Genomic DNA, 102,915 nt, shown 5'->3' with positions numbered 1-102,915 from the left:
CACGAAGGTCTCCTGTCGTCGAAGTGGGTGTCTAAGCAGCTCCACTCCACGACGGGAGGCCTTCTCCAATCAACGACCGCTACAGCGAGTCGTCACACTTCCTCAACCAACCTGCCTGGGCAGTACACCTAGGCGTCCCCCGGCGGCGGCGACGCCTCCGCCAGGCGCTGATGCAGGCGCGCGCGGACGTCGTCGGGCGTATAGGCGTTGCGCTTGCGTTGATCGCGGGCGACCAGCGCGCCGCCTGCCACGACGCCCGCGACGCCCGCCAACCCGACCCACTTCCAGATCCCTCGCATCCATGCGATTCTGCCTAAGCTGCGCTGGTGAATGCGAACACCGTGACGCTGGAGCGGGCACTGGCCGAGACGCGGACGGGCGACATATGGCTGTTTCGCGGCGATTCCGGCCCCGACCGGGCCATCCAGACGATGACCAACGCACCGGTCAATCACGTCGGCATGACGGTGGCCATCGACGATCTGCCACCGCTGATGTGGCATGCCGAACTGGGCGCAAAGCTGCTCGACGTGTGGACCGGCACCCACCACCGCGGCGTCCAGCTCAACGACGCGCGACAGGCCGTCGAGCAGTGGCAGAACGAGTACGGCCAGCAGTGCTGGTTGCGACAGCTCACGCCGTACGCCGACCGCGCGCAGGAGGATGCGATGATGCGCGTCATCGCGCGGATGGACGGCACCGCGTTCCCCACCACCGCACGTCTGACCGGACGGTGGATCCGCGGCAGGCTGCCGATCGTCAGCGACTTCACCCGCGGGCTGCCGTTCGTGCACCGTCGAGTCCGGGAGTCGGCCGAGCGGAAGAAGCGCGAACGGCACGAGGTCGGGCTGCAGACGGCCTACTGCGCCGAGACGGTCGCCATCACCTACGAGGAGATGGGTCTGCTCACCACCGAGAAGCACTTCAACTGGTTCGATCCGGGCAAGTTCTGGAGCGGTGACGAGCTGCCACTGACCGAGGGCTACCGGCTCAGCGACGAGATTCCCGTCGTCCTCTGACCGCGGTGCCGACACCGCGGCTGGTGTGACCTAGGGGACCCACCGAATAAACCCGACGACATATGCGTTATCACGCATGATTCGGTCCGTCGATGTTCATCCCCGAGGTCGACGGACCGAATCACTCTCCCCGGGCACGGGTCGCCGGTTCCCCACCCTCGGCCGACGGACACTTCGTCTCGATCTGGAACGTGTGCCACGTCGCCTCGCCGACGTCGGGCGGCATCCGGCCGCGAAACCGATATGTCTCGTCGACCCTGCTCACTTCGACCTCCGACGGGTCGGCGATGAACCCTGCGACGTCGTCGTAGCGCAGTGCCACCCGCTCGGCGATCAACCGGCCGCGCTCGATCACGACCGCACGGAACATCTGCTTGCCGGGCCCGTTGACGAAGATGACCACGACACCGTCGCCGCGCGTACAGGACACGTCGTCGGTCCTGATGGCTCCACGCTCGCCGTCGAATACCAACGTGGTCTCCACCTCGGGGCCGCGACTGCACCCGCCGACGGCCATCAGGACTGCGGCACACGCCACCGCCCGACCGGGCCTCACTGCGGCGACGCGCATGGATCGAGTATGACTGCCATGTCCGCCACGTGCCCGCCACCTGCGGGTTCGCACGTCCTCGGGCGGATCAGGTTTCATTCGGCGACGACGGCGGGTACAGGCGTTGCGTCGGGGGGTCGCATGCGACCCCCGCCGCTTCGCGGCATGGGTCGTGAACCACGAGTCGATATGCCGCCGTCGGCGACGGCAGCGGTAGGACAAGGAGTTCACGATGCGTTTGAAGAAGATCGCAGCAGGAGCAGCGGCCACGGCCGCCCTCGGCCTGGGCGTGCTCGGCGCCGGCAGTGGCGTGGCACTTGCCAAGCCGAATGACCCGGGACCCGGGCCGGGACCCGGCCCCTACTGGGTGCCGGGCGATCCGCCAGGCCAGAACCCCATCGGCCCGCCGGGGCAGATCAAGAACGGCAACCCCTACGTTCCCGGTCTGACGGGCGTCCCGCCCGGCCACTGGGGCGATCCCGGCTACGCCGGACTGCCGCCGACCTGGCGCCCGGTCAACTGGTTCGACCTCGGCATCCTCGAGCCGCAGCCAGTGGTCTACAACCCCGACGCTCTGGCGTGGGGCATCTGGTGGGTCGACCGGTTCATCCCGTTCGTGCCCTGACGAATCCTCCGATGGCCGCTCCGCGACAGCGCGGGGCGGCCATCGTCGCGAAAAGGGTCAGCGTCGTTCGGTGTCGGTCGACTGTCGCGAGATCTCCGCTTGTTCACGCCGGGCCTCGGCCACTTGGCGCTCGACGGATTCCTCCGCCCGCTGCACCCGCTTGCGCTCGCGCTCCTCGGCCGAGCCCTCGCGGACGTCGGCGAGCCGCTCACGGTCGTCGGCGAGCGCTTCCCGATCGTCGGCCGTGTGGTCGCGTTCGTCGGCGATGCGCTCGCGTTCGTCGGCGCGGTAGGCCCGCTCTGCGCTGGTCGCGAGCGCCCTGTCCAGGTCGCGCCGGCAGGCGGCCAGTTCGGCCGCGAGACGGTCGTAGTCGGACGCGTCAGAGTTCGCTTCTGGGTCGGGCATCTGATCACCTCCGACGGGAACGCTACGCCCGGAGTACCGAAAGACGTGATCTTCGCGCCCACTCGCAGCGGGCGCGACGGCTCAGCGGCCGACCAGCGAACCGTACTGCGGGCAGTAGGTGACGACCGCGCCGCGAATCAGGTTGGCCGCCTTCCCCTTGTCGAGGCCCTGATTCTGCAGCCCGGTTACCAGCCCGCGGACGGTGCGGACGGGCTCGACCCGCCCGGCGTCCATGGACTGGCAGACCTCTCGCCCGATCTTGATCGCGTCTTCATCGGAGTTCACCGGAACGGCGAGTTGCTCGACGATGTCGATGAACTGCTGGTCCTGGGCGGTCACATCAGCCCATGCGGGTGCTGCAGCCGTCAGGCCTGCCCCGAGGGCAGCCCCGGCGACCAACGCGGACGAGAGGACTTGAACGAACCGCCGAGCGATCACGATGAGTCTCCTGTTGTGACGGTATGAACCTGCTGAGCAACACGGTACTGCTGTTGAGGATGTGACACACCCCGTCGTGTGTCGATCTACACGTTGAAGCGGAACTCCACGACGTCCCCGTCGGCCATCACGTAGTCCTTGCCCTCCATGCGCACCTTGCCCGCGGCCTTGGCGGCGGCCATCGAACCGGCGGCGACGAGGTCGTCGAAGGACACGATCTCGGCCTTGATGAAGCCCTTCTCGAAGTCCGTGTGGATGACGCCCGCCGCCTTCGGGGCGGTGTCGCCCTGGTGGATCGTCCAGGCCCGCGACTCCTTGGGCCCCGCCGTCAGGTAGGTCTGCAACTTCAGCGTGTGGAACCCGGCCCGGGCCAGGGCGTCGAGCCCGCGCTCGGTCTGTCCGATCGACTCCAACAGCTCGGCAGCGGACTCGTCGTCGAGTTCCTGGAGCTCCGCCTCGATCTTCGCGTCGAGGAAGACGGCGTCGGCGGGCGCGACCATCGCACGCAGCTCGGCCTTGCGCGCATCGTCGGTGAGGATCGTCTCGTCGGCGTTGAACACGTACAGGAACGGCTTGGTGGTCATCAGGTTCAGCTCGCGCAACACCGTGACGTCGGTACCGGCAGCGAACAGGGTCGTCCCTCCGTTGAGGACGTCCTGCGCGGCGACCGCGGCCTCGTGCACGGGCTTGCGGTCCTTGTTGTTGCGGGCTTCCTTCTCCAGGCGCGGGATCGCCTTCTCCAACGTCTGCATGTCGGCGAGGATCAGCTCGGTCTCGATCACCTCGATGTCCGACTTCGGATCCACCTTGCCGTCGACGTGGACGACGTCGTCGTCGGCGAAGACGCGCACGACCTGACAGATGGCATCGCACTCGCGGATGTTCGCCAGGAACTTGTTGCCAAGGCCGGCGCCCTCTGACGCGCCCTTCACGATTCCGGCGATGTCGACGAACGTGACCGGCGCGGGCACGGTCTTGTCCGACGAGAACATCTCGGCCAGCTTGTCCAGACGCGGGTCCGGCAGGGCGACTACACCCTCGTTGGGCTCGATCGTCGCGAAGGGGTAGTTGGCGGCGAGGACGTCGTTACGCGTCAGCGCGTTGAACAACGTCGACTTGCCCACGTTCGGCAGCCCGACGATTCCGAGGTTGAGGCTCACGGGTGCGAAGTCTATGAGACGCGCCTTGGCACGCCGGTGTCCGCTGGCAGCCCTTCCTGCGCCGCAGCCGGTACGGTCGACGTGTGTCAGGACAGCGTGCGCGCTCGGCGGTCCCCGCCGACCAGCGATCCGTGCTGCCCCTCGTCCCCGGTCTGCCCTGGTGGGGAGCGGTGCTGCTGGCGGTGATCGCCTCCGCCATCGGCTTCGCCATCGACGCCGGTTCGGGCACGAAGTCGCTCAGCGGCACCTTCGTCGTGTGCTATGTCACTGGCTGTGTTCTCGCGGTGCTCGCGGTGCGTCAGTCGAGCCTCTTCACCACGGTGATCCAGCCGCCGCTCCTGCTCTTCGTCGCCGTGCCGAGTGCGTACTTCCTCATGCACAGCAGCGAGATCAAGGGCATGAAGGACATCCTGATCAACTGCGGCTACCCGTTGATCGAGCGCTTCCCGCTGATGTTCTTCACGGCGGTGACGGTGCTGGCCATCGGCGTTGCGCGCTGGTACCTGCACCGGACGGAGCAGCGACATGCTCCGCAGGACGTCGCCGACGACTTTGCGGACGAGGCCCCCAGCAAGCGTCGCAGCAGGCGTACGGCCGCGATGGACGACGCCGACGAGGAGCCGGCGGCCAAGTCCCCCAGGCCCGCCAAAGCGTCCAGGGCCGACAGGCCCGAGAGAGCCGAGAGGGCTTCTGACGGCCGGCGCAGCCGCAGGCACTCCATCGACCGCGACGGCACCGCCGACGACGACTCGCCACGGCCCCGGAAGCCCCGCCCGGCGGGCAGTGCGTCGCGGTCCCGCCATGCCCGTCCGCCGGAGACCGAGATCATCGACGCGGTGCCGCCGCGTCCGCGCCGTACCCGTCCCCCGGCCGACCCCGACTCGGAGCCGCGTCGACGGCCCCGCAGCGACGAGTCGAGGGAGCGACGCGATGCGCCGCCGGTCGGGCGTCGCAGCACTGGTGATCGCAGCGAACGGTCGGCGCGCAGCGAACGGCCCGTGCGGCGGGATCGGTCGGAGCGCTACGAGCGGCCGGAGGGCCGGTCGGAACGTCGGCCCTACTACGACTCGTACGAGCCCTTCGAGGGTCCGGTCAACGGCACACCGTCGAGCAATGGCCGCAGCCACGCCGACAGCACGCACCACCCGGTCTCACGGGTTCGCTACCGCGGCTCGGACGACGAGGATCCGCGCGTGGAGCACCGCACCCGGCCGCGACGCAGTCGCGATGCTTGGGACTACGAGGACTGACCCGACGGTCCGTCAGGCGCGCGGCGCCCGGATCTCCCTTGGCAGGGCGAAGACCAACGTCTCGTTGGCCGTCGTGACGGGCTGCACCGTGTCGTAGCCGTATTCGGCCAGCCGGTCCAGCACGCCACGCACCAGGACCTCGGGGACCGAAGCGCCCGACGTCACGCCGACGGTGGTCACGCCCTCGAGCCACGCGGGATCGACGTCCTCGGCGTAGTCGACCAGGTGGGAGGCCTTGGAACCGGCACCCAGCGCGACCTCGACCAGCCGCACCGAGTTCGACGAGTTGCGTGAGCCGACGACGATGACGAGGTCGCACTCGGGTGCCATCGCCTTGACCGCCACCTGGCGGTTCTGCGTGGCGTAGCAGATGTCGTCGCTGGGCGGGTCCTGCAGCGTGGGGAACTTCTCCCGCAACCGGCGGACGGTCTCCATCGTCTCGTCGACGCTCAACGTGGTCTGCGACAGCCAGATCACCTTGTTCGGGTCGCGCACGACGACCTTGTCGACCGCGTCGGGGTTGTCGACGACCTGCACGTGGTCGGGCGCCTCGCCTGCGGTGCCGACGACCTCTTCGTGCCCCTCGTGGCCGACGAGCAGGATGTCGAAGTCGTCGCGGGCGAAGCGCTTGGCCTCGTTGTGCACCTTGGTGACCAGCGGGCAGGTCGCGTCGATGGTCTTCAGATTGCGCTCGGCGGCCTCGACGTGGACGGTCGGGGCGACCCCGTGGGCGGAGAACACGACGATGGCGCCCTCGGGCACCTCGTCGGTCCGCTCGACGAACACCGCACCGGCCTTGGCGAGGGTTTCGACGACGTACCGGTTGTGCACGATCTCGTGCCGGACGTACACCGGGGCGCCGTGCTTCTCGAGGGCGCGTTCCACGGTTTCGACCGCTCGGTCGACGCCCGCGCAGTACCCGCGTGGTTCGGCGAGCAGGACGCGCTTTCCGGTCGTCCGTTCGACGACCGTGCTGGCGGCACCTGGAATGCCCATGTTGATCGTCGTTGGCATGCCACCAGGGTACTTACCCGCGCCCCCTACCTGCCAGCCGTAGGCTGCACGCATGGCTACTGCACCCTATGGAGTCCGTCTGCTGGTCGGCGCGGCGGTGACGGCGCTGGAGGAAACCCGTCGGCTACCGCAGACCATCCTCACCTACCCGATGACGATGGTGAGCCAGGTGGCTCAGATGGTCATGAAGGTCCAGCAGGACGTCGCAGACCTGGTGAACAGGGGCGACGAGACCCTGGAGAACCTGTTCCCGCCGAAGGACGAGCAGGCCGAGTGGGCGACGTTCGACGAGGACCTCGGCGACGACGAGGACGATGCGGACGACGACGGTGGCCGCGCCGGCGACGGCGAGCGGCTGACCGAGGGACGCTTCGCGCTCTACAGCACCGGCGAGCCGGAGACGGTGAACTCCGTCACCACAGAGGCCGCACCGGCGGAGGCGCCCCCGATCGTCGCCGAGCTGGACTACCAGACCCTCACCCTCGCGCAGCTGCGGGCGCGGCTCCCCTCGCTGAAGGTCGACGACCTCGAGGCGCTGCTCGCCTACGAGGAGTCGACGAAGGCGCGCGCCCCGTACCAGACGCTGCTGGCCAACAGGATCACCCGCGCGACCGCTAAATGACCGAACAGGACCAGCCCGCGGACAAGCCGGGCAAGTCCCCGGAGAACCCGTACCCGGTCCGTTCGGTGTCCATGATGGTCAAGGACTGGATCGACCGGCTGGGCACGGTGTGGGTCGAAGGTCAGATCGCCCAGATGACCGTGCGGCCCAACTCCGGCACGGCGTGGATCACGCTGCGGGACCCGTCGGCCGACATGTCGCTGCAGATCACGTGTCCGCGCGATCTGGTGCACAACGCCCCGGTCAAGCTCGCCGAGGGCACCCGCGTCGTGATGCACGGGCGACCCAGCTTCTTCGTCGGCCGCGGTTCGTTTTCATTGCGCGTCAACCAGATTCGCGCCGTCGGGATCGGCGAGCTCCTGGCCCGCATCGACCGCCTGCGCCGCCTGCTCCACGCCGAGGGCCTGTTCGACCCGCGGTTGAAGCGCCCCATTCCGTTCCTGCCGGGCACCATCGGGCTGATCACGGGCCGCGCCAGTCACGCCGAGAGCGACGTCGTCTCGGTGGCGACGGCGCGCTGGCCCGCGGTGCGCTTCGCGATCCGCAACCCCGTCGTGCAGGGACCCAACACCGTGCCACAGGTGGTCCAGGCGCTGCGCGAACTGGACGCCGACCCCGAGGTCGACGTCATCGTCGTCGCGCGTGGCGGCGGCAGCTTCGAGGACCTGCTGCCGTTCTCCGACGAGACGCTGTGTCGTGAGATCGGCAGGTGCACGACGCCGGTGGTCACCGCCATCGGCCACGAACCGGACAACCCGCTGTGCGACATGGTCGCCGACGTCCGCGCCGCGACGCCCACCGACGCCGCCAAGCGCATCGTTCCCGACGCGGCGGCCGAGCAGGCGATGGTCGACGACTGCCGCCGCCGCAGCGCGCAGGCGCTGCGCAACTGGGTCCGGCGCGAGCACCACCACCTGACCCAGCTGCGGAGCCGCCCGGTGCTGGCACGTCCGCTGGCCGCGATCGACGCCCGTGCAGACGAGGTGCATCGCGCCCGGGCGGCCGCTCGCCGCGACGTGACCAGGATGATCGCCGCCGAATCCGACCGGATCGGCCACATGTCGGCGCGGCTGACCACACTGGGTCCCGCCGCGACCCTGGCGCGCGGTTATGCCGTCGTAAAGGCGGTGGCGAGCGACGGCACGACGACGGTGTTGCGGTCGGTGGCCGACGCGCCAGCCGGGAGCCGGTTGAGGATTCGGGTGTCCGACGGCGCCGTCGGGGCCGTGAGCGAGGGGGAAGATGAAGCCCATTAGTCAACTCGGCTATGAAGAGGCCCGTGATGAGCTGACCGAGGTGGTGCGCCGCCTCGAGCAGGGCGGGCTCAGCCTCGACGAGTCGCTGCAGCTCTGGGAAAGGGGCGAAGAGCTGGCCAAACGGTGCGAACAGCACCTGGAGGGCGCCCGCCAGAAGGTCGAGAAGGCGCTTGCCGCGAACGACGACGACGAAGGTTGAGATAGCAACCAGTGGCGGGCGGTAGGCTCGAAACTGGAACACGTTTCAGTTATGCTTCTCGGCCATGGGTGACCCAACGCTGACCACCGATCTCGGCCACGTGCTCGTCACCGGGGGTTCCGGCTTCGTCGGAGCCAACCTCGTGACCGAACTACTCGACCGCGGCCTGCGCGTGCGCTCCTTCGACCGCGCACCGTCCCGGCTACCCGACCATCCCGCGCTAGAGACGGTCGTCGGCGACATCACCGATCCCGGCGACGTCGCCAGGGCGGTCGCCGACGTCGACACCGTCATCCACACCGCGGCGATCATCGACCTGATGGGTGGTGCCTCGGCGACCGAGGAGTACCGCAGCCGCAGCTTCGCGGTCAACGTCGGTGGCACCGAGAAGCTGGTGCACGCCGCGACGGCAGCCGGAGTCAAGCGGTTCGTCTACACGGCGTCCAACAGCGTGGTCATGGGCGGCCAGGCCATCTCGGGAGGCGACGAGACGCTGCCCTACACCGAACGCTTCAACGACCTCTACACCGAGACCAAGGTCGTCGCCGAGAAGTTCGTGCTCGCCGCCAACGGCGTCGAGGGCATGCTGACGTGTTCCATTCGGCCCAGCGGCATCTGGGGCCGCGGCGACCAGACCATGTTCCGCAAGGTGTTCGAGAGCGTGCTCGCCGGCCACGTCAAGGTGCTGGTCGGCAACAAGGACGTCAAACTCGACAACTCCTACGTGCACAACCTGATTCACGGTTTCATCCTGGCCGCCGAGCACCTCGTGCCGGGCGGCACCGCACCCGGGCAGGCCTACTTCGTCAACGACGGCGAGCCGATCAACATGTTCGAGTTCTCCAGGCCCGTCGTGGCGGCCTGCGGTGAACCGTTCCCGACGTTCCGGGTGCCGGGGCGCCTGGTGTGGCTCGCGATGACGGCGTGGCAGTTCCTGCACTTCCGCTTCGGCCTGCCGAAGCCGCTGCTGGAACCGCTTGCGATCGAGCGGATCACGCTCGACAACTACTTCTCCATCGACAAGGCCAAGCGCGACCTCGGCTATGAGCCGCTGTTCACCACGGAACAGGCGATGGCCGACTGCCTGCCGTACTACACCGACCTGTATGCATCGATGAAGGCGGCAGGACAGGCGGCACACGCCACCGCCTGACCGCTGCTACTGCACCAGCGACAGGGCGTGCGCGCGACGTAGCTTGCCCGACGGCGTCTTCGGGATGCTGCCGGGTGCCAGCACCACGACCTTGCACGGCCGTACGTCGACCTCACTGAACACCTCGTGGGCGACGGCGCGCTGGATGCGACGGACCTCGGCGCGATCCTCGAACGCGGCCGACTCGACGGCCACCGCGAAGGTCTCCCGCGACCGCTCGCCGTGCAGGCGGACGGCCACCGAGCAGCCCGAGCGCACTCCCTCGACCCGGCCGGATGCCCGCTCGACGTCGGTCGGGTACACGTTGCGCCCGCCCATGATGATGACGTCCTTGACGCGTCCGCAGACGACGATGTGCGATTCCTCGGTCATGTAGCCCAGATCGCCGGTGTCGTACCAACCTTCGTCGTCTTGGGTGGAGACGAACCCGCCGACGGTGGTGTAGCCAGGCGAAAGCGGTTCTCCACGAACCTGAATCACGCCGACGCCGCGGACCGGCAGGACGTTCGCGTCGTGGTCGATGACGCGTACCTCGAGCCCCGCCAGCGCGGGTCCGAGAGTCGCGAGGCGACGGACGTTGCCCGTGGTCGCGGGCACCGCACGGTGCAGCACCGCGAGCATGTCGGCGTCCACCTGGTCGGTCACCAAACCGGCGCCACTCATCGAGAATGACACCGCCACAGTGGTTTCGGCCATGCCGTACGCCGGCACGATGGCCTCCGGCCGCAGACCGAACGGCTTCCCGGCGTCGCATAGGTCCTCGACGACCTCGGGTTCCACCTGCTCGGCACCCGAGAGTGCCCACCGCAGCGAACTCAGGTCGAACTGGTTGGGCTGCGCCTGGTTCCGCAACCGCTTGGCCAGCAGCGCGTACGCGAAGTTGGGGGCCGCGGTCATCGTGCCCTTGTACTGGTCGATGAGCCTGGCCCACAGCAGCACGTCACGCAGGAAGTCCATCGGGGTGATCTTGACCAGCTCGGCGCCGAAGTACATTGGGACGACCAGGAATCCGGTCATGCCCATGTCGTGGAACAGCGGCAGCCAGCTCACGATGACGTCGGTGTCGATGTCGAACTCCGCGCCGACGAACATCGCCTCGGCATTGGAGACGAGGTTGCGGTGGGTGATCCGCACGGCCTTGGGCGGCCCCGTCGAGCCGGACGTCAGCTGCAGCAGCCCGACGGACTCCTCGTCGACGTCGAGCGGATCGATGGGCTCGGCCGTCAGCAGATCGGCGATCACCAGAACCGTGACGCCACTCTCGACCAGCACGGGCGCGGCGGCCATGAACGGCTCCGACACCACGACCGTGGTGGAGCCGAGCGTGTCGACCACCCGGCGGGTCTCCTCTGCCCAGGCCAGCAGGTTGGTGCGCGGCGTGGGCTGGTGAAGCATCGTCACGCTCGCACCACGCATCCAGGTGGCCTGAGCGGTCGGGGCGATCTCGACCGGTTCGCCCGCCAGCACCGCGACGGCGTCTCCGGGACCGACACCGGCCGCGGCGAGACCGCCGGCGATGCGCCTGGCGCGTTCGTGCACCTCGGCCCAGCTCTGCCGCAGCGGTGCATGGGGCTCACCGGTGACGAAACCGCACGTACTCGTCTTGGCGTTCGCGTACATCGCGTCGCAGAAGCGGCTCACGCGGTCTTGCCTTCGGCTTCGGCGAACGAGCCAAGGAGGTGCACGACCACCGACGCCGTCATCGGCACGGTAGATGCGGTCACGGCGGCCAGCACGCGGTCGCCGACGCTGGTCGCGCAGGACGCTGGAACGATGCTCAACACCGCATCGCGGGAGTGGCTTCCGACGAGGTAGATCATGCCCGGGGAGACCAGGGAGTACGGGTCGACGCACACCGCCACGCCACGCCTGATCACCCGCGAGGGTGCCGTGCGCCAGGCTCTCGGGTCGTAAACCACGCGCCTGACCTCGCCGATCATGGATCCGAGGATGGACATCAGATCCGGAAGTTCAGTCGCCAGGTCGGCACTGTTGGGCCACCACACGCCGTCGACGCCGCCGCGGGTCGTGGACCGCTCGCAGAACGCCAGTCGGGACGAAGTCTTGCCTGGGGGACGTTTCGACACCATGGACGGTGCTCCCATCCAGTTAGCCGAGCAGTCGCAAACGGTGGCCGATTGCTTGACCACACGAGTAGCTCGCGACGGTCCGAGCGTAACCCACGCATTGGCCGAACCCCGGCGGACGCGGTCGCGGCGCGATATCGACTCGGTGCCGGATGAATCAAGCGACCCGACCGCCGGGAGTTGCCGAAAGGTGCGCGCAGACCCCTCTAGAGTGCGAGGTTGTAAGCCAGTCTAGGGAGGGTCATGTCTGACGCAGTACTGGTGACGGGGGCCTTCGGCCTCGTCGGCTCGGCGACGGTGAAGCGGCTCGCAGCCGACGGACGCAAGGTGGTGGCGACCGACCTCGACGTACCCGAGAACCGCAAGGCCGCAGGCGACCTTCCTCCTGGCGTCGAGGTGCGGTGGGCCGATCTGACCGACCCCGCGGAAGTCGCCGGATTGCTCGGCGCCGTTCAGCCCGTCGCGATCATCCACCTGGCCGCGATCATCGCCCCCTTCTGCTATGCGCGAGCGGCGTTGGCGCGCAAGGTCAGCGTCGACGCCACGGGCTACCTCGTACACGCCGCGCTGGCCCAGGACACCCCGCCGCGGTTCGTCCAGGCGTCCAGCGTCGCCGTCTACGGCGCGCGCAACCCGCACCGCATCAGCGACCTGCTGTCCGCCGACACCCCGATGCACCCGACGGACCTCTACGGCACGCACAAGGCCGAAGCCGAGGAAATCGTCCGGTCGTCGGCGCTGGACTGGGTGGTGCTGCGCCTCGGTGGCGTGCTCACCACCGACATCAGCTTCGACATCAAGCCGGAATTCCTCTTCTTCGAGAGCGCCCTTCCCACCGACGGCCGCATCCAGACCGTAGACGTCCGCGACGTGGCGCGGGCCTTCGCCGCGGCAACCACCGCGGACTGCGTCGGCGAGATCCTGCTCATCGGCGGCGACGACGCCACGCACCGACTCACCCAGGGCGACATCGGCCCCGCGACCGCCGCGGCGATGGGACTCGTCGGCGCCCTCCCGATCGGTCGGCGCGGCAACCCCGACAGCGACGTCGACTGGTTCGCCACCGACTGGATGGACACCACCCGGGCACAGGAAGTGCTGAAATTTCAACACGTTTCGTTCCCGGACATCTTGACCGAGACCGCGGACAAGGCCGGCTGGAAGCGCTACCCGCTGCGCGCGGTCGCGCCGGCCGTCGGCTTCGTGCTGCGCCGGCAGTCGGCGTACCGCGACCACCCGGGACAGTGGGCCGACCCGTGGGGCGCCATCCGCGCCAAGTGGGGCGACCCGGGGCCCGACCGCGTCACCCTGTGATCAGCGCATGGCCGTGACGACGGAGTTCACCGCAACGCAGAAGCGGGCGCTGGCCGTCGCGACCGTCCTCGCCGTCGGCTTCGGGGCGTACTTCCTCAGTTCCTATTTCATGGTCGTGGTCGTGGCTGCCGTCGCGGCCTACCTCTTCAACCCGCTGTTCGACTGGTTCGGCCGGCGGATGGGCCGAGGGCTGTCGGTGACGCTGACCGTCCTGTCGGCGCTGTTCGCGCTCATCATCCCGCTCGGCCTGCTGGTGCTGCTCGCCGTCGTCCAGATCAGCACCATGGTCCGCAGCGTCTCGGATTGGGTGGGGCGGACCGACCCCACCACGCTCGGCGAGAAGGCGCTGGCACTGGTCAACGACACCGTGCACCGGGTGCCGTTCCTCGCCGACGTCGAGATCACCGAGGACATGGTCCGCGAGCGGCTCGCGACCGTCGCGCAGCATGCCGGCGAGTACGCCCTGACCTTTCTGCAGGGCGCGGCAGGCGGGCTGGCGGGCGGACTGACCGCGGCCGTCCTGTTCATCTACGTGTTCGTCTCGCTGCTCACCAACCGCGAGCGCGTTCAGCTGCTGATTCGCAAGCTGAACCCGCTCGGAGAGGACGTCACCGACCTCTACCTGGAGAAGATGGGCGCCATGGTGCGGGGCGCGGTGTTCGGCCAGTTCGTGATCGCGCTGGCGCAGGGCCTGGCCGGCGCCGTCTCGATCTACCTCGCCGGGTTCCATCAGGGGTTCTTCATCTTCGCGATCCTGCTGACCGCGATGTCGGTGATCCCGTTGGGCGGCGGCGTGATCAGCATCCCGTTCGGCATCGGCATGATGCTGTTCGGCAACGTGTGGGGCGGCGTCTTCGTCATCGTCTGGCACGTCGTCGTGGTCACCAACATCGACAACGTGCTGCGCCCCATCCTGGTCCCCCGCCAGGCACGGCTGGACTCGGCGCTGATGCTGCTAGCCGTATTTGCGGGCATCGGCATGTTCGGCTTCCTGGGCATCGTCATCGGCCCGGTGCTGATGATCGTCATCGTCACGACCATCAGCGTGTATCTGGCCGTCTTCAAGGGCGTCCCGATCCTCGAGGACGACGATGACGACGAACCGGAGAAGCCGAGCAGGCTGCGCGCGCTGATCCTGCGGGCGCGTGCGCGGCTGGGCGCCGACCGCAGCGCGGAGCGATTGAAGGCCAAGCAGGCGTCGGTCGCGGCTCCCCCGCCCTAGGTCTGCGGCCCTGGGTCGGGGCCCGTGCACCTCGCGACGTCTACACCAGCGTCGTCGATCGGGCACCCACCACGACGCTGGTGTAGTTCTCGCGAGATGACTTAGGTCGCGGCGAGCCGCTCGGTCAAGAACGCGACGACCCGCTTGCGCGCCTCGTACGCCGGGTGACCGTCGACCTCGCGAACCTGATCGGTGAGCACGGAGTGGGCCATGCGGCCGAGGCCGTCGGAATTGCCCTTGCCGGAATCGATCTCGATGACCTCGAACGCGTCGCCGAGGCGCGCCTTGAGCGTCGTGAACCGCTCACCCGGCGACAACGGGTCCTCACTGAACCGCAGTCCCAACGCGCAGAGACCCTCGTCGGCGGCACGGCGCTCGATGACCTTCAGCTCGGCCTCTGAGAGCCCGGGATCGCGACGCTGCCGGGGCGTGAGCGGCAACGGCAGCGACGGCTGGCTCATGACGGGAGCGAGCACGCTGTCGTCGACCGCCGCGGCGAGGGCGAAGCCACCGGTGAAGCACTGGCCGATGACGCCGACGCCCTTGCCAGGCGTCGAGGCGTTCAGGTCGCGCGCCAGCGCCCGCAGGTAGTGCGCGATCGGCCGGTCGGCATTGGTCGCGAAGGCCGCGAATTCCTTGGTGATGCAGCCCTTGAGCAGCACGGGCACCGTGCCGGGGCGAACCGCGGACGCGCCGGGTGTGCCGAATAGCGACGGCGCGGCCACCGTGAACCCGTTGTCGACGAGGTGATTGCCCAGCGCGAGCACGCCGGGATGCAGCCCTGGCATCTCGGGGATCAGGACTACGCCCGGTCCCTCACCCTTGCGGTAGACGTCGTGGGTCTGACCCGCCGCGGTGAACGGCGTTGCCACCCATCCGGTGAGATCCGATTCGGGTGACGTCATCGCGTGCTCCTAGCGGACGGGCAGTGGCGGCTGGGTCTGCGTCGCCTCGGCCAGCGTACGGTACTCGGCGGTACCCGCGGCGCCCGTTAGTGCGATTCGCGCCGGACCGGTCGGGCCGGGAAGCGTCGTCGTCCACACCGGACGGACGTCCTCGGAGCCCTCGTAGACGATCCAATTGACCCCGGCGACGTCCTGGGTTCCGGTCGGCACCAGGCTGGTCTCGATCGACTGGACCAGCTTCTCCTCGTCGGCGTTGCTCTGCGTGAGGCTGATGAACATCCCGGTCGGCGCGAGGTAACCCACCCGCGAGGTCAGCGCGCGCACGACCTTGCCGTCGGGTTCGGTGCGACCACCCTCGATGCTCGCGCGCCCGCCCGAGTTGGCCTGCCACCCGTCGGGCAGATCGGGCAACCGGATCGGGATGCGCAGCGCGTCGGCGTCGGCCTGCAGCGCGGCGGGCGCGTCGTACGGCGGCGGAGCGCCCTCACCGGGACCGTTGGGCGCGAACGAACACATGCCGAGCAGACCCGCCAGCACGATGCAGCCGACGATCAGCGGCATCATCGACCAGAACATGTCCCGGCCGTCCTGGCGCAGGCGCGACTTGGCCGGTTTCGGGCCGGGTGGCTGCGCGGGCTGGCTGATCGGCGGGACGGTCACATTCACCAGTATCCCAGCTCCCAAAGTGGGAACGGCTAATGGGACAATCTGGCGCATGACGCCTTCGGCATCGGCCTCGCGCCGGGAAGCACCCGACCGCAACCTCGCCCTCGAACTGGTCCGAGTCACGGAGGCGGGCGCCATGGCCGCTGGCCGCTGGGTCGGGCGCGGCGACAAGGAGGGTGGCGACGGCGCGGCCGTCGACGCGATGCGCGAGTTGGTGAACTCTGTGTCCATGCGCGGCGTGGTGGTCATCGGCGAGGGCGAGAAGGACAACGCCCCGATGCTCTACAACGGCGAAGAGGTCGGCAACGGCGACGGGCCGGACTGCGACTTCGCGGTCGACCCGGTCGACGGCACCACGCTGATGAGCAAGGGCATGCCGAACGCGATCTCGGTTCTCGCGGTCGCCGAGCGCGGCGCGATGTTCGACCCGTCAGCGGTGTTCTACATGAACAAGATCGCCGTCGGCCCGGACGCCGTCGACGTCATCGACATCACCGCGCCGATCGGCGAGAACATCCGCAAGGTGGCCAAGGCGAAGAACTCCAGCGTCGCCGACCTCACGGTGTGCGTGCTGGACCGGCCCCGCCACGCGCAGCTGATCGCCGACGTCCGCGACGCCGGTGCCCGCATCCGCCTCATCTCCGACGGTGACGTCGCAGGCGCGATCTCGGCCTGTCGACCCAACTCCGGCACCGACCTGCTGGCAGGCATCGGCGGCACCCCCGAGGGCATCATCACCGCGGCCGCGATCCGCTGCATGGGCGGCGCGATCCAGGCGGTCCTGGCGCCCACCGACGACGCCGAACGCCAGAAGGCCATCGACGCCGGCCACGATCTGGACCGCGTGCTGCACACCGAGGACCTGGTGTCGGGTGAGAACGTCTTCTTCTCCGCCACCGGCGTCACCGACGGCGACCTGCTCCAGGGCGTCCGCTACTCCGGCGGCGGCTGCACCACGCAGTCGATCGTCATGCGTTCCAAGTCCGGCACCGTGCGGATGATCGAGGCGTACCACCGCCTCGCCAAGCTCAACGAGTACTCCGCGGTCGACTTCACGGGCGACAAGTCCGCCGCATACCCCTTGCCTTGATCCGACATTCACTTCCGATACAGAACAGGGAACACATGACTGCCGACAGCGCTGTCACAGCAGACGACACCGAGTACCGCATCGAGCACGACACGATGGGCGAGGTCCGCGTGCCCAAGGATGCGCTCTGGCGAGCGCAGACCCAGCGCGCGGTCGAGAACTTCCCGATCTCCTTCCGCGGCCTCGAGCGCACCCAGATCCGTGCGCTCGGCCTGCTCAAGGGCGCGTGCGCGCAGGTGAACAAGGACCTAGGCCTGCTCGACCCAGAGAAGGCCGACGCCATCGTCGCCGCAGCGGCTGAGATCGCCGACGGGCTGCACGACGACCAGTTCCCGATCGACGTGTTCCAGACCGGCTCGGGCACCAGCTCGAACATGAACGCCAACGAGGTCATCGCCTCGATCGCGGCACGCAACGGCGTGACCGTGCACCCGAACGACCACGTCAACATGTCGCAGTCGTCGAACGACACCTTCCCCACCGCCACACACATCGCGGCCACCGAAGCCGCTGTGCGCCACTTGATTCCGGCGCTCGAGGTGCTGCACGAGTCGCTGGCGGGCAAGGCGCGTCAGTGGCGGACCGTCGTGAAGTCGGGCCGCACGCACCTGATGGACGCCGTACCCGTGACGCTCGGCCAGGAGTTCGGCGGCTACGCCCGTCAGATCGAGGCGGGCATCGAGCGGGTCAAGGCGACTCTGCCGCGCCTCGGTGAACTCGCCATCGGCGGCACCGCGGTCGGCACCGGCCTCAACGCTCCCGACGAGTTCGGCGCGAAGGTCGTCGAGGTCCTGGTGGCCCAGACCGGCATCGGCGAATTGCGCACGGCCAATGACTCGTTCGAGGCGCAGGCCGCCCGTGACGGACTGGTCGAGGCGTCCGGCGCGCTCAAGACGATCGCCGCGTCGCTGACCAAGATCGCCAACGACGTGCGCTGGATGGGCTCCGGCCCGCTGACCGGGCTGGGCGAGCTGCAGCTGCCCGACCTGCAGCCGGGTAGCTCCATCATGCCAGGCAAGGTCAATCCCGTTCTGCCCGAGGCCGTTACGCAGGTCGCGGCGCAGGTCATCGGCAACGACGCAGCCGTCACCGTCGGCGGACTGTCGGGTGCGTTCGAGCTGAACGTCTACATCCCGATGATGGCCCGCAACGTGCTCGAGTCGTTCACGCTGCTGGCCAACGTGTCCCGCCTGTTCGCGACCAAGTGCATCGACGGGCTGGTCGCCAACGAGGACCGGCTGCGCGAGCTGGCCGAGTCGTCACCGTCGATCGTCACGCCACTGAACTCGGCGATCGGCTACGAGGAAGCCGCGAAGGTCGCCAAGGAAGCACTCAAGGAGCGCAAGACGATTCGGCAGACGGTCATCGACCGCGGCCTGATCGGCGACAAGCTCTCCGAGGAGGAACTCGACAAGCGTCTCGACGTGCTGGCCATGGCTAAAGTGAAGGACGGCGACTAGACGTTCTCGCGCGTGGCCGGGCTTCGATTGGTGAGCAACCACCTGATTCCCGGCCATGCGCTGAGGCTGTGCAGCACCAGGCTCAGCGTGACGGTCACGACGACCACCTGAACGATCAGCGATTGCTGCACCAGGTCGCCCCGTTCGACGACGAGTAGACCCAGCACCAGCGTGCTGATGCCGCGCGGTCCGAACCACCCGATGAACAGGCGGTCGCGCACGGGCACGTCACTGCGCAGCAGTGCCAGCGACACCGCGGCCAGCCGGACGAGCAACAGCGCGACGACCGCGAACAGGACCACGCGCCAACTGGCTTCGCGCCAGCCGACGATCACGGCATAGCCGCCGAAGAGTGCGAACACCAGGAGTTCGAGCAGTTGCGCGGCGGCGTCGGAGACGTGCATGTCGGGATGGTGCCCGACCCGGCGACTCGCGAACGCGAACGCCAATCCGCCCGCGAATGCCGCGACGAACCCGCTGCCGTGCAGATGCTCGCCCACCTGGAAGCAGACCAGCGCGATGGCAACGGTGGCCAGCTGGGCCCAGGTGTCGCCCATCCAGTCGCGCCGCCGCGAATGGCCGATCACCCAGCCGCCCGCCACGCCGACGGCGACACCCACACCCGCGGAGACCAATTCGGTGCGGATCAGGAACCACCCCCAGTGTTCGGCCTCGGGGGCGGTGCGCTCGGATGCCAGCGCCAGCGCGGCCAGCAGCGCGGCCAGTGCGAAGCCGTCGTAGAAGCCACTCTCCGTCGACAGCGCCTGTCGGATCCGCTCGGGGATGCGGCGGTCGGCGAGCAGCGCGTGGATCAGCGCGACCTCGGTGGGCGCGACGATCGCGGCCAGGCACACGGCCTCCCACAGCGGCATCACCGGCAGCACCAGCACCGCGGTGATCACGCCGAGCGCGATGGCCAGCGGGATGCCGACCGCCAGCAAGCGGAACGTCACCTCGCGGCGGCGCAGCACCGCCGACAGGTCCAGTTCGGCAGCCTGATTGAACAGGATCAGCGTCAGCGCCAACTGCGCGAGGACCGTGAACGTCGACGTGTCCGGGCCGCCCTCGATCAGGTCGAAGCCGAACGGACCCAATGCCATTCCGACGAGCACGAAGATCAGGGCTGGCGCCACGTACCAGCGCTTCACCACGCCCGACACGACGGCGTAGCAGAGCACCAGCAGGGTCAGGACGAACGCGGTCTCGGTGGCCATGTCGATCGCAGCCGGCCGTCAGGCGCCGTTGTTGGGGCCGCCGGAGTTCTGGTTCGGGATGTCGGTGATGGGGAGGTTGGGCATCGGCGGCGGTGACGGCGTGTCCGGCAGCGCGGGCACGTCCGCGGGCGGCAGGTCGCGCAGGTCGTTGACCGGCGGCCCGTTCTCCCGGCTGCCGTACGAGGTGCCCGGCGCCAGCGGGCCGAGCATCTGGCTGACCGTGACGACGTGATAGCCGTTGGCGCGCAGCACCGGAAGGAACTGGTAGACCAGGTCGACCGTCGAGGAGTAGGTGTCGTGGAGCAGCACCACGGAGTTCGGCCTGATCTGGCTCATCAGCAGCGCGCGGGTGGCGTCGGTGTTGGCGTCGTTGGCCCAGTCGAACGGGATGACGTCCCAGTTGACGTCGGCGAGACCCTGCCTGCCAGCCTCGGCCAGCACCCGGTCGTCGACCAGTCCGCCGGCAGTGCGCACCAGAGTCGGTCGCCGGCCGGTCGCGGCCTCGATCGCGTCGTTGGCGCGCGAGAACTGGGCCGGGATCTCCTCGGGCGGAATGGTCGTCATGTTCGGGTGTTCCCAGGTGTGGCTGCCGATCTCCATGCCGGCGTCGGCGATGCGCTTGGCCCCCGCCGGATTGGCCGCGACCTTGTTCCCGATCAGGAAGAACGTCGCGTGGGCGTCGTCGTCCGTGAGCACCTGGAGCAGGCGGTCGGTGTACGGGCTTGGTCCGTCGTCGAACGTCAGCGCCACGCACTTGACCTGGCGGCAGTCCACGACGTCGGCCTTGGCCACCCGGACGTGGCCGGTGAAGCCGCCCACGATGACGATCGCCACGCCCGCGCAGACCCCGGCCACCATGCGCAGATAAGACCAGGCGTCGGAGCGAGGCTCGTCCGAGCGACCATCGGATGGAGTGTCGGGCCGCGTGCGCACGGGTGGGAGCCTACCGGCCGTGCCTGAGGTAGCGCTCACGGCGCGAAAGTCCGAGTGGCGTGCGCCGTGAGCGCTATCTCAACGCTGCGATCACGGCAGGGCGCCGGGGCTGATCTCCTCCAGCATCTCGGTGACCAATGCCGCGATCGGTGAGCGCTCGCTGCGCAGGAGCGTGATGTGGGCGAACAGCGGGTGGCCCTTGAGCTTCTCGATCACCGCTGCGACGCCGTCGTGCCTGCCGACGCGCAGGTTGTCGCGCTGGGCCACGTCGTGGGTGAGCACCACCCGCGAGCCGGTGCCCAGGCGCGAGAGCACGGTCAGCAGGACGTTGCGCTCCAACGACTGCGCCTCGTCCACGATCACGAACGAGTCGTGCAGCGACCGCCCCCGAATGTGGGTCAGCGGAAGCACTTCGAGCATGCCGCGAGACTGCACCTCCTCGAGCACCGCCGGGCTGGCGAGCCCTTCGAGAGTGTCGAAGACGGCCTGGGCCCAGGGGCCCATCTTCTCGCTCTCGCTGCCGGGCAGGTAGCCCAGTTCCTGACCGCCGACGGCGTAGAGCGGCCGGAACACGACGACCTTGCGCTGGGTACGACGCTCGAGCACGGCCTCGAGACCGGCGCACAATGCAAGCGCCGACTTGCCGGTGCCCGCCTTGCCGCCGAGTGAGACGATGCCGACCGACTCGTCGAGCAGCAGGTCGAGGGCGACGCGCTGTTCGGCCGACCTTCCCCGGAGGCCGAACACCTCCCGATCGCCTCGCACCAGCTGCACGCGCTTCTCGGCGTTGACCCTGCCGAGCGCGTGGGAGTTGCCGCCGAGCAGCCGAACACCGGTGTGACAGGGCAGATTTCGCGCCTCCTCGAGGTCGATCTCCCCCTCGGCGAACAGGGTCGCGACGTCCTCGCCCGCGACGTCCACCTCGGCCATCCCGGTCCAGCCCGAGGTGATGACGTCCTGGGCGTGGTACTCGTCGGCGGGCAGGCCGACCGCGCCGGCCTTGACCCGCAGCGGGATGTCCTTGCTGACCAGCGTGACCTGCTTGCCCTCCGCGGCGAGGTTGGCCGCACAGGTCAGGATCCGCGCGTCGTTGGTGTCAGTGCGGAAGCCGGCAGGCAAGACCCTGGGATCGCTGTGGTTCAGTTCGACCTGCAGTGTCCCGCCTTGCGTGCCAACGGGTATCGGTAGATCCAGCCGGCCATGCTCGAGTCGGAGATCGTCGAACATCCGCAATGCCTCGCGGGCGAACCACCCCAGTTCGTGGTGGTGACGTTTGGCCTCCAGTTCGCTGATGACCACCAGGGGAACGATGACTTCGTGCTCGGCGAACCTCGTGCATGCCCATGGATCGGACAGCAGCACGGAGGTGTCGAGCACATAGGTCCTCTTCGAGGTCCCGACGACGCAATCAGTCACGTGGCGCTCCTAGGACCGTGCAGCCCCGCACGTCCATGTCGGTGGACACCGCGGTACTAGGACCGGGGCCGGTCCCGTTCTCGTCGAAACGACGGGTACCGCCCGGACAGCAGAGCATGTCGCTAGCCATCCCTTGCGACGCTACTCCCGCCGTGGCGACCCCGCTCTACGGCACGCCGTGGCCGGAACGTGACTACTGCGTTACGAATTCCCGAAGTGCGGGCTCGTCCGCGAGGCCCCACGCGGTGATGCGGTCGGCCTTGGCCGCGCGCAGTGCGTCGGCGTCGAAGATCCCGACCTCGGCGACGTGGGCGACCTTGTCCTGGTAGGCGTCGATGTCGCCGCCGACGGCCTGCAGCTCGGCCGCGCGCGCCGCGATCGCGGCCACCGTCTCCTCGCGCTTGGTGGTCAGGCAGTGCGCCACCAGGTTCGAGAAGAACTCCTCGTGGCGTTCCTCGTCCTTGGCGATGCGCCCCATCAGGTCCTTGAGCACCGGCTCGTCGATCTGCGCCTCGAGGTTGCGGCAGAACACGGCGTGCTCGCGCTCGAAGAACGCCATGAACACCAGCGTCTCGATCTGGCTGTAGGTGTCGGCGCGGTAGCCCTTCATCACGTGCTGGACGCGGACGTCCTCGTTGGCCGACGGGTCGATCTCGCGGGTGACCACCAGATAGTTGCGCAGCGCGACGGCGTGCAGGTGCTCTTCGGCGGTCCAGCGGCCGAGGAAGCGTCCCCACTGCTCGTCGAGGATGAAGTGCTCGACGAGTTCGCGGTGGTAGCCGGCGAGGTTGTCCTTGGTGATGAGCAGGATCTCGAGGGCGTCGGTGACGTGCTTGGGCAGCGTGACGTCCGACGGCTCCCAGTCCCGGCCGCCGAGGAACGCGAAGTTCTCGCCCTGGTCCCACGGGACGAAGTCGTGGGCGAACCAGAGTTCCTCGGTGGCGAGGTGGCGCTTCATGTTCTCGGCGACGACGGGTTCGAGCTCCAGCGTCAGCGCGTTAGCAACCGGTTTCTGTGCCATGAAAGTAACTGTAACCCGAATTCACATGTTCTCTGAAATCGGGTGCGGCGTGTCATGCCGCCACCCCTGACCAGCGCGGGGCTAGAGCGTCAGACCCGGGTACAGCGGGTTGGCGTTGAGCAGTTCCGCCGACGCCGCGCGCACCCGCGCGGCGGTTCCGTCGGCCAGCGCGTACTTCGCCTTGGACGGACCGTTCGGCCCCGCGGCGACCTCGGTGTTCTTCAGCACCTCGACGACGAGGTCGGCGACGCGGTCGAAGTCGTCGGCCCCGAACCCGCGCGACGTCAGAGCCGGGGTACCGAAGCGGATGCCACTGGAGTACCAGGCGCCGTTCGGGTCGTTCGGGATCGAGTTGCGGTTGGTGACGATGCCCGAGTCGAGCAGCGCCGACTCGGCCTGGCGCCCGGTCAGCCCGAACGACGTCACGTCTAGCAGCACGATGTGGTTGTCGGTGCCGCCGGTCACGAGCCGCGCACCGCGCTTGAGGAACCCCTCGGCGAGCGCCTTGGCGTTGTCGGCGACGTTCTGGGCGTAGTCGCGGAACGCCGGCTGCCGGGCCTCGGCGAGTGCCACGGCCTTGGCCGCCATCACGTGCGCCATCGGACCGCCGAGCACCATCGGGCAGCCCTTGTCGACGGCCGCGGAGTACTCCTCGGTCGCCAGCACCAGTCCGCCACGCGGACCGCGCAGCGACTTGTGCGTCGTGGTGGTCGTGACGTGGGCGTGCGGCACCGGATCCTCGTCGCCGGTGAAGACCTTGCCTGCGACCAGACCGGCGAAGTGCGCCATGTCGACCATGAACGTGGCGCCGACCTCGTCGGCGATCTCGCGCATCTTCGCGAAGTTGACCCGGCGCGGGTAGGCCGAGTAGCCCGCCACCAGGACAAGCGGCTTGAACTCGCGAACGGCCGCGGCCACCGCGGCGTAGTCGAGCAGACCGGTTTCCGGGTCGGTGCCGTAGCTGCGCTGGTAGAACATCTTGCCCGAGATGTTGGGCCGGAAACCGTGGGTGAGGTGGCCGCCCGCGTCGAGGGACATGCCCATCAGCCGCTGGTTGCCGAGCTTGGCGCGCAACGCCTCCCAATCGGCCTCGGTGAGGTCGTTGACGTTCTTGGCCCCGAGGTCGGCCAGGCCGGGCGCCTCGATGCGGGTCTGCAGAATGGCCCAGAACGCCACCAGGTTGGCGTCGATCCCGGAGTGCGGCTGCGCGTAGGCGTATGGCGCGCCGAACAATTCGCGCGCGTGCTCGGCGGCCAGCGCCTCGACGGTGTCGACGTTCTGGCACGCCGCGTAGAAGCGGTGGCCGACGGTGCCCTCGGCGTACTTGTCGGAGAACCAGGTGCCCATCGTCAGCAGCACCGCAGGTGACGCGTAGTTCTCGCTGGCGATCAGCTTGAGCGAGTCACGCTGGTCGGCGAGTTCCTGACGGGTCGCGGCGGCGATCCGCGGCTCCACCTGCTCGATGACCTCCAGGGCCGATCGGTAGGCGGCGCTCGCGGTCACGGCGTACTCGGCGCCAAGGCCGGACTGGGTCGCGCTTGCAGAGGTCACGGAGGTCCCAGAGTCCAGGGTCATGCCCGTCAGCCTAATCCCCGGCCAGGCGTCGCAGAGATCAGCCTGGACCCGCTGGGCGGTCGACTAACACCTGCCTTTGCGTTCGCGAGATCTACCCCACGGTCGCCGCGGGCCGCCTCGCGACGACGCTGGTGTAGATCTCGCGAGGACCACGGGTCGTCAGGCCGCGCGCAGACTCGACGGGATCAGCGGCTCGTCGAGCAATCGGCCGAACCGCACCGCGAGCGGCTCGTCCTCCGGGCGCGCGTCGAGCCAGCCACGCAGCAGGCGGTACCCCTCGACGTAGGTGCTGGTGTAGGCACGCCACAGCGGCGAGGCCAGGAACCGGATCGACTGCCTGGCCCGCTCCTCGCTGGTGAGCAGCCAGCGCTGCAGGAAGGCCACGACCTCGTCGACGTCGCGGTGCTCGTCGTGCAGCATCAGCGCGGCGTCCTGCCGGACGTCGGCCAGAGCCGCGGACGCCTCCGAGATCGCCGCGGCGCGCGCACCGTCGAAGCGCAGACCCAGGTCGGCGTAGATCTCGGTCGCCCAGGATCCCCAGTCCGGTCCGACGGCCGCGTGCAGCGCCAGGTCGGCCAGCCCTTCGGCCATCAGGCACTGCGGCGTGTTCACCAGGAAGATCGTCTGCTCGACCTGTCCGTCGCGGGCGACCAGGCCGGCTTCCTTGCGGCAGTGCTCGGTGTGGTGGCCGGGGTAGGACTCGTGGGCGACGAGGCGCGGCAGATTCGACATCTGCTGCTTGAGGTCGGCGTTCACTGCCACGGTCGACCTGTAATCGCCCTCGTAGTAGTTGAACCCCGACCACGGCTTGTCGGTGACCACCTCGTAGGTGATGGTCTCGCGCTCGGGCAGCGGGAACTGCGTCCGGACGCGGTCGCGCAACGCGCTGGAGAACGCGTGAATGCACTCCTCGAGCCGGGCGGGCGGAATCTCCTCCGACGTCCGGTGGGCCTGCATGCGGTCGGCCAGCGGACCGGTGCCGCCGATCGCCTCGTCGAGCTTGCGGTGCGCGTCGCGGTAGCGGTCGGTGTCGCCCTTGGCGATGTCGACGTCGAAGTAGGCGCGCACCTCGTCGACGAAGCCGACCTCCTCCCCCGCGAACTTGCGGCCGGCACACTCCAGAGCGGTCAGGTGGGCCGACAGGTAGTCCGTGCGTGCTGCTTCGAGGCCTTCGACGTGCGGCATCTCGGTCAGCAGGCGACGTGCCTCGCGCGCGAGTGCGGCGGGGTCGGGAGCGGGTTCGTCGGCCACCTGGGCGCGCAGTGTCGGGTCGCCGGTGAACGAGTCGACGTAGCCCTCTTCGATCCGGTCGAACCTCAGACCCAGCTTCAGGTAGTCGTTGATGGCGGTGGTGGCGTCCATGCCGTCAACGGTAAGTGCAAGACTGGGCGAGCGGACCGACGGGGAATGTGGAGGGCGCATGGCGCGGACCAGCGAGCCGAGTCCATATGTCGAGTTCGACAGGACCCAGTGGCGCGCACTACGCATGTCGACCCCGTTGAAGCTCACCGAGGATGAACTGGTGGGCCTGCGCGGTCTCGGTGAGCAGGTCGATCTGCTCGAGGTCGAAGAGGTCTATCTGCCGCTGGCGCGGTTGATCCACCTCCAGGTCGCCGCGAGGCAGCGGCTGTACTCCTCGACGTCGGAGTTCCTCGGCGAGCCGCAGCAGAATCCCGACCGCCCCGTGCCGTTCGTGATCGGCGTCGCGGGCAGTGTCGCGGTCGGCAAGTCCACCACCGCGCGCGTGCTGCAGGCCCTGTTGGCGCGCTGGGAGCACCACCCCCGCGTCGACCTCGTCACCACCGACGGGTTCCTGTACCCGAACGACGAGCTACTGCGCCGGAACCTCATGCATCGCAAGGGTTTTCCGGAGAGCTACGACCGCAGGGCGCTGATGCGCTTCGTGACGGCGGTCAAGTCCGGCGCCGACCAGGTGTCCGCACCGGTCTACTCGCATCTGCTCTACGACATCGTGCCCGACGAACATCTGGTGACCCGGCACCCGGACATCCTCATCCTCGAGGGTCTCAACGTGTTGCAGACCGGACCTGCGCTCATGGTGTCGGATCTGTTCGACTTCTCGGTCTACGTCGACGCCCGCATCGAGGACATCGAGAACTGGTACGTGTCACGCTTTCTCGCGATGCGGGCCGGCGCGTTCGCCGACCCGCAGTCGCACTTCCATCACTACTCGACGCTGACCGACGAGCAGGCGATCTTCGCAGCCCGCGACATCTGGCAGTCGATCAACCGGCCCAACCTGATCGACAACATCCTGCCGACCAGGCCACGGGCCACGTTGGTGCTGCGCAAGGACCACGACCACTCGATCAACCGGCTACGCCTGCGCAAGCTGTGATTTCGGCGCGCTCCCCCGCGGTCAACGCGGGTTCGCGCGCCGAAATCCCTGGGTCAGCGCAGCCGACGCAGGCCCAGGTACTGCAGGTCGGCCATCGCGAGGGTGAAGACGCCGCTGGCGAGGGTCAGCACGACGCCGGTCGTGGTGAGCGGCATGACGTCGGCCAGCACCAGCGCCACGGCCGCGACGGTGAACACGACGTTGCCGACGGCGATCAGCACGCCCCAGGTGCGGACCGTGCGCATGCGTGACAGGACGAACACGGCCACGCCGTAGACGACGAAGAAGGCGCTCAGCGAGTACTCGAATGCGGCGGTGGTGCCCGACCACTCGGCGATCTGGGGTGCCAGCGCGAGTCCGGCGACGCCGATCACGCCGGAGGCGATGGCGTCCAGACGTAGTGCGAACCGCAGCAGCGAGTCCTTGGCGGTGGTGGCGGGGTGAGAAGTGGTGGCGGTCATGTGCGTATCCCTTCGATCGGTACTGCGGTGGGTGATGGGTGGACGGGTGAAACCGGCGCGGGGTCCGCGAGCCCTAACCTCTCGGGGCGGCACGGGCCCCGCGCCGGTGGGAAGGGAGTCACGCCAGACGGCGCACTCCGAGGTATTGGCAGTAGGCGAAGCCGAGGACCACGGCGACGGTGGCCACGACCATCGCGACGCCGGCACCGGTGAGCGGCAGGAGGTCCGAGACGAGCACCGCCACGGCAGCCACCGCGAACACCAGGTTGGCGGCCACGACTCCGATGCCGACGCCGCGCACGCTGGGCATGGCCGCGAGGACGTAGAGCGCGGCACCGTAGAGCACCAGCGCCGCGCCGGCGATCCACTCCGACGTCGCGGTCAGACCGGACAGCCGCGACAGCGGGTCCGCGGCCATCGCGACGAACAGGCCGGTGCCTGCGCATAGCGTGGCGTCGGCGCGCATCGCGAACCGGAGCAGGCAGTCCGAGCTGTCGGACAGAGGGCGGGTGGTGATGGCGGTCATGGCGTCTCCTCGTCGTTGAGGTCGCCGTTCGGTGGTCCGAGCGACACCACGAACACTGCTCAAGAACCACTGCCAGATCGATGCGCGATGCTGCCAAACACTGCCAAGTGCAGCTCAGGGCCGGTTTCAGCCGACGGTGACGCGCTTGCCGCGGAGGTCGGCGGCGATGACGCGGGCTGCCGCGTTCTGCCAGTTGTGCAGCGACCGCTGCGGGACCTCGGCGACGAACCAGTGCCACGCCTGCCGCGCGACCGGGTCGAGTCCTGCGGCCGTCGCGTTCTGCGCGTACGCGCGCACGCCGACGACGTAGGGGAAGTACAGCGAGTTGTAGTGCCGCCACTGTTCGGTCGTGCCGAAGTCGCCGCCGTCGCGGGGCTTGAGCGCGGCGATCCGGTCGGCGAGCAGCGCCCGCAGTTCGTTGGCACGCTCCAGCGGTTGGTCAGGGGCGCCGCGCAGGACCAGCCGCCGGTCGATCTCGGGCAGCGCGGTCAACGGGCTGGCGACGAGCTTCGACAGGTCGCCGTAGTGTCCGAGGGCGCGGCGGGTCAGGCGGACGAACGTCTCGTCGTCGACGTCGTCGAGCGGATCGTCGGAGCGGCGCGGCAGCGCGGCCTCGGTGCGACGCAGCGCATCCCGGTCCGCGCGCAGGTCCGGTGAGCCGGAGAACGCCAGCCGGTCGAGCACGACGGCCAGCGGATCGGCGAGGACGTTGATCGTGATCGCGACGGCGAGGCTGGTGAACAGCAGCACCGTCAGCGCCGTGTGCTGACCGGTCACCGCGAGCCCGACGAGCGCCTGCCCGCCGAACAGCGTGGCGACGACGGCCGTGCCCACGAACGACCGCCGCATGTCGGCGCGCAGCGCCTGCCCCTCGTCGAAGGCGTCCCACGCCGCGACGGCGACGCCGAGCAGCAGCACGTCGAACCCGGTGCCCGCCAGCGCGAGCCAGCTCGGGACCAGCCCGAGCGGGATCACCAGGATCGCGTTGCCGAGCGCGAAGAACAGCGTCGCGACCACGACGACGCCGGTGACCGAGCGTGGCCGCCGCCCGCCGGTCAGCGCGCGCACCAGAGCGCCGAGCGTGGCGAGCGAGATGACGCCGAACATCACCCAGTGCCCGAGACGCAGCGGTCCCCCGACTCCGCCCGCCAGTACGGCACCGGTCAGCGCCAGCACGGCGACGACTGCGACGGTGAGGATCTCGCCCATCCGGCTGCGCCATGTGTCGCCGGGCCGGGACAACTCGAGCAGGACGGCGAACCAGGCGATACCGGGCACGACGACGAGGTAGCCCTCGATGCGGCCGAGCAGTTCGGCGTGGGCGGGGGTGGCGAGGCGGACGGCGTCGAGGGCGACGACGACGGCGAAGCTGGTGAGGCCGACGGCGGCGAGCGCCAGGACGGGTTTGCGCGGCCCACGGGCCAGCAGATAGAGCCCGAGCCACCAGCTCAGGGCGAAGACCACTGCGGACATCGCAGCCACGTGCCTAGTCTCGCACGCGCGCCAACGGCGTCAACGCCCGTAGCGGCGATGGCGCATCGTGTAGTCGCGCAGCGCGCGCAGGAAGTCCACGCGGCGGAACGCGGGCCAGTGTGCGTCGGTGAACCACATCTCCGAATAGGCGCTCTGCCACAGCAGGAATCCGGACAGCCGCTGCTCCCCGGACGTGCGGATGACGAGGTCCGGGTCGGGCTGGCCCGAGGTGTAGAGGTTCTCCGAGATGGCGTCGACGGTGACGGCGTCGACCAGGCCCTCGCCGGTCACGCCGTTGGCGAGTTCCTTGCCGAGCAGCGCGCGCACGGCGTTCACGATCTCCTGACGCCCGCCGTACCCGACGGCGACGTTGACGTGGAAGACGCCTTCGGCCGCGCTGCTGGTGGAGTCGACGGCGTCCCGCAGCCGTTTGGCGGGCTCACCGCCGAGCAGCTCGAGGTCGCCGACCGTGCGCACGCTCCACTTGTTGACCGGCGCGCAGATCTGCTCGACGACGTCGGTGATGATGTCGATCAGCTCGGTGAGTTCGGCCGGATCGCGCTGCAGGTTCTCGGTCGACAGCAGGTACACCGTGGCCATCTCGACGCCGGTCTCCTGGCACCACCGCAGCATCTCGGCGATCTTGGCGGCACCCACGCGGTAGCCGTAACTGACGTCGTCGTGGCCGGCGTCGCGGGCCCATCGGCGGTTCCCGTCGCACAGCACGGCGATGTGTCGCGGCAGGTCGTCCCTGGCGCGGGCCAACTCCTGACGCAGCCGCAGCTCGTAGAGCCGGTAGGCCGGCTCCTTGAGACGCGGGGGAATGATCTCCACGGGGATCAAGACTACTGTGGCGTAGTGAATCCCCACGCCTGTTGGGGCGGGTCGATCGGAGGTGACGCAGATGGAATCAGCACGGACCAACGCCACCGCCGAGGCCGCCGACGAGGCCCAACAGCCGCCACCGCGGGTGTACGCCGAGGACCTGCCCGAAGCCGTCGCCGACGGCGTCGCCCAGTTCATCGGACGGCCCCGCGCCCGCGGCTGGATCCACGTCTACTCCGCGATCGTCGCGACCATCGCCGGCGCCGCACTGGTGTCCGTCTCGTGGTCGGCGGAGTCGACCACCGCGGGCATCGCCACCCTGATCTACACGTTGACGATCGTCGCCATGTTCGCCGTCAGCGGTACCTACCACCGGGTGACGTGGACGTCGCCGACCGCCCGCAAGTGGATGAAACGCGCCGATCACTCGATGATCTTCATCTTCATCGCGGGCAGCTACACGCCGTTCGCCCTGCTGGCCCTGCCCGCCGAGAAGGGCATGGTGCTGTTCTGGATCGTCTGGGGCGGCGCACTGGCCGGGGTGGCATTGAAGATGCTGTGGCCGTCGGCGCCCGCCTGGGTCGGCGTACCGCTGTACCTGCTGCTCGGCTGGGTGGCGGCGTGGTTCATCGGCCCGATCATGGACGGCGCCGGTGTCGCGGCCGTCGTGCTGCTGATCGTGGGCGGCGCGCTCTACAGCGTCGGCGGCGTACTCTATGGGCTGAAGTGGCCGAACCCCTGGCCGACGACGTTCGGGCACCACGAGTTCTTTCACGCGTGCACTGCCGTCGCGGCGATCTGCCACTACATCGCGATGTGGTTCGCCGTCTTCTAGCCGACCGCTAGAGCTGCGTGACGTCGTCTTGGGACCAGTAGGCCTTCATCGACGTGATCTTCGCCTCGTCGTCGAACGTCATGACGCTGATGATCTCGATGCGCATGCCGCCGGACTCGCCGAACCTCACCGTCAGCCGCCAGAAGAACGCCGCCTCGTGGCCGAGCGCCCGCAACGTCACCAGCTCGCTGGCGCATTGCGCGCCCGTGATGTTCGCGTAGAAGCCGTGGATGGCCTGCCTGCCGATGTGCACCTCGCCGCCGACCGGATCCTCGACGGTGGCGTCGCTGGCGTACAGGTTGGCGATGTCGTCGGTCGCACCCTTCTCGAGCGCCTCGAGGTACCGGTGGACGGTCTGCGTATTGTGCTCCGCGCTCGACATGAGCGGCACGCTACACGGCAGCGGTGAACGCCGCGACGAGATCCCCGGCCGTGGTGACCGGCAGGTCGCAAGTCCGCCCCCGGCACACGTAGGCGGCGTCGCGCCCGCCCACCCTGTCGCGTCCGATCAGCAGTTCCGACGAGTCCACCGCACCGCCGACCACCACCGCGCCGCCAGGAGCGAGAGCCCGTGCCGCGGTGAGCAGCTCGGAGTCGGCGGGATCGCACGCCACGGCGATCTGGATCGGCCCGCGCAGCTGCGCCTCGGCGACTGCGAGCCAGTGCCCACCCGAGCGCGGCGCCTTCGCCAGGATCGGCGTGGCGGCGCTCAACGATGCGGCCGCCGCGGCGGCGTAGCGATCGGCCCGCGAGGCAGGCGCGAGGTGGGCAGCCAGTTGCAGCGCCTCGGTGATCAACGCCGCACCCGACGGCGTCGCACCGTCGATCGGGTCGGCCGGTCGCACCAGCAGCGCCTCGGCGTCGTCGGCGGTGTCGAACCAGCGGCCCTCGGCTTCCGCGTCGGCGTAGTGCTCGAGCGCGGCGTCGAGGAGGTCGGTCGCGACGCCGAGCCACCGCGGGTCGCCGGTGATCTGATGCAGGGTCAGCAGCCCGGTCGTCAGCGCTGCGTGGTCCTCCAGGATCGCGGCGCTGTCGCCCACCCGACCGCCGAGGCTCGCGCGGCGCAGCCGCCCGTCGACGACGTGCAGGTCGACGATCGCACGCGCGCACGTCGTTGCAGCGTCCAGCCATTCGGGTTCGCCGAGGGCGACGGATGCCTCGGCGAGCGCCGTGATCGCGAACCCGTTCCACGACGTGACCACCTTGTCGTCGCGCCCCGGTTGCGGTCGGCCGGCCCGCACCTCGGACAGCCGCGCGCGGACGCGGTCGAAGCGCTCGACGTCCTGCGGGTCGGCCGTCAGACGCAGCACCGACGTTCCGTGCTCGAACGTGCCGGTGTCGGTCACGCCGAACACGTCGCCGGCCCACCGGCCGTCGTCGGGCCCGAGTGCTTCGCGGAGTTGGGTGGGCGTCCACGCGTACGTCAGACCCTCGACACCGTCGGTGTCGGCGTCCAGTGACGACGTGAACATCCCACCGGCACCGAGGTCGTCGACGATGAACCGTGCTGTCTCCCGAGTCACCTTGCGTGCGAACGGGTCTCCGGTCCGACGCGCCCAGTGGGCGTAGGCCCGCAGCAGCAGCGCGTTGTCGTAGAGCATCTTCTCGAAGTGCGGCACCACCCACGACGGGTCGACGCTGTAGCGCGCGAACCCGCCTGCCAGCTGGTCGTACACGCCGCCGCGCGCCATCGCATGGAACGTCCGCTCCGCGGTGGCGAGCGACTCCGGAGCGCCGGTGCGTTCGTGATGGCGCAGCAGGGCTTCGAGCAGTGCCGACGGGGGGAACTTCGGTGCGCGTCCGAAACCGCCGCGGGCGACGTCCTCGTCTCGCAGCACCGCGGCCACCGCGCCGTCGCAGAGTTCGGGCGTCAGCGTGGGCCCACCGCCGGGCAGACCGGCGGCCATCGACCGCAGCTCACCGGCGATCTCGTCGGACGCCTGCTCGACCTCGGCTCGGCGGGTGCGCCAGGTCTCGTCGACCGCGGCCAGCAGCTGCAGGAAACCGTCCTTCGGGTAGTACGTGCCGCAGAAGAACGGCCGTCCGTCGGGGGTGAGGAAGCAGGTCATGGGCCAGCCGCCCTGGCCGGTCATCGCGACGGTGGCATTCATGTAGACGGCGTCGAGGTCCGGGCGTTCCTCGCGGTCGACCTTGATGCAGACGAACCCGGCGTTCATCGCCGCGGCGACGTCGGCGTCGGCGAACGATTCGTGCGCCATGACGTGACACCAGTGACAGGCCGCGTAGCCGATCGACAGCAGGATCGGAACGTCGCGCTCGGCGGCCTCGGCCAGCGCCTCGGCCGACCACTCGACCCAGTGCACCGGGTTGTCGGCGTGCTGGCGCAGGTACGGACTGGTCGCCGTACCCAGTTGGTTAGCTCCTGGCGTCGGGCGCATCGGTCGTACCGTCGTCGACCGCCTGATCGGGCTCGGGGTGCTCGGGGTCGAACGACTCCGGCAGCCGCTTGAGGTGCTTGTTCATCGACCACACCAGCAGAAACGTGCCGATCAGCAGGATGACGACGATGACCAGCCCGAACGGGCTGGCCTTGCCGAAGTCCGGACCCGTCTCGCGAGGGGCCTCCTCGGCGAGCAGCCCGGCGATCATCAGCAGCGAATCGGTCACGGCTCCACACCGGCGAACAGGTCGTCCTCGGGCAGCGTCACCGGCACGCGCGAACGGGCCAGCTCGTATTCCTCGGTGGGCCACAGCCGCTGCTGCCACTCCATCGGGGTGGTGAAGAAGAAGCTCTTGGGGTCGATCTGAGTCGCGTGGGCGAGCAGTGCCTGATCACGCACCTCGAAGTACTTCGAGCACTCGATCCGGGTGGTGACCCGCCGCGACATCAGGTCGTCGTCGGACTCCCAGCTCTCCAGCCACTTGCCGAACGGTCCCTCCTGGCCGTGCCTGGTGAACTCGTCCTGGAGCACCTGCATGCGCTGCCGGAGGAATCCGTGGTTGTAGTACAGCTTGGTGACGTTCCACGGCTCCCCGGCGTCCGGGAACAGCCGGTAGTCACCCGCAGCCTCGTACGCCGCGACGGAGACCTCGTGGCAGCGGATGTGGTCAGGGTGCGGGTAGCCGCCGGTCTCGTCGTACGTGGTCATCACGTGCGGCTTGAACTCGCGGATGAGCTTGACCAGCGCACCCGTCGATTCCTCGAGGGGCACCAGCGCAAAGCAACCCTCCGGCAGCGGGGGCAGCGGATCGCCCTCGGGCAGCCCGGAGTCCTCGAATCCCAGCCACGCGTGCTCGACGCCGAGGATCTCCGCCGCGCGGGCCATCTCGTCGCGCCGGATCTCGTGGATGCGGCCATGCACCTCGGGAAGGTCCATCGCCGGGTTCAGGATGTCGCCGCGTTCCCCACCTGTCAGCGACACGACCAGCACGCGGGCGCCTTCGTCGGCATACCGCGCCATCGTCGCGGCGCCCTTGCTGGACTCGTCGTCCGGGTGGGCGTGCACCGCCATCAATCGCAGTTCGCTCACTCGTTCCTACCTGCTCGCTTCGTTCGTCGGGTGTCGTCGGTGGTTCCAACAAAACCGGTAGCCCTATAGTTCCAGTCCTAGTCGACTGCTCTGAACTCAGACCCGTCTCGAGACCTCTCCCAAGGGATGACCAACCTCTCATGATCGAGCGTCCCGCCGACCGCTACGGCCGTCAGCGGCTGTCCCGGCGAGGCCGGCGCCGCGTCGCGATCGGGATGACCCTGTTCATTGTCGCGCTCGGCGTGGTGATCGCGCTCATCGGCTTCCAGCGCCTCGGTTCGGCCGAGGTGAAGGGCGAACTGAGCGCCTACCGGATCATCGACGACCGAACCGTCGAGGTCACCGTCGGCGTGACTCGCGAGGATCCGTCCCAACCGGTCGTTTGCATCGTGCGGGCACGTTCGGTCGACGGCAGCGAGACCGGCAGGCGCGAGCTGCTGGTGCCGCCGTCGTCGCAGGTCACGGTGCAGGTGGACACGTTGGTCAAGACGACCAAGCCACCCGCCGTCGGCGATGTCTACGGCTGCGGAGGCGACGTGCCCGGCTATCTGGTGGCTCCGTAGGGACGCCTCTTCCTGGCCGACGATGGAGGCTCTCGGGCAACGGTTGGGCGAACGCTTCGCGGCGAAATCGTGAAAGCCCGTCGACCTCGCGGTGGTAGACTGGACCGATACACGGTTCCTCCACTGGGGCCGTGTATTGCTGCATTTGCGCACGGGGGACGACCGACTGCGATCGCGGCGGCACACACGAACTCGACATACCGAGACAAGCGCGAGCGACTACGACAGGAGCGCGACGACATGACTGACACCCAGGTCACCTGGCTGACCCAGGAAGCCCACGATCGCCTGAAGGTGGAACTCGACCAGCTGATCGCCAATCGGCCCGTCATCGCCGCGGAGATCAACGACCGTCGCGAAGAGGGCGATCTGCGCGAGAACGGCGGCTACCACGCAGCGCGCGACGAGCAGGGCCAGCAGGAAGCCCGCATCCGTCAGCTGCAGGAGCTGCTGAACAACGCCAAGGTCGGCGAGGCGCCCAAGCAGTCGGGCGTCGCACTGCCCGGCTCGGTCGTCACCGTCTACTACGACGGCGACGAGTCGGACAAGGAGACGTTCCTGATCGCGACCCGCCAGGAAGGCGTCAGCGACGGCAAGCTCGAGGTCTACTCCCCCAACTCCCCGCTCGGTGGCGCGCTGATCGACGCCAAGGAGGGCGAGACCCGCGAGTACACCGTGCCCAACGGCAACATCGTCAAGGTGACGCTGGTCGAGGCGAAGCCCTACCACTCCTAGTACGGACCGGGTCTGACCCTCGCCCCTCCCGCGGTTAGACCGCGGGCGGGGCGCTGATCTACGGTCCCATGCGTGGCGCAGATCGCGGAGGACCTCTTCCTGCTCCTGCTCGACAATGCGGCCGCGCAGCCCGCGCTGGAGCGTGACCGTCGCGAACGGCTGCTCGCAGGCGCGGTGCTGCTCGACCTCGCGCACGGCTGCCGCATCCGTCCCGCCGCTCCCGGCGACGCGGTGGAGTCCGGTCGGCTGGTCGCGCTCGCGGGCGGCGCCCCACTGGATCACGTCACCGGACCGGCCTTCGAGCTGCTGACGCGAAAGCCGTTGCGGCCGAAGGTCGCTCTGTCAAAACTGGGTGGGCCGAGCCAGGATCGGGTCTTGACCCAACTCGAGCAGCAGGGCCAGATCCGCCGGGTTCAGCTGACGCCGAAGCGCTCCGCCGAGCAGTATGCCTGGCCGCTGCTCGACCGCCGCCGGGTCGGCGCTGCTCGCGCGGCACTGCTGTCGGCACTGTTCGACCGCACGCCGCCCACACCGGCCACCGCCGCAATCGTCACGCTGTTGCACGCCGCCGACGGACTCGGCGCGCTGCTCAGCCTGAACGACCGTGGCTGGCGGTGGGTGCACACCCGGGCGAGCGAGATCTCCAGCGGCAGTTGGGTCGACGAGTCGGCGACCGCGCTGCCCGAGGTCAACCTCGCCGTCACCGCGTCCGCGGTGCGGTCAGCGCTGCTGTAGCGCCTGCTCGAGATCGCCGATCAGGTCCGCGATGTCCTCGATGCCGACCGACAGTCGGACCAGGTCGTCGGGGACCTCGAGCTGCGAGCCCGCCGTCGAGGCGTGGGTCATGGCACCGGGATGCTCGATGAGCGACTCCACCCCGCCCAGCGACTCGGCGAGGATGAAGATCTCGGTCCGCGCGCACAGCTGGTGGGCGGCATCGCGCCCGCCCTTCAGCCGCACCGACACCATGCCGCCGAAACCGGACATCTGCCGCGCGGCGACGTCGTGGTTGGGGTGGCTGGGCAGACCCGGGTACAGGACGGTGTCGACGGCCGGGTGCTGCTGCAGGAACTCGGCCACCTGGGCACCGTTCTCGCTGTGCCGCTGCATGCGCAGCGGCAGCGTCTTGAGGCCTCGCATGGTGAGGTAGGCGTCGAACGGGCTGGGCACACCGCCCGCGCCGTTCTGCAGGAAGCCGAACGCGGCGTCGAGTTCCTCGTCGCTCGTAATCAACGCACCCCCGACGACGTCGGAGTGCCCGCCGATGTACTTGGTGGTGGAGTGCAGCACGACGTCGGCGCCCAGGGACAGCGGCTGCTGCAACGCGGGCGAGGCAAAGGTGTTGTCCACCAACACCTTGATGCCCGACGCCGACGCGACCTGCGAGATCCCGGCGATGTCGGCGATGGTGAGGATCGGATTGGTCGGCGTCTCGACCCAGATCAGCTTGGTCTTCGGCGTGATGGCCTCGCGGACCGCGTCGAGGTCGGCCTGCACCGCGGGCGTGTACTCGATGCCCCACTGGGTGAACACCTTGTCGATGAGCCGGAAGGTGCCGCCGTACGCGTCGTTGGGGATGACGACGTGGTCGCCCGGGCGCAGCATCGCCCGCAGCGCGCAGTCGGTGGCGGCCATGCCCGAGCTGAACGCACGGCCGTAGTCACCGCCTTCGACCGCGGCGAGCGAGGACTCCAGGGCCGAGCGGGTGGGATTGCCGGTACGCGCGTACTCGAAGCCACCGCGCAGGCCGCCCACCCCGTCCTGGGCGAAGGTGGAGCTGGCGTAGATCGGCGCATTGACCGCCCCGGTGACCGGGTCGGGCCGATAACCGGCGTGAATGGCCTTGGTGGCCGCACCGTAGGCCCGGTAGTGATCTGCTGCGCTGCGCCTCTCGCTCATCCTCGAAGGGTAACCGTGTAGAACAAGACCATGCCGACCCACGGGACTTCGACCGTTGAAACCCTGCTGGACCTCGACTCGCTGTTGAGTACCGAGGACCTCGAACTGCGCAGCATGGTCCGGCAGTTCGGCGAACAACGCCTGCGCCCGCACGTCGCGGAGTGGTTCGAGAGCGGCGTGGTGCCGGTGCGCGACCTCGCCGTGGAGATCGGCAAGCTCGGTCTGCTCGGGATGCACCTCACCGGATACGGCTGCAGCGGATCGTCGGCGACGGCGTACGGCCTGGTGTGCCAGGAGATGGAGGCCGTCGACAGCGGGTTGCGCAGCCTCGTCTCGGTGCAGGGCTCGCTCGCGATGTTCGCAATTCACCACTGGGGCAGCGAGGAGCAGCGCGAGCAGTGGTTGCCCGGCATGGCGGCCGGTGAGTTGATCGGCTGCTTCGGGCTGACCGAACCGGACTTCGGCTCCAACCCGGGCGGGATGCGCACCACCGCCAAGCGCGACGGTTCCGACTGGATCCTCAACGGCTCGAAGATGTGGATCACCAACGCGTCGATCGCCGACGTCGCGATCGTGTGGGCGCGCGCCGAGGAAGGGGTGCTGGGGTTCGCGGTGCCGACCTCGACGTCCGGCTTCTCCGCGCGGGAGATGACGCACAAGATGTCCCTGCGGGCGTCGGTCACCTCGGAGTTCAGTCTCGACGACGTCCGCGTGCCCGATGCGGCGAAACTGCCAGGCGCTCGGGGGCTCTCGGGTCCGCTGGCGTGTCTGTCGGAGGCCCGCTTCGGCATCGTGTTCGGGGCGGTGGGCGCTGCCCGCGACTGTCTGGAGGCCACGTTGGCCTACGTCGGTACGCGCGAGGTATTCGACAAGCCGCTGGCGGGCTACCAGCTGTCCCAGGCCAAGATCGCCGACATGGCAGTCGAACTCGGCAAGGCGCAGCTACTGGCGCTGCACCTGGGCAAGCTGAAGGACGAGGGGCGCATCCGGCCCGAGCAGGTGAGCGTCGGCAAGCTCAACAACGTCCGCGAGGCGCTGAGGATCGCCCGGCAGTGCCGAACCCTGCTCGGCGCCAACGGGATCACGCTGGAGTACCCGGTGATCCGGCACGCCAACAACCTGGAGTCGGTGCTGACCTACGAGGGCACGTCGGAGGTGCACCAGCTCGTCATCGGCGAGGCGCTGACGGGTGTGAGCGCGTTCCGCTGACGCACACCGTCGCGACCAGCTTGTCGGCGAACGTCTGATGCCGCCGATCCCACAGCGGCCACAGATAGCCCAGGCCGAGCGGCACGGCGTTGAGCACGTGCCCCGCAGCGCGTCCGAGTGACCACCACGGGCCCACCGGCTGACCCGTTTCGGTGCCTATTACGCGCAGCCCCAACGCCGACTTGCCGATGCTGGCTCCGGTGCGGCCCTGACGCCACCCGAGGTTCCACAGCGTGAAGACGACCGAGCCCAGCCACGCCGCCCCGTACGCGAGGGTGCCCGCGGTGCTGATGCCCGATCCGCACTGAGCGCCGAGGTCCAGTGCCGACGTGTCGGCGTCACACTCGCGAATCCTGGTCAGCCACATGATCGCCAGCGCCAGCGCCAGTGCCGCGACGATGGGAAGCAGGTCGACGGCGAACGCCGCGCAACGCCTCGACCAGGGCGCATGATCGGTGTCGAGTCGAACGACCACTGTCTTCCTCTCCTCGGGCGCGTAGACCTCCCCAGCAAAACACGACGGCCCCGCGGTGGTGAACCACGGGGCCGTCGCGTTCGCGTGAGACGAGACTACGGGGTCAGCGGTGCGACCTGACCACCGCTGAGCTTGCGGTAGGTGAACACCAGCAGCAGCGACGCCACCGGTACCGCGACGAGCAGGCCGACACCGCACAGCAGCGCTCCGACGATCGTGATCGCCACCGTGATCAGGTAGACGATGAGCACGGGGACGATATTCGCCTTGACGAGCTGGAAGCTCGCCTTGATCGCGTCGATGGCACCGCAGTTGCGGTCAACCACGATGACCGTCGTGAAGATGGCGAACAGTGCCACCACGAGGCCGGGGAGGAAGCACAGCGCCGAACCGATCGACGTCGCCACCCCGACGATCAGCGTGGCGATGATGACGTTGGTGATGTTGCGCGGCTTGAAGAACGAGCCGATGGTCACCGGCCGTCCGTCGGCGATGTCGAGGACACCGCCGAGGAACGCCGACTGCGCCGCGGCGACGACGATCAGCGTCAGGAGGCCGCCGAGGATGAGCACGGCGATGCTCGCGCCGCCGAGCCCGGCGCTGTAGGAGTAGGAGAAGCTCGAGTCCGTCTCGAAGGACTCGTACGTGCTGGTGGGCGCCAGCGCCATCGCGATGCCCTGCACGATTGCGTAGAGGACGCCCACGATCAGGGCGTACACCAGCGTTGGGACGATCAGCGGAACGGCGTTCTTGCTGAACTTGTTCCAGGCCCACGAGAAGCCCTCGCCTGCGCTGAAGTTCTGCTGCCCGAAGCCCTGGCCGCCGGCGGACGCGTAGCCGGCCGGCGCGTAACCGCCGGGGGGCGGCGACGCGTAACCACCCTGCGGAGGCGGTGGATAGCCGCCCTGGGGCGGGGGCGGGTAGCCGCCCTGCGGAGGCGGCGGGTAACCACCCTGCGCAGGCGGGTAGCCGCCCTGGGTGGGCGGGTAGTTGCCCTGCGGCGGCGGATAGTTGCCTTGGGTCGGCGGGTAGTTGCCCTGCGGCGGCGGATAGTTGCCTTGGGTCGGCGGGTAATTGCCCTGCGGGGGTGGGTAATTGCCTTGGGGCGGTGGGTAGTTGCCCTGCTGGGGCGGGTAGTTGCCCTGGGGCGGCTGGTTCGTGGGCGGCGGCGAACCGAACCCGCCCTCGTTGGACTGCGGGACGTCGTCGCCGTCGGACGACGGCGGGGGCGGAGGACTGGTCATGACTTACCTCTGTTCTGTTTCAAGTGACGTGTTCGTGGCGCACTGCGCCGAAAGTGTTGTGCCGCACGGATTGCAGGCGTACCGAGACGACCAACTCGTGCGGTGCTGCTCGCTAGCTGAAGTAGATCGCGTAACCGACGATGCCGAGTACCACGAAGATCGCGCCGACCACGATCCCGGCCTGCGCCAGGCCGCGACCGCCTTCACCGGTCTGCTTGATCTGGTTGAGCGCCACGACGCCGAGCACGATGCCGAGGATCGAACCGACGCCGCACAGCAGACCGAGGACGGCGCAGATCAGCGACGCAATCGCCAGCGTGTTCGTCTTCGTCGGTGCACCACCACCGAAGCCACCCGGCGGCGGCGGGTAACCGCCACCCTGCGGCGGCGGTGGGTATCCCCCGCCCTGCGGCGGCGGTGGGTAACCGCCACCCTGTGGTGGGGGTGGGTAACCGCCACCCTGCGGCGGGGGCGGTGGGTAGTTCCCCGGGGGAGGTGGCGGTTGATCGGTCATGGGCGCCTTCCGGTGATCATGTGCGAGGCACGAGCGGTGTAACCCTACCTGAGAACATGATCAATTCCGGGGGCAAAAAGCGAAAGTTCGGCACCGACTGCCACTTTCGCACCACCCCGGAAAACGGGACCCAGCAACCTGCTTCTCGCCGGTGATCCGGCGCGCGCGAAAGACCGTGGCGCTACCGCCTAGCTGCGGATGCGCCCTCCGACAGGAAGCCCAGCAGGTCGTGGCGAGTCAGGACGCCGACCGGCTTGCCCTCCTCGACGACCATCACGGCATCGCATTCACGCAACGTCTTCGCGGCCGTGCTGACGAGTTCACCCGCGCCGATGAGTGGCAGCGGTGGGCTCATGTGCTTGGCCACGGCGTCGGCCAGCTTCGCCCGGCCCTCGAACACCGCCGACAGCAGCTCGCGCTCGGACACGCTGCCCGCCACCTCGCCGGCCATCACCGGCGGCTCGGCACCGACCACCGGCATCTGCGAGACGCCGTACTCCCGCAGGATTCCGACCGCGTCGCGCACGGTCTCGGACGGGTGCGTGTGCACCAGGTCGGGTAGCGCGCCGGACTTTCCGCGCAGCACGTCGCCGACGGTCGACTCCGCCACCGTTCCGTCGAGCCTGCTGCGCAAGAACCCGTACGACTGCATCCACGAATCGTTGAAGATCTTCGACAGGTAACCGCGACCGCCGTCGGGCAGGAGGACGACCACGAGCGCGTCGGGCCCGGCTCGTTCGGCGACCCGGATGGCGCCGACGGCGGCCATGCCGCAGGATCCGCCGACCAGCAGCGCTTCCTCGCGGGCGAGGCGGCGAGTCATCTCGAAGGAGTCGGCGTCGGAGACGGCGATGATCTCGTCGGGCACTGTCGGGTCGTACGCCGATGGCCAGAAGTCCTCACCGACGCCTTCGACCAGGTACGGCCGCCCCGTGCCACCGGAGTAGACCGAACCCTCGGGGTCGACTCCGATGATTTGCACCGCACCGCCGGACACCTCCTTGAGGTACCGGCCGGTGCCCGTGATGGTGCCGCCGGTTCCGACGCCCGTCACGAAGTGGGTGACCTTGCCGTCGGTGTCGGCCCAGATCTCGGGGCCGGTGGTCTCGTAGTGACTCTCCGGGCCCATCGGGTTCGAGTACTGGTCCGGCTTCCAGGCGCCCTCGATGTCGTTGGTCAGGCGGTTCGAGACGCTGTAGTAGCTGTCGGGGTCGTCCGGGGCGACGGCGGTCGGGCACACCACGACCTCGGCGCCGTAGGCGCGCAACACGTTTCGCTTGTCCTCGCTGACCTTGTCCGGGCAGACGAAGATGCACTTGTAGCCGCGCTGCTGTGCGACCAGAGCAAGGCCGACGCCGGTGTTGCCCGACGTGGGTTCGACGATGGTGCCGCCGGGCTTCAGTTCACCGCTGGCCTCCGCGGCGTCGATCATCTTGATCGCGATGCGGTCCTTGGCGCTGCCGCCGGGATTGAGGTACTCGATCTTCGCCGCGACCGTGCCTGCACCCTCGGGGACGACGGAGTTCAGCCGTACCAGAGGAGTGTTGCCGATGAGTTCACTGATGTGCTGCGCGATACGCATGCGTCCATCGTGTCAGGCCGACGGACCGGTTACCAAGTGGCCTCTCGGATGTAGTCGCCGATCTGCTTGAGCGAGCGCGTCGCCTCCTTGACCGCAGGCGCACCCAGCTGGAAGACGTGCATCTGACCAGGCCAGATGCGCACCTCGACCGGGACGCCGGCCGCGGCGAGCATGTGGGCCGCCTTCCGCGCGTCGTTGAGCAGAACCTCCGAGCCCGACACGTGGATCAGCGTGCGCGGCAGCCCCGGCTCGATGTGGTCGAGGGGCTCGTAGACCGGCTCGGGCTTGCCGTCGACCAGGTGTCGTTCGGCAGCGGCCTGGATCAGCTCGACGAGCGCGGGGAACGCCCGGGGCGGGAACATCGCGTCCGTGTGGGCGTTCGGGTGCTGGGTGCGGCTGTCGTTGTCGATCTCGAACAGCGGCGACATCGTGACGACGGCGGCCGGCAGCTCGTTCTCGAGGTGCAGCCGTTCGGCCAGCGCCAGCGAGAGGTAGCCGCCTGCCGAGTCGCCGGCCAGCACGATCTGTTCGGGCTCGTAGCCCTTCAACCGCAGCCACTGGTACGCGTCGTAGCAGTCGTCCAGCGCCTGGCCGACCGAGTGCTTGGGGATCATTCGGTAGTTGACGACCAGCGCCGGCGAGTCGCTGAACCGCGACAACGCGGTGACCATCCGACCGTGGGTGTTCACGCCGCACGTCAGGAACGCGCCGCCGTGCATGTAGAGCACGATGCTGCGCTTGCCGTCGGCGGGAAGCACGCCGGCCGCCCGGACCAGCTGGGCGGTGGTGTTGGGCAGCTTGATCGTTGCTCGGATGGTTCCGGGGGCTGGCCGAAGCGCTCGAGCAGCGAAGTCGAGCACTCCCCACGGCCACGGCATACGGGGAGCCAGGCTACCGATTGTCAGCGTTGGCCGAATCGTAAGTGCGGCGCCGAGGGCAAACAGCCGACCGGCCAGGCTCGGACCATCCTCGACGATCTCGACGGGGGCACCGTCACTGACTGGGAACCGACGCGACTTGCGCGCCCTAGCAGCCCCGATGGGCGATCCGTGGGACCCGTGGATCTTGCTCGGTGCGGTCATCGCCACCACTTCCTACGCCGTTGTAGTGCCAGGTCGGGCTACTTCTAAGCCAACCCAGGTAACTTAGCTTGACACCTCGTGTTTGATTCAACAATCAAGGGATTCACTTTCGTACCGCACTTGATATCGCACCGTGACCGCCCTCATTCGTTGCAACGCTGATATCCCGCGGGGCCGCACCTAAACTTGCTGCGTGGGCATCCGTGCACCGCGTCGGTCGCTCGCCCTGGCGGCGACCGCGACACTGGCATCGACGGGTTACGTCGGCGTCCGCAACCTCTTGAGCGGACAGGCCGATCAGGCCCGCAGCGTCATCCCCAAGGCATGGGACGTTCCGCCGCGCGCCGACGGGGTGTACTCGCCGGGCGGTGGACCGGTCGAGAAGTGGCACCGCGGCGTCGCCTTCGACCTGCACCTGATGATCTTCGGCGACTCGACCGCGACGGGCTACGGCTGCGCGTCTGCCGACGAGGTGCCCGGGGTGCTGATCGCGCGGGGCCTCGCCGAGGAGTCTCGAAAGCGGGTGCGCCTGAGCACCAAGGCCATCGTCGGAGCCACGTCCAAGGGGCTGTCCGGCCAGATCGACGCCATGTTCGTCGCCGGGCCGCCGCCGGACGCCGCGGTCGTGATGATCGGCGCCAACGACATCACGGCCCTCAACGGCATCCCCCAGTCAGCGCGTCGGGTGGGCGCCGCCGTCAGCCGGTTGCGGGCCAGCGGCGCCGTCGTCGTCGTCGGCACGTGCCCCGACTTCGGCGTCATCACCGCGATCCCGCAGCCACTGCGGACGGTGGCCCGCACGTTGGGCTTGCGTCTCGCGCATGCGCAGGCAGTCGCCGTGCGGTCGGCAGGTGGGGTACCCGTGCCGTTCGCGGACCTGATGGCACCCGAGTTCCTCAAGGCGCCCGAGCAGTACTTCTCGTCGGACATGTTCCACCCATCCGCCAACGGCTATTCGCTGGCGGCCTCGCAGCTGCTACCCGCGCTGTGCACCGCGCTCGGCATCGGTTCGCACGGGCAAGCGGTCGAGCCGGCGCTGGAGCAACGCTCGTCGCACGCGGCGGCTCTGCTGGCACGGATCGGTGGCGTCGGCCGGTTGTGGCGGCGCACCACCGGCGTACCCGCGCCGATCGTCGCTCCGGTCACCGGTTAGGTTCGGGGTAACCGTCGTCCACTAGGCGTGACAACGCCGCTCCACCCCGAGGAGACCGCCATGCCCGAAGCCGTCATCGTCGCCACCGCGCGCTCGCCGATCGGCCGCGCCGTCAAGGGGTCGCTGGCCACCATGCGCCCGGACGACCTCGCCGCCCAGATGGTGCGCGCGGTGTTGGACAAGGTGCCGTCGCTGGACCCGCGCGACATCGACGACCTGATGATGGGTTGCGCGCAGCCCGCAGGTGAGGCCGGCTACAACATCGCCCGCGCGGTCGCCGTCGAACTCGGCTACGACTTCCTGCCAGGCACCACGGTCAACCGCTACTGTTCGTCGTCGCTGCAGACCACGCGCATGGCGTTCCATGCGATCAAGGCAGGCGAGGGCGACGTGTTCGTCTCCGCAGGCGTCGAGACGGTGTCGCGCTTCGGCGTCGGCGCGGCCGACGGTGCGCCCAACAGCAAGAACCCGATGTTCGAGGACGCTCAGGCACGCACGGCCAAGCAGGCCGAGGGCGCCGACGAGTGGCACGACCCGCGCAACGACGGCAACGTGCCCGACGTCTACATCGCGATGGGCCAGACGGCCGAGAACGTCGCGCTGCACACCGGCATCAGCCGTGAGGACCAGGACCACTGGGGCGTTCGCTCACAGAACCGCGCGGAGGAGGCCATCAAGAGCGGCTTCTTCGAGCGCGAGATCGTGCCCGTCACGCTGCCCGACGGCACCGTCGTCTCGACCGACGACGGCCCCCGCGCAGGCACCAGCTACGAGAAGATCAGCCAGCTCAAGCCGGTCTTCCGCCCGAACGGCACGATCACCGCGGGCAACGCCTGCCCGCTGAACGACGGCGCTGCCGCCGTGGTCATCATGAGCGACACCAAGGCCAAGGAGCTGGGTCTGACCCCGCTCGCGCGCATCGTGTCGACGGGTGTGTCCGGGCTGTCGCCGGAGATCATGGGCCTCGGTCCGATCGAGGCGATCCGCAAGGCGCTCGGGAAGGCCGGCAAGCAGATCTCCGACATCGACCTGGTCGAGATCAACGAGGCGTTCGCCGTGCAGGTCATCGGCTCGGCGCGCGAGCTGGGCATCGACGAGGACAAGCTGAACGTCTCCGGCGGCGCGATCGCCCTGGGCCACCCCTTCGGCATGACCGGCGCCCGCATCACCGCCACGCTGCTCAACAACCTTGCCACGCATGACAAGACGTTCGGCATCGAGTCGATGTGCGTCGGCGGCGGCCAGGGCATGGCGATGGTCGTGGAGCGCCTGAGCTAGGTCTTCTTCTTCTCGCCGAGACTGCGGTGAGATCGTGGTTTCACCCGAAATCGCGATCTCACCGCAGTCTCGCGTCGTATGCGGACCGGACCCGACGCGCGATCTCGGCCGGACGATCGCCGGCGACGACGCGGATTACGATCCACTTCATTGAGTTCAGAAACTCCAGCCGCACGATGTCCTTCCTGTAGCTCGGGCGGTCGAGCCGGTGATGCTCGCCGTCATACTCGACCGCGATCTTGAGTGCCTCCCAACCCATGTCGAGGTAGTAGCGCGCTCGACCGTTCGGTCCCATTACCGGGATCTGCGTCTGCGGACGCGGGAATCCAGCGTCTACGAGGAGCAGCCGAAGCCAGGTCTCCTGGGGCGACTCTGCGCCTGGGTCGTGCCGATCGAGCGCGGCCTCGAGTAGCCGTACGTTTCGGGCCCCGCGGTGGCGTGTCGCCAGATCCATGACGTCCTCGACGGAAAGAGCAACGGCGTTGCCCAACGCGTCCAGTCGGGCGACTGCCTCACCGAGCCGGTGATGACGGCCGATGTCGAAGGCGGTGCGCGCGGGCGTGGTCACCGACATTCCGTCGAACTCGGCGTACTCGTCGGCGAAGAGGCGGTAGTCGTAGGTCCGCATGCCTCGGGGCGGTCTGGCGTTCGGCCAGATCAGTTCTATCGGCAGGGATTCGTCGATCCACTTCGCGCCGTGTAGCGCAGATGCGGTGAGGCCCGCGATCACGCCTTCGCGGTGCGACCACAGCCATGCGGCACGCGCGCGCCGCGCGAGGGTGAGATCGACGCTCGGGGCCAGATACACGTCGGGGAAGATCGCGCGGTAGGTCTTCCGCAGGTCGTACTTGCCGACGAGTCCTGCAGTCAGTGCCTCGCTACCGATGAACGGCTGATCGTCGATGCGCATGTGTCGACGATCGCCGCTCGACCGTCACTCGAGGTCGCCGAGACTGCTGTCAGAGCGCGATCTGGGGATGAACCGCGATCTGTTAGCAGTTTCGGCGCCCGACCTTCAGCCTCCCCCCAAACAAAGGAAAGCCCGGCACGTGAAACGTGCCGGGCTTTCCGAGTGTGACTACTAGTCGCTGTTGAAGTACGACAGCAGTCGCAGGATCTCCAGGTAGAGCCAGACCAGCGTGACGGTCAGGCCGAGGGCGATGCCCCAGGCTGCCTTCTCCGGCGCACCGGCACGGATCAGCTGATCGGCCGAGTCGAAGTCGATCAGGAACATGAACGCCGCGAGGCCGATGCAGACCAGCGAGAAGATGATCGCCAGCGGGCCGCCGCTGCGCAGGCCGAAGCCCTCGCCGCCACCGACGCCGAACAGGCCGAGCACCAGGTTGAGCAGCGCGATGGCCATGACGCCGAAGAGCGCCGCGACCAGCATGCGGGTGAACTTTGGCGTGACGCGGATGGCGCCGGTCTTGTAGACGACGAGCATGCCGACGAACACGCCGACCGTGCCGAAGATCGCCTGCGCGATCATGCCGGGGCCACCGGTGGACACCAGGTTGGCGAACAGGAACGACGCGGCGCCGAGGAACACGCCCTCGAGCGCGGCGTAGCTCAGCACGATGGCCGGGTTGTCCTGCTTGCGACCGAACGTCGCGATCATGATCAGAGCGAAGCCGCCGAGTCCACCGACGAGCACGAACGGCATCATCAGGCCGGTGTTCATGGAGACCATGAAGTACGACAGGACACCCATCACCGCGACGACGGCCAGCGTGATGCCGGTCTTGGTGACGACGTCGTCGATGGTCAGCGGCCGGGAAACACCGGCCTGCTGGCGATCGGTCGTGTACGGCTGAGCCGCGTACGGGTCAGCCTGTGCCGTTGCCGCGCCGAAGCCGGCGGCATTGGTACCGAATTGCGCGTATCCCCCTTGCTGCCCCTTGGGCAGCGAACGGAATACCGGGTTGCTGCTTTCGCGCACCGTCGGATCCTCTCCTGTGCTGTGTTTCGTCTGCTGACGAATACTCCACCAACGATCAGCGTGGCAGACATGGTTCCCTGCCGTCGACTTTCCCTCGGTGAATTCTGTGAACTTCCTCAGCGTGAAGCTACCCGTGGCATGTTGCGGGGAGACGACGATCTAGATTGCAATCGTGACTCGAAACGAGGACGTCCTAGTAAGTGTCGAGAACGGCGTCGGGCAGGTGACGCTGAACAGGCCGAAGGCGCTCAACTCGCTCACCGCGACGATGGTGGCGAGCCTCGCCGAGGCGTTGGACGAGTGGGAGCGCGACGACGCCGTCCACACCGTCCTGCTGACGGGTGCGGGCGAGCGCGGACTCTGCGCGGGGGGTGACGTGGTCGCGATCTACCACGACGCGAAGGCCGGCGGCGCGAAGACGCGAACCTTCTGGCACGACGAGTACGTGCTCAACGCCCGCATCGCCGAGTATCCGAAGCCCTACGTGGCCGTGATGGACGGCATCGTCATGGGCGGCGGCGTCGGCGTGACCGCACACGGCAGCGTCCGGGTGGTCACCGACACCACCAAGATGGGCATGCCCGAGGTCGGCATCGGCTTCATTCCCGACGTCGGCGGCACCTACCTCCTGTCCCGGGCGCCGGGTCGGCTCGGCACGCACGCAGCGCTGACAGGCGCCCCGTTCACTGGTGCCGACGCCATCGCGATGGGCTTCGCCGACCACTTCGTGCCGCACGCATCCGTCGACGCGTTCACGGCGGCCGTGATCGCCGACGGCGCCGACGCGGCGATCACGGCCCACGCCGTCGAGCCGCCCGCCAGCCCGCTTCTCGCGCAACGGCAGTGGATCGACGAGTGCTATGCGGGCGATACGGTCTCCGACATCCTCTCCGCGCTGCGCGGGCACGATGCCGAGCAGGCGAACGCCGCGGCCGACCTCATCGCCACCCGCTCCCCCATCGCCCTCTCCGTGACGCTGGAGGCGGTCCGTCGAGCCGCCGATCTACCCAGCCTCGAAGACGTTCTGCGACAGGAGTTCCGGACGTCCTGTGCAGCGCTGAAGTCGCACGACCTCGTCGAGGGGATTCGCGCCCAGCTGGTCGACAAGGACCGCAACCCCAAGTGGCAGCCGCCGTCGCTGACCCTGTGCAGCCCCGACGAGGTGGCGGCCTACTTCGCCCCAGCCGACCCCGATCTGACCCTTCCCGGACAGGAGTGACCATGAGTGAGTACGAGACGATTCTGGTGACGCGCGAGGACCGCGTGGCGACCATCACCCTGAACCGGCCGAAAGCGCTCAACGCGCTCAACAGCCAGGTGATGGCCGAAGTCACCGGTGCGGCAGCCGAACTGGATGCCGACGAAGGCGTTGGCGCCATCGTCTTGACGGGCAGCGCCAAGGCGTTCGCGGCAGGCGCGGACATCAAGGAGATGTCGGAGCTGTCGTTCGCCGACGTGTACGGCCGCGACTTCTTCGCTCCCTGGGCTGCGTTCGCGGCCACCAGGACTCCCACGATCGCGGCCGTCGCCGGCTACGCGCTCGGCGGTGGCTGCGAGCTTGCGATGATGTGCGACATCCTGATCGCCGCCGACACCGCGAAGTTCGGCCAGCCCGAGATCAAACTGGGCGTCCTCCCCGGCATGGGCGGCAGCCAGCGCCTCACCCGGGCGATCGGCAAGGCCAAGGCCATGGACCTGATCCTCACGGGCCGTAACATGGACGCCGAGGAGGCCGAACGCGCAGGCCTGGTCTCGCGCGTCGTGCCGGCCGACGCACTGCTCGACGAGGCTGCTGCGACCGCCGCCATCATCGCGGGGATGTCGCTGTCGGCGTCGCGGATGGCCAAGGAAGCCGTCAACCGTGCGTTCGAGTCGACGCTCGCCGAAGGTCTGCTCTACGAGCGCAGGCTGTTCCACTCGGCGTTCGCGACCGACGACCAGACCGAGGGCATGGCGGCGTTCGTCGAGAAGCGCCCGCCAAACTTCACCCACCGATAACATGCGCGGGTGACCGACACCGACACCAGGGCGCCCGAGGAGTCGGACGAGCCGCAGACACCGGTCGAACCGGTGGACACGGCGTCGAAGCCGCCCGCCGAACCGGCCTGGTGGCTGCGTCACTACACGTTCTTTGGCACTGCCGTCGGGCTGGTGTTCATCTGGCTGTCGCTGAGCCCGTCGCTGCTGCCCCGCGGGCCGCTGTTCCAGGCCTTGGTCTGCGGGGCGGCAGGTGCGATTGGCTACGGCCTCGGCGTGTTCGGCGTGTGGCTGGTGCGGTACATGCGCTCGGCGGACACCTCGCCGCGAGCGCCCAAGCGCGCCTGGCTGGCGCTACTGGTCGTCGGCGTCGTCGGGCAGGTGCTGGCCATCGTCTGGTTCCACCACTGGCAGGACGACGTCCGCGACCTGATGGGCGTGCCGCGGCTCGGCTTCTGGGATCACCCGCTGACCGCGGTGCTGTCGATCGTCGTCCTGTTCCTGTTCGTCGAAATCGGCCAGCTCGTCGGCAGGTTGGTCCGCTTCCTCGTCCGGCAGCTCGAACGCGTTGCGCCGCCCCGGGTCTCGGCCGTCGTGGTGGTCGCCGTCCTGCTCGCGCTGACCATCGCGCTGCTCAACGGCGTCGTGGCGCGCGTCGGGATGGACGTCATCAACAACACGTTCGAGGCCGTCAACGACGAGACCGACCCCGACAACCCCGCCCCGAATACCCCGCTGCGGTCGGGCGGGCCGGGCTCGCTGGCCAGCTGGGAGTCCCTCGGCCATCAGGGCCGGGTGTTCATGTCGGGCGGCCCGACGGTGGAGGAACTGCGCGAGTTCAACGGCGGCACACCGCTTGAGCCGATCCGGGCGTACGCGGGGCTCAACTCCGCCGACGGCATCAAGGCCACGGCGGCGCTGGCCGCGGCCGAGCTGGTGCGCACCGGCGGGCTGGAGCGCAAGGTCGTGGCGGTGGCGACGACCACCGGAACCGGCTGGATCAACGAGGCCGAGGCCGGCGCGCTGGAGTACATGTACAACGGCGACACCGCGATCGTGTCGATGCAGTACTCGTTCCTGCCGAGCTGGTTGTCGTTCCTGGTGGACAAGGAGAACGCGCGCCAGGCCGGACAGGCGCTGTTCGAGGCGGTCGACGGACTCATCCGGGCCATGCCCGAGGCCGATCGGCCGGAGCTGGTGGTGTTCGGCGAGAGCCTCGGGTCGTTCGGCGGCGAGGCTCCGTTCCTGGCGCTGAACAACCTGGTGGCCCGTACCGACGGCGCGCTGTTCTCCGGTCCGACGTTCAACAACACGATCTGGACCGACCTGACTGCCAACCGTGATCCCGGTTCCCCGGAGTGGTTGCCGATCTACGAGAAGGGCCGCAACGTCCGCTTCGTCGCCGAGCCACCGAACCTCGGGCGGCCTGCCGATCCGTTCGGCGATCCGCGGGTGGCATACCTGCAGCACGCGTCGGACCCGATCGCCTGGTGGACGCCGGATCTGCTGTTCCAGAAGCCTGATTGGCTGCGCGAGGAGCGCGGCTACGACGTGCTCCCGGAGATGGAGTGGATTCCGGTCGTGACGTTCCTGCAGGTGTCGGCGGACATGGCGGTGGCGATCGACGTGCCCGACGGTCACGGCCACGTGTACATCCGTGACGTCGCGAACGCCTGGGCCGCGGTACTGCAGCCGCCCCGCTGGACGCCCGAGAAGACCGAGCGGCTCCGCCCACTGCTACTGCGTGGCTATTCGAGCTAGCCGGCTCGCGAATCGAGTTGCGCGAGAACGTCCGTGGCCTTCAACGCTTGATACCCGCCGGCGACGTCGGTGGCGCGGTGCAGACCCAGGTCCTGCAGCGCCGCCGCGGCCAGGCTCGAGGTGTAGCCCTCAGAGCACAGGATCAGCCATTCGACGTCGTCGCTGACGGCCTGCGGCAGGCGCGCGTCGCTGGTGGGGTCGCATCGCCACTCGAGGACGTTGCGCTCGATGACCAGTGCCGCGTCGACACCGCCTTCGGCGGCACGCTGAGCGGCGGGCCGGATGTCGACCAGCAGTGCGCCGCGATCGATCGCGTCGGGCACGTCGGCCGCCTCGATCCGGGTCAGCTTGGCCCGCGCGGCGGCGAGTACGGCGTCGATGCGGCTCATCAGTCGCCTTCCGGCTTGTCGGTCAATTCGGTCCGGTTGCGCCGCAGCGTGTTGCGCTCGGTCACGTCGTAGTACGACATGGCCGTCAGCGGCGGCGAGTAGGCGTGCACGCTGAGCGTGGGTCCCGCCGCGGGGTTCACGGCGATGCTCTCCGGCGCCCACACCACGTCGTGCACCCAGCCCAGCGGGAAGCCGGCTTGGTCCCCTGCGTCGAGCCGACGGCGGCGCAGAGCACCGCCGTCCCAACGGGTTTCGTGCAGGGCACCGGATACCACGGTCAGCGCGCCGAGCGACCCGCCGTGGTCGTGCAGTTCGGTGGCGCGCTCGGGCACCCAGCTGATGAACCAGACGTCGAGTTCGTCGTCACCGAGCAGTCGGGTGAACCACCGCTCGTCGGCGGGCGGCCCGCCCGCGGGCAGCAGGTGTTGGTAGCGGCCGGACAGGACGTCGTCGGCGGCGCGGTCGGTGGCGTGCAGCAGATCCGGAAGGCGCAGCCGAGTGGGCGCGACGACGGATGGGGACGCGAGGGATGCAACGGGCATGGGTATGGACTCCCAGGGATGCGGACGGTTGGGGGGCGGGCGTCAAGCCCGACAACACTCCCCAAAGGCGGTCCATTCCATCACGACCGCGAGTGTTGCATAGATTGGCGGCATGCGCACCAACGCGATAGCGACGTTCACCGCGGCGACCGCCGTCGGCGTGGCCCTCCTCTCCGGCTGTTCGTCGGGCTCGGAGCAGGGCGGCGCCTCGTCGTCGGAGGCGCAGCCTGCGACGACCGCCACGACGACCCAGACGACCGAGGCGCGCGCCGCCGAGCCCGGCCAGGTCGGCGTGTCACCCGGCGGCGTGACGACGGCGGTCGGCGCGGCGGCCGTGTCCACCGAGGACGAGTACTTCCAGGCCTGCTCGGCGGCCAAGACGTGGATGGCGGCCAAGGGCGGCGACCTCAAGGCGCAGTTCGAGCCCTACCTGGCCGATCTGCAGTCGACCGACGCCCCGGGGCCGGGCACGTTCGGCACGCCGTGGTCCAAGCTGACGCCCGACCGGCAGTCCGCCGTCATCGTGGCCGCCGAGGCCGCGGCGGACGATCTCTGCGGCTGAGCGCCTTTGAATCACGGGTGCGAGAAACCGGCATGACATGACTCCAGCCGACGACCCGTCGACGCTCACGCCGTCTCAACAGAACGCCTGGTTCCACTACATGCGGTTGTATCACCGCCTGGAGTACGAGATGAATCGGCATCTGCAGACCGATTGCGGACTGTCTCTCGGCGATTACACGGTGATGAACGCGCTCTCGCACGCGCCCGATCACCGCATGCAGCTCTCGGCACTGGCGAACACGATCGGCTGGGAGCGCAGCAGGCTCTCCCATCACCTTCGGCGGATGGTCTCCCGCGACCTCGTTGCGACGTCGCGCTCGGAGACCGACGGCAGGGGTACCGACGTCACGTTGACGCAGGCGGGATGGGAACGCCTGCGCGACGCCGCCCCCAAACACGCGGCGTGGGTGCGACGGTCGTTCTTCTCCGACGTCGACCGCGCGCAGGAGGGTGCCCTCGCCGAGGTTCTCGCCGCCGTGTACGAGAACCTGCTGCGCGAGGGCACCCTGCCGCGGCCCGAGATCCTCTAGACCTGGTTCGCGCCGCCGTCGACGAACACCTCGGAGCCGGTCATGAAGCTGCTGTCGTCGGACGCGAGAAACGCCACGGCAGAGGCGATTTCGCTCGGGTTGCCGATGCGCCGCATCGGCACCGTTGCGGCCTGCCCGTCCAGGAGCGCCTGCTGCTGGTCGGCAGGCGCGAGTTCCCGCAGCCCCCGCGTCTCGACGGGACCCGGTACGACGGTGTTGACGCGGATGCCACGGTCGACGAGTTCGGCGGCCCACGTGCGGCCGAACGAACGGATGGCCGCCTTGGACGCCGCATAGGCGCCGAATGCGGGCCCGCCCTTCGTGGCGGCCGTCGAGCCGGTCAGCACGACCGAGGCTCCGCGGTTGAGCAGCGGCAGCATCTTCTGCACCGTGAACACGGTGCCTCCGACGTTGCGGTTGAACGTGTCCGCGAGACGCTCGGGAGTCTCGTCCTCCAGCGTCGCGAACTCGCCTCCGCCCGCGTTGGCGAAGAGGACGTCGAGACCCGCGCCGCGGGCGGCGATCACCTCCGCGAGATGGTCGAGGTCAGCGGCCACCGTGATGTCGCTGCGGACGCCGGTGGCGGCGTCGCCGATCGTCGCCACGGCCTCGTCGACCGTGGCCTGATTGCGTCCCGTGATGAAGACGTGGGCGCCGTCGGCGGCGAGCCGCTGGGCGGCGGCCAGTCCGATGCCGGACGTTCCGCCGGTAACGAGGGCGGTCTTCCCGCTGAGCTGTGACATGTCGGTCTCCTCGAGATTCGTCAGCGGCCGTTCCGCTGGTTCGACTTCCACAACTACGTGATATGTCACCTTTATTCCGGTCGCGCCCCGGGTGTCGGCCGACACAAGATCATTTAGGCCGTCTACATGTAGTGGTGCGGATCACAAACCTCGGTATGATGTGTCCCGCATCACTTCCGGAGAGGATCGGTCATGATCGGAACGCACGACGACGGCTTGGAGAAATCCAAGACCGCACTTCCCCCCGCCGTCGGCGGATCGATCAACGGCATGCGCGTGCTGATGGGCCTGCTCCTGCTCCTCATCGCCGTCGCAGCCATCAGCGGGATCGTGGTCGCACTCAGCAGCGGCCAGCCCACCGTGGCGTTCATCATCGGCCTGGTCTCCGTCGCCTTCTTCAGCCGCATCGGCTGCTAGCTCCAACCACCACATAGCTCACCGGCCCGGATGCGGCCGGGGCATGATGTCGTCCATGCGCGTGGCATTGGCGCTCGGCAGCGGCGGAGCACGGGGATACGCCCACATCGGCGTCATCAACGAACTCCGCGACCGCGGGCACGAGATCGTCGGCATCGCCGGGTCGTCCATGGGCGCATTGGTCGGCGGTCTGCAGGCCGCCGGGAAACTCGACGAGTACGCAGATTGGGCAGGCACCCTGACCCAGCGCGCCGTGTTGCGTCTGCTCGACCCGTCACTGACCGCCGCGGGCGTACTGCGCGCGGAGAAGATCCTCGACGCCGTCCGCGAGATCCTCGGCGACCTCCTGATCGAGGACCTACCCATCCCGTTCACGGCGGTCAGCACCGACCTGATCAGCGGCAAATCCGTATGGCTGCAACGCGGCCCGGTCGACGTGGCCATTCGCGCGTCGATCGCGATCCCGGGCGTCATCACCCCGCACGAACTCGACGGCCGGTTGCTCGCGGACGGCGGCATCCTCGACCCGCTGCCGATGGCGCCCATCGCCGCGGTGAACGCCGACGTGACGATCGCCGTCAGCCTCAACGGCGACGACCCGTTCCGGCACGACCCGCCGGAGGGACCGCGGCCGAGCGCCGAACTGCTGAACCGGATGTGGCGCAGCACCACGGCGCTCCTCGACTCCGCGACGGCGCGCACGCTGCTCGAAACCCCTGCTGCCCGAACGGTGTTGAGCCGCTTCAGCGCCTCCGCCGCCGCCGAAGCCGCGGCCGAGGACGCTGCCGGGGAGCCGACCGCCGACCTCGGCCCCGTCCGCGAGGCCGATCCGATGCCGGTCCCGCGGCTGGGCGGCTTCGAGGTGATGAACCGCGCCATCGACATCGCCCAGGCTGCTCTGATGCGGCACACGCTCGCCGCCTACCCACCCGATCTGCTCATCGAGGTACCCCGCACGACGTGCCGCAGCCTCGAGTTCTACCGCGCGAACGAGGTCATCGAGATCGGCCAGGAACTCGCGGCGCTCGCGCTGGACACGTTCGTCGACCGCCCGAGCGACCGCCCGAGCGGCGAGTCCTAGCGCAAACTAGGACACACCGAGGAACGCGGCCACCCGGGCCGCCTCGCGTCGGCCCTGGGCGCGCCCGGCTCGGGCGGACGGGATCCGGCATGCCGGATCCAGGGGGTTGGGCCCGAATGCCTCGAGCGCGCCGTCGTCGGCGAAGACGGTGAGCGTGCGGCCGTCGAAGGCGTCGATCTCCGCTCGAGCACCGTCGCCGAACGGCGACGGCGTGTTCTCTCCCGACGGCAGCAGCACGACGACGGTGTCGCAGTCGCGAGCCACCGCCATGTTCACGCTGCTGCCCACGCCGCCGTCCATGTACCGCCTGCCGTCGATCGTGACCGGCGGCCACGCTCCCGGTACGGCGCAGCTCGCGGCGACCGCATCGACCAGGCCGACGCCGGAATTCGCGTCCAGGACCACCAATTCGCCGGTCTCGATGTCGATGGCGGTGACCCGCAGTACCCGCCGGGGCCAGTCGTGCGACGGCAGCCGGTGGGCGATGACGTCGCGGCGAACCGATTCGGCGACGGTGTCGGTCGACGCGGCGATCTCGCCGATCCGCCGCAGCCGCTGCTCCGTGGTGGCGCCGGGCGTGAGCATCGCGGTGACGAACAGCTCGGTGATGGCGGCGACGTCCACGCCGGAGTCGATCTCGAAGGACGTCTCGGCGACCTGACGGCCGAACAGCTCCTCGAGGGCGGTGCCGCTGCCGAGCTGCGCGGCGACCGTCGATCCCGCCGAGGTGCCGACGAGGACGTCGGACTCCAGCAGCGCCGTCGCCGCGGCAGGCGACTCGTCGGCGATCCCACACAGGATGCCCGTCTCCCAGGCGATGCCCGCCAATCCCCCGCCCGCCAGTACGAGCCCGCGTTTGGTCACGGGAACCGAGTCTGCCAAACGACCACGGCGCTAGGGTGGGCGACGGGTGCCCCCGGCCCATCCGGGCACGCGACGAACGGAGCGACATGGCTGACACGATGCGAGCCCAACGGTTCTACGCCGATTCGAAAACCATTGCGGTGGAGGACGTTCCCATTCCCGAGCCGGGGCCCGGCGAGGTCCTGGTCAAGATCGCCTTCTGCGGGATCTGCCACTCCGACCTCAGCCTGATCAACGGTACGTTCCCGTCGCAGCTCCCCGTCGTCACGCAGGGGCACGAGGCGTCGGGCACCGTCGCCGCGCTCGGGCCGGGCGTGACCGGATGGGCGGAGGGTGACCGCGTCGTCGTCGCTGCCGGCAAGCCGTGCATGACCTGTCCGAACTGCATGCGCGGCGACATGGCCAACTGCCTGGCGATCCGGCTCATGGCGTTCGCCTACGACGGCGGGTGGGCCGAGTACACCGTCGCGCAGGCGTTCGGTCTGACGAGGATCCCCGACAACGTGCCGATGGAGCAGGCGGCCATCCTGGCCGATGCCGTGTCGACGCCGTTCGGCGCCGTCGTGCACACGGCTGGGGTCGGCATCGGCGAATCGGTCGGCGTGTGGGGCGTCGGCGGCCTCGGCACGCACGTCGTCCAGTTGGCCCGCCTGGTGGGCGCGGCGCCGATCGTGGCGGTCGACGTCAAGCCCGCCATCCTCGACCGCGCGCTCGCCGTCGGCGCCGACTACGCCTTCGATGCGCGCGACGAGCACCTGGCCGCCAAGATCGCCGAGGCGACCGGTGGGCGCAACCTCGACGTCGCCTTCGACGCGGTGGGAATCAAGTCCACCTTCGAACAGTCGCTCAACAGCCTCACCGTCGGTGGCCGCATGGTCGGCATCGGGATGAGTGCGGACAGCCCGGACATCGGGCCGACGTCGATCTTCAACCTATTCCAGCGAAAGGTGCTGGGCCACCTCGGTTATCAGAACGCCGACATCGGCACGCTGGCCACGTTGGTCTCGCGCGGACGTCTCGACCTGTCGCGCTCGATCAGCGACGTGGTGCCGCTCGAGGACGTGGCCCGCGGCATCGAGATGCTCGACAAGGCCGAGGGCGACCCGATCCGCATCCTCGTGCAGCCCTGACCCGTCCCCCACTTCCGCGCCGAACTGGAGAGTCACGTCGTTGCCGGCGGGCGAATCGCGACGTGACTCTCCAGTTCGGCGGAGGGGTTAGCGCAACCGGGGCGCGGCCTTGCCGCTGATGAGCGGGAGGTCGAGGTAGGTCGCGATGCCCGGGGCCGCGGCGCACACGGCGGGCACCGAGTTCACGCAGTGCGCGGCGGTCGCGACGATGCCGTTGTTCGACTCCAGGCCCGCCGCGACGCTCTCGGGCTGGAAGCCCTTGACGACGACCGTGAAGTCGGGGTTGCCCTTCGCCTCCATCTCGTAGCGTTCGCCCGCGGGGCCGAACGTCCACGCCGGATCGAGGTTCTCCTGGCCCATGAACCAGTTGACCGTCACGCGCACGACCACGTCGTCGCCGACGACGGCCTCCCAGTGGAACTTGCGGGCCGCGACCTGCCCCGGCTGGATCGCGCCCATCGGCGAGTCGATCGGCGCCGTCGCGACCGCGATCTCCTGCCTCGCACGGATCTTGGGGTCCGCCGCGAAGCCCATCTCGTCGACGATCATCCTGACCGACTGGATGAAGCCGCCGTCGAGCAGTTTCTGCATCGGCCCGGTGAGCGCCTTCTCCGGGGTGTCACCGAAGCCCATCACGTACCGCAGCACGTCGGGCGCGTCGTAGGTCCGCAGGTCCGAGAACTCCTCGGCGCGAACGAATGTCACGCCGGTGGACATGATCGACATCATCAGCGGGAACTTGTCGCTGATGCCGCCGGGGGCGATGCCGGTGCCGTGCAGCGTGACGTTGCCCTCGACCGCCGCTGCCCGCAGCGGAGCACCCTCCTTCTCCCCGGGGTAGAACCACCCGACCGGGGTGACGACGTTCTTTCCCGAGCGCAGCAGGGCGGCCACCTCGTCGGGGTTCGGCATCAGCGGGGAGTAGATGACCGCGTCGGCGTCGAGGGCGAGGATCTCGTCGACGCTGTTCGTCGCGGTGACGCCGAGCGGTTCGACGCCAACCAGCTCGCCGACGTCCTTGCCGCTCTTGGCCTCCGAGTGCACCCAGCATCCGATGAGTTCGAGGTCGGGGTGATCGAGCACGCCCTTGATGGCCGCAACTCCCACACCACCGGTCGCCCACTGCACCACCCGCAACGCCATCCGTGACTCCCCTCGGCGACAGAACTAGAACGTGTTCTAATCAGAACTACACCACCGGACCGCGCTGGACTGCCCGTTTCGCGGCGGTAAGTTGCAGTCGAACGCAATGTCGCGAAGGGATCAGCCATGCCGAGAACCACTAACCGAGTCTTCGTCGTCGGGGTCGGGATGACCAAGTTCGAAAAACCCGGCCGCCGCGAGGGGTGGGACTACCCGGACATGGCCAGGGAGTCGGGCACCAAGGCGCTCGAGGACGCCGGCATCTCGTATGACGAGGTCGAGCAGGGCTACGTCGGCTACTGCTCGGGCGACTCGACGTCGGGGCAGCGGGCGCTCTACGAACTCGGCATGACGGGCATCCCGATCGTCAACGTGAACAACAACTGCTCTACCGGGTCGACGGCGCTCTACCTCGCCGCACAGGCCATCCGCGGCGGCCTCGCCGACTGCGTCATGGCGCTGGGCTTCGAGAAGATGCAGCCGGGCTCGCTCGGCGGCGGCGCCGACGACCGCGAGTCACCGCTGGGCCGCCACGTGAAGGCGCTCGCCGAGATCGATGAGTTCGCATTTCCCGTGGCGCCGTGGATGTTCGGTGCGGCCGGGCGCGAGCACATGAAGAAGTACGGCACCACCGCCGAGCACTTCGCGAAGATCGGCTACAAGAACCACAAGCACTCGGTGAACAATCCCTATGCGCAGTTCCAGGACGAGTACAGCCTCGACGACATCCTGGGCGCACGGATGATCTCCGACCCGCTGACCAAGCTCCAGTGCTCGCCGACGTCGGACGGGTCCGGTGCAGCGATTGTGGTCAGCGAGGAGTACGTCGCCAAGCACGGGCTCGCCGACCGTGCCGTCGAGATCGTCGGCCAGGCGATGACGACGGACTTCGCGAGCACCTTCGACGGCAGCGCGGCCAACGTCATCGGCTACGACATGAACGTTCAGGCCGCACGCCAGGTGTACGACCAGTCCGGTCTCGGTCCCGAGGACTTCCAGGTGATCGAGCTGCACGACTGCTTCTCGGCCAACGAACTCCTGCTCTACGAGGCGCTCGGACTGTGCGCCGAGGGCGAGGCGCCGAAGCTCATCGACGACGACCAGACGACCTACGGCGGTCGCTGGGTGGTCAACCCGTCGGGTGGGTTGATCTCCAAGGGCCACCCGCTGGGCGCGACCGGCCTCGCCCAGTGCGCGGAGTTGACATGGCAGCTTCGCGGTACCGCCGACAAGCGTCAGGTCGACGGCGTCACGGCCGCGTTGCAGCACAACATCGGCCTTGGCGGCGCTGCCGTCGTGACGGCCTACCAGCGCGCCGACCGCTAGGCGGTCGTCTCGCCGAATGTCGGTTACCGTCACGGTTTGCGGCGAAGAGCGTGGCACGACCCGACACTCGGCAGGGTGGGAGACGAACTGCTAGTGGTCGGAGATCCCATGCTCGACGGACGGGGCGTTGCTGGGGTTGCCACCCGAGGGCTCGGCGCCGTCGGCGAGTTCGCGCGCTCGCGCCTCCAGCACTTCGAGCACGGGCACGCGGGCGGCGTGGCCGGCTTCGTAGGTCAGCACCGCGTCCAGTCCCGCCGCGTCCAGTGCGCGGATGCGGCTGCGCAGGTCGCCAAGCGACATCTCGTCGTAGTCGGGCAGGGGCAGTTCTTCGTGCTTGCTCATGGTTGATCGGCCTTTCTCGTCACGTCTTCGACGACCGTGTACAGCGAATCCCCGTCCTCGGGGGCACCGGCCACCTGTCCGTGGTGGACGCCAGGGTCACTGGGCGCTACGTCGGAACCCTCCATGACCTCGTCGACGCCGGCTTCGCCGTCGGCTGCACTGAGGTCGATGTCGTCGGGCGTCACGTCGGGCACCTCCTCGGCGAGGCGTTGGTCGAGCGACTCCCCTTCGCGTTCTTCTTCGGCCGACATCCCGAACTTGTCCACACCGCTCCAGCCGTCGGGCGGATCGACCACCTCGTCGCCGTCGGCGTTGTGGACTTCGTCGGAGTCGGTGCCCTCCATGGGGCTCAGCATGTCGTCGGCGCCGCCCAGGTCGTTGGCGGAGGTGTCGTCGAGGTCGTCGGTGCTCATCAAGCACACGTATCCATCTGACACGCGACTAAACGGATTGCCGTCGCTCCCGGTGGGTACGTCTGTGTCCATGACCAGACCAGACTCCGTGGGCAACGGCAACGACGGCGATCCGGACGCCGATCCCGACATGATGCGCTCGGGCGCCGACCAGCCCAATCAGGCCGAGGGCGGCGACGACGACGAGTGACGACGCTTGGCCTCAGCCGAGTATGACCACCTCGTAGGCACCGTCGGCGTATCGCGCCCGAATGATCTTCTTGTCGTATTTGCCGACGCTGGTTCGCGGCACGCCCTCGACGTAGGTCCACCGCTCGGGTAGCCACCACCGCACCACTTTGTCGGCGAGGTACTCGCGTAGCTCCTCGGGCGTGGCGGTAGCGCCCTCCTCCAGCACGACCGCTGCCAGCGGGCGTTCCTGCCACCGTTCGTCGGGCACGGCCACGACGGCCGCCTCGAGTACTGCCGGGTGGGCGATGAGGTGGTTCTCCAGTTCCACCGACGAGATCCATTCGCCGCCGGACTTGATCACGTCCTTGGCGCGGTCGGTCAGTGTGACGTAGCCGGCGGGGTCGATGCGGCCGACGTCGCCGGTACGCAGCCAGCCGTGGTCGAACTTCGCCTCGTCGTGCCCGCGGTAATAACTCGCGGTGATCCACGGGCCGCGCACCTCGATCTCGCCGACGGCCTTGCCGTCGCTGGGGAGTCGGTCGCCGTCCTCGTCGACGATGCGCGCCTCGACGCCGCACACGATCTTGCCCTGGGTGCTGCGCAGCGCCCAATGCTCGTCTCCCGAGGTCGACGCCGGCGGCCTGGCGAGGGTGGCCAGCGGTGACGTCTCGGTCATCCCCCAGCCCTGGATGATCTTCACGCCGTGGTCGCGTTCGAACGTCTGCATCATCGACAGCGGGACCGCCGAGCCGCCGCAGGTGACCAGACGAAGCGACGAGATGTCGCGGCCCGGGTTCTTGGCCAGACAGTGGATGACGTCGTTCCAGATCGTCGGCACCGCACAGGACACTGTGGGCCGCTGCGACTCGATCAGGTCGATCAGCGAGGCGGCATCCATGAAGCGGTCCGGCAGCACCAGATCCGCTCCAGCCATCAGCGCGGCGTACGGCAGCCCCCACGCGTTGGCGTGGAACATCGGCACGATGGGCAGCGCACGATCGTCGTAGCCGAGCCCCATCCCGTTGGCGCTGCACACCATCGTCGAGTGCAGATAGCTCGAACGGTGGCTGTAGACAACGCCTTTCGGGTTCCCGGTGGTACCGCTGGTGTAGCACATCGCGGCGGCGTCGGTCTCGACGAGTTCGGGCCAGTCGAACTCCGGCGACTGCCCGGCGACGACGTCGTCATACCGCAGCACGGTGAGGCCGGAGGCGGTCCACGGCGCGATGTCGCCCTCACCGACTGCGATCACGGTGTGCACGGTCTGCAGCATCGGCAGTACGGGCGCGAGCTGGGCGGTCAGTGACAGGTCGGCGACGATCACCGAGTCCTGCGCTTCGTTGGCGATGAACGCGATCTGGTCGGCCGACAGCCGGATGTTCAGCGTGTGCAGCACCGCTCCCATGGCGGGCGCGGCGAGGTACACCGCGAGATGTTCGGCGTTGTTCCACATGAACGTCGCCACGCGCTGATCGCCGGTGACGCCGAGGCCGCGGAGCGCGTTGGCGAGCTTGCCCACCTGATCGCCGAGTTCGCGGTAGGTGATGGTGCGGTAACGCCCCTCGCCGAGCGCGGTCGTGACCGTGGATTGACCGTTCACCTCGACGGCGTAGCGCAGGATCGTGGTGACGGTGAGTGGGAAGTCCTGCATCGTGCTGCGCATCTCTATCGCCCCTGTCGGTTCGCACGCCGTGGGCCCCGATGTTAGCGCTGGTTCCCGTGGTGATGGTGATGTTCAAGACAGCCGTCACTGGAACGAAATCGCAGCTCGAGGCGATGAACATGGTGGAATCAATCAACGCTTGAGTGCAGAAGGGGGCGCAGCGTGCGTCCATCGACAATCCTCGCAACACTCGCCTCGGCAGTCGCCGCGGTGCTACTCGGTCCAGCCGCCGTCGCGAACGCGGAGGAGACTGCTCAGCAGACCATCTCCCGGCTGCAGGACTCTGGCTACACCGTCAACGTCGACCGGGTCGGAAGCGGCCGCATCGACGACTGCGTCGTCACCGGCGTCCGCAATCCGCAGACCGTCACCGAGTACATCCGCGTGCACGACGGCCGCAACGAAGACGGCAGCATCGACTGGGAACTGGTCCCGGTCATCAAGAGCAAGTCCATCTCGGTCTCGCTCAACTGCTCCTAGCACTGCCTGCGGGAATGACCAGCGTTCCCAACGCGATGAAACAGGTGGATGATGTGGAGCACCCGACGGAAGGCACGGTCATGAGGACGAAGAGAACGCTCGTAGCGGCGGCCATGGGCATCGCCGCTGCCGCCGTGATCCCGGCGGGCCTCGCCTCGGCCGAGGAGGAGTCGGCCAGCGAGGTCATCGCGCGGCTGCAGTCCCAGGGCTACACGGTGAACATCGACAAGGTCGGCAGCGGTCCGATCGACTCGTGCACCGTGACGAGTGTGCGCAACCCGCAGTCGGTCTCGCAGCTGGTCCCCTACATCGGGCCCGGGTTCAACGGCGACAATCGCATCCTCGTTCCGCAGATCACCAGCCAGACGGTGTCGGTGTCGCTGGTCTGCTAGTCAGCACGGACAGACGACGAAGGGCCCGGCCGTTGCGGCCGGGCCCTTCGTCGTTCTCCGGCTAGGCCGGCGCGGGCACCCTGTCCTTCGGGGTTTCCCCGTCGCGGGCGCCGTGGTCGTCGTCGACCATCGTCAACTCGTTGAACGGATCGTCGCCGCGCAGCACCTCGTCGACGCGGTTCTTGTCGATGGTGTTGGTCCAGGTTCCGATCAGAACGGTGGCCACCGCGTTGCCCGAGAAGTTGGTCACGGCGCGAGCCTCGGACATGAACCGGTCGATGCCCACGATGAGTCCGACACCGTCGAGCAGGTCGGGGCGGTGGGCCTGCAGGCCGCCGGCCAGCGTCGCGAGACCGGCACCGGTGACACCAGCTGCGCCCTTGGACGCGACGATCATGAACACCAGCAAGCCGATCTGTTCGCTCACGGTGAGCGGATCGCCCATCGCTCCGGCGATGAACAGCGAGGCCATGGTCAGGTAGATCGCCGTGCCGTCGAGGTTGAACGAGTACCCGGTGGGGACGACGACGCCGACGGTGGTTCGTTCCACGCCCAGGTGCTCCATCTTGGCGATCAGCCGGGGCAGCGCCGACTCGGAGGAGGACGTCGACACGATGAGCAGGTACTCCCGCGCCAGGTAGCGGACCAGCTTGAAGATCGACACGCCCGCGGCTACCCGCAGGAGGATGCCGAGCACACCGAATACGAAGACGGCGCAAGTGATGTAGAAGCCGAGCATCAGGCCGAGCAACTGCGTGACCGCAGACCAGCCGGTTTGGCCGACGACGTTGGCGATGGCGCCGAAGGCGCCGATCGGGGCCAGCCACAGGATCATGACGAGGATCTTGAACACCAGCTTCTGCAGCGAGGCGATGGCCCGCAGTGCAGGCTCGCCCGCGGCACCCATCCCCTGCAGCGCGAACCCGACGAGCAGCGCGACGAAGAGTGCTTGCAGGACGCTGCCTGCGGTCAGCGCCGAGAACAGCGTCTCGGGGATGATGCCCTGAACGAAGTCGAGCAGGCCGCCTGCTTCGTGCGCCGTCTCCGCGAGTTCGGCACCCTTGCCCGACGCGCTCTCCGTCAGCTGGAGGCCGCTACCCGGGTGCATGATGTTGCCGACGACGAGGCCGATGGCCAGGGCGAAGGTGGACATCAGCAGGAAGTACACGAAGGCCAGACCACCGACCTTGCCGACGGTGGCGGCCTTGCGGACGGAGCCGATGCCGAGCACGATCGTGCAGAAGATGATGGGTGCGATCATCATCTTGATCAGTGCCACGAACATCGTGCCGAGGACTCCGACGCTCTTGCCCACGTCGGGTGCCACCAGTCCGACGATCACACCCGCGACGACGGCGATGATGACGGCGATGTAGAGCCAGTGCGTGCGGTCACGCTTCTTCGGTTGTTCCGGCGGCGCCGTCGCATCTAGCGGGGTGGCCATGGGTTCTCCTTCAGCTGGAGTGAGTGGGTGTTCTGAGATGATGGTGTTCGCTGGCGTGACCCAGGTCACGCTTTAGTTCATTTAGTTCTGATGTGTTCGATAGCGGCGGAGGTTGTTGGTGGGCAGGTCGTGGCGCGCGCTGTTGAGCCGCTCCTGGCCCCGGTCGCTGGCGGGTCAGGCGATCGCCCTGCAAGTGGTCGTGATCGCGGTGATCGTGATGATCGGCAGCGCGCTCGCTCTGGTCGATGCCCGTCAGGACGGCGACGAGGCGGCACGTCAGCAGGTGGTGAGCATCGCGACCGCCCTGGCCGATGCGCCGTCCACCGCCTCGGCGATCCAGTCTGGACGCGCGACCGAGATACTGCAGCCGGTCACCGAGGCGGTGCGGACGAACACCGACATCGCGTTCATCACGATCATGTCGCCGGACGCCACCCGGTTCACCCACACCGACCCGCGCCAGATCGGCGGCAAGTACCTCGGCACCATCGACCCCGCACTGCGGGGCGCGACGTTCACCGAGGTGTACACGGGCACGCTGGGACCGTCGATCCGCGCGGTCGTACCGGTGCTCGACCCGGACGGCGACGTGGTGGGTCTGGTGTCGGCGGGCATCACGCAGCAGACGCTGGCGCAGCGGTGGCGTGAGCAGATCCCCGCGATCGTCGTCGTCGGCCTTGGCGCCCTTGCGGTCTCGCTCCTCGGCGTGTGGGCCATTCGCCGTCGGCTGCTGCGGCAGACCCACGGCCTTGCACCCGACGAACTGAGGGTGATGTACGAGCACCACGACGCGATCCTGCACTCGGTGTCCGAGGGCCTGGTCGTCCTCGACGGCGACAGGGTTGCGATCGTCAACGACGAGGCGCGGCGACTGCTGGGCCTACCGCCCGGCACCATCCGGCCATCGGACCTGCCCGCATTCCTCCACGACCACGATCCCGGCGTCCGCGACGAGGTGCACGTGACCGACGACCGCGTTCTGGTCGTGAACCGCTCCACGGTGCGCGGCTCCGACGCCGACCGAGCCGACGACCGTCCCACCTCGAAGCGGTCGGAGGTGGTCACGATCCGCGACCGAACCGAATTGCAGGGCGCACTGGGCGAATTGAGTTCACTGCAGGTGCTCACCGACTCGCTGCGGGCCCAAGCCCACGAAGCCGCGAACAAGCTGCACACCGTGATCACGATGGTGGAGATGGGCCGACCCGAGGATGCCGTCACGTTCGCGACCGAGGAACTCGCCCTCTCGCAACGCCTGGTCGACCGACTCTCCGCCGACGTGGGTGAGCCTGCGCTGGTGGCCCTGCTGCTGGGCAAGACCGCCCAGGCCGACGAGCGCGGCATCGCGCTGACCGTCACCGAGGACACCCACTTGCCGACGACGTCGGCCGCCACGGCGCACCTGCCGCTCTCGGCGCAGGAAATCGTCACCGTGCTCGGCAATCTCATCGACAACGCCATGGACGCATGCGATCGCGACGATCCGTGGGTCGAGGTGACGGTCACCTTCGGCGAGACATCCCCCGACGCTTCGCTTGCGAACGACGGCTTGTTGATCCGGGTCGCCGACAGCGGCGCGGGCATGGACGCCGACGCCTTCGAGCGGGCGATGCAGCGCGGCTACTCCACGAAGTCCGACGTCACCCACCACGGCCTGGGTCTGGCGCTGGTGGCGCAGGTGGTGAAACGCCACGGCGGCACCCTGACCGCGGACGTCACCTACGGTTCAGTGGTGACCGTGACGGTGCCGGTGGTCACCTCATGACGTCGCGCACCGAAGGAGTCCGGGTGATATCGGTTCTGATCGTCGAGGACGACCACCTGATCGCCGAGGCGCACAGAACGTATCTCGAACGGGTGGAAGGGTTTTCGGCGACGGCGGTGGTACACACCGCGCGCGACGCGATGCAGGCGGCGACGGAGGCGTCAGCCGGCGACACCCCGATCGACCTGGTACTGCTCGACCTCGGGCTGCCCGACGCGAGCGGTATCAGCCTTGCCTCCGCCCTCGCGGGGCTGCGCCCGGCCCCCGACATCATCGCGATCACCTCCGAGCGCGACCTCGAGATGGTGCGCGCGGCCGTGGCGCACGGCGCGCTGGCGTACCTGCTCAAGCCGTTCACGTTCGCCGCCTTCCGCGACCGTCTCGAGCGCTACCGTCGCTACCGCGTGGCACTACCGGCCGGGGTGGATGCCGCCAGCCAGGCGGAAGTCGATCGCGCCCTCGCCGAATTGCGCACCGGCAGTGAGAAATCGGCAGCGCCCAAGGGCGCCGCGCCGCAGACCAACGACGAGATCGCGCGCACGGTGCGCGATCACGCCCACGGTCTCACCGCGGACGAGGTCGCCGGGCGCGTGGGCGTGTCGCGGGTGACCGCGTGGCGCTATCTGGAGCGACTGGCCGACGAGGGCACCGTCATCCGGCATACCGACTACGGCAAGGGCCGCCCGAAGACCCGCTATCAGTGGCGCTGACTCACGCGCTCCTGCTCTCTCAGGCGGGAGCCAACTCGCGAGCCTGCGGCCGCGCGGCCGGGTTGGCGGCCATGGACGGCGCGTACAGCATCGGCGCCGGTGCGGGGACCGCGAACGCGGTCACGGCGCCTGCGTAGTCCGCGACGTACACGCGGTCGGAGCTCACCGCGAGGCACGACGGCCTGGCGTCCACCGTGATGGTGTCGACGACGTCGAGGTTGGCGGTGCTCAGCACGACTACGCGGTCGTAGTCGACGACGTAGGCGCGCGTGCCGTCGACCGACAGCGCGAGCTGGGTTGGTGCAGTGGCGATCTCGGCGCTCACCATGATGCGGCCCGCGACGAGGTCGACCACGTGCACGACGCCGCGGTCCTCGATGTCGGAAGTCAGGACGTATGCGGTGTTGTCCAGCCCGATGGCCAGCCCACGGATGGGCGCGCCGATCTCGAGCGTCCGTCGGGCCCTGGCGTTCTCCAGGTCGACGATCACCAGGCGGCTGCCGCGGGAATCCGACGTGGCGACGTACAGGCTGCGCCCGGAGGGGTCGACCTGCATGGCGTCGATCACGACGTCGTCACCCTTGGCCAGGTAGATGGTGCCGACGCGCTGGGCCACGACGTCGATCACGGCGACGTCCACGCCGCCGTCGGCGGCCCGACCGGCGAAGATGCGCTTGCCGTCGGGGCTCGTGGTCATCGCGGTGACGCTGTAGGACAGCGGGTACGACGCGGTGACCGCGCCGGTGCGGGTGTCGATCACTGCGACGGCGTCGTAGGCCACCGATGCGACGCCCACGTAGGCCTTGTCGCCTGCGACGGCGAGTGCGAACGGCTCGCGGGCGCTGATTCCGCCCTTGACGGTGAGGTCGTTGGCGTCGAGCACCGCGAGCGAGTGGTCTCCGTAGTTGGTGACGGCGACGGTCCGGCCGTCGACGGCAATGTCTGCGATGGGGCCATGTCCGATGGACGCGGTGCCCTGCCGGGTCGCGGTCGCAGTCGGGATCGCACTGTCGACGGTCGCGCTGTTCGAGCGCACGAAGCCGTTAGCCACTATCTGGCACCTCCGCCGGCATGGCATGCGCCGGCCTAGATTTCGATTGGTCAGCGTCTTTTGACAGACGCGGTCGACATCGAGTGTAGCGACGGGGAGCGACGCTCCATTCGTCCTCGACCGAGGGTGGCGTACCCGCTCGCCGAACCTCTCAGTACATGCTTAGGAAACTCTTCGTTATCCGAATGTTATGTTGCGTCGGCAACCCGTTTCATCCCTTGCAACAGCATGTTTCGCGTCCTGGCAACGCCTTCAGCGAACCCCGAACGCGGCCTTGGGAAAACGTTTCTTAGTATTCGCCGGAGAAACTGAGAAGTAAATCACAGCGCGACACGACAGCTAATTGTTCACCGCGTGCTGCACGGCTTACGCGAGTGACTGACGGTGTCTGTGAGCTTCGGTTCCGCCCGCGGCCGAATTAGCTCGACATCGCCGGTTCACACCGCGTTCACCGCCCCTGGCTCGGCTACCGGCCAGGCAGAGCGCCGGTGGTGGCGACCACCTCGGCGATGTCGACCAGCTTGCGATTGAGCCGTTGCGAGGCGTTGGTGAGCAACGCGAAGGCGTCGTCGGCCGTGATGCGCTGGGTGGCCATGAGAATGCCCTTGGCCTGACCGATGAGGTCGCGATTGGTCACCACGCGGTGCAGCTGGTCGACGCGTTGGGCATCGGCGAGGGCGAGCGCGGCGTGGGTGGCGTACAGGTTCGCGAGCCGGGCCGCAGTCTGATCGAAGGCATGGGGTTCGGACGAGTAGAGGCTGAGCGACCCGAGCTTGCGTTCGTCGACCCACAGGGGCACGCAGAGCATGGACAGGACGCCGAGTTCGACTGCCTTGTCGATGAATTCCGGCCAGCGCGAATCGGTTCGGGTGTCGGCGAGGTCGACGGTGTGCTGTTCGCGCGATGCGTCGATGCAGGGTCCGCTCTCGGTGCGCTGCTGCAACTCGTCGAGCACGGGGGGTGCAGCGCCGAGCACCACCTGCGGGACGAACTTCTTCTTGACGAAGAGGTTGAGTCCGGCGGCGTTGGCGCCGTCGATCAGGTCGACGGCCGCGACCAGGATGGCCGCCAGCGTCGTCTCCAGGTTGCCTTCCTCGACGCGAAGAGCGCGGCTCAACTGGTCCAGGCTGTTCCACGCCACCTCGTCGAGGCCCGCGAGACCGCGCGCCACCCCGCCGATCGAGCCGTTGACCGGTTTGCCATCGATGGGGGGAGTCACTCCTGGGGGCAGCTCCTCATCGGGGCGCGGGCTTGGCGCTGAGACGGTGTACACCCCGCCATTCAAACAGGACTCTGCGACGGACACCCGCTGGTCGTTCATGACGGTTTGCGCCAACGCCACTGTGCGGTGAGCCAACCGTGCGCGTCGGGCAGCCTGTCGCCGACGGCCGCCACGACCCCGGGCCACCACAGGGAGTCGTAGTCGTCGCCGGACAGCCAACCGCCGGGGGCCACCTTGGGTCCCCACGCGTCGATGTCGGCGACCACGCTGTCGTAGTCGTGCCGCGCATCGAGGTGTACCCAGGTCAGCGACCCGTCGGCGAACAGGCTCGCCGCGGCCGGGGACGTGCTGACCAGCAGGTGGACGTCGTCGGCGGCGCCACACGCGATGAGATTGCGGTGCAGCAGCCCCGCGAACGTTCCGCCGCCGTACTCGACGGCGGCACCGTGGGCGTCGGTGTTCGACTGACCTTCGGCGCCGCTCCCCCGGCACGTGTCGATGCCGATCACCGTGAAGTCGCGACCCGAGTCCCGCACCACCTCGGCCAGGGAACACAGACTCCTGCCCAGGTAGCAGCCGACCTCGACGAACGTGCTCCCCTCCGGGAATGTCGCAGCGGCATCCTCCTGGCCCTCCCGCCACTGGAACCACCCCGGGATGTCCGACCAGTGGCCGACGTCCGCGGCGAATTTGTTGGGCGCTGGGGAGTTCACGTGTGATGTGGGCCTTTCGCGAGGGCCGAGGCGTCGGCAGGGGCGGTCAGGGAGATCTGGTCGTCGGCGCGGGTGATGAGACCGCGGCGTTCGAACTCGTCGAGCCAACCAGGCATGGGCCAGCGGCGCCAGCGGCGGTGGAAGGTCGCGGCGTTGGCCACGATGGCGCCGAGGTGTTCGACGGGAGGGTTCGACACCGGGTGGTGCTGGTGATAGGCGTGCGCACCACCCACCCAGTACAGCGCGACGTCACGGCGTGCGGCCTGCGTGGCGAAATCGGTGTCCTCGGCGCCGTACCCCACGTACTCCTCGCAGAACCCGCCGATGCGGCGCCACACCGCCGGCGTCGTGGCGAAGGACAGCGACCAGAACAGGTCGTGATTGGTCTCCTCGAGCACCGCGCCGGAGGGCGGGTTGGGCCGTGCCGGGTGCGGATTCGTCGCGTCGGGCAGGCCTGCGAGCGGGTAGCCGTGCTCTGACGGCGGCAGGTACGTCACGGGCCCGGCAATCAGGGCCGGCCGCGAGATCCTGGCGTGCGCCGCGACGTACCGGTCGACCATGGTCGCCCCCGGTATGCAGTCGACGTCGAGGAAGATCACCAGGTCCGCGCCGAGCGCGATGGCCCGCTCCGCGCCGAGATTGCGGGCCAGTGCGAGCGGCAGGCCCCGCGAAGTCCGGTCGCACGGGATGACCTCGACGTGGTCGTCGAGGAGGTCCGTCGGGTCGTCGTCGATCGCGACGACGCACCTGACGTCGGGTGTGCGGGCACTCGCCCGCAGTCCGTCCTGCTGCCGGCGCAAGTGGTCGTGGCGCCCGTGGACGACCGTGACGACCGCGACGCGGGGCGCGCTCACGCGGAGATGACCCGAGCCGCGCGCGCCGGGGCGCCGACAGCGCGGAGCCGGCGCCATCCGTGGCGATCGATGGATCGGGCCCGCGCCACCAGGTCGGGCCACTGGTCACGGGTCGGCCAGCCCGGCGCGGAGACCGCGACACCCGCGTGGTCGAGGGCGGCCGCGGTGCTGCACTGCTCGTCGAACGGGCGCTCCTCGGGGACGACGATCGCGGGCACCTCGGCGATCGCCACGTCGGCGACCGCATTCTGGCCGGCGTGGCAGACGACGAGGTCCGCGGCGGCGATCATCGGCCACGGGTCGTCGACCCAGCCTGCCGTACCGCCGATCGCCCGCCAGGTCAGCTCCGGTACCGCCGCCTGCAGGTCCGTCACACCGTCGGCGGGCACGGCCGACCCGCCCGCGCCTGCCAGCAGCAGCCCGCACGGTCCGGCGCCGGGTGCCGCTGCGGGCCGCTCCCGTCCGTCGAAGCGGCTGATCGAGCCGACGTAGTGGACCCGCGAGGCGTAGCGCGCAGACCAGGACGGCCGGTACACGTCATCCGACCATGGGGCGACGATCGAGTCGGCGACGTCGTAGGCCAGCCGGTGCGCGGCGTCGTCGCGTTCCCCCGGCATGGCCATCACCGTGACCGGTATCCCGCTGAGCCGCGCCAGCAGCGTCACCTCGACCGAGACGTCCACGACGATCCGCCGGGGCTGCTCGGCCGCCAGGGTCCCGGTGATCAGGGCAGCCCGTCGCGCCAGCCCGTCGACGTGTTCGGGAACCCAGTGCAGCCGGCCGTTGGCGGTGGGATCGACGGGCGGCTCGCCCGCCGAACCGACGTCCATGGGCAACTGGACCCAGCGGTCGCTCGGGCGCAGGCCGGACGGCGGCGCGAGCGACGACAGGAAGATCACGCCGTCGGTCAGGTGGCGGGTGATGGCCAGCGCCCGGTTGAGGTGACCGCGTCCGTGGTGGTGCACGTAGTAGGCGATCACGCCGGCACCTGGTGGCGCTCGCGGAACAGCATGTCGTCGTAGTGCTGCAAGTAGCGCTGCACCATCACCGCATGGTTGCAGTCCGCCTCGGCCTTGGCCCGCACGGCGGCGCGTGGCAACTCGGCGGCCTCGAGCGCCGCACTCGCCAGCGCGTCGACGTCGTCTGGTGCGGCGAGGCGGCCGCTGCGTGCGTCGAGGATCTCGGGGATGCCTCCCCGCGCGAACGCCGCCACCGGGGTGCCAGAGGCCATCGCCTCGGCCGTCACCAACCCGAACGGCTCCTCCCAGGTCGGGGTGACGAGTGCGACGGCTGCCCCGCCCACCAGATCGTTGAGTTCGTCCTGACGGAGGTGGCCGCAGTACTCGATGGTGTCGTCGAGTTCGGGCGCGATGTACCGATCGAAGTACTTGCGGTCGCCCACCGGGCCTGCGATGCGCAGCGGGAGCCCTGCTCGTCGGGCCGCCTCGATTGCGAGGATGGTGCCCTTCTCGGGCACCAGCCGTCCCGACCACACCGCGTAGTCGCCGCCGGGCCCCGGTTCCCAGGCGTCGAGGTCGATGCCGTTGGGGATGACCGACACCGGCCCGTTGATGGGGTCCCACTGTCGCGCCGTGAAGGCGCTGACCGCGACGAAGTCGCTGGCGACGCCCTGCGGCAGGGCGACGGCCTGCTCGAGCCACGGCAGCGGCGGCGTGTGCAGCGTGGTCAGCATGGGGGTGCTCAGCGACCGGGCCATGGCCAACGGTAGGTAGTGCAGGCTGTGGTTGTGCACGATGTCGAAGGCGTCGCGCAGCCTGTCGCCGAGATCGAGCATCACCGACAGGTAGGCGTGGGTCTCGTGCACGATCCACTCGGGAGTCAGTGGCTCGCGCCGCGACTCCTCGCTCATCTCGAACGTGTGGACGGGTAACACCTCGCACGGCAGGTCGGTCGCCGAGCCGGGTGCGGCGAAGAGCGTGACGTGGTGACCCTCCGCGGTCAGCGCGCGGGCGAACTCGTAGACGAACGACTCCATGCCGCCTGCGAACGGTTGGCGCACCGCGAATCGGGACGATGCCAGGAGCGCGATGCGGAGTGGCCGCCTCACGCGGCGTTCCGGTCGGCCAGGACCTGACGGTAGAGCCGTGCGTGGGCGGCTCGCACCCGGTGCCGCTCGTCGGCCCTCCTGCGCCGCCGCGCCTCGTCCTCCGACGCCACGCCGCCGCGCGCCAGGCTCACGGCCGCCTCGACCGCGTCGGTCAGGCTCGCCGCATCGAATTCAGTTCTGCCGTAGTGGAATAGAGCGCTGGAATGCTGCTCCTGGAAGTACCCGCAGTCGGGCACGACAGTGTGCACACCGGCGTCGTGAGCTGCCTCGACCCAGCCGGAGTGGGTGCCGAAGCGATAGGGCAGCACCAGGACGTCGACGTCGGCCAGGTAGGCCGACAGTTCGCGATCGTCGAAGCACGGGTGCACGCGGACGTCCACTCCCGCGGCACGGTAGGCCGCGAGCCGCCGGTCGGTGGCCTCGGCAGCGCGCGGCGACGCCATAGCGCCGACGTCGAGATCGAGTCGCAGCCGGTAGTGGTCCCGACCATCGGCGATGAGTGCATCGAGCAGGGGCCACGGATCGATGTTGGCGCGCAACCCCTTTGCGTGCACGGCCACGACGGGCACCGAGCGCCGCACGCGCGCGCTGCCGACCTCGCCGATCGGGAGGACGTGCGGATGCGGGAGTACGACCGCACGCCGTCCCCAGCGACTCTCGATCTCGGCTGCGGCGCCGTCGGTCAGGGTGATCACCGCGTCGGCCGCACCGAGCAGCACGCCGAGCCGTGCGGCGTGCAGCCCGGCGTCCTCGAAGTGCGGGTTGTGCAAGTCGTGCACGGTCACCGCCAGTGGAACGCCGCGACGCGCGAGTAGTCCGGCGACGTCCTGCAGGTCGACCGGGTCTGCCGAGTCGAAGCCGAAGTGCACGTGCATGACGTCGATGTCGGGCACGCGGTCGCGCACGAAGCTGGGGTCGAGCCACTGCGGTGGCCACCACTGGCCTGGCGCCGTGGCGCCGGGCGGCGTCGGATCTGGCAGCAGCACAACGCTTTCGGGGTCGACGACGGCATCCACGTAGGGATGCCCAGCGGGGACCGAGGCAAGCGTGATCAACGAAGTACCAATCGAAAAGTGGCGGCAGGACATCGCCATCTACTAGACGGTTGCTCGCACCGCAGGTATAGCACGCAGGTCGCGAATCTAAACTCGTGAAATGCAGCACGATGGAAGGACCTGGCACTACCGCCAGTTCTACCGACATCCCGACGCCGAGCGCCCCTCATCGCTGCCGCTGTGGCTGGTGATCGGGAACTGTCAGGCCGAGGCGCTGCGCCAGGTGTTCGAGACCGTCGAGGGCCGGCCGTATCGCACTGCGCTGGTGCCCCCGGTCCACGAGTTGACCGCCGCAGACCTGCCCCATCTCGATGCACTGCTCGGCGAAGCTCAGGTGCTGGTCAGTCAGCCGATCAGGACGAACTACCGCGACCTGCCGCTGGGTACCGAGGAGATGGCCGCGCGGTTGCCTGCGGGCGCCCGCGTGGTGCGCTGGCCCGTCATCCGATACGCAGGGCTCTACCCGTTTCAGGCGATCGTGCGCCGCCCGTCCGACCGGTCGATCACTCCGCCCGGGGTGCCCTACCACGATCTGCGCACCGTCGTCGCGGCGCGTTCTGGCCGGTCACCGGACGACCCGTGGGACGTCGACGTCCCGGCCGACCGGTTCGTCGCGGCCGCTGAGGCGAGCCGGGCCACGCTCGCGGTGCGGGAACGCCGCGACACCGACGTGGCCGTGTCCGACGTGTTCGCCTCGTGCGGTGCCGACGCCTGCCACGTCATCAACCACCCCGGCAACCCGGTGTTGATCGAGTTGGCCCGGCGGGTGCTCGACGCCGCAGGCGTCCGGCTGCCGGTCGGAGCCATCGATCGCACTCTGCTCGGATCGGTGTACGCACCACTGGAGAGCCGGGTGCTCGACGCGCTGCGCCTGAGCGCTCCGGCCAGGACGCAGTGGACGCTGGAGTCGCGACCGTTGTCCGTCCAGGACGTGCACGAGATCCAGATGCGGTGGTATGCGGACAACCCCGACTTCCTCGATCTGGCCGTCGAACGCCACGGCGAGATGATGGACATCCTGGGCCTGCCGACGGGCGGGTCGGCCAGGTGACGGCGGCCGTGCTGCACCTGGCCGTCGGCCCCGACCGGCACGGCGTCGTCCGCTTCGGCATCGAACTCGACGAGGCGTTGCGCGCGACGGACGTCGACGCCCGGTTGACCCGTTGCGTCCCAACCGAGCTGGACTCCGGCGTGCACGTCCAGTTCACCGATCGGCTGTTCGGCAGGACCGCCGCCGAGGCCGCGACGTCGATCGTCGAACTCGCTGCGCGAACGCATGCCGCGGGCCACCGCGTCACCGTCACGCTGCACGACCTTCCCCAGTCCTCGGACGGCACCCACTTCGCCGGACGCGCAGAGGCGTACCGCAGGATCTGCGCGGCCGTGGACGCCGTGGTCGTGAGCAGCGCCCACGAGGCGATGCTGCTCGACGAAGTAGATGCCCGGCCGCCCGAGGTCGTCGTCATCCCGCTGCCCCTGGCAACCCCGGTCGCGCGGCCGTCGCGACCACTCGCGCAACCCCCGTCCGTCGGCGTCTTCGGTTACCTGTATCCCGGCAAGGGCCACGACGACGTGCTCGCGGCGATGGCCGCCGTCCCGCGCAACGTGTGGTTCATGGCCATCGGGGAGCCATCGCCCGGACACGACGATCTCGTCGAGTCACTGTCGGAGTCCGCCCGTCTCGCGCGCCGTCCATTCGCCGTCACCGGCCACGTACCCGGGCACGCGCTGCGCGCGACGCTGCAGGCGATCACGGTGCCGGTGGCCCACCATCGGCACGTCTCGGCGTCCGGTTCGCTCAACAGCTGGATCGCGGCCGGTCGCCGACCGCTCGCCCCGGTTGGTCGTTACACCAGTGAGATCGCGGAACGAAACCCTGGCGCGCTGTTGCTGTACCCGGATGATCCGAAGGGCCTGGCCTCGGCGATCGCCGCGGCACTCGCCCGCCCCGACTCGACGTGGCTGTCGCCCTCGACGGTGTGCGAGCCGTCGGTGGCCGGGGCGGCGCAGCGCTATGCCGAGGTGCTGGCGGCGTGGCACCAATGACGTTGCCGCTGAACGACGGGCGGGTGACCGTTCCGGCCAACCAGTGGAACCTGCTCGCCGGCCGTGACCCCGAGCCCGTGCGGATCGCCGTCGTGATCCCGCATTACCAGCAGCAGCGCGAACTCGAGCTGACGCTGGCCGCGCTGGAGCTGCAGGACCACCCGCTCGAACTCGTCGAGGTCATCGTCGCCGACGACGGTTCGGCAGAGCCGCCGCGGGTGCCGGAGTCGTCGCTGCGGATCACCGTGGTTCGGCAGGACGACCGTGGATTCAGGGCTGCGGCAGCGCGCAATCTCGGTGCGGCACAGACGGATGCGGACGTCCTCTGCTTCCTGGACGCCGACACCGTTCCCGAGCCGTCCTACCTGCGTCGAATCAGCAGGCTGCCGTCGATGCTCCCCGACGCCCTGGTAGTCGGACGCCGCAGGCATGCCGACCTGACGGGGTGGACGGCGCGGCGGCTGCCGTCGTGGTGGGCGGGCGATGCCGCTCCCCCGGTGCTCGAGGAGCCCCGCTGGCTGTCCGACGAGTACCGCGCCACCGGCGACCTGCTGCGCATCGACCACCGTTCGTACCGCTACGTGATCAGCTCCGTGATGTGTTGCAGCCGAGACTTGTTCGTCGACGTGGGCGGGTTCGACGAGTCGTTCGTCGGGTACGGCGGCGAAGACTGGGAGTTCGCGCACCGCGCCGTGGTCAACGGCGCCGTGCTGCACCACGCCCGCGATGCGGTGGCGTGGCACGACGGCGCCGATTGGGGCTCCCGCGACGTCGCCGACCGGGCTGCGGCGAAGAACCGGGAGGCCCTGGCGGTGGCGCGTCTGGTCACCGACCCCGATGCGCGCCGCTCCGGTTTGCACTACCCCGTGCCCGACGTCGCCGTCGAAGTCGACACCACCGGGCACGCCGCTGGGTCACTCGTCGCCACGCTCGGATCGCTGCTCGGTCTCGACGTCGGTATCTGGCTCGTCGGGGAACAGGCCGAATCGCTGCTGCACGGTCTGGGTGTTCACGATTCGCGGATCAACGCCGGCCCGGTGCCCGAATGGATCCGGCGCCGGTGCCGGTTCACGATCTCGACCATGGGCAGGCCGGTGCTCTCGCACGAAGCGGTCGCACGACTGCTCGAATGGTGCGCCCGGCCAGGGGTCGGTTCGGTGCGCGTTGCGGGTGATGATGCGGCACTGCAGGTTCGGGCGTCGTGGGCGGCGAACCGGGCGCGACGCTGGACGTCGGGTCCGGTACGGCTCACCGACTCGGCGGACGTCGACCGGATCGGCGAGAACGTGGTTCTGGCCGCAGAGTCGGTGGGACTGACCACGGCCGATCCCGACGCCAGTCTGGCGTGGTGAACGGCCGGACTCAGCCGCGCTCGACGGTGTTGCCGGTCCCCGACGTCGTGACCTCGGGGTCACCCTGGCGGTACTCGATGCGGTTGTCGAACCCCGATACGCCAATCTGCGCAGCCGCGTCGATCGTGACCACGTTGTCGATGCCGGAGACCGACACGCTCGCACATCGCCCGGTGATGACGACGGTGTTCTCCACACCGCTGATGCTGACGAGGTGATCGTCGCACGCGAACGCCTCGTCCTCGCCGATGCCGGATATGGTGACGTTGGTGCCCGCCGGCGGCGCCGGATCGGTCCGCGGCACGATCGGCGGGACGAAGATGTTGGTTCGGCCGGGAGTTCGCGCCTCGGCGTCACGATCGGTCGAGACGTCGACGGGCCTCTCCGTCAGGGTGGCTCCACCGCCGGCCACCGTGGTCGGCGAGGGCCTGAGCATCAGGATCAGCGTGACGCCGCCGGCGATCAGCAGCGCGAGCACGCCGATGACGACCGGGATCACGCCCGCCCCACCTTGCGATGGAGGCGGTGCCGCCGGCGCGTGGAAGACCACGTCCCCGGTCTCCGGGTAGGGCAGCGTCGGAGGGTGCTGGTACGACCCAGGTGGCGGTGGCGGGTGTGGTCCCGACGGCGCCGGGATGTACCCATAGGCCGAATGGTCGTGCGCTGAGCCGAGTTCCGACGTGCGGGCGATGTCGCTGAGCGGCTGCTCGAGCGCCCTGATGCGCGCTTCCGGGTCGTCCTCGCGATCCATGCCCAACTCCCCCATCTACAGCACCTTGGAGAGGAACTCCTGCAGCCGTGGGTGTTTCGGATTGTCGAACACCTCGGCTGGCGTGTCATCCTCCACGATGTTGCCATCGGCCATGAAGAGCACCCGGGAGGCGACCTCCCGCGCGAAACCCATTTCGTGGGTGACGACGACCATGGTCATACCTCCGGAGGCGAGTTCGCGCAGCACCTCGAGGACGTCACCCACCATCTCGGGGTCCAGCGCACTGGTCGCCTCGTCGAACAGCATGATCGACGGGTTCATGGCCAGTGCGCGGGCGATGGCCACGCGCTGCTTCTGCCCGCCCGACAGCGTGGCGGGTTTGACGTGCGCCTTCTCGCCGAGGCCCACCTGCTCGAGCAGTTCCAGCGCCCGCTTCTCCGCTGCGGCTTTGTTCATCTTCTTCGTCAGCAGCGGTGCCAGCGTGACGTTCTCGATGACGGTCATGTGCGGGAAGAGGTTGAAGTGCTGGAACACCATGCCGATGTGCTGGCGCACCTCGTCGAGGTCGACCTTGGGATCGGAGAGGTCGAAGTCGTCGACGATCACCGTGCCGCCGGTGATGTCCTCCAGCTTGTTCAGACACCGCAGAAACGTCGACTTGCCCGACCCCGAGGGTCCGATGACGCACACGACCTCGCCGTGCTTGACCGTGGTGTCGATGCCGTCGAGGACGACCAGTTCGCCGAAGGACTTCTTCAGTCCCTCGATGCGGATCTTCACCTTGTCCTTCGGCTCGGCGGCCGCGGCCTCGGTTACCAGCTGGCTCATTTCACGATCCTCTTCTCTACCTGGTCGGAGAGCTTGGTCAACGCCATGATGACGATGAAGTAGATGATGCCGACGATCAGCCACATCTCGAATGCCTTGTAGTTGCCCGCGATGATGATGCGGCCACTCTGGGTGAGTTCGGCGATGCCGAGCACCGACAGGATCGAGGTGTCCTTCAGCGTGATGACGAACTGGTTGATGTAGGACGGGATCATCGTCCGGATGGCCTGCGGCAGGATCACCTTGCGCATCGTCGGCAGGTACCCGATGCCCAAGCTCCTGGCGGCCTCCATCTGCCCCTTGTCCACTGAGAGGATGCCGCCGCGCACGATCTCGGTCATGTAGGCGCCGGCGTTGAGCGACAGCGTGATGATGCCCGCGGTCACCGCCGACATCTGGAAGCCCAGCGCGGTGGGAATGCCAAAGTAGATGAAGAACGCCTGGACGATCAGCGGTGTGCCGCGGAAGATGTCGACGAAGGTGGTGCCGATGGCCCGCAACCAGATCGACCGGGACACCCGGGCGAGGCCGAAGACGATGCCCAGGATGAGGGCGAAGAAGATCGACGAGACCGTCAGGATGACGGTCATCTTCAGACCGGCCAGCAGCATTGGTGTCGTGCTCTTGATCAGGCCGAAGAACGAACCGTCGCTCGCGGCTGCACCCTCACCGAGGTAGGTCGACAGGATCTCGTCGTAGCGACCGGACTGCTTGAGGTTGTTCAACCCTGTGTTGAACTTCTGCAGCAGTTCGCCGTTCTGGCCCTTGTTCACCGCAAACCCGTAGCCAGTCGGGTCCTCCTTGGGCGTCACGGTCTTGAACCCGTTGCCCTGCTGTATCGCGTAGAGCAGCACCGGATAGTCCTCGAAGGCCGCCACCGAGTTACCGGTCCGCACCTCGTCGAACATGGTGGACGAATCGGCGAACGAGACGACCTCGAACCCATACTGGTCCTTGATCGAGTTGGCGAACTCGGCGCCCTGGGTCCCGTTCTTGACCGAGACGCGCTTGCCGCGCAGATCGCCGTAGGACTTGACGTCCTCGTTGGACTCGAGGACGGCCATCTGGATGCCCGACTCGAAGTAGGGTTCGGAGAAGTCGAAGACCTTTCGCCTCTCGTCGGTGATCGACATCCCGGCAATGACGCCGTCGACCTGATTGGCCTGGACGGCTTGCAAGGCCGCGTCGAAGCCGAGCGGCTTGATGTCGACGTTGAACTTCTGGTCCTCGGCGATGGCCCGGATCAGGTCCATGTCGATGCCGACGAATTTGCCCTGCGCGTCCTGGAATTCGAACGGCGCGAAGGTCGTGTCCGTGGCAACGACGTAGTTCTCGCCCTCGGCTCTGGCGTCGGGCGCCGCGAGCGTGGCGGCGCCGAGCGCGCCGAGCAGGAGTGCCGTCGCGACGACGACGAGACCGCGTTTGGGTCGTCGTCCGTCTTCGAGGCTCCGCGATGGCCAACCGGTTCGCATGCTGATCTCCCATCTGGCCCGGGATCGGGCAGTCACACGCTAGTCGGGCGGCGGCATCCGTCACGCATGTTTCGACCGACGTCCGCCGTGGGCGCCCTCCCGGCGATCTCCAGCCAATCTCCACGCGACCTTCATGCACCGTCGTCCCGTCCGCGACAGCATCGACGAGAGACAGATCGGGACCGCTGGGCGGTCCACCACGAGAGGGAGACAGATCATGAGGACCACCATCATCAGGGCCGCTCTGACCGCGACCGCCGCTGCAACGGCACTCGTGCTCGCCCCGGCGTTTCCCGCCGCGGCGGCATCGTCGGCCGAACTGACCATCGCTCAGCTCGAAGCTCAGGGCTTCGACGTGAAGGTGAACCGGATCGGCAGTGCGCCACTCGATGAGTGCGTCGTGACCGACGTGCGCAATGGCCGCGAGCAGAAGCGCTTTGAGCGCATCGGCGACGACCTGATCGAGGTCGTCTTCAAGCGGACCATCTCGGTGTCATTGGACTGCTCGCGCTGACCACCATCGCGTTCCTTGCCTATTGCGGCGACGCCCGGGCCGACGGCACGCCGGTGAGCCGCAGTGCCGCGGCGGTCACCGGTCCGACGACGCCGTCGACGTCGAGGCCCGGCGTGCGCCGCTGAAACTCGCGCACCGCCGCTTCGGTGGCCGGGCCGAACACGCCGTCGATCACCAGGTCTCCCGCGTACGCGCGGTAGGCGTGCTTGAGCCGCCGCTGAAGTTCTACGACCAGCTCCCCCGACGATCCCCGCTCCAACAGCACGGCTGGCCAGACGTCGCCGAGTCGTCGGGCCACGTCCCCGCGGAGGACGTCCATGTCGATCGCACCCGGATCCCACTTCCCTTGTGAGCGTCCCGCGTATTCGTGATGCCCGATGGTGCGTGTGGCGGGAAGTCCGAGTCGACGGTGGATCGCGGCGCAGCATCGAATGAGCGCGAAGTACTGTGCGTCCGGCCAGTTCTCACGGTGTAGCGCAGTGGGACTCGTCCCACTGTTCGCACATTCGATCCCGATCGTGTGCCGGTTCCCGCCGTTCGTCGGCAGCCAGGGATACCGGCCGGAGCCTGCGTGCCAGGCGACCCCGGCCGCGACGACCGTGACGGTGCCGTCTCGCGCGACGTGTAGTTGGGACAGCGGACCCCTCAGGTCGGGCCGACCCTCGGCGATCGATGCGGCGCTGGCGCGGTCCGATCCCGTGTGATGGACCATCACACCGCGGACGTCGGCGAAGTCGGCGTGCCCGCGGATGCGCCATCCGGGGTACTCGACGACGTCGGCGCCCTCCGCCCGCAGGGCGTCGGCGATCCAAACGGGGTTCACCCCTCACCCTCCTCACTTCGGCACCGGCCAAGGGTAAGTGTCGGTGCGTCGGACACGCCAAAAGGCGGCCGCGCGAACGAATCGCACGGCCGCCTCTTGCGGTTGGTTCGGTCTCGACCGAACCCTACGGGAGGGTTAGCCCCGGTTGAACAGGTTGCCGATGCCGCTCAGCAGGCCGTTTCCGGCCTGGCCCAGCTGGCTGATGGCGTTGGTGCCGGCCGTGCCGACCTGGGTCTGACCGTTCTGGACGGCGGTGCCGGTCTGCGAAATCGCGTTGGTGCCGGCCGTGCCGACCTGGATCTGACCGTTGGAGACCGCAGTGCCCGTCTGCGAGATCGCGTTGGTGCCGGCGGTGCCGACCTGGATCTGACCGTTCGAGATTGCGGTGCCCACCTGGGTGAGGAAGTTGGTGCCCGCGTTGCCCACCGAGGTGGTGGAGGACACCGAGCTGCTGCCCGGGCTGAACTTGTTGCCGTTGTTCGTCACGGTGTTCTGCAGGTTCTCGGCACCAGCCGTACCCGCGCCTGCGAGGGCGAAGCCCGTCGCGAGTGCAGCAGCACCGCCGGCCACTGCCACGCCCGACACGATCCTGCGTCCGATGGTTCCACTCATGAGATGTCCTCCCTGTCAGCAACGGTGTTGTTGTGTGTCCCGAAGTTACCATCGAATGGCCGTCGGAAACATTAACGACGAGAGAAACCTTTGGTTTCTTTTCCAGTTCGTGACCATTGTTTGGTTTGCCACTGGCAAAGAAACCCCGTGAACCCCGGTTGAGCCATGCGAGTGGTAACGACTTCCAGGCCTTCAGTCCGTCTAGGGAATCAGCCGATCGCACCTACTAGAAGCCGCATTGAGCTGCGTAAAGCTATTAAATCGCCAGTTCAGGGCCTACGTGGCGCGCGATCCGAACGTCGGCGCCGGCGCCATCGAGCCGGCGACGTCGCGAACGCCCAGCTACCTGCAGTTTAGGACCGTGAATGCATGACGCACTTTGCCGATGGCAATCGTCGAGGCGCCGCGAATGCGTCGAGACGAATGGATTATTTGACGGTCTCGTAAAGTTGCCATAGGAAAACGTCAGCAAACTGTCAGGAACATGTCGATTCGCGTCCGAAGCACTGCCGCGGCGCCGGAATGGCGTCGCAGCGCAGTGGCGCTCGGTTGGCCGTCGCCAACTGCAGGCCGTCCAACCCGAGCCGCTCGCCACGACACCCAGAACAAGGCCTTTCCTGCCGCTGACTTCCTTCAAGATTTGCTGCCATTTGACCACAGCTATCGCTCGACGATCTTCTGGAACGTGCTGCCGCTACGCCCGCGCGTTCGCGGAGGCGGTCCGTGGATCCGAGCCAGGCTACCTCGAGACCATTGCCAGGCGAACGACCTCGAGATCACCTTCGTCACCCAGCGTGGAGATGCGCGGCAGGCACTGGGTGGACCGGCGTCACCGCGACCACATCTACGATCAAGCCATTGTCCGGAAAGGCTTTTCGTTGATCTTGGCCGGTCATGAGCGGCACGAGCGCAGCACGGATCGCCGACCGGAGGGAGAGCGCTACCGGACCCGATTGCGGGAAGGACGCGCACGTCACCCCCGGCAAACCCACTTCCACAGCCCCCGTGACGGGCCTAGCGAAAGTTTTCTCGGATCGGTGGTTTGAGCACCATGCCGCCAGGTTACTTCTAAGAAGTCTTCACAACCGTTGCTGCAAGGGAGTAGCTCATGGCACACACACAGATTTCATTCGGCCGCAGGATCATGTCGGGCGTGGCAGTCGCCGGCGGCGCTGCGGCGCTTGCGACGGGAATGGCGCTGGCCGGCGCCGGAACCGCTGCTGCGGACAATCAGCAGAACGTGCTCACCGGGGACGGGAACAGGTTCTCGCCGAGTTCGGGCGTCTCGGCAGCAGCCGCTGATCCGGGCACGAACTTCCTGACCAACGTCGGCACCGCGATCTCGAACGCGCAGACCCAGCTCGGCACGGCAGGCACCAACGTGATTTCGCAGACGGGTACCGCCATCCAGAATGGCCAGACCCAGACCGGAACCGCCGGCACCAATGCAATCTCGCAAACCGGGACCGCAATCCAGAACGGTCAGACCCAGGTGGGCACTGCAGGCACCAATGCACTCACTCAGCTGGGACAAGCCGGAAACGGCTTCCTGAGCGGCATCGGGAACTTGTTCAACCGGGGCTGATACGGCAACGAACAACGGTCGGCTGCGCGAGATTCATTCGCGCAGCCGACCTTCCGTTGGTGCGCCACCTGCCCGATCGAGGTGGCGGGGCATTGGCCCAGCCACCCTCCGACCAGGTTTACGCTGGTCGAAACGGCAGCGCGGTAGGGGAATACGCGTCAGAGCGAGAAGGTGGGTCGGCGGCCCTTGAGCGGACAGTCGCCGCGGTGGCAGACCGCCGCACGGATGCTCCGGCGCTCGGGTTTCGGCGCCACGGGGCCGCAGATCGATGCGCTCGTCGGGCGCGACTGGTCCGCACACCTCGACGTCGTACTGGGCTTGGACCCGGACCGCGATCCGGGCGCCGTGGCCACGCCCCGACCAACTCCGGTCACACCGCCGCTTCCTGGCAACGGCGCCCGAGCCACTGATCTCGACGCGTTCACTGACACACTGGCCGCGCAGATGCAGGAACTCACCTCGTGGTGGGTCCGCCGCATGGTCGCAGTCGAGGAACCCGTCCACGAGAAGTTGACCTTCCTCTGGCACAACCATTTCGCGACGTCGGCTCAGAAGGTGCCCGTCGCCGAGTGGATGGGTAAGCAGAATCAGACGCTGCGCACGCTCAAACTGGGGGACTTTCGGACGCTTGCCGTGGCGATGCTGTCCGACGCCGCGATGCTCTACTGGCTCGACGGCGTGAGCAACACCGCCGCGCGGACCAACGAGAACCTGTCGCGTGAGTTCATGGAACTCTTCACGCTCGGCCATGCGAACGGCTATTCCGAGGTCGACGTTCGCGAAGGCGCCCGCACGCTCACCGGCTGGTACATCGGGTACGGCGGCAGCACGCGCGTGGCGTATGGCTTCCACGACGGGGCGACGAAGACGATCCTGGGCCGCACCGGCAACTTCGACCATGCCGAGTTTTGCGACGTCGTGCTCGGCCAGCCCCAGTCCGCGGCTTTCGTCGCGGGCAGGCTGTGGCGGCAACTGGCGTCCGACGAGCCCGCGTCGCCCGCGACGTTGAGCCGCCTGATCGCCGCCTACGGTCCCCGCCGCGACCTGCGTGCGCTGACGAAGGCGATTCTGCTCGATCCCGAGTTCGCCTCCGCGACGGGGACGATGGTGTGTTCGCCGGTCGAGTGGACCGTCGGGGTCATCCGCTCGCTGAAGGTGCCACTGAACGACCCGCACCTGATGGATGCCATCCTGATCGCGCTGACCGTGATGCGACAACGCCCCTTCTATCCACCGGACGTCAACGGGTGGCCCCACGGCCCCGCCTGGCTGTCGACGATCGGCACGGCAGCGCGAGTCTGGGCCGCGGAGAAGTTCGCCAGCCTCGGAGACCTCTCCACCGTCGAGCAGGCCGCCCGCACCGACCGCGTCGACGCCGTCGGCTATCTCATCGGCGTCGGCGGCTGGACCGACCGCACTGCCGCGGTACTCGACGGCCTGGCCGACGATCCTCGGCGCATGGTCGCCGCCGCCGTCAACAGCCCCGAGTATCTGACGGTGTAGGCGCGATGCCCGAGATGAACCGTCGCAATTTCCTGATCGCCGGAGCCGGCGTGGGCGCCGCAGGCCTGCTGTCGGGCGTGGCGGCGGTATCGCTGCCCGATCTGCTCGACGCGGGCAGACAGCGGCCGATGCCGGAGAAGAGCGGCATCCTGGTGATCGTCACCCTCTACGGCGGCAACGACGGCATCAACACGGTGATTCCCTACGCGGACAACGCCTATCACGATGCACGGCCCGACCTCGCGTACGCGCCGGGCGAGGTGCTGCCGCTCGATGGGCAGCTGGGCCTCAATCCGGCGCTAACGGGGATGGCGGAGCTGTGGCGCCGCAAGCGGCTGGCGATCGTGCGTGGCGTCGGCTACCCCAACCCGGACCGCAGCCACTTCCGGTCCATGGACATCTGGCAGACGGCCTCGCCGAACGACGCCGTGCCGACGGGCTGGATAGGACGGTGGCTGGACGCCAGCGGCGACGATCCCCTGCGCGCCATCAACGTCGGCGCCGTCCTGCCGCTGATGGCGGTCGGCGAGAAGCACGTCGCGTCCGCGCTGTCCGAGACGATCCCCCGCATCCCGACCGACATCGCCGACACCCTCAGCGCCATGGCGGACGACGATCCCCGCGACACCCCTGCGATGCGGGCGGTGCGGCGGACGTACCGGGCGACGAGGGTCACCGAGCCCGAATTCGGCAGGGTCATCAAGGGCGTCGATCCCGCGACGGCGGGCCGCAGCGCCGACGTCGAATCCCTTTCCGCTCAACTGGACGTCGTCGCGCGATGCGTCAAGGCTGCCGTGCCGACCCGGGTGTACATGGTCTCCCTCGGAGGGTTCGACACCCACGCCGACGAACGAGGCACGCAGGAAGAACTGCTCCGCACTCTCGACGATGCGCTGACGCCGTTCCTGGCCCAGATGCGCACCAACATGTACGGCCGCAACCTGGTGGTGATGGCGTACTCGGAGTTCGGTCGGCGCGTAGCTGCCAACAGTTCCCAGGGCACCGACCACGGCGCGGCGGGTCCGGTCTTCTTGATGGGCGCACCCGTGAAGGGCGGCTTCTACGGCGACGAACCCAGCCTCACCGACCTCGTCGACGGTGACCTGAAGACCACGACGGACTTCCGCGACGTCTATCACGAACTCCTGAGCAAGACGCTCAGGACGGATCCCGTCCCGTCGGTCGGGCTCGGTCGGCGGGACGTCGGCTTTCTCTGAGGCCGACGGGACATTGGTTTCCTCTAAGCAGGCGTTCTCTAAGCCGCCGTGGTGCAGCCCATTTCGGACACCGACCCGCATGCGAGCAGTCCCGCGTCCGACGTGGGTGCGGGGGTTGGCGCGAAGTCCGGTTGCTCGGGCGGGAGCAGCGGGAAGATCCGGGCGCCGGTGACGCCGGTCAGGAACGCGACGATCTGCGCGGGCACGTTGGTGGCGACGTAGAGGCCGTCGAACACCGCGTTGAACGGCAGCAGAAGGAAGTTCGGCAGCCCCGCGCCCAGATCGCGCTTGAGTTCGAGGACGTAGTACGGCACCGTCGCGAACACCGTCCGCGCGCCCAGTGCGATGTTCGTGATCAGGTCCGGGTAGTCGTTGTCGGCGATCGCGTCCTGCAGCGCCTTGACGAGGTCGTCGGGCAATTCGTCACCGGCTGCGAGCGACTGCAGCGTCACGCCGTCGGAGCCCGCCCTGGGCGTCCCGCCGAACAGGCTCACCACCGTGGGCGTCGTGTCGACGATCTCGTACTCCAGGTTGACGTAGCCGTCCTTGAAGTCCGGACCGTCGACGATGACGAACGTCGCTGTCTCGTCCGGGGATTGGAAGCCGTGGCCGAAGCCGACCTGCGGCTGGTGGCCGTGATCGGTGACGACCATGATGGTCCAGTCCTCGCCGGTGGCCAACTCCCGTGCCGCGACGGCATCCATCATCTCGCCGAGGTTGTCGTCCATGTTGCGGATGGCGTCCTTGTACTGCTGCGAGGCGCCGCCGTACATGTGGCCGTTCTCGTCGACGCCCACGAAGTACGAGAAGAGGAAGTTGGGCGCGTCGGCGCCCGCGATCGCGTCGACCGTCAGGTCGGCCACGGCGTCGTCGGTCAACAGCCAGTCCCTGTCGCCCTCGAGTTGGGCGACGTAGAGGTTCTCGTCGACGGGGATGGCGCCTGCGCCTGCGATGCCGTTGATGACGTTCCAGTTCGCGACCGTCATGGTTTGGATGTCCCGGTCGATCGACTCGAGCTGGGTGAAGACCGTCGGCCAGGTGTTGTACGTCCACGGCGTGAACACGTTGTTGATCACGCCGGTGCGCTCACCCCAGACCCCCGTCAGGATCGCCGTCCACGACGGGTTGGAGATCGTGGTGTGGCCGACGATGCTCGACGCGGCGGTCGTGCTGGTCCCCATCAGCTCGAGGAAGTTCTGGTTGTAGTCGTCGGCGAGGATCCTGCTCAGGTTCGTGCCGTCGATGCCGATCACCAGGACGCGTTGCTTGGTGGGTTCGGCGACCAGGGTGGTGCCTTGCTGGGGCGCTGCCTGGCGCGGGCCCAGGATCCGCTCGAACTCGTTGCGCACCAGCGATAGTGCCGCGGACAGGAACGGGATCTGAATGGGCGAGTTCTTGGCGGCGTCGAGCAACGGCTGCAGCACCGCGGCGACCAGCTGAGTCACCGCGGTGATCAGCGTGCGCGGCTGCTGCGGCACCACAGGCGCGGTCGCCGCCAGCGAGGTCGTGGTCGTGGCTGCACGCTGAGTCGAGGGCTGACTCGTCGAGAGCTTCGTCATTGCGGACGGCGCGACGGTCTGCACGGGTGCTGAGACGTCGACGGCGACAGGGGCGGTCGATGACGTCTCGGGCGCCTCGGCGGTCACGGGTCCGGCAGGCTGAGCCGGTGCCAACTGCTCCGGCTGCGGGTTGGAGTCGTTGCCCTTGGCGGGCTCGTCGGATGGCGGCTCGGCTGAGACCGGCGCGGTCCCCGAAGGTTCGCTGACAACGGGTTCGACGACAGCGGGTTCGACGGTCGACGGATCGACGGCCTCGGTCGGCGCGTTGGCGTCGGCGTCATCGGACGCCTCGTCGGTGGTGTCACCCGTCGCAGGGGTGTCGGCGGGATCGTCCGAGTCCGCGGCGTCGTCTCCGTCGGACGATTCATCGGAGGGGCTCTGCGACGAACCCGGTTCCGACGTCGACGTGGAACCGCCCGACGGGCCTTCGGCTGGCTTCGACGAGCCGGATGCGGCCCGTGCCGACGACGTCCCCCCCGACGTCCCCCCCGACGTCCCCGAAGAGGAGGTCCCCGAAGCAGCACTCGAGGACGAGGAATCCGAGGACGAGTCGCCTGCGGGAGCCGCGGATGCGATGCCCGGCGTGGAGGCCACGGCGACACCGACGCCCAGCGCCACCGCCAATGCTCCGACGCGGCCGACGTGCCTTGCGTAACCCATCAACGATTCCCTTCGTCTACACGCTTACTGGGCCGAAAATTACGCGTCACCGGCCGCTGGTGCCGGAAAACGGCGATTTGATCTTCGGTGCGGACGAAGAGCCGCCGCCGGGTCGGGGTTAGACGCGACCTGCCGCGAAGGCGGCCGCCTGTACCACCATGCCGTTGGCCGCATAAGCGTTGTGCGCCGCCGGATCGAGCCCACCGGAGCAGATCGGGTCGTTGATGGCGCAGAGATCGACCGTCTTCGACACGAACGCCGAGCCCACCGGGACGTACGGCTGGCCGATCAGGAAGAGGAACCGCTGATTCGGCTTGCCGAAGAGGGCCACCGCGTCGACGCGATCGGCGACGTCCGGCGGCAACGGGGCGGTGGTGCCGTAGGCGAACGAGTTCGGTGGCACCGCAGCCGCGTCGGCGGTCACGAGTTGGGCGACCGCCGCCCCCTGGGAGAAGCCGCCGAGCACGATGCTGGTGTCGGGGCAGTCCGCGGCGACCTGACGGATGTGAGCGCCCGCGTCGTTCACGCCGACTACCGCCGTGGGCCAGTTGTCTGTGGCCGGGTAGTCGACCGAGTACAGCCCGACCGTCTTGTCCCCGAGCTGGCCACGCAGCGAGTCGGTGAAGCTCTGCCCCACGAAACCCGGACCGACGGGTTCCGTGGTGCCGCGGGCGAAGACGACCTCGACGTCGGAGCAGGAGGCGGCCGACGCCGGTGCCGTTCCGAGCGGGAGCAGCGTCGCCGTGCCTCCGACCACGGCAGCGGCGACGAGGCTGGACACTCGGTGAAAGTTAGATCGACGAATCATCACTCCATGGTGGCATAGCTCCGCGTCACGATTGGCCGCCGTGGCCCAGCCGTTCGAAGATCTCCGGGTAGTGCGAGTGCGCCACGAGGTGTCCGCCGGGACGGAGGTGCAACACGGCACCGGGTACCCGGCGGGCGAGTTCGGCGGGCCAGTCGCGGTCGATGAGTTCGTCCTCGGTTCCGGCCCAGACGTCGACGGGCACGGTCACGTCCTCGAGGCGAAAGCCCCACGGGCGCATCCACGCTCGATACTCCTCGACGACTCCGCGCGGCTGCCGCAAGCCCTCGTGCATCATCGCCGAGAAGGCGGCGAAACCCTCTGCACGGATTACCGCCCCGTCGGCGGGGCCCAGTTCACGTGCAGCAAGACGGCCGTTCACGCTGGGCGCAACGCGCGCAATCAGCGACATCGACCGGAAGCACGCGCGGGCGATCCACGGCGCCCGCTGCGACAGCCGCGTGTACGCGCGGTCCATGAACGGCAATTGCGCAAAGACGCCCGGCCCGTCGAGTGGCAAGGCACCGGCAACGATGGCGACCCGGGTGACGCGCCCGGGTAGCGCGAAACCGAGTGCCGCCGCGTACTGCCCTCCCATCGACCAACCCATGGCGGCGAATCGGTCGACTTCCAACTGGTCCAACAGCTCGACGACGTCGGCAGCCCAGTCCAGGACGGTTCGGCCGGGTTGCGGATCGGAGTGGCCTACACCGGGGCGGTCTGGGGAGACGAGACGGATCCCCGCGGCCGATGCGGCGGCGTGGGCCGACGCGACGTCGAGACGGCACGCGAGGCCGCCGTGGGCGTTGACCACGACCGCGCCTGCTGGATCGCCGAAGGTGGCGTAGCTCAGGCGACGACCGTCGCGAAGGCGAATCAGACGGTTGCTACTCGGCGGCATGACGATGACGATCGCAGGTTAGATGCCGCCGTACGGCAAATTCCGCGCTCTGAACGCTTCGTTCAACTGTCATGCCATGGCATTTGATTGCGACGGCCTCCCGGCCGGTTAGCCAACCTACCGAAGATCTTGGCCGGAGTGTCCAATTATGGCTGCTAGCAGCGTCTTCACCACACCCCTCTGGAAGTCGGTGTTGCAGAGTGGTTTAGCTACTGTTTGCCGGGGAAGTAGTTCGGCGCAAGTGAGTGTGAGCGGACGCGCTCGAGCCCGCTGACTTGCGAACACCTGCAAACACACCCACCCAAGGAGCAATCAATGCGCAAGCAACTCGTGATCGGCAGTACCGCTCTCGCCCTGATGTTCGGGGGCGCGGGCGTTGCCAACGCCACTGAGTTCGCGAATACCGCACCGACGACGACGATCGTTGCGGCAGAGACCCAGGAAGACGACGGCGACAACACCGGCCTGTGGGGCCTTGCAGGCCTGCTCGGATTGCTCGGCCTGGCCGGCCTCAAGCGGCGCAAGGACGTCGACCACCGCGTGGTCGCCAATCCGAACCCGAACGTGAACCCGCCTCGCGTGTAATACGTCATCAAGCAGAACCCCCGTCGACGCCTCGCGCCGGCGGGGGTTCCTGCTTCTCGAGTGGGGTGCGGGTTCATACCCCCCTAGGGGTGTATCGGGGTACCCCTGCGCGGTGGTCGACTGAATCCACGCCGAGCATCCCGCTCGACACCAAGAGGCGCACCACGTGCGCGAATAGGAAGGCCATCACCGTGATCGTTCTCGGAATCATCCTGCTGCTAGCAGGTTTCATCCTCAAGATCTCCATCCTCTGGACCATCGGGATCATCCTCGTCGTCGTCGGCCTCGTCCTGACGGTGCTGGGCTCGATGGGACGGGCAGTCGGCGGCCGTCGCACCTACTACTGAGGCATCGCTGGGGAGCCCCTGCAGGGCAACCCCTTCGGCGCTTGTCCGGAGTGAGTCAAGATTATTGACGTTTGCGTAGAAACTTTGATGGGTAGGCCACCGCTAGACATTGGGAGGTAGGACGACATGCCAAGTTGGATGTGGATTGTGGTTGCGGCTGCGGTCGTGATCTTCGTCGCGGCGATCATCATCGCCAGTAGGAGAAGCCGCGACACGGACCGGTTGAAGAATCGATTCGGACCGGAATACGAGCGGACCGTGTCAGAGGTCGGGGACGAGAAGGCCGCTGAGAAGGAACTCCTCGCCCGTGAGCGGAAGCGGGACGAACTGGACATTCGCCCACTGGCGCCGGCGGTACTGGACGGTTACGTCACTCGTTGGCGTGCAGTGCAGACGGCGTTCGTCGATCATCCGTCGAGCGCCGTCGGAGAAGCCGACCTGCTCGTCACCGAGGTGATGCGGGACCGCGGTTATCCCGTGGACGACTTCGACCGGCAGGCCGCCGACATCTCGGTGGACCACCCGACCGTCGTCGCCAATTATCGAGCAGCACACGACATTCACCTTGCGCAGCAAAAGGGCGACGTCGGTACGGAACAACAGCGTCAAGCGTTCGTGCACTACCGGGCGCTGTTCACGAAATTGCTCGAAGTCGAGAACGACAAGTCACAGGAGGCAAGCGCATGACCACTCACGATCAGCACACCCCTTACTCGGGCTCCGATCCGATGGACCCACGAGACCGCCAGGACTTTGGAACAGGACAGGCACAGCCCCCGTCCGAGTACCCCGCACAGCCGTCGTCTGAGCATCCCGCGCAGCAGCCGTCGTCGGGATACCCCGCGGAGCCCTCGTCGGAGTGGTCGGCACAACCGTCGTCGGAGTCAGCGGTAGCGCCGTCGTCCGAACGGATGTCCCAGCCCGGCGCGACGATGGATGCGGATGTCGCACAGCACGACTCGTCCGCCCTTGGCAGCACGGACGCCGAGGTCAACGGTGCTGTCACAGGTGGCCAGGCGGCATCGGCAGGCAATGACCACGATCTGTTCGCCGATGACGAACTGGCAGGACTGCGCGCCCGGTGGGACAACGTTCAGGCCAGCTTCGTCGACGATCCGAAGGAGTGCGTCCAGAAGGCCGACGGCCTGGTCGCCGACCTGGTCGAGCAGCTCACGCGCAGCTTCTCGCACTCGCGTTCGCAGCTCGAGGAGCAGTGGGCGCGTGGCGAGGACGCCTCGACCGAGGACCTGCGCATCACGCTCAAGCGCTACCGCGAATTCTTCGATCGCCTGCTGGCGGTCTGAGCCTTCGGCCCCCGCTGCCGCCCTGCCCACCGGCAGGGCGGCAGTCTGCGTCAGGCGGACGTCGCCAGCACCCGGCTGTCCTCGGCGGCGAAGGTGTCCTCGAGGTGCAGCGGCGAGTAGTCGACGTCGATCTCCTCCACTGGGCGGCCGCGCGCACTGCTGATGGTGCCGAAACGGCGCATCCCCTTGTCGGCCGCGTACTGCTGGAACTCGTCGATCGAGAAGCCGAACGGAATCTCGTCGTACAGCGCGAACGAGTCGTCGGTGTTCTTGAGCGCAAGCGGAATCAGCTCGTTCATGCGGCTCTCGAACACGTCCCAGTTGCCGTCATCGGCGGCGACGTGCCGCCGACAGGTGAAGGTGCCCCACGCCATGTGGCGTCGCTCGTCGTCACCGATGCGCCGCACCAGCTCCTGCATTCCCGGAAGAACGTGCCGATCGATGCAAATTCGGTGCCACGCATAGTATCCCGTGAGGGCCATCATGCCCTCGATCACATGGTTGTAGGTCACCGAGGCTCGGACCTGAGCTGCCGGTGACGGGTCGGTGGCCAGGGCGTCGAGCGACGCGGGCAGTTCCTCGTAGAACATCTGCCGGTACGACGGCAGGTCGTCGAGGTAGCCCTGCAGGTCGTCGGTCATCCCAACGGCGTCGAGCCACATGCGGAACACCTGCGTGTGCTTGGCCTCCTCGAAGGCGAACTGCGTCAGGTACATCTCGTCACCGAGTCGGCCTTCGGCGCGCATCGCGGCCATGAACGGCTGGATGTCCTGTGTGACCGCCTCCTCACCCGCGATGAACTGCGCGCAGAGCCGGGTGGCCCACTCGCGCTCCAGGGTGGAGAGTGACTCCCAGTCGGCGCGGTCACGGGAGAAGTCGATGTCGGCCGGGTTCCAGAACTTCGCATTGCCGCCCGCGAAGAGCTTGAGCGGCATGCTGTCCCAGTTCAGCCCGCCGGCGGCGAGTGAGTCCGAGTGCGTTCTGGTCATGGTGCTGCCTCCTGGGTCGAGTGCTTGGGCGCTACGGGTAGGGGTTGAAACGCCGCCGCGAGGACGGCGACGTACCGGCGCACGGCCAGCGCCGGTTGTTCGGGCGACAGTTCGTCGAGGCCGAGGATGGGGTCCAGTCCGCGCACGTACGGGGCCAGCGCCAGGTGCGGCAGGATCATCAACAGGAGCGAGAGCAGGGTTTCGACGTCGGCGTCCGGCCGCAGGTCCCCGCGGGTTCGGGCGTCCTGGATCAGCGGGCGTAGGACGTCGAGGTAGTGGCGGTGCACGACGGCCCGGACACTGACCCGCGCGTCGGTCTCCAACTCGAAGTTCGCTGCGGCGTGCAGCTTTCGCTCCCTTGGATGGTCGGCGAAGTAGGCGACCCACGCGTCGAGGAGATCGGCGAGGAACTCGAAGAACGGCCGGCTGGCGTCGAGGTCGCGGATGCGGTCCTCCATGTAGCGGCGCACGCGCTGACTGGCGACGTCGGTGATGAATGCGTAGAGATCGCGCTTGTCGGCGAAGTACTGGAACAAACTGCCCTTCGCGACTCCAGCGCGGCGAGCGATGACGTTGAGGCTTCCGCCGGAGAAGCCGTGCGCGGCGAACTCTGCCTCTGCGGCTGCGATCACCGCTGCCCGCCGCTCGCCGTCGAGCCGGGCCCATGTCACCGTCGGCATCTCGCCTCCACGTCTCTATGACCACTGGTCATATTACTGTGATCGACGCCACAGTCAATGGCGGCCGGTAGGGGCGGTGCGGGCTAACCCGGCTAGCGGGTACGGGCAACGCGCGACCAGTAAACTCCCGTTGCGTGAGCAAGTACCTGGCGGCGCGCGTCGTCCTGACCGCGACCCTGTGCTGTGCCGCGGCCGGCATCGCGACCGCGGCACCGGCCAGCGCCGGGTGCGAGAACAAGGGCCAGTACCAGTACTGCGACCTGCCGCTGCGGCCCGACGGCACCTTTGATCGCTGCCGGATCATCAACGGCCAGGGCGTCAGGGGCCTGCCCAACTTCAGGGCTGGGGAGTTGCGGTGCTATCCGATCGACCCGTCGCAGTTCTACCCATGGGGCGAGCCGCGGTACCACATCGACCCGTAGCCGATCGACTCACAGCCGGCGCAGGTCAACCGGCAGTGCATCGGCGGGCGTCGGACCCGTACCCCACGTGAGCGGCACGCGATAGCCGGGCGGGTTGCTCCACCGGAACGTACGCAGCAGCGAGTGCATCACCGTCTTGACGGTCATGTAGGAGAACCGCTCACCGATGCACTTGTGGGGACCACCGCCAAACGGCGCGAACGCGTAGCGGGTGACCGCCGTGCGGTTCTCATCCTTGGTGAACCGCAAGGGATCGAAGGCGTCGGGGTCGGGCCACCAGTCCGAGAGCCGCATCGAGGCGTGGACGTTGATCGCGATCTGGCTGCCACGTGGGACGAAGTGCCCGCAGATCTCGGTGTCGGCGATCGCCTGCCGGAACAGGGTTCCGGCAGGGGCGTACATGCGCAGCGCCTCCTTGAACGCGGCGTCGAGCAGCGGGTAGCCCACGAGGTCGTCGAGGGTCGGCGAGTCGACCGGGCGATCGAGGGCCTCCTCGCGGAGGGTGTTCTGCCACTCGATGTTTCGCCCGAGTTCGTAGACCAGCATGGACAGCGCGATGGCGGTGGTGTCGTGTGCGGCCATCAGCAGGAAGATCATGTGGTTCACGATGTCCTGATCGGTGAAGCGCTCACCCTCGTCGGACTCGCTGCGGCACAACATCGAGAACAAGTCGGCGCCCTGCCCCTGCCGGCGGGCTGCGATGCGGCTCTCGAAGTAGCGCTCGAGCCGCTCCCGGGCGCGGAGGCCGCGAGCCCACGTGCCGCCTGGGACGTCTGCTCGGACGAGGGCCTGGCCGCCGCGCACGGTGTCGTGGAAGTCGCGGATCAGCTGGTCGGACTCCGCACCGAGCTGCGTCCCGATGAACACCTCGGCGGCCTGCTGCAGCAGCAGGTGCTTGATCGAGGGGTACGCCGGAAATCGTTGCGCCGGAGTCCATTCACTCAGCGTGCGTCGCACCCGATCGCTGGTCTGGGTCAGGTATCCGTCGAGCGCCGCGCGGGTGAAGGCTTGCTGCATGATGCGACGGTGGTCACGATGCTCGTCGAAGTCCAAGAGCATGATGCCGCGGTGGAAGAAGGGCCCGATGACCGGCTGCCACCCACGCGTGCTGGACAGCGACTTGTCCCTGTTGATCCACGCCGTCTCGAGCGCTTCGGGACCCATCAGGGTGACGATGCGAAAGCCGACGCCTCCCGCCCACGACACCGGGCCGTATTGGTCGTAACGACGGCGGGCGAATTCCAGCGGGTCGGCGATCGAGGATAGGACGTGCCCCAGGAACGGCACGCCGTAGGTGCCGAGCACGGGATTCAGACCGGACCCTGGCGGCGGGTCCGCCAGCGGACGTTCGGTGGTGGGCCAGCGCGACGTGGCTGCCGCACCGAACGTCTGCAATCGGTGCAGGGGGTCTGCGAGCGCGGTCATCGTCCGACCCTGTCGATGTAGGCCCGGCGGGCCTCGTCGTCGAAGTGACCCGGCGGACGGTGTCGGGTGACGATGCGCTTCGCGGTGGTCAAAACCCGTTCGGGCGTGCCCTCTTCGACGATGCCCAGGGGCGCCAGCCACCGGGGCACGGCGACTTCGCGGCTCGGCCGCCGCGCGGTGTCGGCGATCGCGCGGGCCACCTGATCGGGTGTGAGCGTGGGCTGCAGGTCGAGCGAGACGCCGGCGGTCAGTTCGGTGTTGACGGCTGCGGGCATGATCGTCGTGATGGTGACGTCGGTGTTGGCGAGTTCGGCGCGCACGGCTCTCGAGAGTGCGGCGACGGCGAACTTGGTCGCGCAGTAGACGGCGATGCCCGGCGTGGTGACCTTGGCTGCCATCGACGCGACGTTGACGACGTGACCCTCGTTGCGAGCGACCATGTCGGGCAGGAAGACGTGCATGCCGTTGACGACGCCGAGCAGGTTCACCGCCACCTCGCGGTGGTGCCCGTCGAGGCTCTGGTCGAGGAACGGCCCGAGGCGCATGATTCCCGCGTTGTTGACCAGCATGCGGACGGGACCGTCGGCGCTCGCAGCGGCCCAGAACCTCCCGACACTGTCCTCCCTCGTCACGTCGAGACGGGTTGCCTTGGCGCCGATCTCGTCCGCAGTCCGTGCCGCCTCGTCGGCGTCGACGTCACCGATCCAGACGCGGGCCCCACGGCGGACGAGTTCGGCTGCGGTCGCTCGCCCTATCCCCCTGGCGCCACCCGTGACGCAGACGACCGCACCGTCGACGTCGATCACGACTGCACGTCCTCGTCGACGAAGCGTCGCAAAGCGAAGTAGGCGATGAGCCTGACCTCGCCGCTGTAGGTGGTGAGCAGTGCCCGGCCCAGGTACAGGCCGGGGGTGAGTTCGACGATTTCGTCACGGGTGCGCTTGATCGGGAAGGTGCGCACGCTCGGGTTGCGGAACTCCTCGACGCCGTAGTCCAGCGCGCACACGGGCACCTTCGGCGCGATCAGGCCGACGTCGGTGCGGAACCGGAACCGGAAGCCGGCCATCTCGGGGCCGACGCGCTCGAGCCCGCCATAGAGCGGGGCGACGACGCGCATCGCATACCGCGCCAACGGGATCAGCCGATTGAAGCCGATGCCCGAAACGGCGTCGAAGGTCTTGCCACGCCAGGTCGGGTTCACTGCCAGCAGCGGGTTCGCGAGGTGCGCCTCGACGATGCCGAACAGCTTGCCGACGATCAGACCCTCGTAGGCCCCGTCGAGATCATCGGGCGCGGTGCCACGCCCGAACAGGATCGCCAGTTGGTCGCGGGCGCCACGAGCGCCGAGTTGCCGCAGGTAGTGCCAGCCCTGCTGGCGGGCGAGTACCGGCGACGTGTCGGCCAGGCGCCTCAGATCGGTCAGCAGGGAATCGCTCTTCGTTTCGCTGCTCGTGCTGGATGTCAACGCGTCTCCTCGATCGGTTATCTGGTACGCCACCGTGCCAGTTTTGTCTCGGGGTTGTCAACGGCCACGCGCACCGACATCGACGACCGGGTGCGACGATCGTGCGGTGAGCCCTTCGACCCCGCGCAGCTACGGTGGCGTCTCCGGCGCGGACCGCCAGCAGCAGCGCAGGTCGCGGCTACTGGAGGCCGCGTTGGAGGTGATGGGTCGCGACGAGTGGCGGACGGTCACCGTGGAGCGACTGTGCAGCGACGCCGGCCTCAACAAGCGCTACTTCTACGAGAGCTTCACCGACGTCGACGCGGTGGCAGGCGCGGTCATCGACGACATCGCCGCATCGGTACGCGATGCAACCCTCGAAGCGGTCGGCACTGCCCATGCCGAACCGCTTGAGAAGCAGGCGATTTCGAGCGTGCGCGCGGCAGTGCACAGCCTGGTCGACGATCCGCGGCGCGCCAAGGTCCTGCTGGGCGGTGTCGCGGCGACACCCGCCGTGCACGAGCACCGCGTGACGGTGATGACCGGACTGACGGCAGTGCTGATCGGCCACGCCCGGACCGTGCACGAGGTCGAACTCGAGCACGATCCGCTGGCGCTGGTGACGCCCGCATTCATCGTCGGCGGCACGGCCGAGGCGATCCTGGCGTTCGTCAACGGCGCGATCGACGTCTCAGTCGAGGACCTGGTCGCGCAGTTGGCCATGCTGTGGCTGATCACCGGGAACGGCGCCGCCGCCGTCGCGCGGGCACGCGCGGGCGGCGCGGGTGTCGAGCCTGACTAACGGGTTCGCGGGTCGCTGATGGGTATACCTTCAGCGGGACGGGAAGCCACGGCCGCTCAGCCGTGCGGATTCATGGTTGCCGTGGAGGTGTGCGGCATGGGCTCTGGAGGCCGGCACGGGCGACGCCGGGCTGGGGTCAGCGCCCTGGGGCCTACTGCGTCCCCGCTCCCGTCAGCGCCCGACTCAAGACTCGCAACCAGTTCCGTTGCCGTCACGGTCGAGTTCGTAGATGTCATCTCCGACAACGGTTACCGGGCCGTCCACGTAGCTCGGACCGTTGCCGCTTCCGGAGGCACAGTCGACGTCGCTGTCGACCGGGACACAAGGGCCCTCATAGTTTGGGTCGCACTCCGACCCCTGCTGCTGCGGCACCGGCATCTGGCACGGGCCCACGGACTGCACGATCGACACGTCGCCCGCGCTTGCACCCGCTGCCGGAGCCAGGACCAGCCCCAGTGCACAACCAATTATCGCCACCGCAAATTTGCTCACGATGGCGAACCATGGTGCATCCGGTGGGGCTCGGTGCGCTTTCGAGCGGTCGGCAGCCCGACTCCAACGCGGTTGCTGGCTGGGCATACTTCGAAACAACGCGCCTGCCCAGACCCCGCACCCTGACGGGCCCCTTCACCGCCGTCGCCCACGCCGAGCCGCACTCCGCGAGAGACCGGTCGACCGCAGGAGGGTTACCACAAGCCTGTGGTCGTGCAGCAAAAGCCAATATGGCGTACATCGATCCACCAGCTGGTTTCCGACGCGTCAGGTGCATTGCAAGAAGCAATCTCATAGTTCTTTTCCGAAATGGAAAACGTCGACGTCAATATGTATTTTGCACTCCGTCGAAAACACGACCGCTACCGAGCGAAACAACCTATTGACCGAGTAGTTAGCTACATGTAACTTCTCGACTGTCGGCCATCAGCAAACTCATAGCAGGACACGCCTGCCGGGCCTTGGCCGTCTCGTCGAGGGGAACTGACATGTCCAAGCACCGCAAGACGAGGCAAACGCCTCGTCCGTCGGCTCGCCAGTACGCGACCACGGGCGTGGGAGGCGCCGCGATGATCGGCATCGGGGTGCTACTGGCCGCTCCGCCGGGGACACCGGCGCCGACGGAGGCGTCGATGGCGGTGCAGTTGACCAACTTTGGCTCGCAGCTGGCGCCCCCGCCCCTTTCCCCGGGCAATGCCTGGTGGCTGGGCGACGGCAGTGCCGGCCCTGCTGGCGACGGGTTGACCACGGCCTTACTGACGCCCGCGACGCCAACATTCGCTCCGCTGGCCAACAGCGCGGGCTTCAACATCTTCAACCCCATCGGCCGCGGTGGGTGGCTGATCGGTGACGGCATCGACGCCCAGGCGGGTTGCGTGGGTAGTGCCTGCAACGGCGGCGCAGCGGGACTGCTCCTCGGCCGCGGCGGAAACGGATTCGACGGCGGGCACGGCGGAGCCGGCGGCCTGTTCTTCGGCGCCGGTGGCACCGGCGGAATCGGCGCAGCCGCGGGCGGCACCGGTGGCCGCGGTGGCGCAGGCGGACTCTTCTTCGGCGCCGGCGGCAATGGCGGACAAGGCGGCACCGGCACCGCCGGAGGTGGCGTCAGCGAGTCGGGCGGCAAGGGCGGAGCAGGCGGCGCCGGCGGCACGGGCGGACTCTTCTTCGGCTCGGGCGGCAGTGGCGGCCAGGGCGGAACGGGTGGCGCGGGCCAAGGCGATGGCACGGTTCCCGCCGGTGACGGTGGTGACGGCGGCGACGCAGGTGCCGGCGGAAGCGGCGGCTTCCTCGGCGGCAACGGCACGACGGGCAACGGCGGCACAGGCGGTAACGGCGGCGTGGGCATCGACGGGGGCACGGGCGAGGTCGGCGGAACCGGAGGCGACGGCGGTAAGGGCGGCACCGGCGTCATCGGTGGCACCGGAGGCTCGGGCGGTGCCGGCGGCGCAGGCGGCAGCGACGTGTCAGACGGCGGCGACGGTAGCACCGGCGGTCAGGGCGGCATCGGCGGTGCCGGCGGTATCGGTGAAAACGACGGTGGCACAGGCGGAAACGGCGGCACCGGCGGCACCGGCGGCGAGGGCGGCGTCAACGGCACTGGCGGTACCGGTGGAGCGGGCGGCAGCGGCAACGATGGTGGCGGTGGCCAGAATGGAACCGGCGGCAAGGGCGGCACCGGTGGGACGGGCGGCACGGGCGGCTCAACTGGCGCCGGTGGCACCGGCGGCAACGGTGGAAGTGGCGCCCAGGGTGGCACCGGCGGCCCCGGCAGCGGCAGTCAGATCGGCAGCCCCGGCGGCAACGGCAACCCGGGGAATAGCAACGACGGCGCCGAGGGCGGTGCCGGCGGTAGCGGCGGCGAGGGTGGCGCGGGCGGTGCCTCCGCCTGACCAAGGCACCGGCTGATCGAACGACTGAGCCGCACCCCGTCGCCGGATGGGGTGCGGTTCGGCGTTTCTAGGGGCGTCGTCGAAGCTAGCGCTCAGTGCAGGCAGGCCGCGATCGCGTCGTCGAGGATGTCCAGTCCCGCATCGAGTTCCGCCTCGGCGATCGTCAAGGGTGGGGCGATCCGGAAGATGCCGCCCATGCCGGGCAGTTGCACGATGTTCATGTGCAGCCCGCGTCGTAGGCACTCGGCAGTGACGCGCGCGCCGAGATCCTCCGCAGGCGCCTTGCCCACCTTGTCGGTGACCAACTCGATGCCCTGCAACAGACCCCTTCCCCGGACGTCGCCGACCTGTTCGTGGCGCTCCTTGAGTGCGGTCAAGCGGGTCCCGAGGTGCCGGCCAAGCCGGGCGGTGCGGTCGACGAGGCCGTCCCGCTCGACGACGGTGAGCACGGTCAACGCGACGGCCGCGGCAAGTGGATCCGACACGTGGGTGGTGAAGAACAGGAATCCTCGTTCGTGGCAGACGCTTTCGATCTCGTCGCTGGTGACGACGGCAGCGACGGGCAGGCCCGCGCCGAGGGTCTTGGACAGCGTCAGCAAGTCGGGCACGATCCCGTCGCGTTCGAACGCGTACATCGTTCCCGTGCGGCCGACACCGGTCTGCGCCTCGTCGACGACCAGGAGCATTCCTCGTTCGGTGCAGAGTTCCTTCAAGCGAGCCAGGTAGCCCGGCGGCGGCTCGATGATCCCGCCCGACGACAGGATGGGTTCGACGAGGCACGCGGCGAGGCTGCCCGAGGACTGCGCGTCGACGATCGCGAAGCCGTACTCGAGTTCGGATCGCCAGTCGTAGCTGCCGTCCGAGTGCCGGAACGGTGACCTGTAGGCGTTCGGCGTCGGC

General features: G+C 68.5%; 107 protein-coding genes and 1 pseudogene (1 of these 108 cut by a window edge). 46 read left to right on the top strand and 62 right to left on the bottom strand.

All coding sequences use genetic code 11. The annotated features are described in order from the left end of the window. Positions 1 to 128 precede the first annotated feature (128 nt). Positions 129 to 299, bottom strand: a complete 171-nt coding sequence (locus LOK44_RS09695; protein WP_237569747.1) for a hypothetical protein — start codon at positions 297 to 299, stop codon at positions 129 to 131. A 27-nt stretch (positions 300 to 326) separates the two neighbouring features. Between LOK44_RS09695 and LOK44_RS09690 the strand changes: the two genes are divergently transcribed. Then, positions 327 to 1,019, top strand: coding sequence for a guanylate cyclase (locus LOK44_RS09690; protein ID WP_237569746.1), 693 nt, complete (start codon positions 327 to 329; stop codon positions 1,017 to 1,019). Between the two features lie 121 nt (positions 1,020 to 1,140). On the opposite strand, the gene LOK44_RS09685 is transcribed toward LOK44_RS09690, so the two are convergent. Then, positions 1,141 to 1,590, bottom strand: coding sequence for a lipoprotein LpqH (locus LOK44_RS09685; RefSeq protein ID WP_237569745.1), 450 nt, complete (start codon positions 1,588 to 1,590; stop codon positions 1,141 to 1,143). Positions 1,591 to 1,801: 211 nt separating this feature from the next. On the opposite strand from LOK44_RS09685, the gene LOK44_RS09680 reads away from it, so the two are divergent. Further along, on the top strand, positions 1,802 to 2,194 hold the full coding sequence (locus LOK44_RS09680) for a hypothetical protein (RefSeq protein ID WP_237569744.1): 393 nt from the start codon (positions 1,802 to 1,804) through the stop codon (positions 2,192 to 2,194). 57 nt (positions 2,195 to 2,251) lie between these two features. Here the strand turns inward: LOK44_RS09680 and LOK44_RS09675 are convergent, their stop codons facing one another. The 3 genes from LOK44_RS09675 to ychF form a co-directional block, all read right to left on the bottom strand. After that, positions 2,252 to 2,599, bottom strand: coding sequence for a hypothetical protein (locus LOK44_RS09675; RefSeq protein ID WP_237569743.1), 348 nt, complete (start codon positions 2,597 to 2,599; stop codon positions 2,252 to 2,254). A gap of 81 nt (positions 2,600 to 2,680) precedes the next feature. Further along, complete coding sequence (locus tag LOK44_RS09670; protein ID WP_237569742.1) at positions 2,681 to 3,037, bottom strand: DUF732 domain-containing protein; 357 nt, start codon at positions 3,035 to 3,037, stop codon at positions 2,681 to 2,683. Positions 3,038 to 3,123: 86 nt separating this feature from the next. Then, positions 3,124 to 4,197, bottom strand: a complete 1,074-nt coding sequence (gene ychF / locus LOK44_RS09665; RefSeq protein WP_237569741.1) for a redox-regulated ATPase YchF — start codon at positions 4,195 to 4,197, stop codon at positions 3,124 to 3,126. 83 nt (positions 4,198 to 4,280) lie between these two features. Between ychF and LOK44_RS09660 the strand changes: the two genes are divergently transcribed. Continuing rightward, on the top strand, positions 4,281 to 5,447 hold the full coding sequence (locus LOK44_RS09660) for a DUF6542 domain-containing protein (RefSeq protein WP_237569740.1): 1,167 nt from the start codon (positions 4,281 to 4,283) through the stop codon (positions 5,445 to 5,447). Positions 5,448 to 5,459: 12 nt separating this feature from the next. Here the strand turns inward: LOK44_RS09660 and LOK44_RS09655 are convergent, their stop codons facing one another. After that, positions 5,460 to 6,461 (bottom strand): 4-hydroxy-3-methylbut-2-enyl diphosphate reductase, encoded by a 1,002-nt coding sequence (locus tag LOK44_RS09655; RefSeq protein WP_237569739.1) that lies wholly within the window; start codon positions 6,459 to 6,461, stop codon positions 5,460 to 5,462. Positions 6,462 to 6,513: 52 nt separating this feature from the next. On the opposite strand from LOK44_RS09655, the gene LOK44_RS09650 reads away from it, so the two are divergent. The 4 genes from LOK44_RS09650 to LOK44_RS09635 all read left to right on the top strand — a co-directional run bounded on the left by LOK44_RS09650 (position 6,514) and on the right by LOK44_RS09635 (position 9,691). Then, complete coding sequence (locus tag LOK44_RS09650; protein WP_237569738.1) at positions 6,514 to 7,083, top strand: lipid droplet-associated protein; 570 nt, start codon at positions 6,514 to 6,516, stop codon at positions 7,081 to 7,083. Continuing rightward, positions 7,080 to 8,339: an exodeoxyribonuclease VII large subunit gene (gene xseA / locus LOK44_RS09645; protein ID WP_237569737.1), complete on the top strand. Its 1,260-nt coding sequence runs from the start codon at positions 7,080 to 7,082 to the stop codon at positions 8,337 to 8,339. The genes LOK44_RS09650 and xseA overlap by 4 nt, the downstream gene beginning before the upstream one ends. Further along, positions 8,326 to 8,538, top strand: a complete 213-nt coding sequence (locus LOK44_RS09640) for an exodeoxyribonuclease VII small subunit (protein WP_163923437.1) — start codon at positions 8,326 to 8,328, stop codon at positions 8,536 to 8,538. The genes xseA and LOK44_RS09640 overlap by 14 nt, the downstream gene beginning before the upstream one ends. Positions 8,539 to 8,602: 64 nt before the next feature. Then, positions 8,603 to 9,691, top strand: coding sequence for a 3-beta-hydroxysteroid dehydrogenase (locus LOK44_RS09635; RefSeq protein WP_237569736.1), 1,089 nt, complete (start codon positions 8,603 to 8,605; stop codon positions 9,689 to 9,691). 6 nt (positions 9,692 to 9,697) lie between these two features. On the opposite strand, the gene LOK44_RS09630 is transcribed toward LOK44_RS09635, so the two are convergent. Both LOK44_RS09630 and LOK44_RS09625 read right to left on the bottom strand, forming a co-directional pair. Next, on the bottom strand, positions 9,698 to 11,332 hold the full coding sequence (locus LOK44_RS09630; RefSeq protein WP_237569735.1) for a fatty acyl-AMP ligase: 1,635 nt from the start codon (positions 11,330 to 11,332) through the stop codon (positions 9,698 to 9,700). Then, positions 11,329 to 11,796 (bottom strand): DUF5994 family protein, encoded by a 468-nt coding sequence (locus tag LOK44_RS09625; RefSeq protein ID WP_237569734.1) that lies wholly within the window; start codon positions 11,794 to 11,796, stop codon positions 11,329 to 11,331. The genes LOK44_RS09630 and LOK44_RS09625 overlap by 4 nt, the downstream gene beginning before the upstream one ends. A gap of 225 nt (positions 11,797 to 12,021) precedes the next feature. On the opposite strand from LOK44_RS09625, the gene LOK44_RS09620 reads away from it, so the two are divergent. Together LOK44_RS09620 and LOK44_RS09615 are read left to right on the top strand one after the other, a co-directional pair. Beyond that, entirely contained in the window at positions 12,022 to 13,092 is a 1,071-nt protein-coding gene (locus LOK44_RS09620; protein ID WP_237569733.1) for an NAD-dependent epimerase/dehydratase family protein, read from the top strand. A 13-nt stretch (positions 13,093 to 13,105) separates the two neighbouring features. Then, positions 13,106 to 14,314, top strand: coding sequence for an AI-2E family transporter (locus LOK44_RS09615; protein ID WP_237569812.1), 1,209 nt, complete (start codon positions 13,106 to 13,108; stop codon positions 14,312 to 14,314). A 101-nt stretch (positions 14,315 to 14,415) separates the two neighbouring features. On the opposite strand, the gene LOK44_RS09610 is transcribed toward LOK44_RS09615, so the two are convergent. Beyond that, positions 14,416 to 15,219 (bottom strand): dienelactone hydrolase family protein, encoded by an 804-nt coding sequence (locus LOK44_RS09610; RefSeq protein ID WP_237569732.1) that lies wholly within the window; start codon positions 15,217 to 15,219, stop codon positions 14,416 to 14,418. A 9-nt stretch (positions 15,220 to 15,228) separates the two neighbouring features. Beyond that, positions 15,229 to 15,879 (bottom strand): DUF4245 domain-containing protein, encoded by a 651-nt coding sequence (locus LOK44_RS09605; protein WP_237569731.1) that lies wholly within the window; start codon positions 15,877 to 15,879, stop codon positions 15,229 to 15,231. A gap of 55 nt (positions 15,880 to 15,934) precedes the next feature. Here LOK44_RS09605 and glpX point away from each other — a divergent pair, with 55 nt between their 5' ends. Both glpX and LOK44_RS09595 read left to right on the top strand, forming a co-directional pair. Further along, positions 15,935 to 16,975, top strand: a complete 1,041-nt coding sequence (glpX, locus tag LOK44_RS09600) for a class II fructose-bisphosphatase (RefSeq protein ID WP_163923413.1) — start codon at positions 15,935 to 15,937, stop codon at positions 16,973 to 16,975. A gap of 35 nt (positions 16,976 to 17,010) precedes the next feature. Next, complete coding sequence (locus tag LOK44_RS09595; protein WP_237569730.1) at positions 17,011 to 18,435, top strand: class II fumarate hydratase; 1,425 nt, start codon at positions 17,011 to 17,013, stop codon at positions 18,433 to 18,435. On the opposite strand, the gene LOK44_RS09590 is transcribed toward LOK44_RS09595, so the two are convergent. The 6 genes from LOK44_RS09590 to LOK44_RS09565 form a co-directional block, all read right to left on the bottom strand. Beyond that, the gene (locus tag LOK44_RS09590) at positions 18,432 to 19,649 is read right to left on the bottom strand and encodes a cation:proton antiporter domain-containing protein (RefSeq protein WP_237569729.1); all 1,218 of its coding nucleotides are present in this window, start codon (positions 19,647 to 19,649) and stop codon (positions 18,432 to 18,434) included. The two genes, LOK44_RS09595 and LOK44_RS09590, sit on opposite strands and share 4 nt — an antisense overlap. 18 nt (positions 19,650 to 19,667) lie before the next feature. Then, entirely contained in the window at positions 19,668 to 20,507 is an 840-nt protein-coding gene (locus LOK44_RS09585; RefSeq protein WP_237569811.1) for a polysaccharide deacetylase family protein, read from the bottom strand. Between the two features lie 165 nt (positions 20,508 to 20,672). Then, complete coding sequence (gene phoH2 / locus LOK44_RS09580) at positions 20,673 to 21,959, bottom strand: RNA 5'-3' helicase PhoH2 (RefSeq protein ID WP_237569810.1); 1,287 nt, start codon at positions 21,957 to 21,959, stop codon at positions 20,673 to 20,675. Positions 21,960 to 22,191: 232 nt separating this feature from the next. Continuing rightward, complete coding sequence (locus LOK44_RS09575) at positions 22,192 to 23,019, bottom strand: acyl-ACP desaturase (protein ID WP_237569728.1); 828 nt, start codon at positions 23,017 to 23,019, stop codon at positions 22,192 to 22,194. A gap of 81 nt (positions 23,020 to 23,100) precedes the next feature. Next, positions 23,101 to 24,594, bottom strand: coding sequence for a glycine hydroxymethyltransferase (locus LOK44_RS09570; RefSeq protein WP_237569727.1), 1,494 nt, complete (start codon positions 24,592 to 24,594; stop codon positions 23,101 to 23,103). A gap of 159 nt (positions 24,595 to 24,753) precedes the next feature. Then, on the bottom strand, positions 24,754 to 25,956 hold the full coding sequence (locus tag LOK44_RS09565) for a DUF885 domain-containing protein (protein WP_237569726.1): 1,203 nt from the start codon (positions 25,954 to 25,956) through the stop codon (positions 24,754 to 24,756). 58 nt (positions 25,957 to 26,014) lie between these two features. Here LOK44_RS09565 and coaA point away from each other — a divergent pair, with 58 nt between their 5' ends. Beyond that, positions 26,015 to 26,953 carry a type I pantothenate kinase gene (coaA, locus tag LOK44_RS09560; protein ID WP_237569725.1) on the top strand — a complete coding sequence of 313 codons (939 nt, stop codon included), beginning with the start codon at positions 26,015 to 26,017 and terminating at the stop codon, positions 26,951 to 26,953. Positions 26,954 to 27,006: 53 nt separating this feature from the next. Here coaA and LOK44_RS09555 read toward each other — a convergent pair whose 3' ends face one another. The 4 genes from LOK44_RS09555 to LOK44_RS09540 form a co-directional block, all read right to left on the bottom strand. Then, entirely contained in the window at positions 27,007 to 27,414 is a 408-nt protein-coding gene (locus LOK44_RS09555) for a hypothetical protein (protein WP_237569724.1), read from the bottom strand. Positions 27,415 to 27,532: 118 nt separating this feature from the next. Beyond that, a complete protein-coding gene (locus LOK44_RS09550) occupies positions 27,533 to 27,940 on the bottom strand; it encodes a hypothetical protein (RefSeq protein ID WP_237569723.1) in 408 nt (135 codons plus the stop codon). A gap of 126 nt (positions 27,941 to 28,066) precedes the next feature. Then, positions 28,067 to 29,422, bottom strand: coding sequence for a phosphatidylglycerol lysyltransferase domain-containing protein (locus LOK44_RS09545; RefSeq protein WP_237569722.1), 1,356 nt, complete (start codon positions 29,420 to 29,422; stop codon positions 28,067 to 28,069). Between the two features lie 30 nt (positions 29,423 to 29,452). After that, positions 29,453 to 30,247: a (2Z,6E)-farnesyl diphosphate synthase gene (locus tag LOK44_RS09540; protein ID WP_237569721.1), complete on the bottom strand. Its 795-nt coding sequence runs from the start codon at positions 30,245 to 30,247 to the stop codon at positions 29,453 to 29,455. Between the two features lie 70 nt (positions 30,248 to 30,317). On the opposite strand from LOK44_RS09540, the gene trhA reads away from it, so the two are divergent. Next, positions 30,318 to 31,073, top strand: a complete 756-nt coding sequence (gene trhA / locus LOK44_RS09535; RefSeq protein WP_237569720.1) for a PAQR family membrane homeostasis protein TrhA — start codon at positions 30,318 to 30,320, stop codon at positions 31,071 to 31,073. 7 nt (positions 31,074 to 31,080) lie between these two features. On the opposite strand, the gene LOK44_RS09530 is transcribed toward trhA, so the two are convergent. The 4 genes from LOK44_RS09530 to mca are packed head-to-tail and all read right to left on the bottom strand — an operon-like array spanning position 31,081 to position 34,564. Continuing rightward, positions 31,081 to 31,455 (bottom strand): nuclear transport factor 2 family protein, encoded by a 375-nt coding sequence (locus tag LOK44_RS09530; protein WP_237569719.1) that lies wholly within the window; start codon positions 31,453 to 31,455, stop codon positions 31,081 to 31,083. Between the two features lie 10 nt (positions 31,456 to 31,465). Next, positions 31,466 to 33,472, bottom strand: a complete 2,007-nt coding sequence (locus LOK44_RS09525) for a thioredoxin domain-containing protein (RefSeq protein ID WP_237569718.1) — start codon at positions 33,470 to 33,472, stop codon at positions 31,466 to 31,468. Beyond that, complete coding sequence (locus LOK44_RS09520) at positions 33,450 to 33,683, bottom strand: hypothetical protein (protein WP_249783306.1); 234 nt, start codon at positions 33,681 to 33,683, stop codon at positions 33,450 to 33,452. Before LOK44_RS09520 ends, LOK44_RS09525 begins: the two co-directional genes overlap by 23 nt. 14 nt (positions 33,684 to 33,697) lie before the next feature. After that, on the bottom strand, positions 33,698 to 34,564 hold the full coding sequence (mca, locus tag LOK44_RS09515; RefSeq protein WP_237569716.1) for a mycothiol conjugate amidase Mca: 867 nt from the start codon (positions 34,562 to 34,564) through the stop codon (positions 33,698 to 33,700). A 140-nt stretch (positions 34,565 to 34,704) separates the two neighbouring features. On the opposite strand from mca, the gene LOK44_RS09510 reads away from it, so the two are divergent. The 3 genes from LOK44_RS09510 to LOK44_RS09500 all read left to right on the top strand — a co-directional run bounded on the left by LOK44_RS09510 (position 34,705) and on the right by LOK44_RS09500 (position 36,597). Beyond that, positions 34,705 to 35,127 (top strand): DUF4307 domain-containing protein, encoded by a 423-nt coding sequence (locus LOK44_RS09510; protein ID WP_237569715.1) that lies wholly within the window; start codon positions 34,705 to 34,707, stop codon positions 35,125 to 35,127. A gap of 240 nt (positions 35,128 to 35,367) precedes the next feature. Further along, entirely contained in the window at positions 35,368 to 35,862 is a 495-nt protein-coding gene (gene greA, locus LOK44_RS09505) for a transcription elongation factor GreA (RefSeq protein WP_163923360.1), read from the top strand. A 72-nt stretch (positions 35,863 to 35,934) separates the two neighbouring features. Then, the gene (locus LOK44_RS09500) at positions 35,935 to 36,597 is read left to right on the top strand and encodes a GOLPH3/VPS74 family protein (RefSeq protein WP_237569714.1); all 663 of its coding nucleotides are present in this window, start codon (positions 35,935 to 35,937) and stop codon (positions 36,595 to 36,597) included. Here LOK44_RS09500 and LOK44_RS09495 read toward each other — a convergent pair. Further along, positions 36,583 to 37,761, bottom strand: a complete 1,179-nt coding sequence (locus LOK44_RS09495; RefSeq protein WP_237569713.1) for a cystathionine gamma-synthase — start codon at positions 37,759 to 37,761, stop codon at positions 36,583 to 36,585. The two genes, LOK44_RS09500 and LOK44_RS09495, sit on opposite strands and share 15 nt — an antisense overlap. Before the next feature lie 30 nt (positions 37,762 to 37,791). Here LOK44_RS09495 and LOK44_RS09490 point away from each other — a divergent pair, with 30 nt between their 5' ends. Then, positions 37,792 to 38,970 (top strand): acyl-CoA dehydrogenase family protein, encoded by a 1,179-nt coding sequence (locus LOK44_RS09490; protein ID WP_237569712.1) that lies wholly within the window; start codon positions 37,792 to 37,794, stop codon positions 38,968 to 38,970. On the opposite strand, the gene LOK44_RS09485 is transcribed toward LOK44_RS09490, so the two are convergent. The 5 genes from LOK44_RS09485 to LOK44_RS09465 form a co-directional block, all read right to left on the bottom strand. Then, a complete protein-coding gene (locus tag LOK44_RS09485) occupies positions 38,930 to 39,445 on the bottom strand; it encodes an RDD family protein (protein ID WP_237569711.1) in 516 nt (171 codons plus the stop codon). The two genes, LOK44_RS09490 and LOK44_RS09485, sit on opposite strands and share 41 nt — an antisense overlap. 95 nt (positions 39,446 to 39,540) lie before the next feature. Next, positions 39,541 to 40,689, bottom strand: coding sequence for a hypothetical protein (locus LOK44_RS09480; RefSeq protein WP_237569710.1), 1,149 nt, complete (start codon positions 40,687 to 40,689; stop codon positions 39,541 to 39,543). Positions 40,690 to 40,801: 112 nt separating this feature from the next. Continuing rightward, positions 40,802 to 41,203 carry a DUF4190 domain-containing protein gene (locus LOK44_RS09475; protein ID WP_237569709.1) on the bottom strand — a complete coding sequence of 134 codons (402 nt, stop codon included), beginning with the start codon at positions 41,201 to 41,203 and terminating at the stop codon, positions 40,802 to 40,804. Positions 41,204 to 41,384: 181 nt separating this feature from the next. Next, on the bottom strand, positions 41,385 to 42,785 hold the full coding sequence (locus LOK44_RS09470; protein ID WP_237569708.1) for a cystathionine beta-synthase: 1,401 nt from the start codon (positions 42,783 to 42,785) through the stop codon (positions 41,385 to 41,387). A gap of 29 nt (positions 42,786 to 42,814) precedes the next feature. After that, positions 42,815 to 43,867, bottom strand: coding sequence for an alpha/beta hydrolase fold domain-containing protein (locus tag LOK44_RS09465; RefSeq protein WP_237569707.1), 1,053 nt, complete (start codon positions 43,865 to 43,867; stop codon positions 42,815 to 42,817). A gap of 193 nt (positions 43,868 to 44,060) precedes the next feature. On the opposite strand from LOK44_RS09465, the gene LOK44_RS09460 reads away from it, so the two are divergent. Both LOK44_RS09460 and LOK44_RS09455 read left to right on the top strand, forming a co-directional pair. After that, positions 44,061 to 45,020: an SGNH/GDSL hydrolase family protein gene (locus LOK44_RS09460; protein ID WP_237569706.1), complete on the top strand. Its 960-nt coding sequence runs from the start codon at positions 44,061 to 44,063 to the stop codon at positions 45,018 to 45,020. Positions 45,021 to 45,080: 60 nt separating this feature from the next. After that, positions 45,081 to 46,298, top strand: a complete 1,218-nt coding sequence (locus LOK44_RS09455; RefSeq protein ID WP_237569705.1) for an acetyl-CoA C-acetyltransferase — start codon at positions 45,081 to 45,083, stop codon at positions 46,296 to 46,298. 58 nt (positions 46,299 to 46,356) lie between these two features. Here LOK44_RS09455 and LOK44_RS09450 read toward each other — a convergent pair whose 3' ends face one another. After that, positions 46,357 to 47,202: a hypothetical protein gene (locus LOK44_RS09450; RefSeq protein WP_372481211.1), complete on the bottom strand. Its 846-nt coding sequence runs from the start codon at positions 47,200 to 47,202 to the stop codon at positions 46,357 to 46,359. 177 nt (positions 47,203 to 47,379) lie between these two features. Further along, complete coding sequence (locus LOK44_RS09445; RefSeq protein ID WP_237569703.1) at positions 47,380 to 48,237, bottom strand: Bax inhibitor-1/YccA family protein; 858 nt, start codon at positions 48,235 to 48,237, stop codon at positions 47,380 to 47,382. 172 nt (positions 48,238 to 48,409) lie between these two features. Here LOK44_RS09445 and LOK44_RS09440 point away from each other — a divergent pair, with 172 nt between their 5' ends. The 3 genes from LOK44_RS09440 (at position 48,410) to LOK44_RS09430 (ending at position 51,975) form a co-directional block, all read left to right on the top strand. Beyond that, positions 48,410 to 49,456 carry an enoyl-CoA hydratase/isomerase family protein gene (locus tag LOK44_RS09440; protein WP_237569702.1) on the top strand — a complete coding sequence of 349 codons (1,047 nt, stop codon included), beginning with the start codon at positions 48,410 to 48,412 and terminating at the stop codon, positions 49,454 to 49,456. A gap of 2 nt (positions 49,457 to 49,458) precedes the next feature. Beyond that, positions 49,459 to 50,235 carry an enoyl-CoA hydratase gene (locus tag LOK44_RS09435; RefSeq protein ID WP_237569701.1) on the top strand — a complete coding sequence of 259 codons (777 nt, stop codon included), beginning with the start codon at positions 49,459 to 49,461 and terminating at the stop codon, positions 50,233 to 50,235. A gap of 72 nt (positions 50,236 to 50,307) precedes the next feature. Next, positions 50,308 to 51,975 carry an alpha/beta hydrolase gene (locus tag LOK44_RS09430; protein ID WP_237569809.1) on the top strand — a complete coding sequence of 556 codons (1,668 nt, stop codon included), beginning with the start codon at positions 50,308 to 50,310 and terminating at the stop codon, positions 51,973 to 51,975. Here LOK44_RS09430 and LOK44_RS09425 read toward each other — a convergent pair. Together LOK44_RS09425 and LOK44_RS09420 are read right to left on the bottom strand one after the other, a co-directional pair. After that, entirely contained in the window at positions 51,972 to 52,364 is a 393-nt protein-coding gene (locus LOK44_RS09425; RefSeq protein WP_237569700.1) for a rhodanese-like domain-containing protein, read from the bottom strand. The genes LOK44_RS09430 and LOK44_RS09425 overlap by 4 nt on opposite strands. Beyond that, on the bottom strand, positions 52,364 to 52,906 hold the full coding sequence (locus LOK44_RS09420) for a cysteine dioxygenase (protein WP_237569699.1): 543 nt from the start codon (positions 52,904 to 52,906) through the stop codon (positions 52,364 to 52,366). The genes LOK44_RS09425 and LOK44_RS09420 overlap by 1 nt, the downstream gene beginning before the upstream one ends. A gap of 112 nt (positions 52,907 to 53,018) precedes the next feature. Between LOK44_RS09420 and lpqV the strand changes: the two genes are divergently transcribed. Both lpqV and LOK44_RS09410 read left to right on the top strand, forming a co-directional pair. Continuing rightward, a complete protein-coding gene (gene lpqV / locus LOK44_RS09415; RefSeq protein WP_237569698.1) occupies positions 53,019 to 53,468 on the top strand; it encodes a lipoprotein LpqV in 450 nt (149 codons plus the stop codon). Between the two features lie 37 nt (positions 53,469 to 53,505). After that, on the top strand, positions 53,506 to 54,000 hold the full coding sequence (locus LOK44_RS09410) for a MarR family winged helix-turn-helix transcriptional regulator (RefSeq protein ID WP_237569697.1): 495 nt from the start codon (positions 53,506 to 53,508) through the stop codon (positions 53,998 to 54,000). Here LOK44_RS09410 and LOK44_RS09405 read toward each other — a convergent pair. After that, positions 53,997 to 54,743 (bottom strand): SDR family oxidoreductase, encoded by a 747-nt coding sequence (locus LOK44_RS09405; RefSeq protein WP_237569696.1) that lies wholly within the window; start codon positions 54,741 to 54,743, stop codon positions 53,997 to 53,999. The two genes, LOK44_RS09410 and LOK44_RS09405, sit on opposite strands and share 4 nt — an antisense overlap. Before the next feature lie 192 nt (positions 54,744 to 54,935). On the opposite strand from LOK44_RS09405, the gene LOK44_RS09400 reads away from it, so the two are divergent. Together LOK44_RS09400 and LOK44_RS09395 are read left to right on the top strand one after the other, a co-directional pair. After that, positions 54,936 to 55,160 carry a hypothetical protein gene (locus LOK44_RS09400; RefSeq protein WP_237569695.1) on the top strand — a complete coding sequence of 75 codons (225 nt, stop codon included), beginning with the start codon at positions 54,936 to 54,938 and terminating at the stop codon, positions 55,158 to 55,160. 55 nt (positions 55,161 to 55,215) lie between these two features. Continuing rightward, complete coding sequence (locus tag LOK44_RS09395) at positions 55,216 to 56,241, top strand: patatin-like phospholipase family protein (RefSeq protein ID WP_237569694.1); 1,026 nt, start codon at positions 55,216 to 55,218, stop codon at positions 56,239 to 56,241. Between the two features lie 6 nt (positions 56,242 to 56,247). Here the strand turns inward: LOK44_RS09395 and LOK44_RS09390 are convergent, their stop codons facing one another. Continuing rightward, on the bottom strand, positions 56,248 to 57,105 hold the full coding sequence (locus LOK44_RS09390) for a patatin-like phospholipase family protein (protein WP_237569693.1): 858 nt from the start codon (positions 57,103 to 57,105) through the stop codon (positions 56,248 to 56,250). An 86-nt stretch (positions 57,106 to 57,191) separates the two neighbouring features. Here LOK44_RS09390 and LOK44_RS09385 point away from each other — a divergent pair, with 86 nt between their 5' ends. Continuing rightward, positions 57,192 to 58,235 carry a zinc-binding dehydrogenase gene (locus tag LOK44_RS09385; RefSeq protein ID WP_237569692.1) on the top strand — a complete coding sequence of 348 codons (1,044 nt, stop codon included), beginning with the start codon at positions 57,192 to 57,194 and terminating at the stop codon, positions 58,233 to 58,235. An 87-nt stretch (positions 58,236 to 58,322) separates the two neighbouring features. Here the strand turns inward: LOK44_RS09385 and LOK44_RS09380 are convergent, their stop codons facing one another. After that, positions 58,323 to 59,378 (bottom strand): NAD(P)H-dependent amine dehydrogenase family protein, encoded by a 1,056-nt coding sequence (locus LOK44_RS09380; RefSeq protein ID WP_237569691.1) that lies wholly within the window; start codon positions 59,376 to 59,378, stop codon positions 58,323 to 58,325. Between the two features lie 126 nt (positions 59,379 to 59,504). Here LOK44_RS09380 and LOK44_RS09375 point away from each other — a divergent pair, with 126 nt between their 5' ends. Beyond that, a complete protein-coding gene (locus tag LOK44_RS09375; protein WP_237569690.1) occupies positions 59,505 to 60,704 on the top strand; it encodes a lipid-transfer protein in 1,200 nt (399 codons plus the stop codon). A 90-nt stretch (positions 60,705 to 60,794) separates the two neighbouring features. Here the strand turns inward: LOK44_RS09375 and LOK44_RS09370 are convergent, their stop codons facing one another. The 3 genes from LOK44_RS09370 to LOK44_RS09360 form a co-directional block, all read right to left on the bottom strand. Further along, entirely contained in the window at positions 60,795 to 61,046 is a 252-nt protein-coding gene (locus LOK44_RS09370; protein WP_237569689.1) for a DUF8129 domain-containing protein, read from the bottom strand. After that, the gene (locus tag LOK44_RS09365) at positions 61,043 to 61,459 is read right to left on the bottom strand and encodes a hypothetical protein (RefSeq protein WP_237569688.1); all 417 of its coding nucleotides are present in this window, start codon (positions 61,457 to 61,459) and stop codon (positions 61,043 to 61,045) included. The genes LOK44_RS09370 and LOK44_RS09365 overlap by 4 nt, the downstream gene beginning before the upstream one ends. Before the next feature lie 202 nt (positions 61,460 to 61,661). Next, a complete protein-coding gene (locus LOK44_RS09360; protein WP_237569687.1) occupies positions 61,662 to 63,293 on the bottom strand; it encodes a fatty acid--CoA ligase in 1,632 nt (543 codons plus the stop codon). A gap of 162 nt (positions 63,294 to 63,455) precedes the next feature. Between LOK44_RS09360 and LOK44_RS09355 the strand changes: the two genes are divergently transcribed. After that, positions 63,456 to 63,773 (top strand): hypothetical protein, encoded by a 318-nt coding sequence (locus tag LOK44_RS09355; RefSeq protein ID WP_237569686.1) that lies wholly within the window; start codon positions 63,456 to 63,458, stop codon positions 63,771 to 63,773. 80 nt (positions 63,774 to 63,853) lie between these two features. Beyond that, positions 63,854 to 64,165, top strand: coding sequence for a hypothetical protein (locus LOK44_RS09350; protein ID WP_237569685.1), 312 nt, complete (start codon positions 63,854 to 63,856; stop codon positions 64,163 to 64,165). Positions 64,166 to 64,226: 61 nt separating this feature from the next. Here the strand turns inward: LOK44_RS09350 and LOK44_RS09345 are convergent, their stop codons facing one another. Beyond that, a complete protein-coding gene (locus LOK44_RS09345; RefSeq protein WP_237569684.1) occupies positions 64,227 to 65,609 on the bottom strand; it encodes a cation:dicarboxylate symporter family transporter in 1,383 nt (460 codons plus the stop codon). 112 nt (positions 65,610 to 65,721) lie between these two features. Here LOK44_RS09345 and LOK44_RS09340 point away from each other — a divergent pair, with 112 nt between their 5' ends. Both LOK44_RS09340 and LOK44_RS09335 read left to right on the top strand, forming a co-directional pair. Continuing rightward, positions 65,722 to 67,374: a sensor histidine kinase gene (locus tag LOK44_RS09340; RefSeq protein WP_372481205.1), complete on the top strand. Its 1,653-nt coding sequence runs from the start codon at positions 65,722 to 65,724 to the stop codon at positions 67,372 to 67,374. Positions 67,375 to 67,397: 23 nt separating this feature from the next. Then, the gene (locus LOK44_RS09335) at positions 67,398 to 68,084 is read left to right on the top strand and encodes a response regulator (RefSeq protein WP_237569683.1); all 687 of its coding nucleotides are present in this window, start codon (positions 67,398 to 67,400) and stop codon (positions 68,082 to 68,084) included. A gap of 19 nt (positions 68,085 to 68,103) precedes the next feature. Here the strand turns inward: LOK44_RS09335 and LOK44_RS09330 are convergent, their stop codons facing one another. From LOK44_RS09330 to LOK44_RS09300, 7 genes are all read right to left on the bottom strand, one after another. After that, positions 68,104 to 69,135, bottom strand: a complete 1,032-nt coding sequence (locus tag LOK44_RS09330; protein WP_237569682.1) for an MmpL3/TtfA transport complex stabilizer — start codon at positions 69,133 to 69,135, stop codon at positions 68,104 to 68,106. A 466-nt stretch (positions 69,136 to 69,601) separates the two neighbouring features. Further along, positions 69,602 to 70,354, bottom strand: coding sequence for a GAF and ANTAR domain-containing protein (locus tag LOK44_RS09325; protein WP_237569681.1), 753 nt, complete (start codon positions 70,352 to 70,354; stop codon positions 69,602 to 69,604). A 98-nt stretch (positions 70,355 to 70,452) separates the two neighbouring features. Then, positions 70,453 to 71,070 carry a class I SAM-dependent methyltransferase gene (locus LOK44_RS09320; RefSeq protein ID WP_237569680.1) on the bottom strand — a complete coding sequence of 206 codons (618 nt, stop codon included), beginning with the start codon at positions 71,068 to 71,070 and terminating at the stop codon, positions 70,453 to 70,455. Next, complete coding sequence (locus tag LOK44_RS09315; protein WP_237569679.1) at positions 71,067 to 71,924, bottom strand: glycosyltransferase family 2 protein; 858 nt, start codon at positions 71,922 to 71,924, stop codon at positions 71,067 to 71,069. The genes LOK44_RS09320 and LOK44_RS09315 overlap by 4 nt, the downstream gene beginning before the upstream one ends. Further along, the gene (locus LOK44_RS09310; protein ID WP_237569678.1) at positions 71,921 to 72,904 is read right to left on the bottom strand and encodes a glycosyltransferase; all 984 of its coding nucleotides are present in this window, start codon (positions 72,902 to 72,904) and stop codon (positions 71,921 to 71,923) included. Before LOK44_RS09310 ends, LOK44_RS09315 begins: the two co-directional genes overlap by 4 nt. Further along, entirely contained in the window at positions 72,901 to 73,992 is a 1,092-nt protein-coding gene (locus tag LOK44_RS09305) for a glycosyltransferase (protein WP_237569677.1), read from the bottom strand. The genes LOK44_RS09310 and LOK44_RS09305 overlap by 4 nt, the downstream gene beginning before the upstream one ends. Next, complete coding sequence (locus LOK44_RS09300) at positions 73,989 to 75,047, bottom strand: glycosyltransferase family protein (RefSeq protein WP_237569676.1); 1,059 nt, start codon at positions 75,045 to 75,047, stop codon at positions 73,989 to 73,991. The genes LOK44_RS09305 and LOK44_RS09300 overlap by 4 nt, the downstream gene beginning before the upstream one ends. A 100-nt stretch (positions 75,048 to 75,147) precedes the next feature. Between LOK44_RS09300 and LOK44_RS09295 the strand changes: the two genes are divergently transcribed. From LOK44_RS09295 to LOK44_RS09285, 3 genes are read left to right on the top strand one after another with little or no spacing between them, the layout of a single operon-like run. Beyond that, positions 75,148 to 76,098 carry a WcbI family polysaccharide biosynthesis putative acetyltransferase gene (locus LOK44_RS09295; RefSeq protein WP_237569675.1) on the top strand — a complete coding sequence of 317 codons (951 nt, stop codon included), beginning with the start codon at positions 75,148 to 75,150 and terminating at the stop codon, positions 76,096 to 76,098. Continuing rightward, positions 76,095 to 77,093: a glycosyltransferase family protein gene (locus LOK44_RS09290; RefSeq protein ID WP_237569674.1), complete on the top strand. Its 999-nt coding sequence runs from the start codon at positions 76,095 to 76,097 to the stop codon at positions 77,091 to 77,093. The genes LOK44_RS09295 and LOK44_RS09290 overlap by 4 nt, the downstream gene beginning before the upstream one ends. Then, positions 77,090 to 78,445, top strand: a complete 1,356-nt coding sequence (locus LOK44_RS09285) for a glycosyltransferase (RefSeq protein WP_237569807.1) — start codon at positions 77,090 to 77,092, stop codon at positions 78,443 to 78,445. Before LOK44_RS09290 ends, LOK44_RS09285 begins: the two co-directional genes overlap by 4 nt. A gap of 10 nt (positions 78,446 to 78,455) precedes the next feature. Here LOK44_RS09285 and LOK44_RS09280 read toward each other — a convergent pair whose 3' ends face one another. Genes LOK44_RS09280 through LOK44_RS09270 form a run of 3 tightly spaced genes read right to left on the bottom strand, consistent with a single transcriptional unit; the run spans position 78,456 to position 81,457 of the window. Continuing rightward, complete coding sequence (locus LOK44_RS09280) at positions 78,456 to 79,211, bottom strand: DUF3060 domain-containing protein (protein WP_237569673.1); 756 nt, start codon at positions 79,209 to 79,211, stop codon at positions 78,456 to 78,458. Then, complete coding sequence (locus LOK44_RS09275) at positions 79,212 to 79,985, bottom strand: amino acid ABC transporter ATP-binding protein (RefSeq protein WP_237569672.1); 774 nt, start codon at positions 79,983 to 79,985, stop codon at positions 79,212 to 79,214. It abuts the gene before it with no gap. Next, a complete protein-coding gene (locus LOK44_RS09270; RefSeq protein ID WP_237569671.1) occupies positions 79,982 to 81,457 on the bottom strand; it encodes an amino acid ABC transporter substrate-binding protein/permease in 1,476 nt (491 codons plus the stop codon). Before LOK44_RS09270 ends, LOK44_RS09275 begins: the two co-directional genes overlap by 4 nt. Before the next feature lie 217 nt (positions 81,458 to 81,674). Here LOK44_RS09270 and LOK44_RS09265 point away from each other — a divergent pair, with 217 nt between their 5' ends. After that, entirely contained in the window at positions 81,675 to 81,971 is a 297-nt protein-coding gene (locus LOK44_RS09265) for a hypothetical protein (RefSeq protein ID WP_237569670.1), read from the top strand. A 19-nt stretch (positions 81,972 to 81,990) separates the two neighbouring features. Here the strand turns inward: LOK44_RS09265 and LOK44_RS09260 are convergent, their stop codons facing one another. Together LOK44_RS09260 and LOK44_RS09255 are read right to left on the bottom strand one after the other, a co-directional pair. After that, positions 81,991 to 82,794 carry a peptidoglycan recognition protein family protein gene (locus LOK44_RS09260; protein ID WP_237569669.1) on the bottom strand — a complete coding sequence of 268 codons (804 nt, stop codon included), beginning with the start codon at positions 82,792 to 82,794 and terminating at the stop codon, positions 81,991 to 81,993. A 135-nt stretch (positions 82,795 to 82,929) separates the two neighbouring features. Beyond that, on the bottom strand, positions 82,930 to 83,406 hold the full coding sequence (locus LOK44_RS09255) for a hypothetical protein (protein WP_237569668.1): 477 nt from the start codon (positions 83,404 to 83,406) through the stop codon (positions 82,930 to 82,932). A 1,108-nt stretch (positions 83,407 to 84,514) separates the two neighbouring features. On the opposite strand from LOK44_RS09255, the gene LOK44_RS09250 reads away from it, so the two are divergent. From LOK44_RS09250 to LOK44_RS09240, 3 genes are all read left to right on the top strand, one after another. Next, on the top strand, positions 84,515 to 84,991 hold the full coding sequence (locus tag LOK44_RS09250; protein ID WP_237569667.1) for a hypothetical protein: 477 nt from the start codon (positions 84,515 to 84,517) through the stop codon (positions 84,989 to 84,991). Between the two features lie 186 nt (positions 84,992 to 85,177). Next, positions 85,178 to 86,494: a DUF1800 domain-containing protein gene (locus LOK44_RS09245; RefSeq protein ID WP_237569666.1), complete on the top strand. Its 1,317-nt coding sequence runs from the start codon at positions 85,178 to 85,180 to the stop codon at positions 86,492 to 86,494. 5 nt (positions 86,495 to 86,499) lie between these two features. Next, entirely contained in the window at positions 86,500 to 87,711 is a 1,212-nt protein-coding gene (locus LOK44_RS09240) for a DUF1501 domain-containing protein (protein WP_237569665.1), read from the top strand. A gap of 38 nt (positions 87,712 to 87,749) precedes the next feature. Here the strand turns inward: LOK44_RS09240 and LOK44_RS09235 are convergent, their stop codons facing one another. The 3 genes from LOK44_RS09235 to LOK44_RS09225 form a co-directional block, all read right to left on the bottom strand. Then, positions 87,750 to 89,930 carry an alkaline phosphatase family protein gene (locus LOK44_RS09235; protein WP_283817764.1) on the bottom strand — a complete coding sequence of 727 codons (2,181 nt, stop codon included), beginning with the start codon at positions 89,928 to 89,930 and terminating at the stop codon, positions 87,750 to 87,752. A gap of 118 nt (positions 89,931 to 90,048) precedes the next feature. Next, on the bottom strand, positions 90,049 to 90,738 hold the full coding sequence (locus LOK44_RS09230; RefSeq protein ID WP_249783088.1) for a cutinase family protein: 690 nt from the start codon (positions 90,736 to 90,738) through the stop codon (positions 90,049 to 90,051). 25 nt (positions 90,739 to 90,763) lie between these two features. Next, positions 90,764 to 91,636 carry an alpha/beta fold hydrolase gene (locus LOK44_RS09225; protein ID WP_237569663.1) on the bottom strand — a complete coding sequence of 291 codons (873 nt, stop codon included), beginning with the start codon at positions 91,634 to 91,636 and terminating at the stop codon, positions 90,764 to 90,766. 315 nt (positions 91,637 to 91,951) lie between these two features. Here LOK44_RS09225 and LOK44_RS09220 point away from each other — a divergent pair, with 315 nt between their 5' ends. The 4 genes from LOK44_RS09220 to LOK44_RS30090 all read left to right on the top strand — a co-directional run bounded on the left by LOK44_RS09220 (position 91,952) and on the right by LOK44_RS30090 (position 93,872). Next, entirely contained in the window at positions 91,952 to 92,221 is a 270-nt protein-coding gene (locus LOK44_RS09220; RefSeq protein ID WP_237569662.1) for a WGxxGxxG family protein, read from the top strand. Positions 92,222 to 92,412: 191 nt separating this feature from the next. Continuing rightward, entirely contained in the window at positions 92,413 to 92,568 is a 156-nt protein-coding gene (locus LOK44_RS09215; protein WP_170314492.1) for a DUF6131 family protein, read from the top strand. Between the two features lie 126 nt (positions 92,569 to 92,694). Then, positions 92,695 to 93,255 (top strand): hypothetical protein, encoded by a 561-nt coding sequence (locus LOK44_RS09210; protein ID WP_237569661.1) that lies wholly within the window; start codon positions 92,695 to 92,697, stop codon positions 93,253 to 93,255. Further along, positions 93,252 to 93,872 (top strand): hypothetical protein, encoded by a 621-nt coding sequence (locus LOK44_RS30090; RefSeq protein ID WP_372481204.1) that lies wholly within the window; start codon positions 93,252 to 93,254, stop codon positions 93,870 to 93,872. The genes LOK44_RS09210 and LOK44_RS30090 overlap by 4 nt, the downstream gene beginning before the upstream one ends. A 50-nt stretch (positions 93,873 to 93,922) precedes the next feature. On the opposite strand, the gene LOK44_RS09200 is transcribed toward LOK44_RS30090, so the two are convergent. Both LOK44_RS09200 and LOK44_RS09195 read right to left on the bottom strand, forming a co-directional pair. Further along, a complete protein-coding gene (locus tag LOK44_RS09200; protein WP_237569660.1) occupies positions 93,923 to 94,861 on the bottom strand; it encodes a R2-like ligand-binding oxidase in 939 nt (312 codons plus the stop codon). After that, positions 94,858 to 95,541 carry a TetR family transcriptional regulator gene (locus tag LOK44_RS09195; protein WP_237569659.1) on the bottom strand — a complete coding sequence of 228 codons (684 nt, stop codon included), beginning with the start codon at positions 95,539 to 95,541 and terminating at the stop codon, positions 94,858 to 94,860. Before LOK44_RS09195 ends, LOK44_RS09200 begins: the two co-directional genes overlap by 4 nt. Positions 95,542 to 95,675: 134 nt before the next feature. Here LOK44_RS09195 and LOK44_RS09190 point away from each other — a divergent pair, with 134 nt between their 5' ends. After that, positions 95,676 to 95,963: a CDGP domain-containing protein gene (locus tag LOK44_RS09190; RefSeq protein ID WP_237569658.1), complete on the top strand. Its 288-nt coding sequence runs from the start codon at positions 95,676 to 95,678 to the stop codon at positions 95,961 to 95,963. A 9-nt stretch (positions 95,964 to 95,972) separates the two neighbouring features. Here the strand turns inward: LOK44_RS09190 and LOK44_RS09185 are convergent, their stop codons facing one another. The 3 genes from LOK44_RS09185 to LOK44_RS09175 are packed head-to-tail and all read right to left on the bottom strand — an operon-like array spanning position 95,973 to position 98,853. After that, positions 95,973 to 97,388: a cytochrome P450 gene (locus tag LOK44_RS09185; protein WP_237569657.1), complete on the bottom strand. Its 1,416-nt coding sequence runs from the start codon at positions 97,386 to 97,388 to the stop codon at positions 95,973 to 95,975. Next, positions 97,385 to 98,194 (bottom strand): SDR family oxidoreductase, encoded by an 810-nt coding sequence (locus tag LOK44_RS09180; protein WP_237569656.1) that lies wholly within the window; start codon positions 98,192 to 98,194, stop codon positions 97,385 to 97,387. The genes LOK44_RS09185 and LOK44_RS09180 overlap by 4 nt, the downstream gene beginning before the upstream one ends. After that, positions 98,191 to 98,853 (bottom strand): hypothetical protein, encoded by a 663-nt coding sequence (locus LOK44_RS09175; RefSeq protein WP_237569655.1) that lies wholly within the window; start codon positions 98,851 to 98,853, stop codon positions 98,191 to 98,193. Before LOK44_RS09175 ends, LOK44_RS09180 begins: the two co-directional genes overlap by 4 nt. A gap of 106 nt (positions 98,854 to 98,959) precedes the next feature. Here LOK44_RS09175 and LOK44_RS09170 point away from each other — a divergent pair, with 106 nt between their 5' ends. Together LOK44_RS09170 and LOK44_RS09165 are read left to right on the top strand one after the other, a co-directional pair. Beyond that, on the top strand, positions 98,960 to 99,634 hold the full coding sequence (locus tag LOK44_RS09170; protein WP_237569654.1) for a TetR/AcrR family transcriptional regulator: 675 nt from the start codon (positions 98,960 to 98,962) through the stop codon (positions 99,632 to 99,634). Positions 99,635 to 100,935: 1,301 nt separating this feature from the next. Continuing rightward, a pseudogene (locus tag LOK44_RS09165) lies at positions 100,936 to 102,003 on the top strand (hypothetical protein); the annotation flags it as partial. A gap of 104 nt (positions 102,004 to 102,107) precedes the next feature. On the opposite strand, the gene LOK44_RS09160 reads toward LOK44_RS09165, so the two are convergent. Next, on the bottom strand, positions 102,108 to 102,915 hold the 3' portion of the coding sequence (locus LOK44_RS09160) for an aspartate aminotransferase family protein (protein WP_237569653.1). The gene runs 491 nt beyond the window's last position; the window shows 808 of its 1,299 coding nt (coding positions 492-1,299); the start codon falls outside the window, past its right edge; the stop codon is at positions 102,108 to 102,110.

Source organism: Mycolicibacterium lacusdiani (genome assembly GCF_021916785.1).
Taxonomy (GTDB): domain Bacteria; phylum Actinomycetota; class Actinomycetes; order Mycobacteriales; family Mycobacteriaceae; genus Mycobacterium; species Mycobacterium lacusdiani.
The sequence above is the reverse complement of the archived record's forward strand: the minus strand, read 5'-3'. Positions and strand labels throughout refer to the sequence as shown.

Coding starts and splice junctions, on each gene's coding strand:
- LOK44_RS09265 (WP_237569670.1), top strand. CDS start 81,675: ATGAGGACCACCATCATCAGGGCCGCTCTGACCGCGACCGCCGCTGCA.
- greA (WP_163923360.1), top strand. CDS start 35,368: ATGACTGACACCCAGGTCACCTGGCTGACCCAGGAAGCCCACGATCGC.
- glpX (WP_163923413.1), top strand. CDS start 15,935: ATGACGCCTTCGGCATCGGCCTCGCGCCGGGAAGCACCCGACCGCAAC.
- LOK44_RS09385 (WP_237569692.1), top strand. CDS start 57,192: ATGGCTGACACGATGCGAGCCCAACGGTTCTACGCCGATTCGAAAACC.
- LOK44_RS09250 (WP_237569667.1), top strand. CDS start 84,515: ATGGCACACACACAGATTTCATTCGGCCGCAGGATCATGTCGGGCGTG.
- LOK44_RS09275 (WP_237569672.1), bottom strand. CDS start 79,985: ATGAGCCAGCTGGTAACCGAGGCCGCGGCCGCCGAGCCGAAGGACAAG.
- LOK44_RS09565 (WP_237569726.1), bottom strand. CDS start 25,956: ATGGACGCCACCACCGCCATCAACGACTACCTGAAGCTGGGTCTGAGG.
- LOK44_RS09575 (WP_237569728.1), bottom strand. CDS start 23,019: ATGGCACAGAAACCGGTTGCTAACGCGCTGACGCTGGAGCTCGAACCC.
- LOK44_RS09420 (WP_237569699.1), bottom strand. CDS start 52,906: ATGCCCGTTGCATCCCTCGCGTCCCCATCCGTCGTCGCGCCCACTCGG.
- LOK44_RS09240 (WP_237569665.1), top strand. CDS start 86,500: ATGCCCGAGATGAACCGTCGCAATTTCCTGATCGCCGGAGCCGGCGTG.
- LOK44_RS09455 (WP_237569705.1), top strand. CDS start 45,081: ATGCCCGAAGCCGTCATCGTCGCCACCGCGCGCTCGCCGATCGGCCGC.
- LOK44_RS09555 (WP_237569724.1), bottom strand. CDS start 27,414: ATGACCGCCACCACTTCTCACCCCGCCACCACCGCCAAGGACTCGCTG.
- LOK44_RS09225 (WP_237569663.1), bottom strand. CDS start 91,636: ATGCCGCCGAGTAGCAACCGTCTGATTCGCCTTCGCGACGGTCGTCGC.
- lpqV (WP_237569698.1), top strand. CDS start 53,019: ATGCGCACCAACGCGATAGCGACGTTCACCGCGGCGACCGCCGTCGGC.
- LOK44_RS09360 (WP_237569687.1), bottom strand. CDS start 63,293: ATGCGCAGCACGATGCAGGACTTCCCACTCACCGTCACCACGATCCTG.
- LOK44_RS09525 (WP_237569718.1), bottom strand. CDS start 33,472: ATGCGCCCGACGCCAGGAGCTAACCAACTGGGTACGGCGACCAGTCCG.
- LOK44_RS09235 (WP_283817764.1), bottom strand. CDS start 89,930: ATGGGTTACGCAAGGCACGTCGGCCGCGTCGGAGCATTGGCGGTGGCG.
- LOK44_RS09405 (WP_237569696.1), bottom strand. CDS start 54,743: ATGTCACAGCTCAGCGGGAAGACCGCCCTCGTTACCGGCGGAACGTCC.
- LOK44_RS09480 (WP_237569710.1), bottom strand. CDS start 40,689: ATGACCAGTCCTCCGCCCCCGCCGTCGTCCGACGGCGACGACGTCCCG.
- LOK44_RS09400 (WP_237569695.1), top strand. CDS start 54,936: ATGATCGGAACGCACGACGACGGCTTGGAGAAATCCAAGACCGCACTT.
- LOK44_RS09270 (WP_237569671.1), bottom strand. CDS start 81,457: ATGCGAACCGGTTGGCCATCGCGGAGCCTCGAAGACGGACGACGACCC.
- LOK44_RS09475 (WP_237569709.1), bottom strand. CDS start 41,203: ATGACCGATCAACCGCCACCTCCCCCGGGGAACTACCCACCGCCCCCG.
- LOK44_RS09370 (WP_237569689.1), bottom strand. CDS start 61,046: ATGAGCAAGCACGAAGAACTGCCCCTGCCCGACTACGACGAGATGTCG.
- LOK44_RS09220 (WP_237569662.1), top strand. CDS start 91,952: ATGCGCAAGCAACTCGTGATCGGCAGTACCGCTCTCGCCCTGATGTTC.
- LOK44_RS09625 (WP_237569734.1), bottom strand. CDS start 11,796: ATGGGAGCACCGTCCATGGTGTCGAAACGTCCCCCAGGCAAGACTTCG.
- LOK44_RS09610 (WP_237569732.1), bottom strand. CDS start 15,219: ATGACGTCACCCGAATCGGATCTCACCGGATGGGTGGCAACGCCGTTC.
- LOK44_RS09635 (WP_237569736.1), top strand. CDS start 8,603: ATGGGTGACCCAACGCTGACCACCGATCTCGGCCACGTGCTCGTCACC.
- LOK44_RS09200 (WP_237569660.1), bottom strand. CDS start 94,861: ATGACCAGAACGCACTCGGACTCACTCGCCGCCGGCGGGCTGAACTGG.
- LOK44_RS09185 (WP_237569657.1), bottom strand. CDS start 97,388: ATGACCGCGCTCGCAGACCCCCTGCACCGATTGCAGACGTTCGGTGCG.
- LOK44_RS09570 (WP_237569727.1), bottom strand. CDS start 24,594: ATGACCCTGGACTCTGGGACCTCCGTGACCTCTGCAAGCGCGACCCAG.
- LOK44_RS09395 (WP_237569694.1), top strand. CDS start 55,216: ATGCGCGTGGCATTGGCGCTCGGCAGCGGCGGAGCACGGGGATACGCC.
- LOK44_RS09425 (WP_237569700.1), bottom strand. CDS start 52,364: ATGAGCCGCATCGACGCCGTACTCGCCGCCGCGCGGGCCAAGCTGACC.
- coaA (WP_237569725.1), top strand. CDS start 26,015: ATGGCGCGGACCAGCGAGCCGAGTCCATATGTCGAGTTCGACAGGACC.
- LOK44_RS09410 (WP_237569697.1), top strand. CDS start 53,506: ATGACTCCAGCCGACGACCCGTCGACGCTCACGCCGTCTCAACAGAAC.
- LOK44_RS09230 (WP_249783088.1), bottom strand. CDS start 90,738: ATGATTCGTCGATCTAACTTTCACCGAGTGTCCAGCCTCGTCGCCGCT.
- LOK44_RS09620 (WP_237569733.1), top strand. CDS start 12,022: ATGTCTGACGCAGTACTGGTGACGGGGGCCTTCGGCCTCGTCGGCTCG.
- LOK44_RS09435 (WP_237569701.1), top strand. CDS start 49,459: ATGAGTGAGTACGAGACGATTCTGGTGACGCGCGAGGACCGCGTGGCG.
- LOK44_RS09465 (WP_237569707.1), bottom strand. CDS start 43,867: ATGACCGCACCGAGCAAGATCCACGGGTCCCACGGATCGCCCATCGGG.
- LOK44_RS09685 (WP_237569745.1), bottom strand. CDS start 1,590: ATGCGCGTCGCCGCAGTGAGGCCCGGTCGGGCGGTGGCGTGTGCCGCA.
- LOK44_RS09345 (WP_237569684.1), bottom strand. CDS start 65,609: ATGGCCACCCCGCTAGATGCGACGGCGCCGCCGGAACAACCGAAGAAG.
- LOK44_RS09595 (WP_237569730.1), top strand. CDS start 17,011: ATGACTGCCGACAGCGCTGTCACAGCAGACGACACCGAGTACCGCATC.
- xseA (WP_237569737.1), top strand. CDS start 7,080: ATGACCGAACAGGACCAGCCCGCGGACAAGCCGGGCAAGTCCCCGGAG.
- LOK44_RS09470 (WP_237569708.1), bottom strand. CDS start 42,785: ATGCGTATCGCGCAGCACATCAGTGAACTCATCGGCAACACTCCTCTG.
- LOK44_RS09650 (WP_237569738.1), top strand. CDS start 6,514: ATGGCTACTGCACCCTATGGAGTCCGTCTGCTGGTCGGCGCGGCGGTG.
- LOK44_RS09675 (WP_237569743.1), bottom strand. CDS start 2,599: ATGCCCGACCCAGAAGCGAACTCTGACGCGTCCGACTACGACCGTCTC.
- LOK44_RS09380 (WP_237569691.1), bottom strand. CDS start 59,378: ATGGCGTTGCGGGTGGTGCAGTGGGCGACCGGTGGTGTGGGAGTTGCG.
- LOK44_RS09255 (WP_237569668.1), bottom strand. CDS start 83,406: ATGAGTGGAACCATCGGACGCAGGATCGTGTCGGGCGTGGCAGTGGCC.
- LOK44_RS09280 (WP_237569673.1), bottom strand. CDS start 79,211: ATGGGGGAGTTGGGCATGGATCGCGAGGACGACCCGGAAGCGCGCATC.
- LOK44_RS09680 (WP_237569744.1), top strand. CDS start 1,802: ATGCGTTTGAAGAAGATCGCAGCAGGAGCAGCGGCCACGGCCGCCCTC.
- LOK44_RS09590 (WP_237569729.1), bottom strand. CDS start 19,649: ATGGCCACCGAGACCGCGTTCGTCCTGACCCTGCTGGTGCTCTGCTAC.
- LOK44_RS09285 (WP_237569807.1), top strand. CDS start 77,090: ATGACGTTGCCGCTGAACGACGGGCGGGTGACCGTTCCGGCCAACCAG.
- LOK44_RS09365 (WP_237569688.1), bottom strand. CDS start 61,459: ATGAGCACCGACGACCTCGACGACACCTCCGCCAACGACCTGGGCGGC.
- LOK44_RS09655 (WP_237569739.1), bottom strand. CDS start 6,461: ATGCCAACGACGATCAACATGGGCATTCCAGGTGCCGCCAGCACGGTC.
- LOK44_RS30090 (WP_372481204.1), top strand. CDS start 93,252: ATGACCACTCACGATCAGCACACCCCTTACTCGGGCTCCGATCCGATG.
- LOK44_RS09350 (WP_237569685.1), top strand. CDS start 63,854: ATGAGGACGAAGAGAACGCTCGTAGCGGCGGCCATGGGCATCGCCGCT.
- LOK44_RS09295 (WP_237569675.1), top strand. CDS start 75,148: ATGCAGCACGATGGAAGGACCTGGCACTACCGCCAGTTCTACCGACAT.
- LOK44_RS09520 (WP_249783306.1), bottom strand. CDS start 33,683: ATGATCGCCGGGCTGCTCGCCGAGGAGGCCCCTCGCGAGACGGGTCCG.
- LOK44_RS09490 (WP_237569712.1), top strand. CDS start 37,792: ATGCCGACCCACGGGACTTCGACCGTTGAAACCCTGCTGGACCTCGAC.
- LOK44_RS09195 (WP_237569659.1), bottom strand. CDS start 95,541: ATGCCGACGGTGACATGGGCCCGGCTCGACGGCGAGCGGCGGGCAGCG.
- LOK44_RS09210 (WP_237569661.1), top strand. CDS start 92,695: ATGCCAAGTTGGATGTGGATTGTGGTTGCGGCTGCGGTCGTGATCTTC.
- LOK44_RS09550 (WP_237569723.1), bottom strand. CDS start 27,940: ATGACCGCCATCACCACCCGCCCTCTGTCCGACAGCTCGGACTGCCTG.
- trhA (WP_237569720.1), top strand. CDS start 30,318: ATGGAATCAGCACGGACCAACGCCACCGCCGAGGCCGCCGACGAGGCC.
- LOK44_RS09530 (WP_237569719.1), bottom strand. CDS start 31,455: ATGTCGAGCGCGGAGCACAATACGCAGACCGTCCACCGGTACCTCGAG.
- LOK44_RS09495 (WP_237569713.1), bottom strand. CDS start 37,761: ATGAGCGAGAGGCGCAGCGCAGCAGATCACTACCGGGCCTACGGTGCG.
- LOK44_RS09585 (WP_237569811.1), bottom strand. CDS start 20,507: ATGGTGGCCGGGGTCTGCGCGGGCGTGGCGATCGTCATCGTGGGCGGC.
- LOK44_RS09375 (WP_237569690.1), top strand. CDS start 59,505: ATGCCGAGAACCACTAACCGAGTCTTCGTCGTCGGGGTCGGGATGACC.
- LOK44_RS09695 (WP_237569747.1), bottom strand. CDS start 299: ATGCGAGGGATCTGGAAGTGGGTCGGGTTGGCGGGCGTCGCGGGCGTC.
- LOK44_RS09640 (WP_163923437.1), top strand. CDS start 8,326: ATGAAGCCCATTAGTCAACTCGGCTATGAAGAGGCCCGTGATGAGCTG.
- LOK44_RS09510 (WP_237569715.1), top strand. CDS start 34,705: ATGATCGAGCGTCCCGCCGACCGCTACGGCCGTCAGCGGCTGTCCCGG.